Source organism: Paenisporosarcina sp. FSL H8-0542, from assembly GCF_038632915.1.
Taxonomy (GTDB): domain Bacteria; phylum Bacillota; class Bacilli; order Bacillales_A; family Planococcaceae; genus Paenisporosarcina.
In genome coordinates, this window is record NZ_CP152050.1 from 1,948,569 (window position 1) to 2,063,911 (window position 115,343).

At 39.5% G+C, this 115,343-nt stretch carries 105 protein-coding genes, 1 other RNA gene, 1 pseudogene and 1 riboswitch (2 of these 108 cut by a window edge); of the genes and pseudogenes, 13 read left to right on the forward strand and 94 right to left on the reverse strand.

The window, feature by feature from the left end:
• The 5 genes from MHH33_RS10150 to MHH33_RS10170 all read right to left on the reverse strand — a co-directional run.
• Positions 1-312, reverse strand: the 5' end (the start) of a protein-coding gene (locus tag MHH33_RS10150) for a class I SAM-dependent methyltransferase (RefSeq protein ID WP_342541669.1). Its footprint begins 480 nt before the window's first position; 312 of the gene's 792 nt are visible here — the first part of the coding sequence; its start codon is at positions 310-312; its stop codon lies off the left edge, out of view.
• Positions 309-746 carry a BrxA/BrxB family bacilliredoxin gene (locus MHH33_RS10155; protein ID WP_342543760.1) on the reverse strand — a complete coding sequence of 146 codons (438 nt, stop codon included), beginning with the start codon at positions 744-746 and terminating at the stop codon, positions 309-311. Before MHH33_RS10155 ends, MHH33_RS10150 begins: the two co-directional genes overlap by 4 nt.
• A gap of 193 nt (positions 747-939) precedes the next feature.
• Positions 940-2,058, reverse strand: coding sequence for a virulence factor (locus MHH33_RS10160; RefSeq protein ID WP_342541670.1), 1,119 nt, complete (start codon positions 2,056-2,058; stop codon positions 940-942).
• 26 nt (positions 2,059-2,084) lie between these two features.
• Entirely contained in the window at positions 2,085-3,965 is a 1,881-nt protein-coding gene (locus MHH33_RS10165; protein ID WP_342541671.1) for an ABC-F family ATP-binding cassette domain-containing protein, read from the reverse strand.
• Positions 3,962-4,597, reverse strand: coding sequence for an HD domain-containing protein (locus tag MHH33_RS10170; RefSeq protein ID WP_342541672.1), 636 nt, complete (start codon positions 4,595-4,597; stop codon positions 3,962-3,964). The genes MHH33_RS10165 and MHH33_RS10170 overlap by 4 nt, the downstream gene beginning before the upstream one ends.
• Positions 4,598-4,800: 203 nt before the next feature.
• Here MHH33_RS10170 and MHH33_RS10175 point away from each other — a divergent pair, with 203 nt between their 5' ends.
• Entirely contained in the window at positions 4,801-5,004 is a 204-nt protein-coding gene (locus MHH33_RS10175; RefSeq protein ID WP_016427347.1) for a cold shock domain-containing protein, read from the forward strand.
• A gap of 47 nt (positions 5,005-5,051) precedes the next feature.
• Here MHH33_RS10175 and MHH33_RS10180 read toward each other — a convergent pair whose 3' ends face one another.
• Complete coding sequence (locus MHH33_RS10180; protein ID WP_036659365.1) at positions 5,052-5,243, reverse strand: zinc-finger domain-containing protein; 192 nt, start codon at positions 5,241-5,243, stop codon at positions 5,052-5,054.
• Between the two features lie 191 nt (positions 5,244-5,434).
• On the opposite strand from MHH33_RS10180, the gene MHH33_RS10185 reads away from it, so the two are divergent.
• Both MHH33_RS10185 and MHH33_RS10190 read left to right on the forward strand, forming a co-directional pair.
• Positions 5,435-6,118: a queuosine precursor transporter gene (locus MHH33_RS10185; protein ID WP_342541673.1), complete on the forward strand. Its 684-nt coding sequence runs from the start codon at positions 5,435-5,437 to the stop codon at positions 6,116-6,118.
• Positions 6,119-6,130: 12 nt separating this feature from the next.
• Positions 6,131-6,526: a reverse transcriptase-like protein gene (locus tag MHH33_RS10190; protein WP_342541674.1), complete on the forward strand. Its 396-nt coding sequence runs from the start codon at positions 6,131-6,133 to the stop codon at positions 6,524-6,526.
• 181 nt (positions 6,527-6,707) lie between these two features.
• Here the strand turns inward: MHH33_RS10190 and MHH33_RS10195 are convergent, their stop codons facing one another.
• The 6 genes from MHH33_RS10195 to MHH33_RS10220 all read right to left on the reverse strand — a co-directional run bounded on the left by MHH33_RS10195 (position 6,708) and on the right by MHH33_RS10220 (position 12,244).
• Entirely contained in the window at positions 6,708-6,908 is a 201-nt protein-coding gene (locus MHH33_RS10195) for a cold-shock protein (protein ID WP_016427350.1), read from the reverse strand.
• A gap of 189 nt (positions 6,909-7,097) precedes the next feature.
• On the reverse strand, positions 7,098-7,928 hold the full coding sequence (gene coaW / locus MHH33_RS10200; protein ID WP_342541675.1) for a type II pantothenate kinase: 831 nt from the start codon (positions 7,926-7,928) through the stop codon (positions 7,098-7,100).
• Positions 7,929-7,985: 57 nt separating this feature from the next.
• Complete coding sequence (locus tag MHH33_RS10205) at positions 7,986-8,438, reverse strand: SRPBCC family protein (protein ID WP_342541676.1); 453 nt, start codon at positions 8,436-8,438, stop codon at positions 7,986-7,988.
• 64 nt (positions 8,439-8,502) lie between these two features.
• Complete coding sequence (locus MHH33_RS10210) at positions 8,503-9,426, reverse strand: hypothetical protein (RefSeq protein WP_342541677.1); 924 nt, start codon at positions 9,424-9,426, stop codon at positions 8,503-8,505.
• A 65-nt stretch (positions 9,427-9,491) separates the two neighbouring features.
• Entirely contained in the window at positions 9,492-11,657 is a 2,166-nt protein-coding gene (locus MHH33_RS10215) for an ATP-dependent helicase (RefSeq protein ID WP_342541678.1), read from the reverse strand.
• Between the two features lie 131 nt (positions 11,658-11,788).
• On the reverse strand, positions 11,789-12,244 hold the full coding sequence (locus tag MHH33_RS10220; protein WP_342541679.1) for an SRPBCC family protein: 456 nt from the start codon (positions 12,242-12,244) through the stop codon (positions 11,789-11,791).
• A gap of 79 nt (positions 12,245-12,323) precedes the next feature.
• Between MHH33_RS10220 and MHH33_RS10225 the strand changes: the two genes are divergently transcribed.
• The gene (locus tag MHH33_RS10225) at positions 12,324-13,223 is read left to right on the forward strand and encodes a diacylglycerol kinase family protein (RefSeq protein ID WP_342541680.1); all 900 of its coding nucleotides are present in this window, start codon (positions 12,324-12,326) and stop codon (positions 13,221-13,223) included.
• A 67-nt stretch (positions 13,224-13,290) separates the two neighbouring features.
• Here MHH33_RS10225 and MHH33_RS10230 read toward each other — a convergent pair whose 3' ends face one another.
• Positions 13,291-14,736, reverse strand: coding sequence for a DEAD/DEAH box helicase (locus MHH33_RS10230; RefSeq protein WP_342541681.1), 1,446 nt, complete (start codon positions 14,734-14,736; stop codon positions 13,291-13,293).
• A gap of 209 nt (positions 14,737-14,945) precedes the next feature.
• On the opposite strand from MHH33_RS10230, the gene MHH33_RS10235 reads away from it, so the two are divergent.
• A complete protein-coding gene (locus tag MHH33_RS10235; protein ID WP_016427358.1) occupies positions 14,946-15,170 on the forward strand; it encodes a DUF2187 family protein in 225 nt (74 codons plus the stop codon).
• Between the two features lie 55 nt (positions 15,171-15,225).
• Here MHH33_RS10235 and MHH33_RS10240 read toward each other — a convergent pair whose 3' ends face one another.
• The 3 genes from MHH33_RS10240 to MHH33_RS10250 all read right to left on the reverse strand — a co-directional run bounded on the left by MHH33_RS10240 (position 15,226) and on the right by MHH33_RS10250 (position 20,230).
• Positions 15,226-16,044: a sulfurtransferase gene (locus tag MHH33_RS10240; protein ID WP_342541682.1), complete on the reverse strand. Its 819-nt coding sequence runs from the start codon at positions 16,042-16,044 to the stop codon at positions 15,226-15,228.
• A gap of 4 nt (positions 16,045-16,048) precedes the next feature.
• Positions 16,049-19,663, reverse strand: a complete 3,615-nt coding sequence (locus MHH33_RS10245; protein ID WP_342541683.1) for a dynamin family protein — start codon at positions 19,661-19,663, stop codon at positions 16,049-16,051.
• Positions 19,664-19,840: 177 nt separating this feature from the next.
• The gene (locus MHH33_RS10250) at positions 19,841-20,230 is read right to left on the reverse strand and encodes a hypothetical protein (RefSeq protein WP_016427361.1); all 390 of its coding nucleotides are present in this window, start codon (positions 20,228-20,230) and stop codon (positions 19,841-19,843) included.
• Positions 20,231-20,466: 236 nt separating this feature from the next.
• On the opposite strand from MHH33_RS10250, the gene MHH33_RS10255 reads away from it, so the two are divergent.
• Both MHH33_RS10255 and MHH33_RS10260 read left to right on the forward strand, forming a co-directional pair.
• Positions 20,467-21,300, forward strand: a complete 834-nt coding sequence (locus MHH33_RS10255) for a transporter substrate-binding domain-containing protein (RefSeq protein WP_016427362.1) — start codon at positions 20,467-20,469, stop codon at positions 21,298-21,300.
• Between the two features lie 21 nt (positions 21,301-21,321).
• On the forward strand, positions 21,322-21,999 hold the full coding sequence (locus tag MHH33_RS10260) for an amino acid ABC transporter permease (protein ID WP_342541684.1): 678 nt from the start codon (positions 21,322-21,324) through the stop codon (positions 21,997-21,999).
• Between the two features lie 258 nt (positions 22,000-22,257).
• Here the strand turns inward: MHH33_RS10260 and MHH33_RS10265 are convergent, their stop codons facing one another.
• The 16 genes and pseudogenes from MHH33_RS10265 to MHH33_RS10340 form a co-directional block, all read right to left on the reverse strand.
• On the reverse strand, positions 22,258-22,494 hold the full coding sequence (locus MHH33_RS10265) for a hypothetical protein (protein WP_342541685.1): 237 nt from the start codon (positions 22,492-22,494) through the stop codon (positions 22,258-22,260).
• Positions 22,495-22,704: 210 nt separating this feature from the next.
• Complete coding sequence (locus MHH33_RS10270) at positions 22,705-23,499, reverse strand: VLRF1 family aeRF1-type release factor (RefSeq protein ID WP_342541686.1); 795 nt, start codon at positions 23,497-23,499, stop codon at positions 22,705-22,707.
• 74 nt (positions 23,500-23,573) lie between these two features.
• The gene (locus tag MHH33_RS10275) at positions 23,574-24,764 is read right to left on the reverse strand and encodes a hypothetical protein (protein ID WP_016427366.1); all 1,191 of its coding nucleotides are present in this window, start codon (positions 24,762-24,764) and stop codon (positions 23,574-23,576) included.
• A gap of 230 nt (positions 24,765-24,994) precedes the next feature.
• Complete coding sequence (locus MHH33_RS10280; RefSeq protein WP_342541687.1) at positions 24,995-29,335, reverse strand: S8 family serine peptidase; 4,341 nt, start codon at positions 29,333-29,335, stop codon at positions 24,995-24,997.
• 839 nt (positions 29,336-30,174) lie between these two features.
• Positions 30,175-30,921, reverse strand: a pseudogene (locus MHH33_RS10285) (metallophosphoesterase family protein).
• A 29-nt stretch (positions 30,922-30,950) separates the two neighbouring features.
• Positions 30,951-32,456 (reverse strand): carboxypeptidase M32, encoded by a 1,506-nt coding sequence (locus MHH33_RS10290; protein ID WP_342541688.1) that lies wholly within the window; start codon positions 32,454-32,456, stop codon positions 30,951-30,953.
• 181 nt (positions 32,457-32,637) lie between these two features.
• Positions 32,638-36,981: a S8 family serine peptidase gene (locus tag MHH33_RS10295; RefSeq protein ID WP_342541690.1), complete on the reverse strand. Its 4,344-nt coding sequence runs from the start codon at positions 36,979-36,981 to the stop codon at positions 32,638-32,640.
• A 105-nt stretch (positions 36,982-37,086) separates the two neighbouring features.
• A complete protein-coding gene (locus MHH33_RS10300; RefSeq protein ID WP_342541692.1) occupies positions 37,087-41,469 on the reverse strand; it encodes a S8 family serine peptidase in 4,383 nt (1,460 codons plus the stop codon).
• A 952-nt stretch (positions 41,470-42,421) separates the two neighbouring features.
• Positions 42,422-44,332 carry an ATP-dependent DNA helicase gene (locus MHH33_RS10305; protein ID WP_342541693.1) on the reverse strand — a complete coding sequence of 637 codons (1,911 nt, stop codon included), beginning with the start codon at positions 44,330-44,332 and terminating at the stop codon, positions 42,422-42,424.
• A gap of 57 nt (positions 44,333-44,389) precedes the next feature.
• On the reverse strand, positions 44,390-45,526 hold the full coding sequence (locus tag MHH33_RS10310; protein WP_342543761.1) for a class I SAM-dependent RNA methyltransferase: 1,137 nt from the start codon (positions 45,524-45,526) through the stop codon (positions 44,390-44,392).
• Positions 45,527-45,636: 110 nt separating this feature from the next.
• Positions 45,637-46,014: RNase P RNA component class B (rnpB, locus tag MHH33_RS10315), an RNA gene on the reverse strand.
• Between the two features lie 65 nt (positions 46,015-46,079).
• A complete protein-coding gene (gene gpsB, locus MHH33_RS10320; RefSeq protein ID WP_016427374.1) occupies positions 46,080-46,373 on the reverse strand; it encodes a cell division regulator GpsB in 294 nt (97 codons plus the stop codon).
• 74 nt (positions 46,374-46,447) lie between these two features.
• Positions 46,448-47,722 carry a ribonuclease H-like domain-containing protein gene (locus tag MHH33_RS10325; RefSeq protein ID WP_342541694.1) on the reverse strand — a complete coding sequence of 425 codons (1,275 nt, stop codon included), beginning with the start codon at positions 47,720-47,722 and terminating at the stop codon, positions 46,448-46,450.
• On the reverse strand, positions 47,712-50,003 hold the full coding sequence (locus MHH33_RS10330; protein WP_342541695.1) for a DEAD/DEAH box helicase: 2,292 nt from the start codon (positions 50,001-50,003) through the stop codon (positions 47,712-47,714). The genes MHH33_RS10325 and MHH33_RS10330 overlap by 11 nt, the downstream gene beginning before the upstream one ends.
• The gene (locus MHH33_RS10335) at positions 49,981-50,364 is read right to left on the reverse strand and encodes a DUF1798 family protein (RefSeq protein WP_036659368.1); all 384 of its coding nucleotides are present in this window, start codon (positions 50,362-50,364) and stop codon (positions 49,981-49,983) included. Before MHH33_RS10335 ends, MHH33_RS10330 begins: the two co-directional genes overlap by 23 nt.
• 47 nt (positions 50,365-50,411) lie before the next feature.
• Positions 50,412-50,597, reverse strand: coding sequence for a hypothetical protein (locus MHH33_RS10340; RefSeq protein ID WP_016427378.1), 186 nt, complete (start codon positions 50,595-50,597; stop codon positions 50,412-50,414).
• 182 nt (positions 50,598-50,779) lie between these two features.
• Between MHH33_RS10340 and recU the strand changes: the two genes are divergently transcribed.
• Positions 50,780-51,400: a Holliday junction resolvase RecU gene (recU, locus tag MHH33_RS10345; protein WP_016427379.1), complete on the forward strand. Its 621-nt coding sequence runs from the start codon at positions 50,780-50,782 to the stop codon at positions 51,398-51,400.
• Positions 51,401-51,416: 16 nt separating this feature from the next.
• On the forward strand, positions 51,417-54,122 hold the full coding sequence (locus MHH33_RS10350) for a PBP1A family penicillin-binding protein (RefSeq protein WP_342541696.1): 2,706 nt from the start codon (positions 51,417-51,419) through the stop codon (positions 54,120-54,122).
• 39 nt (positions 54,123-54,161) lie between these two features.
• Here MHH33_RS10350 and MHH33_RS10355 read toward each other — a convergent pair whose 3' ends face one another.
• From MHH33_RS10355 to dinG, 8 genes are all read right to left on the reverse strand, one after another.
• A complete protein-coding gene (locus tag MHH33_RS10355) occupies positions 54,162-54,515 on the reverse strand; it encodes a YpoC family protein (protein ID WP_342541697.1) in 354 nt (117 codons plus the stop codon).
• Positions 54,512-55,171, reverse strand: coding sequence for an endonuclease III (nth, locus tag MHH33_RS10360; protein WP_342541698.1), 660 nt, complete (start codon positions 55,169-55,171; stop codon positions 54,512-54,514). The genes MHH33_RS10355 and nth overlap by 4 nt, the downstream gene beginning before the upstream one ends.
• A 12-nt stretch (positions 55,172-55,183) precedes the next feature.
• Positions 55,184-55,900 carry a DnaD domain-containing protein gene (locus MHH33_RS10365; protein ID WP_342541699.1) on the reverse strand — a complete coding sequence of 239 codons (717 nt, stop codon included), beginning with the start codon at positions 55,898-55,900 and terminating at the stop codon, positions 55,184-55,186.
• A gap of 155 nt (positions 55,901-56,055) precedes the next feature.
• A complete protein-coding gene (asnS, locus tag MHH33_RS10370) occupies positions 56,056-57,351 on the reverse strand; it encodes an asparagine--tRNA ligase (RefSeq protein WP_342541700.1) in 1,296 nt (431 codons plus the stop codon).
• A 15-nt stretch (positions 57,352-57,366) separates the two neighbouring features.
• The gene (locus MHH33_RS10375) at positions 57,367-58,569 is read right to left on the reverse strand and encodes a pyridoxal phosphate-dependent aminotransferase (protein WP_342543762.1); all 1,203 of its coding nucleotides are present in this window, start codon (positions 58,567-58,569) and stop codon (positions 57,367-57,369) included.
• Between the two features lie 16 nt (positions 58,570-58,585).
• The gene (locus MHH33_RS10380; RefSeq protein ID WP_016427386.1) at positions 58,586-59,068 is read right to left on the reverse strand and encodes a DUF5590 domain-containing protein; all 483 of its coding nucleotides are present in this window, start codon (positions 59,066-59,068) and stop codon (positions 58,586-58,588) included.
• 9 nt (positions 59,069-59,077) lie between these two features.
• On the reverse strand, positions 59,078-59,248 hold the full coding sequence (locus MHH33_RS10385) for a YpmA family protein (RefSeq protein WP_016427387.1): 171 nt from the start codon (positions 59,246-59,248) through the stop codon (positions 59,078-59,080).
• A gap of 23 nt (positions 59,249-59,271) precedes the next feature.
• Positions 59,272-62,055: an ATP-dependent DNA helicase DinG gene (gene dinG / locus MHH33_RS10390; RefSeq protein WP_342541701.1), complete on the reverse strand. Its 2,784-nt coding sequence runs from the start codon at positions 62,053-62,055 to the stop codon at positions 59,272-59,274.
• Positions 62,056-62,711: 656 nt separating this feature from the next.
• On the opposite strand from dinG, the gene MHH33_RS10395 reads away from it, so the two are divergent.
• Entirely contained in the window at positions 62,712-63,173 is a 462-nt protein-coding gene (locus tag MHH33_RS10395) for a hypothetical protein (protein ID WP_016427390.1), read from the forward strand.
• 98 nt (positions 63,174-63,271) lie between these two features.
• On the opposite strand, the gene panD is transcribed toward MHH33_RS10395, so the two are convergent.
• The 9 genes from panD to MHH33_RS10440 form a co-directional block, all read right to left on the reverse strand.
• Positions 63,272-63,655 carry an aspartate 1-decarboxylase gene (gene panD, locus MHH33_RS10400; protein ID WP_016427391.1) on the reverse strand — a complete coding sequence of 128 codons (384 nt, stop codon included), beginning with the start codon at positions 63,653-63,655 and terminating at the stop codon, positions 63,272-63,274.
• Positions 63,656-63,658: 3 nt separating this feature from the next.
• Positions 63,659-64,510, reverse strand: coding sequence for a pantoate--beta-alanine ligase (gene panC, locus MHH33_RS10405; RefSeq protein ID WP_342541702.1), 852 nt, complete (start codon positions 64,508-64,510; stop codon positions 63,659-63,661).
• On the reverse strand, positions 64,507-65,343 hold the full coding sequence (panB, locus tag MHH33_RS10410; protein WP_016427393.1) for a 3-methyl-2-oxobutanoate hydroxymethyltransferase: 837 nt from the start codon (positions 65,341-65,343) through the stop codon (positions 64,507-64,509). Before panB ends, panC begins: the two co-directional genes overlap by 4 nt.
• Positions 65,344-65,583: 240 nt before the next feature.
• Complete coding sequence (locus MHH33_RS10415) at positions 65,584-66,567, reverse strand: biotin--[acetyl-CoA-carboxylase] ligase (RefSeq protein WP_342541703.1); 984 nt, start codon at positions 66,565-66,567, stop codon at positions 65,584-65,586.
• The gene (locus tag MHH33_RS10420; protein ID WP_342541704.1) at positions 66,545-67,741 is read right to left on the reverse strand and encodes a CCA tRNA nucleotidyltransferase; all 1,197 of its coding nucleotides are present in this window, start codon (positions 67,739-67,741) and stop codon (positions 66,545-66,547) included. Before MHH33_RS10420 ends, MHH33_RS10415 begins: the two co-directional genes overlap by 23 nt.
• The gene (gene bshA, locus MHH33_RS10425) at positions 67,728-68,870 is read right to left on the reverse strand and encodes an N-acetyl-alpha-D-glucosaminyl L-malate synthase BshA (RefSeq protein ID WP_016427396.1); all 1,143 of its coding nucleotides are present in this window, start codon (positions 68,868-68,870) and stop codon (positions 67,728-67,730) included. Before bshA ends, MHH33_RS10420 begins: the two co-directional genes overlap by 14 nt.
• A 16-nt stretch (positions 68,871-68,886) precedes the next feature.
• A complete protein-coding gene (gene mgsA, locus MHH33_RS10430; protein ID WP_016427397.1) occupies positions 68,887-69,291 on the reverse strand; it encodes a methylglyoxal synthase in 405 nt (134 codons plus the stop codon).
• Positions 69,292-69,310: 19 nt separating this feature from the next.
• On the reverse strand, positions 69,311-70,108 hold the full coding sequence (dapB, locus tag MHH33_RS10435; RefSeq protein WP_304412219.1) for a 4-hydroxy-tetrahydrodipicolinate reductase: 798 nt from the start codon (positions 70,106-70,108) through the stop codon (positions 69,311-69,313).
• Entirely contained in the window at positions 70,105-70,440 is a 336-nt protein-coding gene (locus tag MHH33_RS10440; RefSeq protein ID WP_016427399.1) for a nucleotide pyrophosphohydrolase, read from the reverse strand. The genes dapB and MHH33_RS10440 overlap by 4 nt, the downstream gene beginning before the upstream one ends.
• A 108-nt stretch (positions 70,441-70,548) precedes the next feature.
• On the opposite strand from MHH33_RS10440, the gene MHH33_RS10445 reads away from it, so the two are divergent.
• The gene (locus MHH33_RS10445) at positions 70,549-71,418 is read left to right on the forward strand and encodes a YitT family protein (RefSeq protein WP_036659377.1); all 870 of its coding nucleotides are present in this window, start codon (positions 70,549-70,551) and stop codon (positions 71,416-71,418) included.
• Positions 71,419-71,492: 74 nt separating this feature from the next.
• Here the strand turns inward: MHH33_RS10445 and MHH33_RS10450 are convergent, their stop codons facing one another.
• From MHH33_RS10450 to prsW, 33 genes are all read right to left on the reverse strand, one after another.
• A complete protein-coding gene (locus tag MHH33_RS10450) occupies positions 71,493-72,179 on the reverse strand; it encodes a zinc metallopeptidase (RefSeq protein ID WP_036659379.1) in 687 nt (228 codons plus the stop codon).
• 53 nt (positions 72,180-72,232) lie between these two features.
• A complete protein-coding gene (locus tag MHH33_RS10455; protein WP_342541705.1) occupies positions 72,233-72,832 on the reverse strand; it encodes a DUF1405 domain-containing protein in 600 nt (199 codons plus the stop codon).
• Between the two features lie 62 nt (positions 72,833-72,894).
• Positions 72,895-73,656, reverse strand: coding sequence for a menaquinol-cytochrome c reductase cytochrome b/c subunit (locus tag MHH33_RS10460; RefSeq protein ID WP_016427403.1), 762 nt, complete (start codon positions 73,654-73,656; stop codon positions 72,895-72,897).
• A gap of 41 nt (positions 73,657-73,697) precedes the next feature.
• Entirely contained in the window at positions 73,698-74,372 is a 675-nt protein-coding gene (locus tag MHH33_RS10465) for a cytochrome b6 (protein WP_016427404.1), read from the reverse strand.
• A gap of 20 nt (positions 74,373-74,392) precedes the next feature.
• Complete coding sequence (locus MHH33_RS10470; RefSeq protein WP_016427405.1) at positions 74,393-74,896, reverse strand: ubiquinol-cytochrome c reductase iron-sulfur subunit; 504 nt, start codon at positions 74,894-74,896, stop codon at positions 74,393-74,395.
• A gap of 164 nt (positions 74,897-75,060) precedes the next feature.
• Positions 75,061-75,504, reverse strand: coding sequence for a YpiF family protein (locus MHH33_RS10475; RefSeq protein WP_016427406.1), 444 nt, complete (start codon positions 75,502-75,504; stop codon positions 75,061-75,063).
• Positions 75,505-75,551: 47 nt separating this feature from the next.
• On the reverse strand, positions 75,552-76,106 hold the full coding sequence (locus MHH33_RS10480; protein WP_016427407.1) for a ReoY family proteolytic degradation factor: 555 nt from the start codon (positions 76,104-76,106) through the stop codon (positions 75,552-75,554).
• A 13-nt stretch (positions 76,107-76,119) separates the two neighbouring features.
• Positions 76,120-77,373 (reverse strand): tetratricopeptide repeat protein, encoded by a 1,254-nt coding sequence (locus MHH33_RS10485; RefSeq protein ID WP_342543763.1) that lies wholly within the window; start codon positions 77,371-77,373, stop codon positions 76,120-76,122.
• A gap of 76 nt (positions 77,374-77,449) precedes the next feature.
• Entirely contained in the window at positions 77,450-78,757 is a 1,308-nt protein-coding gene (gene aroA, locus MHH33_RS10490; protein WP_342541706.1) for a 3-phosphoshikimate 1-carboxyvinyltransferase, read from the reverse strand.
• A gap of 232 nt (positions 78,758-78,989) precedes the next feature.
• On the reverse strand, positions 78,990-80,090 hold the full coding sequence (locus tag MHH33_RS10495; protein ID WP_342541707.1) for a prephenate dehydrogenase: 1,101 nt from the start codon (positions 80,088-80,090) through the stop codon (positions 78,990-78,992).
• The gene (gene hisC, locus MHH33_RS10500) at positions 80,087-81,187 is read right to left on the reverse strand and encodes a histidinol-phosphate transaminase (RefSeq protein WP_342541708.1); all 1,101 of its coding nucleotides are present in this window, start codon (positions 81,185-81,187) and stop codon (positions 80,087-80,089) included. The genes MHH33_RS10495 and hisC overlap by 4 nt, the downstream gene beginning before the upstream one ends.
• Positions 81,188-81,207: 20 nt before the next feature.
• Entirely contained in the window at positions 81,208-81,579 is a 372-nt protein-coding gene (gene aroH, locus MHH33_RS10505; RefSeq protein WP_016427412.1) for a chorismate mutase, read from the reverse strand.
• A complete protein-coding gene (gene aroB, locus MHH33_RS10510) occupies positions 81,576-82,682 on the reverse strand; it encodes a 3-dehydroquinate synthase (RefSeq protein WP_342541709.1) in 1,107 nt (368 codons plus the stop codon). The genes aroH and aroB overlap by 4 nt, the downstream gene beginning before the upstream one ends.
• Before the next feature lie 3 nt (positions 82,683-82,685).
• Positions 82,686-83,867 (reverse strand): chorismate synthase, encoded by a 1,182-nt coding sequence (gene aroC, locus MHH33_RS10515; protein ID WP_016427414.1) that lies wholly within the window; start codon positions 83,865-83,867, stop codon positions 82,686-82,688.
• A gap of 436 nt (positions 83,868-84,303) precedes the next feature.
• The gene (gene ndk, locus MHH33_RS10520) at positions 84,304-84,750 is read right to left on the reverse strand and encodes a nucleoside-diphosphate kinase (RefSeq protein WP_016427415.1); all 447 of its coding nucleotides are present in this window, start codon (positions 84,748-84,750) and stop codon (positions 84,304-84,306) included.
• Positions 84,751-84,857: 107 nt separating this feature from the next.
• Positions 84,858-85,832 (reverse strand): heptaprenyl diphosphate synthase component II, encoded by a 975-nt coding sequence (gene hepT / locus MHH33_RS10525; protein WP_342541710.1) that lies wholly within the window; start codon positions 85,830-85,832, stop codon positions 84,858-84,860.
• 23 nt (positions 85,833-85,855) lie between these two features.
• Positions 85,856-86,557, reverse strand: coding sequence for a demethylmenaquinone methyltransferase (locus MHH33_RS10530; protein ID WP_016427417.1), 702 nt, complete (start codon positions 86,555-86,557; stop codon positions 85,856-85,858).
• A gap of 7 nt (positions 86,558-86,564) precedes the next feature.
• Positions 86,565-87,353, reverse strand: coding sequence for a heptaprenyl diphosphate synthase component 1 (locus tag MHH33_RS10535; protein ID WP_342541711.1), 789 nt, complete (start codon positions 87,351-87,353; stop codon positions 86,565-86,567).
• A gap of 84 nt (positions 87,354-87,437) precedes the next feature.
• A complete protein-coding gene (mtrB, locus tag MHH33_RS10540) occupies positions 87,438-87,659 on the reverse strand; it encodes a trp RNA-binding attenuation protein MtrB (protein WP_016427419.1) in 222 nt (73 codons plus the stop codon).
• A gap of 70 nt (positions 87,660-87,729) precedes the next feature.
• Positions 87,730-88,299 (reverse strand): GTP cyclohydrolase I FolE, encoded by a 570-nt coding sequence (gene folE / locus MHH33_RS10545; RefSeq protein WP_016427420.1) that lies wholly within the window; start codon positions 88,297-88,299, stop codon positions 87,730-87,732.
• 386 nt (positions 88,300-88,685) lie between these two features.
• On the reverse strand, positions 88,686-88,958 hold the full coding sequence (locus MHH33_RS10550; RefSeq protein WP_016427421.1) for an HU family DNA-binding protein: 273 nt from the start codon (positions 88,956-88,958) through the stop codon (positions 88,686-88,688).
• A gap of 175 nt (positions 88,959-89,133) precedes the next feature.
• Positions 89,134-90,612 carry a stage IV sporulation protein A gene (gene spoIVA, locus MHH33_RS10555; protein ID WP_342541712.1) on the reverse strand — a complete coding sequence of 493 codons (1,479 nt, stop codon included), beginning with the start codon at positions 90,610-90,612 and terminating at the stop codon, positions 89,134-89,136.
• 228 nt (positions 90,613-90,840) lie between these two features.
• Positions 90,841-91,557 (reverse strand): hypothetical protein, encoded by a 717-nt coding sequence (locus MHH33_RS10560; RefSeq protein WP_342541713.1) that lies wholly within the window; start codon positions 91,555-91,557, stop codon positions 90,841-90,843.
• A gap of 7 nt (positions 91,558-91,564) precedes the next feature.
• A complete protein-coding gene (locus MHH33_RS10565; RefSeq protein ID WP_342541714.1) occupies positions 91,565-91,768 on the reverse strand; it encodes a DUF2768 domain-containing protein in 204 nt (67 codons plus the stop codon).
• A 91-nt stretch (positions 91,769-91,859) separates the two neighbouring features.
• The gene (locus MHH33_RS10570) at positions 91,860-92,882 is read right to left on the reverse strand and encodes an NAD(P)H-dependent glycerol-3-phosphate dehydrogenase (RefSeq protein WP_342541715.1); all 1,023 of its coding nucleotides are present in this window, start codon (positions 92,880-92,882) and stop codon (positions 91,860-91,862) included.
• Positions 92,883-92,908: 26 nt separating this feature from the next.
• Positions 92,909-94,219 (reverse strand): ribosome biogenesis GTPase Der, encoded by a 1,311-nt coding sequence (gene der / locus MHH33_RS10575; RefSeq protein WP_342541716.1) that lies wholly within the window; start codon positions 94,217-94,219, stop codon positions 92,909-92,911.
• A 331-nt stretch (positions 94,220-94,550) separates the two neighbouring features.
• Positions 94,551-95,606, reverse strand: a complete 1,056-nt coding sequence (gene fni, locus MHH33_RS10580) for a type 2 isopentenyl-diphosphate Delta-isomerase (protein ID WP_342541717.1) — start codon at positions 95,604-95,606, stop codon at positions 94,551-94,553.
• Between the two features lie 12 nt (positions 95,607-95,618).
• The gene (gene rpsA / locus MHH33_RS10585; protein WP_342541718.1) at positions 95,619-96,758 is read right to left on the reverse strand and encodes a 30S ribosomal protein S1; all 1,140 of its coding nucleotides are present in this window, start codon (positions 96,756-96,758) and stop codon (positions 95,619-95,621) included.
• 96 nt (positions 96,759-96,854) lie between these two features.
• Positions 96,855-97,439, reverse strand: a complete 585-nt coding sequence (locus tag MHH33_RS10590) for a lysophospholipid acyltransferase family protein (protein ID WP_342541719.1) — start codon at positions 97,437-97,439, stop codon at positions 96,855-96,857.
• Positions 97,440-98,114: a (d)CMP kinase gene (gene cmk, locus MHH33_RS10595; protein WP_016427430.1), complete on the reverse strand. Its 675-nt coding sequence runs from the start codon at positions 98,112-98,114 to the stop codon at positions 97,440-97,442.
• Between the two features lie 440 nt (positions 98,115-98,554).
• Entirely contained in the window at positions 98,555-99,844 is a 1,290-nt protein-coding gene (locus MHH33_RS10600) for a PepSY1/2 domain-containing protein (RefSeq protein ID WP_342541720.1), read from the reverse strand.
• Between the two features lie 11 nt (positions 99,845-99,855).
• Positions 99,856-100,653, reverse strand: coding sequence for a spore cortex-lytic enzyme (gene sleB / locus MHH33_RS10605; RefSeq protein ID WP_016427432.1), 798 nt, complete (start codon positions 100,651-100,653; stop codon positions 99,856-99,858).
• A gap of 76 nt (positions 100,654-100,729) precedes the next feature.
• Entirely contained in the window at positions 100,730-101,416 is a 687-nt protein-coding gene (gene prsW, locus MHH33_RS10610) for a glutamic-type intramembrane protease PrsW (RefSeq protein WP_016427433.1), read from the reverse strand.
• 77 nt (positions 101,417-101,493) lie between these two features.
• Here prsW and MHH33_RS10615 point away from each other — a divergent pair, with 77 nt between their 5' ends.
• Positions 101,494-102,465, forward strand: coding sequence for an asparaginase (locus tag MHH33_RS10615; RefSeq protein WP_342541721.1), 972 nt, complete (start codon positions 101,494-101,496; stop codon positions 102,463-102,465).
• Between the two features lie 50 nt (positions 102,466-102,515).
• On the opposite strand, the gene MHH33_RS10620 is transcribed toward MHH33_RS10615, so the two are convergent.
• The 6 genes from MHH33_RS10620 to MHH33_RS10645 form a co-directional block, all read right to left on the reverse strand.
• Complete coding sequence (locus MHH33_RS10620; RefSeq protein WP_342543764.1) at positions 102,516-103,484, reverse strand: YpdA family putative bacillithiol disulfide reductase; 969 nt, start codon at positions 103,482-103,484, stop codon at positions 102,516-102,518.
• A 302-nt stretch (positions 103,485-103,786) separates the two neighbouring features.
• On the reverse strand, positions 103,787-104,551 hold the full coding sequence (locus MHH33_RS10625; RefSeq protein ID WP_342541722.1) for a metallophosphoesterase: 765 nt from the start codon (positions 104,549-104,551) through the stop codon (positions 103,787-103,789).
• A gap of 74 nt (positions 104,552-104,625) precedes the next feature.
• A complete protein-coding gene (locus MHH33_RS10630; RefSeq protein ID WP_016427437.1) occupies positions 104,626-105,255 on the reverse strand; it encodes a CBS domain-containing protein in 630 nt (209 codons plus the stop codon).
• 75 nt (positions 105,256-105,330) lie between these two features.
• Positions 105,331-105,957: a LysM peptidoglycan-binding domain-containing protein gene (locus tag MHH33_RS10635; protein ID WP_016427438.1), complete on the reverse strand. Its 627-nt coding sequence runs from the start codon at positions 105,955-105,957 to the stop codon at positions 105,331-105,333.
• A 73-nt stretch (positions 105,958-106,030) separates the two neighbouring features.
• On the reverse strand, positions 106,031-107,482 hold the full coding sequence (locus MHH33_RS10640) for a RecQ family ATP-dependent DNA helicase (RefSeq protein WP_016427439.1): 1,452 nt from the start codon (positions 107,480-107,482) through the stop codon (positions 106,031-106,033).
• The gene (locus MHH33_RS10645; protein WP_016427440.1) at positions 107,479-108,516 is read right to left on the reverse strand and encodes a helix-turn-helix domain-containing protein; all 1,038 of its coding nucleotides are present in this window, start codon (positions 108,514-108,516) and stop codon (positions 107,479-107,481) included. The genes MHH33_RS10640 and MHH33_RS10645 overlap by 4 nt, the downstream gene beginning before the upstream one ends.
• Before the next feature lie 110 nt (positions 108,517-108,626).
• Between MHH33_RS10645 and MHH33_RS10650 the strand changes: the two genes are divergently transcribed.
• A complete protein-coding gene (locus tag MHH33_RS10650) occupies positions 108,627-108,875 on the forward strand; it encodes a ferredoxin (RefSeq protein ID WP_016427441.1) in 249 nt (82 codons plus the stop codon).
• A 259-nt stretch (positions 108,876-109,134) separates the two neighbouring features.
• On the opposite strand, the gene MHH33_RS10655 is transcribed toward MHH33_RS10650, so the two are convergent.
• The 6 genes from MHH33_RS10655 to ccsB form a co-directional block, all read right to left on the reverse strand.
• Positions 109,135-109,713, reverse strand: coding sequence for an ECF transporter S component (locus tag MHH33_RS10655; RefSeq protein ID WP_016427442.1), 579 nt, complete (start codon positions 109,711-109,713; stop codon positions 109,135-109,137).
• A gap of 154 nt (positions 109,714-109,867) precedes the next feature.
• Positions 109,868-110,000: riboswitch (FMN riboswitch) on the reverse strand.
• 124 nt (positions 110,001-110,124) lie between these two features.
• On the reverse strand, positions 110,125-111,357 hold the full coding sequence (locus MHH33_RS10660) for a hypothetical protein (RefSeq protein ID WP_342541723.1): 1,233 nt from the start codon (positions 111,355-111,357) through the stop codon (positions 110,125-110,127).
• Positions 111,344-111,886 carry an RNA polymerase sigma factor SigX gene (gene sigX, locus MHH33_RS10665; RefSeq protein WP_342541724.1) on the reverse strand — a complete coding sequence of 181 codons (543 nt, stop codon included), beginning with the start codon at positions 111,884-111,886 and terminating at the stop codon, positions 111,344-111,346. Before sigX ends, MHH33_RS10660 begins: the two co-directional genes overlap by 14 nt.
• 45 nt (positions 111,887-111,931) lie before the next feature.
• Positions 111,932-113,713 (reverse strand): ATP-binding protein, encoded by a 1,782-nt coding sequence (locus MHH33_RS10670; RefSeq protein ID WP_016427445.1) that lies wholly within the window; start codon positions 113,711-113,713, stop codon positions 111,932-111,934.
• Entirely contained in the window at positions 113,706-114,422 is a 717-nt protein-coding gene (locus MHH33_RS10675) for a response regulator transcription factor (RefSeq protein ID WP_016427446.1), read from the reverse strand. The genes MHH33_RS10670 and MHH33_RS10675 overlap by 8 nt, the downstream gene beginning before the upstream one ends.
• Positions 114,423-114,521: 99 nt before the next feature.
• Positions 114,522-115,343, reverse strand: partial view of a c-type cytochrome biogenesis protein CcsB gene (gene ccsB, locus MHH33_RS10680; RefSeq protein ID WP_016427447.1) — the 3' portion only. It continues 363 nt past the right edge of the window; only the last 822 of its 1,185 coding nucleotides appear in the window; its start codon lies beyond the right edge, outside the window; the stop codon is at positions 114,522-114,524.

A 115,343-nucleotide genomic window follows, 5' to 3' on the forward strand; every position in this document is an offset into this window, starting at 1 on the left:
ATCCAAGAAAGAATCCCCGGTTTGCAGTTGACATACATCCAGCAAAGGATCATGTTCTCCTCTTGACACTCGTTTCAATCGGAACATTGCGGAGCTTGGATGATAAAAGAACGGTTCTTTTGAGTTTAACGCATGATACTCCCAGCGACTTTTAGCCGCCACGAGCACATTACTTTGATAATGTTGCTGTAATTGTGTGACGGTTCTTTTCTGACGATCAACATAAGACAATCCCAACTTCGCTGATGCATTTTTCGCGAACTGTATCGTCAAATCGGTTGGCCTGCCAGCAGTAGTTACAATCGCTTTCACGCAGATGTAACTTGGTTCAATACTTGAACTAAATGATCTTTGATTTGTTCCATCGGAAACCCTTCAATTTGTTCACGCGGAATGAAGTAAGCTAGTTGACCATCTTTCACAACTGCAATTGAAGGTGAACTTGGTGGCACTTCTTCAAAGTAAGCGCGCATTTGATAAGTCGCTTCCTGGTCCTGTCCTGCAAAAACAGTTACCAAATGTTCAGGCTTATTTTCCACTTCTGTTAATGCCTCAGAGACTGCCGGACGTGCCAAACCAGCTGCACAACCACAAACGGAATTAATTACGACTAAAGATGTTCCTTTAGCCTCCGCCATATGTTCATTCACCATATCGGCAGTCGTCAATTCCTTGAAGCCAACATTCACTAGTTCTGCTCTCATGGGTTTAACTACTTCTTTCATGTATTCATCGTATGCATTCATATATTTCGCCTCTTTCGTTTTCAATTGCTATATTTGGCGTAATCTTTTTCAATCTTTATCATAACGTGTATTTCGAATGATTTCACTTATTCTAGATGTTTTAATAGAAATGGTAATGAGAATTGCAAAAATGTTAGCAAATGTGATACGAATCACTTATGCTAACATTTTTCCAAAAAATTTCACTTAAAAACTACTGATTTCTCGCTTCAGTCATCTGTTTCCAAACAGAGCCTTTTGCTTCTTCGCCTTGCTCGATGCGGGCAATGGCCATATTGACTTGGAGCTTCACTTCAAATTCAGTATCCTCTTTCGCCTGATGAAGGGCAGGTAAAGAATTTTCAGTTCCTGTCTCATATAAGTACATTGCCGCGCGCCAGCGTACGAGTTTATTTTTATCAGCTAAAGCATGTTGCATCGCTTTTTCAAATTGTGGGAACCCAAGATCGCTCATGCAATCTCCTGCTGTCCGTCTAACTGATGGACTTTTATCCTGTAAAGCCTTTTCCATATAAGGAATGACTTCTTCGTTATCAATCATACCTAGATAAACGGTAGCCAGTCGGCGAATTGACATTTGTTCATCTTCCAATGCTTTGGCCAGTAGTGGCAAGTCTTCGACTGATGGGTCTGCCATTTGATCAAGCAATTGGAATCGTTCTTCCCATGCATCTACTTGGAATTCTTCGAGACTTACTTTGTGACCACGAACAATCGTTTCATTTTTCGGACTCTTCGCTGCTTCAACCAACATACTCAGACGAGAATCAGGATAGGTGGCTTCGATTTCTTCTTTGATCTGTTCGGCAATTTCTTTTATCTCACCGTAACGGACTCCGAAATCTGTCCATTTGCGCTGCAATATATAGTTTTCATCCTGATCTTGCATGCTTGCATTCATGGCTTCAACAAACCGAGGAGACAGGCCGATACGTTCTTCAGATGTTTGGTCAAATATTTTCACTTGAAGAGGAATTCCTTTGATTTGTTGTACATGTACATAAACTTCCCCGAAGTGTTCGTCCACTTGTACTTCACTTGCAATGGCTTGGTCATTTTCGCCAAATACGTTTCGTACTTCAGCTAATATTTGTTCCCAGTCATTTTTAGCCAACCGTTCAATCGCTAAAAAATCCGCTACATGATAAATCCCTTTAACGCCAGGTATATTTAAAATGGAGACGATTTCCTGAGGTGCGTCTGACGTTTCATCCTTTTTATAATTAAAACTTTTTCCAAAAGGAAGTTCATGGTCAACAATTACTTTCATGGTATTCGGACTTGGTGTCGGTTCAATTGTGAGTATTTTCATGCAAAACGCCTCCTACTTGGATATTATCATGACCCAATAATTTCTTGCAGATAACCCCATCGCTCAATTAAGTGGTTATATTGCTCATTTAAAGCCTCGAGTTGATTCGTTGCTTTTTGTAATTTTTCGAAGTCTGCACCCGCAGATTCCACTTCTTTTTCGGCAACGATAATCGCCTCTTCTATTTTTTCGATATCTGATTCAATGGTTTCCCATTCTTTTTGTTCTTTGAATGACAATTTTTTCTTTTGTTCTTTCGGCTTTACAGGTTCGGTTTTTTCGATAACAACCGTATCTTCCACAATCACTTCAGGAGATTGCAGTAAAAAGTCAGAATAAATTTCCTGTACTTCTCGAGTATTCCCTTTGCCGTCTAGTACCCATAATTTTTTCGCAATACGATCCAAGAAGAAACGATCATGCGAAATTGTGATGACAACACCTGGGAATTGTTCGATGAAATCTTCCAACACCGACAATGTTTGAATGTCCAGGTCATTTGTTGGCTCATCCAATAGCAAGACATTTGGTTGTTCCATAAGAAGTTTTAGCAAATGAAGTCTTTTGCGTTCTCCACCAGACAATTTCCCAATTGGCGTTCCATGAACTTTTAGTGGGAACAAGAATCGTTCAAGCATTTGGGCAGCTGAATGTCTTACTCCATCCGATCCTTCAATATCATTTGAAGACTCTCGAACATATTCAATCATACGAGTGTTCGGATTCATTGGTGGGATGGTTTGCTCGAAATGAGCGATTTTGACCGTTTGCCCAATACTCAATTCACCACTGTCTGGCTCTATTTTTTCTGCCAGCATATTGATTAATGTACTTTTCCCGGCACCATTTGGTCCAACAATACCAATTCGATCTCCTGGTTGCAGTAAAAACGAAAAATCTTTGATGATTTGTTTTCCTGCATATGCTTTTGATAAATCAATGCCTTCAAGCACTTTTTTACCTAATCGCGTCGTTGCCAGTTTCATGTCTAGAGATGTGTTGTCATTGTTACGGTCCATTTGGTCGTCCAATTGCTCAAATCGCTGAATACGCGCTTTTTGTTTAGTTGTTCTCGCTTTGGCACCGCGTCGGATCCATTTCAGTTCAGAACGGAATCGGTTCTGCAATTTCAATTGAGAAGATGCTGCCATTTCTTCACGAATGGCTTTCGCTTCCAAATAATCTCCATAATTTCCACGGTGAGTGTACATGGTTTGGTCTGCAATTTCATAGATATGAGTAGATACGCCATCCAGGAAATATCTATCATGGGTTACGAATATAATAGCACTGGACAAACGTGCCAAGCTTTCTTGTAACCATTCTGATGATTGAACATCCAAATGGTTGGTAGGCTCGTCCAATAATATTAAGTCTGCAGGTTCTATTAATACTTTAGCTAACGCCACACGTTTCAATTGTCCACCCGAAAGTTCATTTACTTTTCGGTCGAACATATCAATTCCAAGTTTCGATAAGGCTGTTTTAGCGATTGCATTGATATCCCAAGCATTATATTGGTCCATTTCCTGCTGTATTTTCATGTAGGCGTCCTGATTTTCGACAGATGACGAATCTTCAGTTAATTTTTCAAGAGCATCTTCGTACTTTCTATTAATCTGTAATACAGGTGCATCTCCACTGAACACCGCTTGTAATACCGTTAGATCCTCTGCGAATTGAGGGTCCTGTTCTAAAAACGATATGCGGTATTGGTTCGGATGGTCCATTGAGAGTTGATCTGCCTCTATCTGATTGGCAAGAATGGAAAGAAACGTTGATTTACCTGTTCCATTAACACCAATCAGTCCAGCACGTTCGCCAGCGTATATTGTAAAATCGATGTTTTCAAATAACGTTTTTTCTCCAACTGTTTTTGTTAAGTTTGATACGATTAAATGGCTCATTTTTCTTCACTCGTTTCTATTTTCAGTTGGTCGATAAATGCCAACATAAATTCATGACGCTGCAACGCTAATTTTTTTCCTGTTTCGGTTACCATTAAATCTTTCAGTAAAAGCAATTTCTCGTAAAAATGTGTGACGGATGCTGTTTCTTTATTGCGATATTCCGATTCAGACATGTTCATTCTTGCCGTTTCAGACCAATCGTACAACTTTCTACCCTTAGCTCCGCCATATGCAAACGTTCTGGCGATTCCTACCGCACCGATTGCATCCAGACGATCTGCATCACGGACAATCTTGGCTTCAATTGTTTTGGCTTCTTTTTCGTGTCCACCACTGAAGGAAACAGATTCAATAATCTCAACTATTTGTTGTCGATCACTCAATGGCAAGTCTAGTTCGTCCAAAATGGCATTTTCTTTCGCCTTGCCTTCTATGCCACTATATTTAACATCACTGACATCATGAAGAAGTGCAGCTAGTTCTATTAAATCTGTACGAACGGTCCCTTCTTCCTGACTGATGATTCGGGCGTTTTTTCTCACACGTTCAATATGTTGAAAATCATGACTTGCGTCAAATTGATTGTATATATCTTTTACTAGTCGTTCACATTTTTCAATCGCATTCAATTTGATCTTCCTTCCTTAACAGACAATACTTCACTATTAGTATCATTGCATAAATCAAGCTCAAACCGCAACACACTGAATCGACAGAAAATTGACTAGTTTCGACAATTCATGTATAGTATATCCATCCATTCACGGAATATTTTGTAATCTGTGGTTGTGGAAATTGACATTTCACTCGAATAGTATGAGGAGGAACGTTCATGCACCAAGGCAAGGTAAAATGGTTCAACAATGAAAAAGGTTACGGATTTATTGAATACAATGATGGTGAAGATGTGTTCGTCCATTTTACTGGAATCCAAGGTGATGGATTCCGAACGTTAGATGAAGGTCAAGTTGTCTCCTTCGAAATTATCGATGGCAATCGAGGTCCACAAGCCGCAAACGTTCTATTGATTACATAATAAAGTCGACCCACCAATCAGATGATTGGTGGGTTTTATATGGTAGACTATTTGGTTTTTACTTTATTGAGTTCTTGCCCTAGAAACTGCAATTGGTCACCAACGGTACAGCTATTTATACAAAAACGGTGAGCCAATGTTTTTCCACCGTTTATCTTGAGTTCTCTTTTAATGAAGCAACCATCGCAATAAGTCTCAAGCAAATCGTCAATTTCACTGATTACTGTTAGTTTGTTCAAAATTGCTTCATCCTTTCATAGAAGTCACACACTTCTTAATTTTACACTCTATTCACTAAGAAAGTGCTACTTTATCTTACACCCTCATTGCTTTTGCTTGCAACTGACATTATAATAGTCAAGTTGGAAATCAACACGTTTTTTCGCGGTTCGTAACCTTCTCGCGTTATCAAAACTTCAGGAGGATATCTATGTTTAATGAAGTACTTGGATTAGGATTTGCAATAGTCAATATGATATTCGTGTTAATCATGTATAAATTTTTTGGAAGAACGGGATTATTTGTCTGGGTTGGATTCGCCACTGTTTTGGCAAATATACAAGTAACAAAGCTTATTGAAATTTTTGGCTTGACCGCAACTCTCGGCAATGCCGTTTATGGAAGCATTTTTTTAGTCACTGACATTTTAAATGAAAAATACGGCAAGAAAGAAGCCAAAAAAGCAGTATGGTTAGGTTTCACTTCTTTATTAATGATGACTGCCATCATGCAATTCGTCATCCAGTTCCAGCCAGCCCCTGATGATATTGCACAGGAATCCCTATCGACGATTTTCGGATTGATTCCGCGTATTGCACTTGGAAGTATGATTGCCTATCTTGTCAGTCAATACACCGATGTTCTCATTTTCAATTTCATACGCAAACTGTTTCCATCTGACGGTGCATTCTGGATTCGCAATAATGGATCGACTATGCTCAGTCAATTACTGGATACACTAATTTTCACCTCTATTGCTTTCTTAGGTGTTTACCCAACTGAAGTTTGGTTAAGTGTATTTGTATCAACTTATGTCTTGAAGTTCTTGGTGTCTATACTCGGAACGCCTTTTGGTTACATGGCCAAACGAATGACACCGCTGGATGAAAAATAAGGAGTTGTTTTCATGCTTGAAGTGTATATTGATGGAGCAAGTGCAGGAAACCCAGGTCCGAGCGGTATTGGTATATTCATCAAAGGCGAAGGTCATCAACTTCGCTTTTCAGAATATATAGGAATTTATGATAATCATACGACAGAATTCATTGCCTTATTACGAGGTCTTGAAGAAGCACAGAAGCTGTCAAAAGAATTGATATCCGTCAGATCAGATTCACAGATTGTTGTTGCTGCCGTTGAAAAACGATACGCTAAAAACCCAGTGTTTAAGGAATTGCTCGATAAGGCACTTGAAATTGCCGATACTTTTGATTTCTTCTTTATTAAATGGGTGCCGGATAGTTCTAATCTAACTGCCGATCAATTAGCACGAAAAGCCATTATAATACAAAAGGACTCATAAGCGTATTACGCTTTTGAGTCCTTTTGTCTCTTTTTATTAATGGTTTGTGTTATATGTGAGCAATACAATAAAAGCTTCCGAAATATTAACCCTTCAGCTAAATTGCAGTGCATCTAATCATTAATTTTGCACAAAAAAACAGATTCTCCGAAGAGAATCTGTTTATAGGTTATTCTTAAAATTAAGCTTTGTTTACGTTAGTAGCTTGTAGGCCACGTTGTCCTTGCTCGATTTCAAAAGTAACTTCTTGACCTTCGTCAAGAGATTTGAAACCTTCGCTTTGGATAGCGCTGAAATGTACGAATACATCGTCTCCGCCGTCACGTTCGATGAATCCAAAACCTTTTTCTGAGTTAAACCATTTTACTTTACCTTGTTCCATGTGTGTTTCCTCCTCGTGTACTAAGTACACATTGTGTTACTATCCTTGCTCAAATCGTGGAGATAAAATCTCTTACAAGTCTTACTCTTATCCGAACAAAAATAATCCTCTATAAATGTAACATGAAACCTGGGTTAATGCAAATGAAAAGTTCATGTATTTTCCTAAAAATCAGTTTTTTATTAAGAATTATTTTCCATCAAATTTGCTCAATAGAGCTCCGATAGCCCCGCTGTATCCATTGTCACTCAAAAACACTGGTGTCCTGTTTTTTCGTCTTGTATAGCTACCAATAACCTTTTGAAGAGGGTCGTTTTCTGCCAGAGTTGATCCAATATATACAATATGTTCCACATTTTCAGCATCAGCACATTGAATACTTAAAGTTGAAATGACTTCACCAACCAGACCTTGAACTGTCGCTAGAATATCTTCTCTTGACCGTTCAAGGAACGGCCTTAATCCTGCATCACCAAAATTGCTTGCAGTCAGCCCTCCATCAATAGGCGTTTTATTGCCATAATAGATATCACTTACCAACATGTCGACTTCAGCGCGGCTTCCAGTGGCAGATAGCTCAACAATTTGTTTGAACTCATTAACGCCAGTCATTAATGCTGACATTCCAAGTAATGTCCCCCCACCAATTCCAGTCCCGGCAATTCGTACATGAGCATCTCCTTTAAGAGAATGAATGGATGTACCAGTTCCGATATTGGTGATGACAGCTTCTTCGAAATTTTGGCCGTCCTTTTTCAACTGATATTTGACACCAGCAACTGTTGCATCAAATTCCACCAGATAATGTAGATTTTCATGGGATTTCAAAAAAGTCTTTAATTGTTCAGCACGGCCACCGGTAAGTCCGATTTGAATATCATCTTTAAATGTAGTAATCCAATCACTTACCTTTTGCAAATCAACGGAAGGAAAGTGTATCAAATTCAACTGTTGGTCTTCTTCAAAGTAAGCGATTTTGGTTAAAGTACCACCGACATCTATTCCAATTGCTTGTACCATATCTATTCTCCTTTAAACACACGAAAAAGCGTCGCTTTCGGGCGACGCTCAAAGTTGTTATGTGCGATTGCTCTCTGCCACTTGTTTTACACGTTCTACGAATTCGACAATTACTTTGTCATTGCCAAATAACAAGAATAGTTTAATGAACCATTTTAACGGATTATTTGTGGTTGTATAAACAAATTTCGTTTTAGAATCAGGTAATGCTTCGACTTCATATTTCGCAGTAATCTCAAATAATTTCGCAAGCGTAAATGCTACTTTCATATGTTTGTGAGTTGGAGTGTTTTCGTATTCGGTAACGTGCACATCATAGGCTTCTACACGATTGCCTTCACGGTATTCTTGGCGATAAACACTGCCCACAACTTCTTGCGTTTCAGTGACGGGCGTATTGCTGACTACTTTCGGCATGATTTGTTGCATCTTTTCCAAGTCGCCGTCCAAATACTTCCACACATCTTCAATTGGTGCATCAATAACAATTGATTTCGTCCATCGTTTCAAGTGGACACTTCCTCTCAAACTTCATACATATAGTTTAGAGAAAACTCCACATTTAGACAACCTCTTATTTTCGATACACATGTATTTTATAGGCACTCCATTGTTCTTCCAACTCTCTCATGTGAACGGTTTTCCATGGGTTGAAAAATACTTGACCATTTTTATTGAAGAAGTAGTTTTGATCGATATGGAAACTTGCATGAATGATTTGATTTTTGTCATCTTTCCACACGAGGATATCATGTTGGAAAATGGCATCCATGGACAAAGGCACTTCTTTATAACCAAGTTGTGTCAGGCCATTAATAAATGTGGTCGGGTGAACCCATTCCTTAATAATCCAGTCTAACGTATAACCCTCCTGAATCGATGCCGCAGCAAATAAAGTGGATGACAAACAATTGGCTCCATGTTCGTTTGGATACGTGTTGACATATGTACTTGTGACACTTTCCGTAGGTACATACGGATCAAATATTCCTGGAGTATCGTAATCAAAGGCAATGCGATTCAGTAAATCCGATTTTAACGACTTCGGCAATTGGTTCCATACTTCTTTCTGAATAGCTGTGTATTGTCGATCATTCGAAACAAATTCGTATGGTGCCAACAGCGATTTGGCAGGCTCTCTCAAAATCCCTTCGAAATAACGGGCTTCAAATACCAGTCCTCTTCCTACCTGTTGCTGAATTTTCAATATCGCTGTCTTGACCTTTTGGTCCAAAGAAGGAAAGACACGATGTGGCAAGACAACTACTGTAGTAATGTCTTTCGACAATGTCCAATACGTGTAGCAGCTGGCATATGAAACCGCAGTATATGTCGGATGCTTCATAAATTCTTCTTTTGAAAAAAGTAAACAATTCTTGCCAAATTCTTTCAAAAAATGTTGATCTTGCTCTCTGAGAAAGAACACATCTTTTTCTGGGACGAATGCTTCTTCCCATTTTTCCAATTTCCCTTGACTCAAATTAATACGCTTACTCAAAAAAACCACCAACCTCTATAGATTCCTACCTATACTACCAATACTTCATGACGTTCCTGTAACATTCACTTTACAATCAAGTCCTTCGGAACCGCCTTAATGTCTTTTGCAAGCAAACCTTTGTCCAAAATCATTTGAATCGCCAACTCTTTTTGAGTTTCCCCAAATCGCAGGATGATTCGATCACTTTTTAGTTGAACGATATGACCTTCACCAAATTTCTTATGGACAATCTTAAGACCAACTGTCATTTCTCGTATTTCACGAATGGTATTTGGATTCTCGGGGTCTACCTGTTTAGTCACAGCTTCACTTTGTTTGGAATTTTTCAGCAGGATACTTCTTACTTCACTAATAAACCGCGATTCAACCTTTTCTTTCCCATCCTTCTCTGCATACGTCAACAATTCCAGATGTTGACGTGCTCTCGTCATTCCCACGTAAAATAAGCGTCTCGCTTCCTCAAGCTTGTCGGTGTCCCGCTGGTCTTCGTCAGATGGAATCGTTCCATTATGACAATCAATCATGTACACATGATCGAATTCCAACCCTTTTGCACTGTGAAAAGTGGATAACGTGACGGCGTTTGGATCTTTGATCTTTTTTGCTTTTTGCGTAAGCTCATCCAATTCTTTTAATCGCTTGGCAAATGCCTCCATCGTCGTGAATGGCTCAGCGATTTGTTCGAGTGTACGGATCATGTCGAGAAGCACTTCAATACGAAATCCAAATTTCTCTGCACGGTTTTGTAAAACTTGTTCATAACCGAGTTTTTCTCTTATTAAACGAATGACGCTTTTCGGACGCGATTCTTTCATTTGCTCATAGATCGTTGCATAGCTCTGCAATGATTTAATTTGATAATCCTTTAACGGGACGTGTCTAGAAAGAAGCTGAAAGACATTTCCTGCTTCTTCAATGCGCTCAAATTTACGAATTTGGTCGTTTGATAAATACAGATTGAATTTCCGTGCAATTTTCAGGAAAATATCTTTTCGTTCTAAATTAAAACTTAATCGCATGAAATTCAATATATCGTCAACTACCCAATGAGAAAAAAATCGTTGATCGACATCTTTCATATAAAACGGAATGCCTCTTCGTTCCAACTCGCTTATATAAAGAATGGCACTTGCATTATTCCGGAAAAGAATGGCTGCACTGCTCGTTTCCTTTAAATCAAGCAGTCCATATATGACATATCTCATTTGGGCTTGATCGTCATGCAATCGTTTTAATTCAATATCCAATACAGGGCTGTTTTTTGTAAACATTTCTTTCTTGTACCTGATAGTGTTTCTTTTGATGAATTGATTGGCAACCGAGACGATATTGGCAGATGAACGATAGTTTTGTTCCATCTTCAATATTTTGGCGTCTGGATACGTCTCTTTAAAGTTAAGTAAGTATGAAGGGTCTGCAGCTCGCCACGAATAAATCGTTTGATCATCATCTGCCACGACACATAAATTCCGATGCCCTTCAACAAGCTTTTCAACAATTGCATGTTGAACTCTCGAAGTATCTTGGCTTTCATCTGTTAACACGTAATCATACAATTTCGAGAAACTTTCCATGATGTGTCTGTCTGTAGATAAAGCTTCGTAAGCAATTACGAGCAAATCATCAAAATCCAGCCAAAGTTGAGAAGGATTTTGTGTTTTAATCGCTTCATATTGAATCGCAATTTTTACGGCTTCCGGATTTGGAAGTGCTTCGTCTTTCCATCGTGCTTCTGGAATCATTTTGTTTTTGATGAAACTGATAAACTGAATCATCTCTTGCAACTGATCGTCAGTACAATCTTCTTTTAGCGCTTGTTTATATAAATCCTTCAGAATTTGTGATTTCATCGGTGCATTATTGGTAGGAGTTCCTTCTATTAATGTAAATGAAATCCCTTGGCTCTTTAAAAAGCGTGATGTAATCGAAAAAGCCAAGCTATGAATGGTTGAAAAAGCGACTTGATTTAATGAAGGAAAAAACTGTTCAAAGCGTGATTTCATATCTTGGGCAGAAGCTCGACTGAATGTTATGGCTTTAATACGTCGGGGTTCTACACCTTTCTCTTCAATTAAATATCCTATGCGCATAATCAACGTCGTTGTCTTACCGGAACCTGGACATGCCAATAACAGAAGTGGTCCTTCCGTTTGGCAAACTGCTTTTTGTTGTACTTTATTTAAATGAACATTATGACTGATCGCTTGTCTTTCAAAAAACGTAGGCATTCTTAGACTCCTTTACAAGAAAAAAATCGCTATCTTTTTATAGATAACGATTTTACATATTTTCGAGTATAACAGAACGTTTATTCTATGGCGAACGTTCATCACGCCTAATAAAAAGAGAATAAAAGGATTTATGCTTGAATTGCTTTAAGTGTTTCTCCTGTTTCCAAATAACTTTTCAAATTGCTCATAATTGCCGGCCATCCGTTATTAGCCCCCAAAAAAGTATCTGATGAATCGACTATATCACTTTCCGCTAAATTCGAGTGAATGAGCGTAAGTTTCACTGTATCATCCATCTCTTTTAGTGAAAATGTAACGACTGAGGGTTCATTACGTAAAGTAGGATTCTCAGGAGCTGACCACGTATACGACAGCTTTTCATAGGGAATGACTTCCACAAGTTCACCTGTTACATCCAGTTTTTCTGCTCTAAAAAAAGAAACATACTCTCCCAATTTCCAAGATGATTGAAGTTTACTACCAAAGAAATAGCGCTCGGTATCTTCACTGTTTGTCAGTGCTTGCCAAAGTCTTTCCGGGTTGGTTCGGATATACGTGGTATAAACAAAAGTTTGGTTTGACAATTTCTTTCACTCCCACTAAGTATGTTAAAGTAATTTCAAATGATTTTATCAATATTATACTTCAAGAGAAGGTGAAAAGATGTCCCGTTTCAATCATGGCGTTCTGTTATTTAATGGGCAAGCTGGACAGGACTCTGAAGAAGAAGCTTTATCACTTGTCGTTCCGGTTATTGCGACCCATTGTCACAAACTGACCATTGTACAAACGTTATCTCCTGACGAGTTTAAACAAGCATGCATGGACGCATCGTATGCGGATGTTTTATTTATAATGGGTGGAGATGGAACGCTGCATACAGCTGTTCAAGTATTAGAAAAGATTGAAAATCTCCCTATCATCGGTTTACTTCCTGGAGGGACATGCAATGATTTTGCACGTACATTAGACATCCCGCCTTTTCTTAAAGAAGCAGCTGAAGCAATTGTTACCGGAGTCGTTCAAGATGTAGATTTAGCACAAATAAATGATGGCTTATTTATGAACTTCGCTGGAATTGGATTAATTGCCGACGCTTCCGAGAACATTAATCCCAATCTCAAAGAAAAGTACGGTAAGCTAAGTTATTTCATGAGTGCTTTACAAACGTTTAGTCAAACTGAACCGTTTTCTATTCATTTGGAGATTGATGGCACTACGTATAGTGAAGAAGCTGTCATGTTACTCGTTATGAATGGAAAATCCATCGGAACCCATCGCTTCCCTCTCGACATCATTAATCCTAGTGATGGACAATTGGATGTGGTGCTCATACAAGCGTCAACTATGGCAGCCATACGTGAATGGTTTTCATTAAATCAACCAGATATAATGCCGGATGATTTAAAGAATGTGACCCATTATACCGGTAAACATATTGTGATTCGTACCGATGAACCGAAAAAAGTGGATACTGACGGAGAAATTTATTTAGAAACGCCTGTTGAAATAACAGTAAAGCCAAAATCCGTTCGATTTTTGGTGCCGAATAAGAACAATTAAAAAAGCAGCTGCCTTTTTGGCAACTGCTTTTCGTTTTATTTTTAGTTTACATAATATTATTATCTTATTATTTGTTAGCGATATGAACTTTTAACAGTTTTCCTTTGATTGTCGTGTTTCTCATTTGCTTCAATACGAGCGGTCCTTTACCATTCAATATTTCCACATAAGAAACATTATCCTGAATGGTAATGATGCCGATATCTTGTGCAGTCATTCCATCAAGTTTTGCAATGGTCCCAACAAAGTCCACAGCACGGATTTTCTTTTTCTTCCCGCCGTTAAAATACAATTTCGTAATATCTTCATTTAATTGTTCTTTCTTATCCACTTTGATTTCAGGTTGCTCATTCATTTTTTGTTTAAATGCAGCTTTCGCTCTAACTACTTGTTCTTTTGAAGGAGCATCTTTCAACGGGATGTCAAAACCAATATACTTTTCAACCGATGCAAGGAAACGATCTTCGTAAGGTGTAACAAGTGTAATTGCTTTACCGACTTCGCCTGCTCTACCTGTTCGACCAGTACGATGAACGTAGCTTTCATTTTCCAAAGGCATATCGTAATTGATGACATGCGTAATACGGTCAATATCAATTCCTCGAGCAGCAACATCAGTAGCGATTAAATAGCGGAAATCCCCACGTTTGAAATCGTTCATTACATCGAAACGCTCATTTTGTTCCATCCCGCCATGAATTTTATCAACTGTATAGCCTTCATCATCCAGTAAGTCCACCAACTGATCGACGTTATCTTTCGTACGGCAAAAAATGATACAGCTATCTGGATTTTCAACCATCGTAATATCTTTCAGCAACGCAAATTTCTCTGCTTCTTTTACGATATATACAGAGTGCTCTATTTGTTGGTTTACACTTTCTGTTTTTTCAATTTCGATGTCCACCGGATTGTCCATATATTTATGGCATAGTTTTTCCACGTCTTTTGGAAGTGTTGCCGAGAACAACATCGTTAATCGTTTTTTTGGCAAGTGACTGATTATGGACTCGACCAATTCAATAAAGCCCATGCTCAACATTTCGTCCGCTTCGTCAATGACAAGAATTTCAACTTTGCTTAAATCCAGTGTATGGCGCTCAATGTGATCCATGACACGACCTGGGGTTCCCACAACAACATGTGATTTTTGTTTTAACTCAGTACGTTGAAAAGCGAATGGCTGTTTCCCATAAATCGCCGTAGCTTTAATACGCTTAAAACGACCAAAACTCATGATATCTTGCGAAACTTGCATAGCTAATTCGCGTGTCGGGGTTAATACTAAAGCTTGTGGTTTGTTTTCATCCCAGTCCACCATCTCACAAATTGGAATACCAAAAGCAGCTGTTTTACCACTTCCTGTTTGAGATTTAACTGAAACATCCCGCTTTGATAGTGCTGTAGGTATCACTTTTGATTGCACTTCTGTTGGGGATGTAAATCCCAGACCTTCTAGTGCGCGAATTATGTCGTCTGAAATACCAAAATCTTTAAATTGTGTGTTTGTCATTAAAATCTCCCTTTATTTAAGAGTTGTCCACTCTTCTTTGTATCTTAAGTATACCAATGAATCGGGTGTGATAGATTAAAACAGAAAACTATGTTATAATAGATACATAATAACTTCATAATACGACAAATTTTCATAAGAATCTTTCGACTTGTTTCGAGTAGTTTGTATTCGACATGACATCAGTGTTATAGAAATGGGGAATTCAGATGACGTTCCAAAAACATGAAAAAGAAGTATCCGAATTTGTACAAGCACGAAGAATTCGTGAAAAAATCACATTCGTTCGTCGTGATGTAGAAGTTGAAGGAGCTATCTTCAAAATCCTTGAAAATTCTTGCATCGTTGAAATTTCTCAAGAAGACGCAAAAAAAATTGGTGCCGCATCAACTTTAACAGTAGTATCACATAAAAATTATAAAGTATTCTCATAATACAAAAACGAAGAGCAAATTGCTCTTCGTTTTTTTGTTGATTATTTAATTTTTGCTACGTCAATTTATTGTCCACTGGATAAGCAGTAATCCAGTCACTATAACTGCCTACATATAATTTCACTTTTGGATATCCCGCTTCTTTAAGCATTGCATATAGAGGTGCTGCAGTTACTCCACTCCCGCAATACACAGTGATATCTTCATCTTGCTTAACAACCGCTTCTACTTCCGATATAACATCGACTGCTTCTTTAAAACGACCATCTTCTTTCAACAGTTCCCAGTCCAAATTTCTCGCATTCGGAATATGACCAGCTACTGAATCAATCGGCTCATGAATGCCTGCATATCTTTCTGCTGATCGGGCATCCAGAAGAGCACCATTTGACGTCTCCGATACTACTTTAACTTGCTCGCGAGTCGAAAGAATGTCTTCATTCCACTGAAGGCTTAATGTCGAAGCCGGGTATGACGATGTTTCAGTTGACACTTCTAAACCCAGTTCAACCAATTCTTCATAGCCTTCCTTCACCAATGTTACTTGTGGGAAACCTGCATAACAAAACATCCAGTAAGCTCGCGGTCCAAAGGGCATTCCGCCTTGGTCATAAATCACGACATGGTCTGTATACTGTAAACCATTTGATTCAAAAAGATATTTCAACTTTTCTTTATCAGGCAGTGGATGACGTCCATTTGTCTTATTCATATCCGATAAATCTTTTTCAAGATCGAGATAGATGGCACCAGCTATATGACCTTTATCATATAGCTTTTTGCCAGCATTAGGATCTTGTAGTGAAAAGCGAGTATCAATCCACCTCAAATTAGATTCTTTCAGTTCTTTTGCAGACTTCCAAACTTTACCCATCAGCTCATTCCCCTTCAGATAAATTCTTGTACACAGCTCTCCACTCTTCAAGGCGGCTACCTTCTTGCATTGCCGCTCTTTCAGAGTCAAGTTGTTGCAGTGACTCACGGAGTAAATGTTGTCTTAATCCTTCTGCTTCCAAATCAATTACACCTCTAGCCCAATCTCTCATGCGGACATTTTGAGTATTTAAATATTTCTCAGCTTCCGGTTTTGTTGCATCCTGCAATTCATCTCTTAGCTTTTCTTTTTCATTTTTCTCGAAGAAAGATTTATTGTTTTTATAATGTGACTTCACATGTGAATACTTAGTTGAATCCTCGAAAGGTCCTTCAAAATCAAGCAGTTTTGCTTCCGCTATTTCATACGGCATAAACGAAAAACTGTTGTTGCTTTCTTTCAGTTCATGCATTTCATCTTTTTGTCGTTGTTGCAGTGCTTTGCCAATCCATTGATTTAAACGGAAATTCGTCACACGCATTTCCTGCTCAAAATCAAAACTTAACATGGCAAGTGTTTCTTTCAAGGCAAAATCAAGTGCTTCTGCTGATGATTTGTTCGAAAAAACAGACGGGTTATACGATTCTTTAAAGAAGTCAGGGTATCTGTAATAGACTCTTTGCAATACATAGTAAAGCAATTCGTCCAGTTCCTGATAGGAATTTTTCGTGATTACTCCTGCAGCTGAACTCGTAAAACGTTGACGGATCTTTTGTTCCAACAGACGTAGTTCCTGCAACCGTTCTTCTTTTCTGGATAGATTGACTTCAGTTTGTTCAATCAAGGAAGCCAATCGGGCAACTGTTTTCTCTGTTTCTTCAGCGAGTGCTTGAACAGTCATCGCTTTTAAATCTTCGGATAAAAATTGTTGGAAAGATTGTTCGAAAACTTCCATTCCTGAATTCAATTGAACCGACTCTTCTTTTTCTTTTAGCGCTTGAAGGCTCGAAACTCCATATACTCGTGGGAAGCGTATACCAAATCGTTGCAATTCATTCGTCACATAATTTTTGACATCATTTGCTTCCTCTTCGTTTGCAGCCAAGTCAATGGCGTTTACGATAAAGAACATTTTATCCAATTCAAATGCATCTTTCACGCGACCAAGCTGAATCAAAAATTCTCTATCAGCACGAGCAAATGCGTGATTATAATACGTAATGAAAAGAATAGCGTCCGCATTACGGATGTATTCAAATGCCACGCCTGTGTGTCGTGCATTAATAGAGTCTGCTCCTGGCGTATCCACCAGAGTGACCCCCATTCTCGTTAACTGACAATCATAGTAGAAATCAATGGTATCGACGAAACAGCTCTTGTTTTCCTGGGCAACAAACGCTTCAAATTCATCTCTATTTACGCGCAAAGTTTCACCTAGTTGTTCTTTAAACGTAGAATACCCTTCTTTAAAGGCACGAATGAATGCTTTGTGTACTTGCAAGCCTTCGTTTTCTAACGTCATATTTTCTATATCGTTCGCCTTTTTGTACGCTTCATCTAAAGAAACGACATTGATTCCGATAGCATGGAATGAAGAAGCAACATCTTCAAAAAATTGATCTTTCGTTTTCAGCTTTACATCAGCCGTTTCGTGCGGATTATGTTCAGTGACGGGACGAATCTTATTTATTGCGGCAGTTGTTGGATTTGGGGAAACTGGCAACACATTTGCCCCCATTAAAGCATTTGAGAACGACGATTTGCCTGCACTGAAAGCCCCGAATAAGGCAATGGTAAAGTCCTGTTTCTCAAGACGCTGAGATTTAGTTTGCAGATACTGTGCAACCTCAGAGAAGCCTTGGATATGTTCAATCTGATTGGCAATGTATTTCGCACGTGACAGTGTATCATTCACTGCAATACCTGCAGTTTCCGGTCTGTCAGACGGATGTTCCATAACATTATCTTCCGTGTCTTTTTCGACAATCATGGAAGAATCGAAAGGTACCATTTGTTGTTCAGCCAACTCATGATTTTGCACCCATTTTTTCACCAACTCAGCAGAGTTACTATTCGTATTTCTTGAAGGGTTGTCCCATTCTTTTGTGAAACCTACATGCTGTTTATGCAATTGTTCCAGCGTTTCAATCGCTAATAATTTTTCTTGATAGGCACGAGATTTAGAATCAGCTTGACCAAAATCATCTTCTGGTAAGTCCTCTATAACTTTTGCGTGCACGTTTTTCCAGCCATCGGTTTGTTGGATGAACCATTTTTTCGTCGCATCTGTAACTCGGTTAGCAAAATTCAATACAGAATCCGCGGTAACCAGTGACCCTTTTTGAATTTGTTCATCTATAATTTGTATAGGTGGATGGAATTCCATCTGATCAATTGCCAGTGATTGTTCATCAGTCAATAAGCCCACATCTTTTAAAGACTGTTTCATTAATGAACGCATATGTCCGGCAATTTGAGATTGTATGACCGTATCGTATTCTTTTTCGACAAGCTGTCCACGAGTATTTCTCTCTTCTTCCGTTTTCTTCCCACTGAAGAATAGGCCAACCTTAAAGTTTTCTTGTTTTGCTTCCAAATACGACTTTAATTTGTCTCGTAACTCGTATGGCATCATGGTGGCATTATCCAGTAAATTTTTTCGATTGGCTTCAAAGTTATCTGACCACGCTTTAGAACTAAGTAATTTTGCTTGGTTTTGATAGTGTGCGGCCGTCTTTCTGATTTCTTCTTTATCTTCCCATTCATCCTCAGATAGTACGTTGGCGAAAGTTGACTGGCACTCTTCAATTTCATCCGTTAAATATTCAAGATGTTCATCGTGTAATTTGATTAATGTATTGGTCGACGACTTCACTAATTGGTCTTGCCAATTATTCATGCTGTACATCACGATTTCCCGAACTTCGGTAAAGTCGTTATAAGGATGATTGGCATCTTTTAAAGAAGTGAAAAAGATATCTTTTGGTATTACGCCCCATGCCTTGAAGGAGTCGTGTACAGACTCTTTAAATTGCGTAAACGTCAACTCATTTTCACGGTGTTTATCAATCTGATTTACAATCAAATAGAGATTGTCGTTATATTTCATAAGCTGTTTTGTAAACCCAAAGTTCAACTCTGATTGGACGTGGTTATAGTCCATCATATAGAAAACGATATCTGCCAAGTGTAACGATGATTCTGTCGACATACGGTGTGCATCGTCAGTGGAATCAACCCCTGGTGTATCCATGACCGTTATTCCTTCAGGTAGGACCGAAGATTCATGTCCAATTTCAATTTGCGAAACTGCATGTCCATCCTTACAAAATTCTTTTACCGTCTCAAAATCATAATCTCCCGAAAATTTAACTGGTTGTTGATCTTGCATGTACACAATGGCAAAATCGTTTGTTGCTTTATGTATTTTAACGATATTCGCGCTTGTTGGTATGGGACTGGATGGAAGGAGTTGTTCTCCCGTCAAGGCGTTGATCATACTCGACTTGCCCGCAGAAAAGTGACCTGCAAAACCAATTGTAAATTCCCGGTTCATTAATTTTTGTGAGAACAGATTCGTTTTGTTCATTCGTTCCACATCGTCTACTTCTTTAAATAATGTATAGGCTCTTGCCGTTTCTTGTAATAGGTGATTAATTTGATCTTCAAATGAATGCATTCTTGGTTGAACTCCTTTATCAAAAACTATGTCTATCATATCATGTTTAAAACTGTCGCATCTTGTAGAAATGTAAGTTGTTGCGAATTTATGGAGAAGACTTCTATGATACATGAAAGTCCAGGAACACGAAAAGACCGGTAACGGAATTTCCGCACCGGTCTTTCTTCTGTTCATTTACTCTTTCACTGTTATTACTGGAAACTTGACGTTCATTAAAACATTGAAAGCAAACAGGATAACGCTGATTACGACTAGCGTAGCACCTATTGAAATAAATGTTACTGCCTGCTCTGCTCCGCTGAGTAAGAGTGTAGACAGGCCAACCATCATTAGTAGCAGGCCGATGTTAGATGCCCAAAAATGAACTTTGGCAAGCGTATGATTTCCCGCTTTTGGAAATAAATAATAAATGAGTCCCGCTAGTGCAAATGAAACCCAACCTAATAAACTGATGTGAACATGGACGCCTTTGAGCGTATAGTCATGCCCCATGGACATATACATGCCCAGTATTACGCCAATGGTAAAATAAACGACCGAAACCTTGATAAATTTAATTCCCACGCCTCATTCTCTCCTTTCAAAGTAAAAACATTAAAATTCCTTTATATAATGTATTTTTGAAAGTATAAGAGTATTCATTAACGAACTATTAATCACATTTACAGGTTCTGTTAAATAAGAAATAAATCGATAATAATCTAAGAATTCTTACATTCGAAAATCTTAATCAAAAGGTTGCTCTAATTCATACTTCAATGGTATGTTTTTAAGCGGATTACATTATAAGGAGGCTTTTTATGAAGAAAAAAAGATTATCACTATATATCGGGTTGGCTTCGATGGTATTTTTGACTGCATGTGGAAACGATAATGCAAAAGAATCAGCCAAATCAACTACAGCTTGGGATACAATCCAAGAAGAAGGTTCAATAACTGTTGCAACTTCCGGTACACTTTTCCCAACTTCTTACCGGGACGAACAATCGGATGAATTGACTGGATTTGAAGTGGAAGTTGTACGTGAACTCGCAAAACGCTTGGAGTTGGATATAGAGTTCAAAGAACTTGGATTTGATGAAATGCTTACAAGTGTCAAAACTGGGCAAGTTGATTTAGCCGCCAATGACATTGAAATCAGCGAAGACAGACTTGAAAATTTCATCTTCTCCACTCCGATTAAATATTCATATGGCACAGCAGTAGTTCGCAAGGATGATTTATCAGGCATTAAATCTCTGGAAGATTTAAAGGGTAAAAAAGCGGCTGGGGCATCTACATCAGTTTATATGGAAATGGCCCGTCAATATGGAGCAGAAGAAGTTACGTATGATAATGTACCGAACGAAGTTTACTTACGTGACGTATCCATTGGGCGAACAGACGTTATTTTAAATGATTATTATCTTCAAACACTTGCTGTAGCTGCATTTCCTGAATTGAACATCACCATTCATCCGGATATCAAATACAGTCCGTCCAAGATTGGTCTTGTCATCAACAAAGAAAATTCAGAGCTCGAAGACAACGTCAATCGAGTGTTGAAAGAAATGCTTGAAGATGGAACCATCAGTGAAATTTCCGCAAAATTCTTTAATGGTGCGGATGTTTCCAAAGAAGTTAATATTGATTAATTGAGCCAGGGGGATTAACGGATGAATGAAATTGAATGGGGACTTCTATTTGATCCTCAATTAGCTCTTGATTCTTTCCCCTACGTTCTTAGTGGCATTTGGTATACGCTTCTCATCGCAATTGTCAGTATGGTAGTCGGACTGATTATCGGATTTTTCATTGCTCTGGCAAGAACATCAAATCTTCTGTTCTTACAATGGCCAGCGAGATTGTACATTTCATTTATGAGAGGCGTTCCAATTCTGGTCATACTGTTCTTGTTATACTTTGGGTTTCCAGTCATCGGAGTTGAATTTACTGCGATGCAGGCTGCGCTGATTGGATTCAGTTTGAATAGCGCGGCATACATGGCTGAAATTCTTAGATCTTCACTATCTTCCGTTGATATTGGACAATGGGAATCTTCCAAAGCTCTTGGACTTACGTATTGGCAGTCCATGAGAAGAATTATTCTCCCACAATCCGTAAGAATCGCCGTACCTCCACTATCCAATGTATTAATGGATTTAATCAAAGCCTCTTCATTGGCAGCAATGATTACGGTGCCAGAAATGTTTCAAAAAGCACGAAGCGTTGGGGCAAGGGAATATGATTTATTAACCCTACTCATCCTTGTAGCTCTTATGTACTGGGCGATTTGTTCAGTCATGACTGTTCTACAGAACTATTTGGAAAAACGTTATGCGAAATATCTTTGAATTCGATGTACCGTTCTTGAATCCAAAGTAATGAATAAGTATTTTCAAACGAATAAGGAGCCAAAACATAAACTGTTTTGGCTCCTTTCAGCTTGTTGACAAAAGAATATTAATCAATATAAAAGTATAAAAATTCGCATTCTTATCTTTTGCACTCTATCGAAAAATTTTGGTCGGCTATTTCTTTCGCTTTCCGCGGACGAAACGCTAGCCTCCTCGGCTCAGCTGTCTACGACAGCTGAGCCTGTGGGGTCTAGCTTATTTCGTTTTTCCGCAGGAGTCTTCAGAAATAGCCGACCATCTTTCTAATGAAATAATATGAAGATATACGCTTACAGAAGTAAAGTCTGTTGATTGTGGAGGCGGCGACTTCAGCGGGAACAGCACGAGCTGAAGGCCCCGCAGGAACGTAGTGACGAGGAGACTGAAGCCGTGCCCGCGAAACGCGTCCGCCGCAATGGAAATCAACATTTTCTTACATACGCTCTTTTTCATTAGTATACAGTTATATTCACTCTTTTTATTGTTTGTCTACAGTCTGAAGGAGACAACTATCAGGGATTTACATTCTTTCCTCTAGGTTTCTATTTCTAAGACCACGAAATGTTTTCGGAATATTATTGAAATTAATATTCGTTCTCGAGATGCAGTGAAAAAACCTTCCCAACGTCATCAGGAAGGCTTTTTATACAATTTTTATGGCTTTTATTTCTCCAAAACTTGGTTAATGATTATATGTGGTTTGCTGTTATTCAAGTTTTTATAGATACAGCTGTTCGGTTTTTCACTTAAGGTTTCTGCGAACGCAATCGCCAATTCCGTTTCACCAATAACATGGACTTCTTTCCAGCCTCGTTCTTTCTTCAATTGTTTAACATTTGCTGCCATTCCTTTATAAAATCTGTGCAAATTTTCTTTTAGTCGGGACTCGATAAAATCAACTTTACTGCCCCCAATTTTATGAGGTCCAGTTGGATCCATGTCTTTATCCTGACCCCAAAATTCAAGTTTCGGGTCGAAAATATATACCATATCTTCTTTAACAAATCCCATCGAAGTATCCAAAACACGGACTTCACCGAAACTCGGCAAAATTATTCCCGCTTCTGGATATGCTTTGTACATATATTCAAATTGTTCAACCACAGGACGATCTTCCCAATGGAAACCTGATTTTACTGGCACTTGAACATAATGAACGGACCATAAAGGTGGATTTTCCGAGGCAAATATAACAGCCCCTTTGTGCAAATCATCTTTGTTTTGTTCAATTTCATCCATCACTTTTTTCTTGGTTTCCTTAAAGTACTTAAGCTCATTATCTTTTTCAGAAGCATTTAGACTCTTATCAATTTCTTTTAAGCCATTTTTCAAATGTATTTTCCATGCTCCATTTAATTGGTCAGGATCGCCTGGATTTGTATTCAAATAAACACTCAATACATTACGATCACCGCTACGATGGTCCTTTAAATCCTGGATTTCTTTGCTCAATCCCATAATGATTAAACCTCCTTGATATTCTCTACGCTTGTAGGATGCCCCGAGAGCCTTGAAATTAATAGTACTTCCTTCTATTCATTTTTCTTACCGCTTTTTACATGATGTATTAAATAAGCCACAAACGTGTCATCTCTTACTAACCATGCCGAATGATTTCTTTTTAAGTGATTTTCTACTTCATCAAAGCTTGTAAATTTCTGGTCTAATATATGGTTATTATGATCAATTTTCCATTCTTGATCACTGATTGCATGAATAAAGAATGTTTCTTCCATAATATTTTTATAAAGAGATCCGAATGATGATTTTTTCAGGTTATATCGATTTCGCTGTGCATCTTCACGAATTGGTTCCAACTGAAACGTATCCGTCACAAACTGCTTGTATGCTGAATCAGTTAATGAACTACCGGATGCTTTGGCGTGCCCACCACCACCGTATCTTCCCGCTATTTCTGATACATCAACATGGTCATGAACTGTTCGAAACCCCACTCTCTTTCCACCCATATTTAAAATCACGATATAATCGAGATGTGGATATACTTTGCCCAAGTCATTTCCGAGTTCTGAATGATATGATTCTGCATAAACAATACCAACCAAATGCTCTCCAACCTGTGCTTGTACGATTTCTTTTTTCTTGCGTCTTATATAGCGTTCGATCTTATTTTCTTCCATGTCCAGTAGTTTCTTTTCAAAATCGTCAAAATCGAAATGATCGATAATTCTAAGCCGTTCAATCATTTTTTCTTCGAATTCTTCTATTGAAATTAAATAAAAGAGCGCATTCAATCGTTGCGCTTCAAAGTTTTCATTTTTCTCCCATTCCCATGTATCATACTGTCTGACAAGCTCAACAAACTCTGAAATGGCTTCCCTGTTCTCCAATAATTGTTGAGACACAAGGTAATGATGAAATAAAGAAGTTGCAGAAGTTAATTTTCCTTGTTCATCTTCAACCAGAACATGTCCCCACTCATAATCATTGAAGTGAAGTGATGTTTTATGATGATCGATAAGTTGGACATTTCCAGTAGTTTGATAAAAATCATTCAGCTTTTGTTCATTTTCTTTATTTACAGACAGGTCAGTTATGAATAATAGCGTGTTTTTGTCATCATTCTCCAAAAACCAACCAACTTCACGATCCAGACTTGATACCGAATTATATCTGACCTTCACCTGCTTGCCAAAAGCAAGTTTCGCGAGAATCCCACACCCAACTCCATCTAGATCGTTGTGCGACAAAAGTTTATACAATTGATTCACCTCAACAGATAGTATGGATAAAAATGTTGAAAATTATTGATACTTTTTTTGTTCATATTAACAAATTCGACTAATTGATAGGTAGGATGATTAAGACGTGATGACTTATCATTTTTATTCTTGGAGTGCATTTAATTCAAGAGTGATACCCAAAATCAAAGACAAACAAAAAAACACCAAAGAGAAGGTTATCTTCTCTTTGGTATCTTTCTCATAGAACTCTACTTATTACTGTTACCTTTAATGTTCAGATATAGTTTACCTTTTGCCGTCTGGCGTGTTTCGTTATTGAAGCTATCGACTGCTTTTACTTCGATTACCGCACCATTAGCTACTGTACCTTTTGGAACCGTATAATAGCCAACATAATGGCCGTTCGCTTGCTCTGTCATTGGCAATTCTGTAGCGTTTTGAAGTTGTCCGCCCATATTTGTTAGTGGCATATGGATTACAAAAGTTGATTTTAATCCAGGTTCACTATCAAATTCGATTTTGACAGTCTTACCAGTTTTAAGATTGAGATCTTGGTCTGGTTTTAAGTTTGTAATGACAGGTGAAACATATTTTGCATGTACTGTCACTGTTTTCGACATGCTGTTGTTTGCTTTATCTCTTGCTACAACAGTAATTTCATTTGCACCAGTATCCAAAAGTATACGTTTTGAATATTTTCCGTTTACAACTGCTGCAATTTGACCGTTTACTTTCACCCAATCAAGGTTGGCATCTGCGACACTACCTTCTACTGTAACCGTTTCCCGATTTGTTTTATCTCCGTTTTTCGGGCTGTCGATTGTTAGATTTGGTTTCACTGTGTCCAAGATAACAGATACCGGAGCAGATTCGCCCGTTACTTTACCATCAAGAGATGAAGTCGCTGTAAATACATTCAATCCTTCTGTCAATTCGGTTTGAATGGCAAATTTACCATCATTTCCTACTACTACAGAACCTGCAACTCCACCATTATTTTTAAGTTTAATTGTTGTTGTAGGTGATGCACTGCCTTCAATAGTAATAGCTGACTTATTCGTTGCTAAATCAGAAGTTGGCGAAGTAATGACTGGTGCACTTACTTCATAACTTACACGAGCACGGATCATATAGTTTCCTTCCTCTGCAGGGGAAGCTGTCCATGTACCTGAAACAGATTGGTAACTTCTTTCCGCGTTTGTTCCATCTTCATCAGCAGCAAGTCCTGGTGAGTTTGGATTCGCAACTGTTTGTCTGTAAACCATGTAGAAGTCACCATTTACAACGATGTTATGTTCAGATAAGTCTACTACCGTCCATTGACCGTTGCGTAATGCTGTTGCATTAATTGATTCTGTGAGTTTTTTACCTGGTGTTCCATCAGGACCAGTAGCATCCCAAACTTCCACTGCAAATGCTGTTCCACCTGGTACTGGCCACTCAGTGTCCCAGAAACGGAATACGCCATCAGTAACAATGCCATTTTCTTTCCCTTCAGGAAGAGACATTTTCACTGCCCAAGCATTACCCGCTGCATTGAATGCGTGTGCATTTTCAGCTGTTCCATCATCATAACCAATTTCACCACCTGGATATGTGTAGAACGGATCAAGTGCAAGACTTAATTCAAGTGCGTTTGCACCGATTGTAACGGATGTTTCTTTACTATGGTAGCCGCGTGCAATTACCTTGAGTGTATAATTTCCTTCGTAAGCTGTGATGCTGTAGTTTCCTGATGCATCTGTTTCAACAGGAGTGATATTGGCATCTTCAACAAGTAGAAGTGTCGCGCCTTCGATTCCTTCTCCTGTCGATTCGTCAGTAATTGTTCCACTTACAGTGTTTTGTGCAATTTCATCCAAAGTGAAATTCGCTTGTGCTGTTGCGTCAGCTTCGATTGTCACCGTCTGTTGATTTGTGTGGTATCCATAAGCTTCCGCTTTCATTTTGAATGTACCAGGAACATGCGTCATTGAATATGTGCCATCTGCAGGATTTGTATATACTGAACGTCCTGATTCAAGCACACTGACTTGTGCACCAATAGGCAATAAAGTCGGATTAATCGGTGCCTCAGATACTGGCAATTCTTCTTTTACAGGCATTGAAGGTCTGATTTTTGTTGGATCAATCGCTTCTTTCATTGCTTCTTTATCATCAACTTTGATTAAGTCTAGACCAATGTTGCCTTTATTATCTTTTGAAACATTCTCAGTTTGGGCAATATCGGTTAAAGCAACATCATCGATATACCAACCGTCTCTCACAACACTGCCATCGGAGAATGCATTGAATGCCAAGTAAACTCGTTGACCACTATACGCTGACAAGTCTACTTCACCATCTATCCATGAACCCGAATCACCTTGGTACTTCTGTAATTGAGTCCACTCTTGTTGGTCAGTGGAAATAAAAACATGACCATAATCCCATGCTCTTCCTGTTGAAGATTGTTCAAAATTATGCCAGTGTTTAAACTGCAGATACGAATTACCTTCTGGCAGATCAACTGGAGGGAGAACAAGTGTTGCGTTCATGTTACTGTCATACTTACCTTCTAAATTTGTTGCATATACTTTTTCACCAGATGCCGCATTTCCTGGTCCAGAAGTAGGAACTCCCCACTCCCAGCTGTTCATATTTCCGAATGAACTCCAGCCTATTGCAGCAGTTTCAAAATCTTGGAAGTAACCAACAGTAATACCCGGTTTCACTTCAACCAAATATTCTTCACTATTGACAACGTTGTTTCCGAAATCATTGATGATCCATTTATAAGTGAATGATCCCCCTGTTACTGAAGTTCCAGGAACCGTAACAGCGTATTCACCAACTTTGTAGTCTCCAGAAATTCGTGGAGCCACCATAGTTTGCCATTCATTGTTTCCATCCAAATAACTTAATTCAACTGATGAAACGCTGATGTTATCTGTTACTGTTACAGCCAAGTCTAGATCCATACCTTCATACGTTTCTATAGGAGAACTATGTTCAAAGACTGGTGCTTCATCATCTTCACCTTGTTTCGTAACTTGTCCACCAATTTTTCCAATACCGTTCATGATTGAAGACACCGCTTCATACGCATTAACTAAACCATATCCATACCCGTGATTCGGTGTTTGTGGATATTGTGAGTCAGTTAATGGGATTGCTGTTTCAAGTAAAATTTGTTCCATTTCTTCAACGGTTAAGTTAGCGTTTACTTGGCGCAACAATGCCGCGACCCCGGATATAGCTGGTCCAGCCATTGATGTTCCATTCCAGCCGCCTTCATAGCCACCACCAGGTACAGAAGAACGGATATTTACTCCTGGAGCCGAGATATCTGGTTTGATTTCAGCATAAGGAGAAGGTCCTCGTAAAGAGAAATTACCTACTACGTTGTTAATATCAGTTGCACCTGTTGCAAATGATTCAGGATAGTTTGCAGGTGATGCAACAGAACCCGGACCACCTGGATTTGTTGGCGTTGTGTTTCCTGCTGAAAATTCAGGGAAAATTTCTGCTGCACGCCAGTTTCTGACTACATCACGATACCATTCGTCAAGACCTGGACCACCGCCCCACGAGTTGTTTACAACATCTGGTGCTAAGTCTACGCGTGCATTTCCTTCAGAATCTGTTGGTGCTAAAATCCATTGTGCAGCTTCTAATAAATCCGCATCTGTACCACCATTTGCAGTAAAAGCTTTTACAGAAATGAATTTAGCACCAGGAGCTACTCCAACCTGGTTGGAACCGTTTGTTTCACTACCTACCATTGTTCCAGTCACGTGAGTACCATGACCATGATCATCATAAGGTGTAGCTCGTCCAGCTGTAGCGTCAAACCAGTTAAAGTCATGATCTGTTTGACCTGTTGAAGAATTATAACCACGGTATTTTTCTTTTAATGCTGGATGATCCCATTGAACCCCCGTATCAATGCTCGCTACAACCGTTCCTGCTCCATCAATTCCCATCGCCCATACATCTGGAGCTTTAACACGTTGAACATTCCATTCAATATTGGCAACTTCAGATTCAGGCGCCACAGCTTCTTTCGTTTTTGTTGTGAAAAGTTGTCGCATTTCATTCGGTAGCACTTTTTCAACTTCTGCAAATGATGCTACCTTTTCTGCAACTTCTTTCGTTGCTGTTACAGCCATCCCATTTACAATATAATACGAATTAATATCCTTAACATTTCCTTTAGCTTCTTCTTGTTCAAGATAATCTTTTACATTTTGCTGCTCTTGAAGGGAAGTCGCTTTTAGCTCAGACACTAATGCAGAACGCTGGACCATTAATGATTTTTTAGAAGATAATTTCGCTTTTTTAGAACTTTTCCTAGCCTCTTCCACCACTTTTTTCGTATCCGCTTTTTCTTTGAATTTTATTAAGAAGGTAACTTTCTCATCTTCTTTAAAATCCGACAGCAAACGTTTGCTCACTTTTTCGATTGTATTCACGTTCGAATTATTAAGCGACTGGTGCAGTTTACTAGTTGTTTCGGCACTCGCGACTCCAGGTGCGATTAGAGACAAGGTCATGAGTAAAGAAACAGCAATGTTGAAAGACTTTTTAGAACTAATTTTCTTCGTCATCTTCTTTCCTCCCTTTTAATCTTCCTTTCTTGCCTTTCGTAAAGCGGATTGCATTTTACATTCCCACAAAAATGACCAAACAAAAACACCTATGGCCCCCTTTCCCTAATCATTTAGGCAAACAGTATCAGTGGTGTCGATCGTGAAGCTCTAGTTGTTAATCAAACTATAAAAGAAAGAAAGTAGTTTTTTTGTCATAATTTGTCGCTAAAATTCATCGTTTTCAGAATTGATATTTAGTACCTATCTGGAGTTGGGTATAATGATACATTACATGATTTAATACGAGTTCAATAAAATTCTATAACCTCATGCTAGGATTGAGTTTTGATGTATAGATATTATTTCCCAATCACTACTCTATGTATAAAAAACCTATAAAATAAGTAATATAGACTAATTGCTTGCATAATTGGGAAATTTGTATGTTCTTATGAGTTTTCCTCATACAAGACTTTTGTGCTATTTAATCCCCTTTGAATTTCCATTTTACAGTTAAATAAATGGCTAAATTTTCAAGTTTATCCTACTGCTTTAACAAATTTTTGAATTTCTTAATTAAGGTAAACTACTCCTCCTTCAAAACTATATTTTTATAAAAGTTTCATTTGCACCTATGCCTAAAGAACCAAATTAACAATAATTGGAAATTTATTTATTTTAAAAATTATGCTAGTGTACTCGCTCTAAAACAAAAAAAGAAATATAAAAAGTCACCTTGCCAAACTCTCATCTCTTATTAATGAGTAACGATATTAGTAGAAAGTCGGGATTGGTTGCAACTGATTATCCCACTTTATCTCTATAATTCCCTTATCAAAGCCAACAAAAAAAGAAGCTCATTTTGCCTGAGCTTCTTTCTTTTGTTGACCTCTATATATGCAATCCATAATTTCTGCTTCATATACATCTATGTTCGGCATCCCGAGATCTTTTGCTTTTTGTAATACCGCTTGCTTATCATATGGTACCCGTACAAGTTGAACACTGATACTGTTTCCAACATACTCGATAATTCCGTATGAAGCTTCAGGAATCTCCAAAGGGTTTCCTACACTACCTACGTTGACCAAGATTCCTTTTCCGTCGATTGGTTTAATACACGCGTAATGAATATCCCCGTAAATATAATAATCCGGCGTTCGTTCTCCGCATATATTCATCGTGACTTCACTGTTTTCAAACAATGTTTCTTGCTTCTCCAACGGTTGAAACGGCGAAATTCGTTCGTGTACGGATCGAGGTGAAGCATGGACACATCGAATGAACTTTTCCCCGAGCATAATTTCATAACTGAACGGTAATTGTTTTAAAAAGTTTTTATTATCTTCACTCAAATTGCTTTGCTACCACTGTATGGATTGGCTATCTGATTCTTTCAAAATAAATTCATCCCAATTCCCGCGAATGACCACATCACAATGTTCTTTAACAAATTCAATTACTTCTGCTGGTTCTGGACCTTTACCGACAAGGTCGCCAATGCAGACAATTTCATCAATATTGCGGAGTTGAATATCCTCAAAAACCGCTTCCAGCGCAGGCATATTTCCGTGAATATCTGAAATAATTGCAATTCTCTTCATGTGCGTCCCCCAATAGCAATCCTCCGATATTATGAATTCAATTTATATAAACGAGAATACTTTTCCTCCAAATACTCAGCAAGATATGTTGCGTTCAACCCTTCACCTGTAGCTTCTGTTAGAATTTCCAAGGGCTTTTTCATACTGCCGTGACGGTGTACTTTATCTGTCAGCCAGTTTTTTACTGGTTCCAAATCACCATTAGCACATAATTCATCGAAGTTAGGCAAATCTTTCAACATCGCTGCTTTTAATTGAGATGCATACATATAGCCGAGTGCGTAAGATGGGAAATAACCGAAGGCCCCTCCGGCCCAGTGCACATCCTGCAAAATTCCTTCTCCATCATTGGAAGGTTTAACCCCCAAATACTCTTCATATTTATCGTTCCAGATTTGAGGCAGATCTTCTACTTTCATGTCTCCATTGAAGAGACCTTTTTCAATTTCATAACGAATCATGATATGCAATGGATATGTTAACTCATCCGCTTCAATTCGAATAAGCGAAGATTTTGATTCATTGATTGCTGCCAGGAAATCTTCAACTGCAATATGACCAAACTGTTCCGGAGCATAGGACTGAAGTGTTTCATAATTATGCTCCCAGAACTTTTCATTACGCCCGACAAAATTCTCGTAAAACAAGGATTGGGATTCATGAATACCCATAGATGTGCCACTTGCTAATGGGAGACCTTCGAGATCCTCTGAGAAATTTTGTTCATATAGTGCATGGCCACATTCATGAATCGTTCCAAATACCGCTGAACGGAAATCATTCTCATCATATTTTGTGGTAATGCGGACATCTCCACGATTCAAACCAGTAGCAAAAGGATGGACCGTTTCATCCAAGCGTCCCGCTTCGAAATCATAACCTAGCTGCTTTAAAACATCCAAGCTGAATTGTTTTTGTTTATCTTTTGGGAACGTCTTGAATAAGAAATCAGTTTTTGGTTGATTTTGAGAATCTGCGATCTTTTTCGCCAATGGCACGATTCGGTTTCTTAATTCGCCAAATACTTCATCCAATATTTCAGTTGTCATTCCTGGTTCATATTCATCAAGGAGCGTATTGTAAGGATTGTTATCCTTTACACCCCAATAAGTAACGAATCTTTTTGTCGTTTCTACGATTTCTTTTAAATACGGATAGAACATCTTAAAGTCCGATTTGTCTTTTGCTTCTTCCCATGCGGATTCAGATTTCGAAGTCAAAATTACAAATGCTTTGTATTCATCAGCAGGAATTTTTTTGTTCATATCATATTCTTTTTTTACTTTTTTGTACGTTTGTTTTGTAATTGGATCCAGTGATTCTAAATTATTTTCAAGTTCTTCAAGCATGCCCGCCAGTTCATCAGATGTTTGCATTGCAAATAATTCTGATGACATTGTCCCTATCACTTCGGAACGTTGATTGACTCCTTTTTTCGGAGCACCAGTACGTAAATCCCAATACATCAGACCAATTACTTCCGTGTAGGCCTGCATTTTTTTAACATAGTCTATAAATCTCTCTGTCGTTTCCATATATATCCCCCTTAACAATTCAAACACCTCTCTCATTTTACCATAATGACTGAAAAGTTCTTCAATTCTATACAAAAAAACAAGACCATTTATCAGGGATAAGTGGTCTTGTTTTTTAAAGTATTATTTGAGTCACGGAAATTTTTTATCAGCCATTGCAATTCTAATTGGGATATAGGTTTTACTTGACATACACTTTACCAGCGGCTGTTCGACGAGATTCATTTCCATAAGCATCTCTCAACGCCACTTCGATCACAGCACCGTTGATCCTGTCTTTTGGTGCCTTCCAGGTACCAACATAGTGACCTTTTCCTTGTTCTGTTAATGGTATTTCAACAGAAGCGGCGGTTGCGGATGCAAAGGCTGAAGGTACGCTTAACGAGAAGAAACCACTAATTCCTGGCTCACTATCTAGTTCGACGGTCAACGTCGTACCCCTTTTTATCACCACATCTTGAGCTGGTTTTAAGTTTTCGATCGCAGGTGGAATAAACTTGGCGTAAACAGTGACTTCATTGCTAGTTTCGTTTCCAGCACGGTCCTTTGCAGTGACAGTAAATTTATTTTCTCCATTATTAAGCAGTATATCTAGGGAGTAGGAGCCATCTTCTGTGACATTCACTTTTTGACCATTTATAGTGACTTCTGATAGATATGGATCGGTCGCTTTTCCTTCGATCGTAACTGCTTGTTTATTTGTCTTTAAGCCATCAGCAGGTTTGGTGGTTAGTTCTGGTTTTGCTTGGTCAAGGGTAATCTTCACTGGCTCGGACGGATCCGTACTGCCTCGATCAGTAGAAGATGAAGCTGTCAGCACGTTCTCACCATCTTGAAGGGTAACATCTACAGAGAAGGTGCCATCCTTTTTAGCTGTTGTGATAGCTACTTCTTCGCCTTTATTGAAAAGATGAACTTGAGTAGTTGGTGAAGCTTTCCCTTCTACTGTGAAGGTAGATTGATTGGTGTGGGCTGCATCTTTAGGCGTTGTGATCACTGGAGCCGACGCATCATATTTTACCCGTGCCCGAATCATTACGTTTTCGTAACGGTCTGGGGAGAAAACTCCGTCAACCAGTTGCCAGCTGCGACTAGCGGTTGGACTGCTTTTATCAACACCGAGTCCTGGTGTATTCGGGTAGGAGCCTACTTGGATATAGACCATATAGAAGGTGTCGGTTACCACGACTCCTTCGCTTTCCAGATCGACAACCGTCCATTCTCCATTACGCAGAGCAGTCGCATCAAATGGACCCGCAATTTTTTTACCAGGAGTATTATTCGGTCCATTATCATAGATGGCAACCTTAAAGGCTGTTCTACCTGGATCCGGCCAACTTTCATCCCAGAAGCGGAAGAGACCAGCGGTGACTAAGGCGCTTTTTTTACCTTCAGGTAAAAACATTTTTACAGCCCAACCATCTCCAGCAGTAAACGAAGCATTATGATTTTCTGCTGTCCCATCATCATAGCCGATCTCATCAGGATAGCCGACAAATGGTTGTAACGGAACGTTTTGTTCGATATTTCCGTTTGCTGGTATGGTGATCGTGATATCTTGACTATGATAGAAAGGCGCGGTTACATGCAAGGAATAGGTTCCTTCATAGGCAGTGATGGAAAAGTGTCCGTTTTCATCTGTTTGTACAGGTTGAATGAGCGCGTCTTCGAGCAGAGAGAGCGTTGCGTTAGCTAGCGGCTGACCTGTTTGCTTATTTGTGACAGTTCCGCTAACCGTTCCTTTCGGGATCGGGTTTATAGTAAAGTTGGCTTCTACTGTACCATTTTTAGGAATCGTCACTCGTTGATCTGCAGATTCATATCCATATGTTTCAGCACGTAAGGTGAACTCACCAGAAGGATGAGAATTAATAACATAGCTACCATCAATTGGGTTGGTGGTAACAGAACGTCCTGATTCGAGCACACTTACTGTAGCTCCAAGTGGCAGGGACATGGGTTGGACTGCTGTCGGCGTGATTGTCGCGGCGGGTGCCATCACGTTTTGTATTTTGGTTGGTTGGATGGTATCCGGGTTGACTGCTTTTTTATTGGTTTGTGGCTCATTTTCCAGTTGTTTAGCTAACAGTTTTTGTTGTTGTACATCTTCTAGTTCTATATTGGCTGTGGCATGTGGTGTATTGCTTAAGGCGACATCATCGATATACCAACCTGCGCTCCCATAAGCAGCGTCTGTAGTGACGTTAAAGGCGATAAAGATTTGTTGACCAGCATATGCGGATAGATCGATCTGGCGCTCCGTCCATGTGTCAGATTTACCAGTGAAGCGGGACAGCTGTTGCCAATTTTGTTTGTCTGTCGACACAAGCACATGACCATAGTCGGCGAAGCCGTCCGCTGTGGCGTTGTCAAGTCGATACCAGTCTTTAAACTGTAGATAGGCGTTACCTTCAGGCAAGTCGATTGGAGGCATCATCAAGTTCATATTGGCATAGTTGGCATAGTTGCCATTTAATTTGGTTCCGTATACTTTTTCACCAGAAGCGGCCATTCCTGGTCCACCGGTAGGTACTCCCCACTCCCAGCTGTTGTTGGTACCGTAGGAGATCCAACCACTTGGTTGAGATTCAAAATCTTGATTGTACCCGGTGCTGATTCCAGATTTGACTGGTACTGCGTAATTGTCAGAAGTAACCACATGTTGCGCATAGTCCGTGATGCGCCAATGATAGGTAAGGGTTGGGACCTGTACGGCATCAGCCGGAATCACGGCTTGGTAAGTTCCGCTCTTATAGTCACCTGCTGTACGAGTTGCAGCTACAGTTTGCCATTCGGCAGATTCGCTTGCACGATATTTTAGCTCAACACTTCTTACATTGACATTATCTTGTACTTGAATAGTAAGAGGTAATGTCATATTCGCATATAATTCAGTTGGAGCGGTATGCTGATAAGTTGGATTCTCTGTATCTTGACCTTCACGAACCACTTGTCCCTGAACTCGGCCTATTCCGTTGACAATGGCGGAGACAGCGTTATAGGCGTTTACTAGACCATGACCATAACCATTGTTTGGTGAAGTTGGATAGGTGGAGTCAGTTAATGGTATTGCCGAATTCATTAAAATTGCTTCCATTTCATCAACGGTAAGAGAGGCATTCGCCTGCTTCATCAAAGCAACGACTCCAGCAACGGCTGGTGCAGCCATCGAAGTTCCTTGCATGCCTCGATATAGACTACCTGGTACGGAAGATCGGATGGCCACACCTGGAGCGGAAATGTCTGGCTTCCCTTCTCCATATGGCGAAGGACCGCGTGAGGAGAAACCAGCAATCCGATTCTCACTATCAGTTGCGCCAACAGCGAACGATTCCGGATAGTTGGCTGGGATAGAGATGCTTCCAGCATTCGGACCGACATTTCCAGCAGAGAAATTAGGGAAAATATCGGCTGCACGCCAGTTTTGCACCATTAGGCGGTACCATTCATTTATTCCATTTCCACCGCCCCAGGAGTTGTTCACTACGTCAGGTGCTTTTTCTGGATGTGGGTTGCCTTCTGCATCTTTTGGAGCTAGAATCCATTCTCCAGCTTTCAGTAGATCTTCGGCGGTTCCACCGGCCGAGGTAAAGGCTTTCACCGCGATCCATTTTGCACCTGGAGCGACACCGATTTGGTTCGTGCCATTAGGCTCAGAACCCACCATCGTACCCACGGTGTGAGTTCCGTGACCAAGATCATCAAAAGGTGCAGATTTTCCCGTAATAGCGTCATACCAGTTGTAAGTGTTATCAGGTTGATTTGGATTGGCTGGGTTGTAACCCCGATACTTTTCTTTTAAAGCAGGGTGATTCCACTGGACTCCTGTATCGATACTAGCGACTACAGTTCCCGCACCATCAATGCCCATATTCCAGACATGTGGTACGTCGATTTTTGCAATATTCCATTCGATTGAAGTGGTGTCTGCTTGGGTATCAGCTGTTGGTTGGATGGGTGTTTTACTGCTTTCATTTGAGATCAGCTGTACCGTTTCGTTGGGCTGGATTTTTTCGACTTCAGGGAAGGCAGCAAGCTTCTCCATCACTTCTTTGGTTCCTGTCACCGCCATGCCATTGACGATATAGAAGGATTGAAACTCTTTGACATTTCCCTTCTTTTTTTCTTGATCCAGATAGGTTTTGATCGAGTATTGAGTTTCGCTAGCTTTAGTGCGAAGGGAAGAAACGACAGCAGAGCGTTTCATCAATTCGGTTTTGGCAGCCGTTTGTTTTTGAGCTTTAGCCTTTTTAGCTGTTTCGGTGGCAACTTCTTTTGTATCCACTTGATCTTTTAATTTTACTAAAAAGGTAACCGTATCATTCTCACTAAACTGATCATTCAGTTTTTTATCTACCTTTGCTTTCACGTTTTCAGATGCTACATCCGAACTTTCAAGAAGAGAAATACTTTCTTCGGAGTTGGAATTAGCAAAGGTGAGTTGAGTTAGAAAGGTTGAGAGCAACAATAATGCACATAAAATAAAACTAAATGCAATGCGGTAATGTCTGTTCCTTTTTATCAATTTGATTTCCCCCCTAAAATTTGCTTACATTAAGACTTCATTTTAGAATCATCTTTCACCTTTCACCTAAAAGGTAAGTGAAAGATGATTCTATCAATCTATGATTTACTGAGGTTTTACGTTGACATACACTTTACCAGCGGCTGTTTGACGAGATTCGTTTCCATGATCATCTCTCATCACCACTTCGATCACAGCACCGTTGATTTTTTCTTTTGGTGCCTTCCAGATACCAACATAGTGACCATTTCCTTGCTCTGTTAATGGTATTTCAACAGAAGTGGCGGCTGTCGTTGCGGTTGCAAAGGTTGAAGGTAATCGGACCAAGAAGAAGCCATTAATTCCTTGCTCACTATCTAGTTCGACGGTCAACGTTTTACCCGTTTTTATCACCACATTTTGAGCTGGTTTTAAGTTTTCGATCGCAGGTAGATTAAACTTGGCGTAAACAGTGACTTCCTTGCTAGTTTCGTTTCCAGCACGATCCTTTGCAGTGACAGTAAATTTATTTTCTCCATTATTGAGTAGTACGCGTAGGGAGTAGGAGCCATCTTCTGTGACATTCGCATTTTGACCATTTATAGTGACTTCTGCTAGATATGGATCGGTCGCTTTTCCTTCGACCGTAACCGCTTTCTGATTCGTTTTGAAACCTTCAGCAGGTTTGGTGGTTAGTTCTGGTTTTGCTTGGTCAAGGATGATCTTCACTGGCTCGGACGGATCTGTACTACCTCGATCAGTAGAAGAGGTAGCTGTCAGCTCGTTTTCACCATCTTGAAGGGTAACATCTACAGAGAAGGTACCATCCTTTCTAGCTGTTGTGGCAGCAACTTCTTCGCCTTTATTGAAAAGATGAACTTGAGTAGTTGGTGAAGCTTTCCCTTCTACTGTGAAAGTAGATTGATTGGTGTGGGCTGCATCTTTAGGCGTTGTGATCACTGGAGCCGACGCTTCATATTTTACCCGTGCCCGAATCATAAAGTTTCCAGTCGTTCTACCCCATGGCCCTTCCACCTTTTGCCAGCTACGACCCGCGCTTGGACTGCTTTGATCAATAGCAAGACCTGGTGTATTCGGGGCGACGCCTACTTGGATATAGACCATATAGAAGTCGTCGTTTACTAGAACTGGGTTTACCAGATCGACAACCGTCCATTCTCCATTACGCAGAGCAGTCGCATCTAATGGACCCGCCAATTTTCTACCAGGAGCACCATTCGGTCCACTGGTATCATAGATGGCAACCTTAAAGGCTGTTCCACCTGGATCCGGCCAACTTTCATCCCAAAAGCGGAAGAGACCAGCGGTGACGAAGGCGCTATTTTTGCCTTTAGGTAGAGACATTTTTACAGCCGCAACGTTGTTTTCTGCATTAGGAGCACCGAAAGCGCGAGCGTTTTCCGCTGTCCCATCATCATAGCCGATCTCATCAGGATAGCCGATAAATGGTTGTAACGGAACATTTTGTTCGATATTTCCACTTTCTAGGATAGTGATCGTTAAATCTTGGCTATGATAGATAGGCCCAGATACATGTAAGGTATAGGTTCCTTCATAGGCAGTGATGGAAAAGTGTCCGTTTTCATCTGTTTGTACAGGTTGAATGAGCGCGTCTTCGAGCAGAGAGAGTGTTGCGTTAGCTAGTGGCTCACCTGTTTGCTTGTTTGTGACAGTTCCGCTAACCGTTCCTTTTGGGATCGGGTTTAAGGTAAAGTTGGCTTCTACTGTACCATTTTTAGGAATCGTCACTCGTTGATCTGCAGATTCATATCCATATGTTTCAGCACGTAAGGTGAACTCACCAGCAGGATGAGTCATACCATAGCTACCATCCGCTGGGTTGGTGGCAACAGAACGTCCTGATTCGAGCACGCTCACTGTAGCTCCAAGTGGCAGGGACATGGGTTGGACTACTGTCGGCGTGATCGTGGCGGTAGGTGCCATCACGTTTTGTATTTTGGTTGGTTGGATGGTATCCGGGTTGACTGCTTTTTTATTGGTTTGTAGCTCATTTTCCAGTTGTCTAGCTAACATTTTTTGTTGTTGTACATCTTCTAGTTCTACATTGGCTGTGGTAAGTGGTGTATTACTTAAGGCGACATCATCGATATACCAACCTGCTCTCTCGCCAATCTCGTCTGTGGTGACGTTAAAGGCGACATAGATTTGTTGACCAGCATATGCGGATAGATCGATTTGGCGCTCCGTCCATGTCATAGAGTTACCAGTGAACCTCGACAGCTGTTGCCAGTTTTGTTTATCTGTCGACACAAGCACATAACCATAATCGTAGCCGCTTTCAATTTGATACCAGTCTTTAAACTGCAGATAGGCGTTACCTTCAGGCAGGACGATTGGAGGCATCATCAAGCTCATATTGGCAAAATTGTTATAGTTACCATCTAAATTGGTTCCGTACACTTTTTCACCAGAAGCGGCCTTTTCCGGTCCAGAGTCAAAGGCAGGCACTCCCCACTCCCAAGTGTTTTTGGTACCGTAGGAGATCCAACCAATTGGTTGAGATTCAAAATCTTGATGGTAACCGGTGTTGATTCCAGATTTGACTGGTACTGCGTAATTGTCAGAAGTAACCACGTGTTCCCCATGGTCCGTGATGCGCCAATGATAGGTAAGGGTTGGGACCTGTACGGCATCAGCCGGAATCACGGCCTGGTACGTTCCGCTCTTATAGTCACCTGCGGTAAGAGTTGCCGCCGCTGTTTGCCATTCGGCAGTTTCGCTTGCACGATATTGTAGCTCTACACTTCTTACACTGACAGTGTCTTGTACTTGAACAGTAAGAGGTAATGTCATATTCGAATATGTTTCAGATGGAGCGGTATGCTGATAAGTTGGATCCTCAGTATCTTGACCTTCACGAACCACTTGTCCCTGAACTCGGCCAAGTCCGCTGACAATGGAGGAGACAGCGTTATAGGCGTTTACTAGACCATAACCATAACCATTGTTTGGTGAATCTGGATAGGTGGAATCAGTTAATGGCATTGCCGTATCATGTAAAATTTGTTCAATTTCATCAACAGTAATAGATGGATTCGCCTGCTTCATCAAGGCAACGACTCCAGCAACGTGTGATGCACCCGCCGAAGTCCCATTCAATGCTTGATAGCCGCTACCTGACCAGGCAGAGCGGACGCCCACACCTGGAGCGGAAATGTCTGGCTTCATTTCTCCATATGGCGAAGGACCGCGTGGGGAGAAATAAGCACGCTGATTATTACTATCCGTTACGCCAACAGCGAACGATTCCGGATAGTTGGCCGGGTTCCAGATGTTTCCCTCAGTCAAACCTGCTCCATTTCCAGCAACGAACACAGGGAAAATCTCAGCTGCACGCCAGTTTTGCACCATTGGACGGTACCATTCATCGTTTTCTGCTAGTCGTTTACCCCAGGCGTTGTTCACTAAGTCAGGTGCTTTTTCTGGATGTGGGTTGCCTTCTGCATCTTTTGGAGCTAGAATCCATTCTCCAGCTTCCAGTAGATCGACTTGGGTTCCGGTTCCACCTCGACTGTTAAAGGCTTTCACGGCGATCCATTTTGCACCTGGAGCAACCCCAATTTGATTTGAACCATTAGGTCCAGAACCTACCATGATTCCTGTGACGTGGGTACCTTGTTCAGCGTCATCATATGGAGCCGACTTCCCATTAACAGCATCAAACCAGTTGAAGGTATTGTCAGGTTGATCTGGATTAGCTGGGTTGTAACCTCGATACTTTTCTTTTAACGTAGGGTGATTCCACTGGACTCCTGTATCGATACTAGCGACTACAGTTCCCGTACCATCAAAGCCCATATTCCAGGCTTGTGGTGCGTCGATTTTTGCTATATTCCATTCGATTGAAGTGGTGCCTGCTTGGATATCAGCTGTTGGTTGGATATCAGCTGTTGGTTGGTTGGATGTTTCACTGCCTTCATTTGAGGTCAGCTGTACCGTTTCATTGGGTGTTATTTTTTCGACTTCTGGGAAGGTAGCAAGCTTCTCCATCACTTCTTTGGTTCCAGTTACCGCCATGCCATTGACGATATAGAAGGATTGAAACTCTTTGACATTTCCCTTCTTTTTTTCTTGATCCAGATAGGTTTTGATAGAGTATTGAGTTTCGCTAGCTTTAGCGCGAAGGGAAGAAACGACAGCAGAGCGTTTCATCAATTCGGTTTTGGCAGCCGTTTGTTTTTGAGCTTTAGCTTTTTTAGCTGTTTCAGTGGCAACTTCTTTTGTATCCACTTGATCTTTAAATTTCAATAAAAATGTAACCGTTTCATTCTCACTAAACTGATCATTCAGTTTTTTATCTACCTTTGCTTTCATGTTTTTAGATGCTACATCAGAACTTTCAAGCATTGAAATACTTGCTTTGGAGTTGGAATTAGCAAATGTGAGTTGAGGTAGAAAGATAGAGAGCAACAATAATGCACATAAAATAAAACTAAATGCGACGCGGTCATGTCTGTTCCTTTTCATCAATTCGACTCCTCTCTGAAATCGCTTACATTAAGACTTGCGTTACAAGGATATTTTTTATTGTTGTAGATGACCACCGACTTTCTATGGATAGATTTGATTCTTGACCTTAGCTTTCTTTTCCCCCCCTTGCATGATAATGAATACAATTCGAAGTGTACATCCGCCTAAAAAAATAGTAAATTGGGGGATTTCACTTGAAACCATTAATATATTTTTTGAAAATTCAATAATAAAAAATGTTATTTAAGTCCTTATTTCAAAAGAATTTTCAGTTATTTTGTAGAAAAATGTTGTTAATATTGTCTGAAATTTTAGTTTTTTAATGAACTTAGTTTTAAAATTTGGGGGAATATAGAAATTTCTCGTAATTTTTTAGAAATACATTTAACAATAATAGATTAAAACAGGAAAAAAGTTCTATTTGTTGATATTCCAGATAAATAAAAAAACCTTGATAACATATTGTTTACCAAGGCTCTGTATATAGTGGTTCACCCACATGTTAATTAGAAAAATCAAAGTAATTTCGCATTAATAATTTTGGCAATCTCATTAAATCTTCAAATGAAATCTATTTCCCAATTTTCTTCGTATCAATTAGGAATAATTGGTCTGCAACCTGCCGTTAGTTTAAGTGAAGACCTTCACAATCTCAATGACATATTCAAACTCGAATAATCTAATTAAACACCCCTTTAGATAACCATATCCAAAGGGATATAACGGTACATCTTTTTTATAAACGGTATGACTTTATTTCAAAGCTACACCAAGGGGAGAAACTGGATCAACACATAAAGGATTTTAGTACGAAACAATATTTGAAAGGAAATCGTTCTACTCCCCTTCAATGCTAACTTCCAAAAAATTTAATAAAAAAAACTGAAGACAAACTCAAAAATGCGAGGTTGTCTTCAGTCTGAGCCTATTTATCAGGATGGACTTTACTTTATACCCATGATATTTCTACTGGGAGTATATGTGTAAAATCTGTACTCAATTGCTTTTCATCATCATTCAGTAACAAGTGGATGGATCCATGATCGGCAGATGTCCGTATCAAACGGCCAATTCCTTGTTGAAGGCGCAACAACATAAACGGCAATTCGACTTCTGCAAAAGGATCATTAGAAAATTTTCGTTTCGCATCGAACAAAGGATCATGCGGAGGGAAAGGTAAATCAAATATAATCACACGGGTTAAAGCTTCTTCAGGTAAATCAAGCCCTTCCCATAAATGGTATGAACATAATGTAGCGATATGCCCTGCTTGGAAATCACGCACAATGGATGATAATTCACGTTCTCCTTCAAAAACCATACCCATTCTTTCTTCAACTGAAAGGGAATTTTCAAAATTCACCATATCACTCTTCGACTTGAACAATAACAAAGTGGGCTCATTAGATTGTAAGAGTAGTTCTCGTGCTTTCTTTGCTTTCGTTTCACTATCGACAGAATGACCAAATATCTGCATTACTTGGTCGTAATCAAATGGAGATGGAACACTAAACGAATGGTACTGATCGATACCCAAAGCATCTGAAATATAGGTGAAGTCTTTATTAACCGATAAAGTGGCTGAAGAGAAAACAACAGGCAATTTATTTGTGAATAATTTTTCATTTAAAATATCCGTTACGAGACGTGGCATGATGACTAATGTCTCAATACCATCTTTTTCTTCCAACCAATCGACCGCGTCTCCATTTTGAACAAATAATTGGAGTGAAAATACATATTGTTCCAAGTATTCTTCTACCATACGAAGATCATATTCATCAATCGTATAAAGCTCTGATTCAAATACAAATTCTTCTAAAATTTGTTCTACTAATTTCACAAGCTGTTGGCCTAGCTGAAGAACGCGGTCTGTTTTATCTATATGGAGACGTTCTCCTTCTTCACCATGTGCATGAGTCAGCAATTCTTTGAAGAAATCATCATGTAAGTCCTGCAATCTTTCTAGCAATTGCAATGTCTTTTCACGTACGCCATCTTGTGCGACACGGTCAATCAATGACACAAGCGTTTGGCTCTGTACTTCATAAGTCAATGCACGTTGAGCAGCGAATTCCAATAAATGACCTTCATCCAGTACAATCATCGAAACGTCAGGAAGTAAAGGCATTTGTCCTTCACGTACACGCGATTCTTTTGTCCAAATGTGCTCCATTAAGAAATCATGCGAACAAATGATCAAATCTCCAGCTTCACGGTAATTTTGTCGATGAATAGTTTGACCGCAACGGTTGCGGATATCACAAACGGCACATTGCTGAATCGGATGATAATTTACTTTTTGCCAATCCTCGTCACTGACATCCGGAAAAGCACTGCGCTCTCCGTATGGATAAACCGATTGGAGCGACTGATGACCGTACACAAAATCAGGAATTCCATCTTCAATTTGTTCCAGGAACTCTTCATCATTCGTTTTTTGTTCGTGCTCAAGTCTCTTTAAACATAAATATTGGTCACGTGATTTCGCCAGACGGACATCAATGTTCCATCCTAGTGAATCTTGTAATTTTTGAATATCTCCTTCTTTTTTAACGAGCTGATCAATTAACGTCTCATCAGCACACGAAATCAAAGCAGGTTTTCCTGTGTATCGCGCATAGGAAATTGCCGGAAGTAAATAAGCAATCGTCTTCCCTGTTCCTACGCCAGCTTCGGCAAACAAAACATTTTTATTTTTCAGAGATTTTTCAATCTGATAGGCCATATAAATCTGCTCATCACGACATTCGAATCCTTTTTCAGGCAGTTCATCATAAAGAACATCTCCCATCCAATCACCTAGTGATTCAAAAAAAGAGCGGTCTTTCGTTAGTGCAAATGGTAATGTTTGTTTCATAGTGATCCCCTTTCAAACGATAAGAAAACGGATAGGTTGACCTATCCGTTTTGGGTGCTATTCACGAGGTGATTTTTTACCCCAATATTGATAATAGTTTGTTTCGATAAATCCATTAAATAATTTGCGTTTCTTAGTCGCTTTACGCCCGTATAACGTTTCGAAGTCTGCCATTGATGACAACATATAAACAGACCATGTAGGGTAACTATCCATTATACGCCCCATATCATGAATCATGTCTTCGATCGTTTCTTTTTCTCCGATACGCTCACCATAAGGTGGATTTCCAATCATAACACCGTCCAAAGACGAAGTTGTGAAATCTCTTAATTGACGCTGTTTAAAATGAATTAAATCGGCAAAGCCAGCTTCAATTGCATTGTTTTTTGCAACATCAATCATTCGCGCATCTATATCAGAACCTGTGATATCTAATGGCTGATCATAGTTCGCTAACTCTTCAGCTTCCAGGCGAACATCTTCCCATATTTTTTTTGACATCCATGGCCAGTCTTCACTAATAAAGCTACGGTTATACCCTGGAGCTAAGTTTTGACCAATCATCGCTGCCTCAATAGGAATTGTCCCAGACCCACAGAATGGATCAACAAACGGACGATTAGGATTCCATTTTGAAATATAGACCAGTGCTGCAGCCAATGTTTCTTTTAATGGAGCTTCCCCTTGATCTAAGCGATACCCTCGTTTATGTAAGCCGACACCACTTGTATCAATGCTTAATTTTACTTGGTCTTTAAGTATACTAACTTCAATCTTAAATGTTGCACCGGACTCATCCAAAAAACCAATTCGTTTATGAGCCAATTTTAAACGTTCCACAATGGCCTTCTTAACAATTGCCTGACAATCGGGCACACTGAATAATTTTGATTTAACAGATTTCCCTTGAACAGGAAAAGCTGCATCTACCGGTAAATATTTTTCCCAAGGAATCGCTTTTGTTTGTTCAAATAATTGATCAAACGTGGTGGCTCTAAAGTCACCAGCTATTATTTTGACACGGTCCGCTACTCGTAGCCACATGTTTGCACGGGCAATGGCATGCTCGTCCCCTTCAAAATATATTTTTCCGTTTTCAGTCTGGGTTTCATACCCCAATTTTTTTACTTCATCTGCCACAATGGATTCTAACCCCATTGCTGATGTTGCTACTAATCGATGAGTCGTCATCATCTCATCCTTTCTTTTAACGATCATTGTTTCATTTATTTGCTTATTTATTAATAAAAGCTCTCCGAATTAGTGGAGAGCTTGTGTAGTCAAGTATACCCATTAGAAAACCCAATAAGCCATGTTTTGTTATCACGTACTCAAACGGCTGATGCCTCGTACAAGTGAGTAGTAATCATCTATCTACAGACATTGTCTGTCCCTCAATTCGTTCAATTCCTGCATGAGAGTGCCCCTACCATAATTTGGGTTTCTCGCTCGTGGGGTTTACCTCGTTCCACCTGAAACGTTTCCGAATCAGCTCCGTCACTGTGGCACTTTCAGAGAACATAGACCATATCCGAAGACTTAGGTGTTGTTCCCGCCGTCAGCTGTAACACTGCCTTAGCTTATTTTTTGGCTAAGCACGAACACTACGGTCATCTCAGAACCGTGCGAGCATGGACTTTCCTCTACAACGTCAAGCGTTGCAGCGATTACCTGGATTATCTAAATGGTTTCTTCATTATACTTGATATTCATGTAATAAACAATCCATCCTTGGAATGTTGAATTATTCGTACAACTTACTGCCGAATACATGTTTTTCTAGATTTGAAAGTCTCTTTAAAATATCAAAGTTAGTTGTTCCTGTTGAAGGTGCAGCAACTTGACGTCTTGGAGCTTCATCCAATTCGTCTCTCAATCGTCTATTTTCAGCTTTTAGTGTTTCAATTGTTTGCATAAAAGTATTGTAATCTTGAATGACTTCATCCAAGAACTGATCTACTTCATCTTGGTGATAGCCGCGTAATCCAGTTTTAAATTCTTTTTCCAAAATGACTTCTGGCGTCAATTTCATATCCATAATACATCGTCCTTCCATTGTTCATGCATGGATTTATTATAGCATAAAGAACGTTTTGTCGTTCGTTTCCTCACTCATTTTCTGTCGAAACCTGCGCTTGCCCGGGAAATAGTTTGTTTCCTGATTATTCGTTCCAAACGCTTTTTACATGCATGTGTTCTTCTCCCTTTTTGTTGTTCTTTTAAAATCGGAGTTTTTTGTATGAGGATCAATGCTTCTTCAACATGAAGTTTGGCAAGATCAAAATCTTTTTTCACGTGTTCCGCTATTTTCGCCAGCTCTTCATACGTTTTTATCTTCCAACCATCTTGTACGTATCCGAGTGCCTTTTCAAATACTTCGTAAGCAAGGTCGTATTGCTTCGTGCGTTTATATTCGTAGCCTAAATAATAAAACGCCATAGCAGCTTCATCAGTACTATATTGGGTTGTAATTTGCTCAAAAACACTTTGCCCTTTTTCAAAGTCTTTCAGATCCGAAAACCATTTTCCAATGTTCGTTGATGAGATACTAGAATCCATGTATTGCTCTTGCAAAATCAATTTTGTCGTGTGAATAAACAATGTAAGTAATGAGAGTATGTCCCATTCGTTGTGGTGTAGAACTTTTAATAAGGTCGCCGGATTCCCACTTTTTACAGCATCCATATAAATAATAGGAGCTAAATGTCCTGGAATATCCCCAACTCGTTTAAATCCAAGTTTATCTTCTTCAATTTTTGTTAGTTTGAATTGATCTAGTTCATTTCGCCATACTCTTCTAGACCCATGGAGTAAATCGATATGGGTAGGATCTGACAGTTTAGGTAGATGCTCTCGGTTCATTGTCCATCGTGTTTGCAATTGGGGCCAATCAAAACTTTTGCCATTATACGTTATGACGGTCTGGCCAGCTTTCCACAAGCCTGATTCGTACAACATTGCCGCTTCATGGCTCGGATCCGCTAAAACATGTTGCGTCATCTCAAAATGATCTTTATTCCAAATTAACTGCCCGATTAAGAATATGTAGGTACCTGTTCCTTTTAGACCTGTTGTTTCCGTATCAAAAAAAACAACATGCTGTCCATCTGTTGATATGGGGTGAACACCTTGAAAAGAATTCCACAATGCGAAAGCATCGAAAACTTCTTTTAATTGAAAATCACCGTGACAATATGTCCGGTCATAAACTATCTTTTTTTCAAAAACGATACCAAAATCATTTTCGATGATTTTCAGACCTGCCCGTTCCCACTCTTCCGTATACTTCGGTTTTTCTGGTATGACGAAAGGAGCCAGCGATTGAGATTTCGCTGGCTTTTTCTTAATCAGTTTCTTCATTTGTAAGAGATTTTTTTCAAATGACATACGGATCACCAGTTGATTCTAATTGTAAATAAGCTAGAAGTTTCAACACTTCATCTTTCATTCCAACGCTTGCTTCCTGGGGTCCAATGCATGCGGGACACCCTTGATCACACGGGCACGCCTCGACATGCTGTTCGACGTGTCCAAGTAATTCGGGCCAAACATCAAATACGCGTTCACTGATGCCAATCCCTCCTGGGTAGCTATCATAAACGAAAAATGTAGGGAGTTCAGCATGAATCGATTTCACTTGTGGTACAACATGAATATCACGACGATCACAATGGACGAACAACGGGATGAACGATGCGATGGAAGTCGCTGCACCTGTCATGGCATCTGTGAGCATTGCATCCGTCCAGCCAGAGGGTCGATTGAAACTTAACCAACTCGATGAAGTATGCAATTCTTCCGGAGGAAGCTGGATAGGACCTGACCCGATATTGTCATGTGTATCAAACCGAATTTTTTTGAATATGGTCGCCATCGCTAAAATCGATACATCCCCATAAAACACAGAGCCGTGTTTAAACGTTTTTTCTTTGTCTTCACTCATCACTTTTAATTCAACTGCAAGATTTGCATCTGTAAAGTAGTCTACATCCACTTCTCTTACAAAGGCTTTCTTTTCTTCCCAGTCCAGCTTTTCCACTTGGAACTGAATGCCCTGATGCAGATAAATCGCTTCTTCATGCAATAATGTCATAGCACTGTAACGATCCATTTCTCCAATAACTTTAGTTGCAGCAGGGATGGTTTGGTCAATAATTACGACATTTTCCTGAGAGGCAGAACGTAAACTGATTTCATGTGCAGGAAAGCGATCACTCATCCAATGCCATTTGTCAGAGGTTCGAACCAATATTCCTTCTTCTTCCAAATAGGCAAGTAACTCTTGTATTTCAAATTCCCCGTACTGTTCAGTCGTTTTGAAAGGCAATTCAAAAGAAGCACACTTTAAATGATCCATCAATATAACTAAATTGTCTGGATGAATGCGGGCTTCTTCTGGAGATTGACCGAGTAAGAATGAAGGGTGATTCACAATATATTGATCAAGTGCAGTTGATTGCGCAACATATATTATCAAGGCCTCATCCTGTCTACGTCCTGCACGGCCCGCCTGTTGCCAAGCACTTGCAATATTCCCAGGGTAACCGGTCATGATGCAGGCTTGGAGCTGACCAATATCCACACCCAGTTCCAATGCGTTTGTACTGACTACAGTCTGAATTGTTCCATCCCGCAAACCTTTTTCAATTTGTCGCCGTTCAGAAGGTAAATACCCTCCTCGGTAGCCACGAATGGATTCATCATTTATTTTTTTCTTGGATAATTCTTTTAAGTACGTGACAAGCATCTCAACACGTACCCTGCTTTTCGCAAATACGATGGTTTGAATCCCTTCCTTGTATAGGCGTTTAGCTAGATCTCGAACTTCGAGAATAGCGCTACGTCTGACACCAAAGGTTGGGTGAACGATTGGCGGATTATAAAAAATGAAATTTTTCTTACCCGACGGTGCACCGTTTTCATCGATCAGTGTATGAGTTTCGTTAGTTAATGATTCGGCCAGTTCTTTCGGGTTTGCAATTGTTGCCGAAGTACAAATAAAAACCGGATTACTTCCATAATATTGACAGATGCGTTTTAATCGACGCAAAACATGTGCCACGTGACTTCCAAACACGCCTTTGTATGTATGCAGCTCATCGACCACTATATACTTCAAATTTTCGAACAAGGAAACCCATTTCGTATGATGAGGTAATATACCCGAATGGAGCATATCAGGATTGGTCAAAACAATATGACCAGCCTTTCTTACTTTCGTACGAATTGCCGGTGAAGTGTCGCCATCATAGGTGTAACTCAAAATATCTTGATTCATTTGTTCAATCAATAAATTCAAGTCGGATTTTTGGTCTTGAGCGAGCGCTTTCGTGGGAAATAAATAAAGTGCCCTTGAAGAACTGTCTTCGACGATTGATTGAAGGACAGGCAAATGATAGCAAAGGGATTTCCCCGAAGCAGTGGGGGTGATGGCTGTAAAGGATTGACCCATACGCGCTATATCATATGCAATTCTCTGATGGCTATAGAGTTGTGTAATGCCCCGTTCGTTCAGTGCCTGCTGGATGGACGGATGTAAATCTTCGGGGAAATCAGACAAGAATGCCTCTTTTTTCTCAATCGTATGCCAATGAACAATTCGTTCTCGCATGACCGGGTCTTGCTTCCATTCACTTAATATGTCATTAATTGATTGTTTCCTGATCAAGCTTTTCACCTTCTTGCTCTATGGCATGTATAAAAGTTTGCAACGTGTAACAAGTTGACTGTATAGACTGCGCAAACCTCTTTTTTCCAGTCTCTTTATAAAATGATTGAACAACATATTGATTGAAAGCTTCAATTGCCGCATCTATTTGTTGGATTCGCATATACTTCGGACGGTGATGGTTAATCCAAGAGTTGGCATTTGCTCTCCATTCAATTAGGAAAGCATGCCAATAATCGGCATGGGGCTTCACTTGTGAAAAAAAATCAGGAGATGCCTCCCTATCACGCATCTCTTGATGACGTATTAGACAGTTTTGACTTTCTTCCAAAATTAATTTAGTATGTTCGTTTAACTTCATGTTCTCAGCCCCTTTGTTACTGTTTATAGTAACAAAAAAAAGTGGTTTTAACCACTTTTTTGCGAACAGGTATTCCATTCTATCATTTGTTCCGTTTCTTTTAATGCTTTTCCTACTTGATGCCCTTTATCGATGACAGTTTGCGTTTGTGTAGATCTTTCCTGTATAAATCGTGCTTCCAAGATATGTTCAAGTAATGACAATTGTTCAATCAATTCTTCTATACGTTTCATGCTGCATCCCTCCAGTTGTTAGTGAAGTTCTCCATAACATGATGAAATCCTTTGCCAACGACAAAACTAGAAGGATTAAGCTAATACTTACAACAATTCGACACACAAACTATGAAACCTTAAAGCGCGAATCACGTCTAGTAGGGTGTGGTTATGATAAACTGGTATGCGAGGTGACGAGCATGGCATTTAACTACCCGAATGGTAAGATTTATACGCCCACAAAAAATAATTCGGAAAAACGTGCAAAGAAGGATTATACCTTCAGTAACCGGGGAAAAACCTTAGAGGATGAGATTAATGAAACAAATGACTTTTATATGCAAAAAGGTACGGCAGTCATTCATAAAAAACCTGTACCTATCCAAGTAGTAAAAGTAGAATATCCTTCCCGAAGTGCAGCTGTCATAAGAGAAGCCTATTATCGGACTGCTTCGACAACAGACTTTAATGGTGTATGGCAAGGCATTCATGTGGATTTTGAAGCGAAAGAAACGAAAAATAAAACTTCCTTCCCTTTAAAGAATATCCATGCTCATCAAATTGACCACATGCGACTGGTAACGGAACAGAAAGGTCTTACCTTTTTAATCGTTCGTTTTTCATCCATCAATCGATATTTCATTTTACCTTATCGTCCCCTTCAAGATGCATGGGATGAAATGTGTAAAGGTGGTCGCAAATCAATTCCGTTCGAATTTTTCGAACAACATGCCTTTGAAATAGTCCCAGGAGCTTATCCTCCAATTGACTATTTGCGGGGAGTAACAAAGATGCTTTCAGAGGAATCTGTGAAGCCGTGAAAGTGAGGAGACGTTCGTGAGCGAAAAAGCTAACTCTCGTGGACAACGAAGAAAAGAATTAGAAAAACAAAAGAAATCGAAAAAAAGAAGTACAACAGGTTGGTTTAAACGTATTATTATGGCCTGTCTCATTATTGGATTGGCAGGACTGTTATTCGGTGGAGGACTCTTTGTTTATTACGCAAGCTCTGCACCAGAATTAGATGAAGAATCATTAAAGGACCCAATTTCATCTGAGTTTTATGATGTAAATGGCGATGTCTTTGCAACAATTGGATCCGAAAACCGAGATTATGTGAATTACGAAGATATCCCTAAAGAAATGGAAGAAGCCATATTGGCTACTGAAGACGCTCGTTTCTATAAACATAACGGAATTGATTTTTACCGCCTTGGTGGAGCAATTCTTGCTAACATTACAAGTGGATTTGGTTCTCAAGGTGCTAGTACTTTAACACAACAAGTGATAAAAAATTCATTTTTACAAAATGAAAAAACGTTAAAACGTAAAGCTCAAGAAGCTTATCTTGCTTATCAACTTGAACAAAAGTATGAAAAAGAAGAAATTTTTGAGATGTACTTCAACAAAGTCTTAATGTCAGGAAATATTTATGGATTTGGGACTGCATCTGAAAGCTTTTTCGGAAAAGAATTAAAAGACTTGGAGCTACACGAAATGGCGATGTTGGCCGGAATGCCTCAAAGTCCGAACAACTACAATCCTTTCAAGCATCCCGAAGCCGCAGAAAAACGTCGAAATATCGTTTTACGCCTGATGGAACAGCATGGGAAAATTACAAAAGCTGAAATGGAAGAAGCACAAGCGATTCCAATAACTGAAGGTTTACTAGCTGAAGAAAATCGCAAACCTTCGAATTCTACCAAGTATCTTGCCTTTTTGGATATTGTATTGAATGAACTGGCAGCTAAAAGCTCAGATGATTCTTTAGCTGATGGATTGAAAGTCTATACGACGCTTGATCCACAAGCTCAGGGTTCAGTAGAAGAGGCTTTTTCAGGAGATAACTTCCCTACTCAAGAAATGCAAGCAGGAATGACCGTATTGGATACGAAAACAGGTGCCATTGTTGCAGTAGGTGGCGGTCGTGATTATGGCCCAAGCTTCGAATTTAACTACGCGCAAGATGTTTCAAAACGTGGTATTGGTTCAACTGTTAAACCGATCCTGGATTATGGTCCTGCCATCGAATATTTGAATTGGTCTACTGGTCACACCCTGGTTGATGAAAAAATGAATTATTCAAATTCAGATCAACAAATTTACAATTTCGATAATGAATATCTGGGAGCTATGACAGCGCGTGAAGCATTGTATCGTTCTCGAAATATACCAGCTGTTAAAGCCTTCAAAGAAGTCGAAAGTGGTGACCGCAAAGAATTTGCCAATAATTTAGGCATTACTGGTGACTATCTCGATTATGAATCTGCTGCGATTGGAGCAACTACCGGAATCAACACGATTAAGTTGGCAGCGTCATATGCAGCTTTCGGGAATGACGGCATGTACTCAGACCCTTACACTATTAGTGAAATTGTTTATCGTGATGGAGAAACGAAGAAAACATTTAAACCTAAATCAAAACCAGCCATGAAAGATTCAACTGCTTTTATGGTGACCGATATGCTTCGAGATGTAGTTAGTGAGCGCAGAGGCGCATCTGGTAAAGCAGCAATCATTCCAGGCTTGGATGTTGCAGGTAAAACAGGAACCACCAACTATACATCCAAAGAATTTAATGATTATAATTTGCCTGAAGGCTCAGCTCCGGATATTTGGTTTGCTGGTTATACGACAAATTATTCAATCGCCGTTTGGACTGGTTATAAAGAACGTAAACAAGCAATCAATACAGCCGATTCAACTGAACGCACTTTCGCCCAAAGATTGTTTAAAGATGTTATGACAAATATATCTGCAGACAAAGATACACCACGCTTTAAACGACCAAATTCAGTTGTAGAAGCAACTGTTGAAGTGGGCACTTCCCCTCTTCGTCTTGCAAGTGAATTTACACCGGACAACTTGAAACGAACAGAATTATTTGTTCGTGGAACTGAACCAACTAAAGTTTCCGAGGAATATGAACAAATTGAAGTGGAAGCACCATCAAATTTCAAAGCTGAATACAGTGAAGGCGATCAATCAGCTACATTATCCTGGAAGCACAAAGCACCAAAACGTGATAAAGACAAAGTGGATGTAGCATTTGAAGTTTCGTTTGCAGTGGATGGAGGCACTCCTTCGGTTCTACAAACCACTAGCCAGGAAGGCTTGATTGTCACAGGCATTACTCCAGGCAGTACCTATACATTTACTGTAGTGGCAATAGCAGAAGGAGTACGAAGCGAACCAGCTAGTACAACACTTGAAATTGATGCCACTGAAGTACCTGAATCGGAAATTCCTGGTGAAGGGAATGGTAACGGGAACGGGAACGGAAATGGTAATGGTAATGGTAACGGGAACGGAAATGGTAATGGTAATGGCGGGTCAGATGGCGATGGAACGACACCTCCACCTGATGAAGGGACGACACCACCTGTCGATGGGACAACGCCTCCTCCTGAAGGTGAAACTCCCCCACCGCCAGAAGGTGGGGGCGATGATGGATCAACTGAAGGTGCCGCAAACAGTACAGAAAATAAGACTCAAGCGAGAACCGCCTCAATATCGAATTCTGATTCCTCTATAAGTCCATAATATAAAAAAGAAGCAGATCCTTTTAGGATCTGCTTCTTTTTAGTTTGATTTTATGCGCAATCGAGCAATTTTCTTGATTGTTTCATCGAATAACTCATTTAACTGACTAGAAGCAACATAGCGATTCGAATTCGTAATGATAAATATATATCGTTCTTTCCCGTTTAGAGGAAGGATTTCGTAGTCTTGAATCTCTTCAGGCTTAAAACTTGTTGATTCTGATACTTGAACCAAGAAATCTTCATATAGCTTAATGCCTAAAAGCATCTGCTCATGAACACCCTTATTTTTCAGTTTAAAAGCATCTTTTATCATTTCTTTTAAAGTCGACCATTGACTTAGAATGCCGCTAAGATGTTCTTTTTGTGCATGTTTGGCATCAAATCGAATCAAATTTCTACCAATCCTTTGTTTAGCCTTTTTTTCCCTTCACGACACAAGGACAACAGTGGACACACTGGACATTGGGGGTTTTGTGCTTTGCAATGATAACGACCGAAGAAAATAAGTTGGTGATGTGTTCTTGACCACTTGTCCATAGGCGTCTTTTTCATGATTGTTTCTTCAACTTGCAGAACCGAATCTTTCCAGCGACAGAGACCCAGTCGTTTTGTCACTCGCTCCACATGTGTATCCACTGCCAATGCAGGGATATCAAACGCAACTGAAACGACAACATTTGCTGTTTTACGACCCACTCCAGGAAGTGTGGTTAACAAATCACGATTGGCAGGAACTTCACCATCAAATTGTTCAAGCAGCATTCGACACAATGCTTGTATGTTTTTTGCTTTGTTACGAAACAATCCAATTGAACGTATATCATCCTGTAGTTCTTCCAGTGGCACACTTAAATAATCTTCCGGGGTTTGATACTTTGCGAATAAAGCCGGGGTCACTTTATTTACGAGTACATCCGTACATTGTGCAGAAAGCAATGTGGCGATTGTCAGCTCAAATGGATTGGCGTGAACGAGCTCACAATGAGCATCAGGGAACATTCTATCCATTTCTGATAAACAATACTCCCATTGACTTTTTGTCAGCATATTTTCACTTCCCTACTCTCGCTCTTCTAACCAATTATAGAATGGTACTTTATTTGATTTTTGCGGTTGTGTTGGTGGCGATGTTCTTTCCGGTACTGTGCGGAATTGACTTGCTTGTTTTTCAACATCCTGCATGGTTTTGACATTTTTCTTTTTCCATTCAAACAAAATGCGATCGATGTAGCGTAAGCTCATTTTTTGTGCAAGTACAGCTTCTTTCAATGCTGCTCGAATCAACTCGGGTGATTGCTGATCTTGATCCATCCACATTGCAATAGTTTCACTTTCCATAGGGGAAAGGAAACGCCCGAATTCTTGTTCAAACAATCGGAAAATCTCGCCTTCTTGTTCTTTTTGAGTCATTACTTTCTGTGACGTTCTTTCTTCCAGAACTGTGTCAATTAACCGATTCCATAATGAGTGAAAAGAAAAGGCTTCAATCAATACTCCTTTATCATCATATCTTTGTTGTATCGATAAATACCCTTTTTGGAACAATCTTTGCATATGTCGACTTACTTGTTCCGATGTAAAATGGGAACGTTCCACTAAATCATCTGGCGTGGGAAAATGATTTCCCTTATCGATAAACGCCACCATATGAAGAATTAAAAAGGCTTCATCATCCTGGATATCACACTTTTTGTAATGTTGAAAAAAGAGCTGGGAAATGGTTACATTTCCCTGCTCTGTCCACATACGGAGCCGATCTGGCTGTTGCTGTTGCATACCCGAACTCTCCTTTGTACTTATAATATTGATAAAAAACTCATGTTACGAATTTTAGCTGTTTTCTTTACTTTCCTACATGTCTAGTTCCGAAGCCCAGCTCGTACCTTCCACCGTCGGAGTCGAGCTAGCGTGGGCTTCTGCACTTTTCTTGTTTATGGATATAAACGGTTTAATAAGCGTGGGAACGGAATCGCTTCACGGACGTGTTCTGCTCCACTGATCCATGCTACTGTGCGCTCTAATCCTAGTCCGAATCCTGAGTGTGGCACGGAGCCTTGTTTACGCAGTTCCAAGTACCATGCATATGCTTTTTCATCCAGTTCGTGTTCTGCAAGACGTTGTTTCAATAAATCGTAATCGTGAATACGTTCTGAACCACCGATGATTTCGCCATAGCCTTCAGGTGCAATTAAGTCCGCACATAAAACGACATCATCACGTTCTGGGTGTGGCTGCATATAGAATGGTTTAATACCAATCGGATAATGCGTGATGAATACAGGCTTGTCATAATGTTCAGCAATTGCAGTTTCATGTGGTGAGCCAAAATCATCACCCCATTGAATATCATCAAACCCTTTTGCATTTAAGAATGTGATGGCATCGTCATAAGAAATACGTGGGAAAGGAGCTTGAATATGTTCAAGTTTCGTTACGTCACGATCAAGACGCTCCAACTCCAACTTACAGTTTTTCAGGACTGATTGAACAACGTATGAAACATATTGCTCTTGCACCACAAGATTTTCTTCAAATTCCGTGAAAGCCATTTCCGGCTCGATCATCCAGAATTCAATCAGATGGCGACGTGTTTTTGATTTTTCAGCGCGGAAAGTAGGACCGAATGAGAACACTTTTCCAAGTGCCATAGCAGCCGCTTCCATATAAAGTTGACCTGATTGAGAAAGATATGCATCTTCATCAAAATATTTGGTCTGGAACAATTCAGAAGTTCCTTCAGGAGCAGATCCTGTTAAAATCGGCGGATCTACTTTTGCAAATCCATTTTCATTGAAAAATTCATAAGTTGCACGGATGACTTCATTACGGATTTTCATAATGGCATGTTGTTTACGTGAACGCAACCATAAATGACGGTTATCCATCAAAAATTCAGTTCCATGTTCTTTTGGTGTGATTGGGAAATCTACTGCTTCGTGAATGACTTCGATATCTTTCACTTGAAGTTCAAAGCCAAACGAAGAACGCTCATCTTTAGTAACTTCTCCGACAACGTACATTGACGTTTCCTGTGTTAAAGATTTTGCTTTGATAAATAATTCTTCTGCCACATCTGCCTTAACAACAACGCCTTGTACGAAGCCAGAACCATCGCGTAGTTGCAAGAATGCAATCTTTCCACTTGAACGTTTATTGGCTAACCAAGCACCTAATTTTACTGTTTCGCCTAAGTGTTTTGGCATTTCGTGAATCATAATTTTTTTCATAAATTCCTCCAGAAATTACAGCAAACCATCTTGCCATTTTGATCGTACAAATGTATCTATACGTGACACTGCTTCTTCAAGTAAGTCGAGTGAAGTTGCGTAGGATAATCGAATTGTTGATGGGGCTCCAAAACCAGAACCCGGAATGACCGCTACATTTGCCTCAGTCAGTAGTGCTTCTACAAATGTGTCAACTGAATCATAACCTGTTTTTGATGCTGCTTCAGAAACATCTGGAAATAAATAGAATGCTCCTTGTGGTTTTAATACTTTGAAACCTGGAATAGCTACTATTTGCGGGAAAATAATTTCAAGACGTGATTCAAACGCAGAACGCATTTCTTCTACTGTGTCCTGAGGACCATTATACGCTTCAATTGTAGCGTATTGAGAAGTAGTGACAGGGTTTGATGTGGAATGGCTCGCTAAGTCTGTCATTGCTGTAATGATTTCCTTGTTACCCGCTGCATAGCCTATACGCCATCCTGTCATGGAATGTGATTTAGACACACCATTGATAATAATCGTACGCTCTTTTGCATCGTCTGAAAGTTGAGCAATGGAAATATGTTTGGCATCTCCATAAATCAATTTTTCATAAATTTCGTCAGATATTATCCAGATGTTCGCTTCTTTACAAACTTCTGCAATTTCCTGCAATTCAGTTTTTGAGTAAATCATCCCGGTTGGGTTACTTGGAGAATTCAAGATAACGGCACGAGTCTTGTCAGTGATTGCTTGTTTAATTTGTTGGGCAGTGATTTTGTATTGTTGTTCAGCTGTACCTTCAATATAAATAGGTACGCCTCCTGCAAGTTTCACTTGTTCTGGATAACTTACCCAATAAGGGATGGGAATGATTACTTCGTCATTTTCATTTAATAGTACTTGGAACAATGTGTATAAAACATGTTTCGCACCAATACCAATCAAAATTTCAGACGGTTGATATGTGATTTGTTGATCACGCTGTAACTTGTTGATAATTGCTTTTTTTAATGCTGGCAAACCGCCTGCTGGTGTATATTTTGTATAACCATCATTCATCGACTTAAATGCCGCATCCAAAATGTTTTGAGGAGTATTATAATCGGGCTCGCCTGCGCCAAGACCAATCACATCAATACCTTGTTCTTTTAATTCCTTTGCTTTTGCTGTAATGGCAAGTGTTGTTGACGGTGTCAATGTCTGAACACGGTTAGCTAATATAGGTTTCATCATCGATTGTCCCCTTTTACATATTCAATATACGTTTCCACCATTTTCCATTTTCAAATAATAAATAAACGTAATTAAGCTTGTCGTTTTCATTTAAAAATGTAATTTCCCATACTGCATGATTTTGTTCCCAGCCAAGTTTAGTATGTAGCACCTCTTTGACTTCAAATTCATCTTGTACAGTTTTAATGGCTTGTTTTTTCGAAATGCCATCTTTCATAAGCACTTCTTCAATTTTTAATTTTTGATTGGAGGAAGGAATAAAAACAGCTTTTTCTTCTCCGTTTTCATCGTTTCCAAGTACAGTAATATATGTATTTGTACTACTGTACACCTGTGAATCTGTCACTTCTGTTAACATTTTCTCACTAATTGCCAATTGTTCAGCATCCTGTTTTGCGCTTCTGAAAGGTTGTCCTGCTTTCCAGATGACAAACAAGCTGATACAAAGAGTTAATGAAAGAATAAATACACTGATAAAAATAAACCATTTTTTCATTTCTGCACCTTACGTTTTATAAATTGTGAAAACGGCTTTCTCATGATTATCTTTTTCAAGTGCCAGGCCAAACATTAAATTTCTTTGTTTCAAAGTGCGATTCAAGGCGTCCACAATTTTATACAAGTCTGATTGATAGTCAACCGTAACTGTTGATATTACTTCAATTCTGCTTTCCATTTTGTAACCCCTACTTTCTTCGCTCATACTTTCTCATTATACCAATTTTCAAGGTCCAAGACCATATCTTCTAGGGATACTTTCTTAACTGGGATATCTGGCAAAGCACTAATAAACTCTTTCCCATAAGATTTCGACTCAATTCTGCGATCGAGGACAATAAATACGCCACGATCGGTTGATGAACGAATTAGACGGCCAAAACCTTGACGGAATCTAAGAATCGCTTCCGGCAATGCCAGTGATGTAAATGAATTGATTCCTTGTTTGGTCAGACGGTCAGCTTGTGTTTTGAATACAGGCTCATCCGGTGAAGAAAACGGCAACCGTACCAAGATGACTGCAGTTAATGCATCTCCCGGTACATCGACACCCTCCCAAAAACTATTCGTACCAAACAATACGGACTTTCGGAACCTCTGGAATGATTTCAATAATTTCATGCGGCTACCTGATGTCATGCCTTGGGCGAATAACATATAATCTTCAAGCAATCCTGTATCTTGAATTAAATCGACTGTTTTTCGCAACATGTCCTGTGATGTGAAGAGCACAAAACATCGGCCTTCCGTAATCAGAACCGTTTGAATGACTGCATCGGCAACTGCTTCGATAAAATCAGATTGTGAGACATGCTGAATATCCGGCATATCATCGACAATGAATAAATTGGCTCCTTGGTAAAAATCTTTTGGCGCAGAGTAATTTTTTATGGACACCGTCTCTGGAAGCCCCAGTTGATTGACGATGAAACGATTATTTCCTGGGACTGATAACGTACCTGACGTCCAGACGATGCCAGCACTGCCTCTCCAATCGTTAAATATTTCATTGACCGCCTGTGTACTGTTAATCGGTTTTTTATACACTTGCAGGCTACCTGGAATGCTTCTGCGATCCATTTCCACCCATACTGAATGTTCTGCAGGAGAAGATAGGAAAATATCGACCCATTCACCTGTCTTGATTTTCATTTCGTTCAACCAATATTGCCATTCGGCAGCAACTAGTTTATCGGCATGTGTTGATTCAAGCTGACTTTTAGACATTCTCTCGAGTAAGTGTTGGGCAATTGTCACCCACCTTTGAAGGTATTGGTAAACTTCATCGAGCAATTCATAATCCAGATCTAAATCTTCGAACAAAATCGTTTGTTTCGAATGAGATTTTGTCGCAGTCTTACGGCGGACACTCTGAATAATGGATTGAATCGCTTCATCAAACTTGTCACTACACCTCATATAAATCCGATCAAGTTCATCGAACGAATAAATCACATCCACCCCATGTTTCTCCAAAACATTGGCGAAAGAAAAGGTTAATTGTTCCTGATCGCGGGTTCCAAGTTGACCAAATACATATTTCCACTGCGTGTATGAAAAGATTCTTTCATCACGTGTATTCGCAGCTTGTACAAATTGATGTGCTTCATCAATAATAAATCCACTGATTTCATTCTTGAGTAATGGTTCCAGCCTATGCCGATCAGTAAAGAGCATGGCATGGTTGGTAATAAGAATATCTGCATGCTGACTTTGAAGCAATGCATATGCATGGAAATCATGGTCATTCACTTCCGTTGTCTTAACGGAAAATGCATTTTTCCGGACTTTGTCGAGGAAAAATTGACCGCCACTTGAAACGTTCAGTTCCCCAACATCACCTGTAGAAGTTCTTGTTAACCAAACTAACAGCTGGCAAATAGCAAACGTTTCATCATAAGATTCGTCTTTTGCACGCAGTAATTCCTCGAAACGGTGCAAGTCGAGATAATGTCTAGCACCTTTCAAAATCGCAACTTGAACACTATTTTTTACAATGGCTTCTAATTTCGGTATTTCAACGTCATATAGTTGCTCCATTAAGTGAGTAGTGTACGTGCTGATTAATACTTTTTTGTTTTGTTGTTTTGCATAGAAGTAACTTGGAATTAAATAACTTAGCGTCTTTCCGAGTCCCGTCGATGCTTCAATGGCCAGTTCATTTTTTTCCTGAAAGGTTTGCCATATGGCATCCATCATCTGAAACTGCCCTTCACGTTCTTTGAAGTCCTGTAACCCTTCTGAAAAATAGAGACGTTTCTGGTTCTTGGTTTCAGGATAGAAAATGGAAGATTCCACTGGACCTTGCATGAAATACTTCTGTCGAAGCGGAATGCCTTTATAAAAATCGTAATTTTCGGATTTGAGCATCTTTCGCTTTCTTTGAAGAGCTTCGAAAAATAAAGCAGAGATGTCGAATTTCATCTGAAAAGATCGTTTATGAATTAGTTCTAATGTTTGAATCGGCAGTTTTTCAATTTCTTTCATACACTCTATAAATAATTCAGCGGTCGCATAGGCATCATCGTCTGCACGATGGGCATTTGTTAGTTGGATGCCCCGCTCTTGGGTAATATCCTGTAATTTATAACTGAAAGACGTCGGAAACAGTAAGCGTGACAGTTCAACGGTATCCATTTTTTTGCCTTTCCATAAAGGGAATCCCGTACGCTTGAATTCGGCTTGTACAAAAGATAAATCAAAATTCGTATTATGCGCAACAAAGATACAATCTTCCAGCATGTCATAAATGTCTCCGGCCACATCTTCAAAAATCGGTGCATCTTTGACGTCATCATCTGAAATATTGGTCAAGTCTTGTATGAATAAAGGGATTTTTTTACCTGGTTGAATGAAGGTTGAAAAAGTAGATTGGATTTGCCAATCTCGTACGAATACAACGGCAAATTGAATCATCCGATCCCCTTTTGCAGGCGAATGACCCGTCGTTTCAATATCTACAACGGCATAAGTAGGGCTTAACATAAAATATCAGCTCACAATTTAGACTTCTAACAAAAAAATTGTATCACAAAACATCTATGGAAGTGTAACTGACACGATGTGATGAGGTCTATTTCAAGAAGGAGGTTATTGCCAAATGGACATATGGAAACATTTCACCGCCATTTTTATCCTGGCTTTTTCATTATCTGCTTGCAAAACGGAATAAGAGGTACTTCGTGACCAACATCCTGTTGGCCCAAGTAAGCTTGCTAGTTCGTCTGCGTAAAGGGTGCAGATTCCATTTTTAATAAATTTAAAAAAGCCAAAGAAAATAATAATATCGCATTTTCCACAAAAATGGTAGATGAAAAAGAAATGATTGAAACATTACGATTCACCCTATAAAAAGACACTATTCCAGACTGGATTCCGGTTTGCTTTTGACTTCCCCCTGTATAACTTACCTGAGCAAAAAACCTCCCGATGTTGTAAATTTGGCAGGTTCCTTCATTTTACTCCGTTTAATTTCATCATTCCTTATAATCAAAAAGGTTATTTGGAATTTTTATGGAATATATATTTATATCTATTACATTATTCTCATTCCGAATAACTTTTAAGATTATTTGAAAGGAAGTTGGCTTATAAAAAAAGAGAAAAAGATAAGAATCATATACTCACTCATATCATTAACAATGATATCAGTTATTTTGTTTATGCTTTATTTGAATAGCTGGCATCAAAAACAATACTTTCTAGATAATATCCAATATCCCTTAGTCGAATTACAAGGAATTTTGCAACAACAAGAAACAGAAGGTTGGAACAACCCTCAGATTGTTTCGAACCAATTAAATCTTATTCTTGATGATCTATGGTATGGAACGGCTTCCCATACATTCCCCTCCAAAGGACTGAGTAAAGAAGAAATGGAAACCATCCAAAAGATTGCTTCTGCATTAAATCAATTACCGACAAATTCAAATTACCAACTAAGCACTTGGACAGAAGAAGATATAAAGAAAGCTCAATTTGTAAATCAAGCACTAATTAAAGCTGAACTGAAAATGGAGAATACAATTTCTGTTGACTGGGACTACTTCATGGCGCAATGTGAAATATTGCAACAAGAATTACTATTTATTAATCAACCTTGAGCAGTTACCTAAAATGAATTACATCATAAAAAAGAGGAAAGAAGTGAGATCACTTCTTTCCTCTTTTTATTCTGTACATGTTGAAATACAGTTTTTACTTACATTACTGTTGCTTCAGGTTCGTAGCTGATGATTTCACGAATTGAATTATTCTCACCCATGATGGCAACAGTTGGTTTATGTTCTTTTGCTTCATCGTTCATCACGTATGCATACGACAAAATAATGACGACGTCGCCTTTTTGAACAAGACGGGCAGCTGCTCCATTAACACAAATAACTCCACTGCCTCTTTCGCCGGCAATGATATACGTTTCAAAACGTGCACCGTTATTGTTGTTTACGATATGCACTTTTTCATTTGGCAGCATACCGACTGCATCCAAAAGATTTTGATCGATAGTGATACTGCCTACATAATTTAAATCCGCTTCGGTCACGACAGCGCGGTGAATTTTTGAATTTAACATCATTCGTAACATGGATTATTCTCCTTTATTGTTCAAAATTAAATTATCGATCAGCCGTGCTTTTTCGAAAAAGACAGCTACCGCTAAAATAATGGACTTGTTATTTGATAAATTATTTGTCAGGTCGGGATAGCTCAACAGTTCCACATAATCAATATTCCCAGACGTGCCATTTTCGATGTGTTGTATGGTTACTAATGTAGCTTTCTCGGCATCCTGGTTCTTTTGATAATCTTCCAGTCCCATTTGTATCGCTTGTTGGATAAGTGGCGCTTCGACACGTTCTTTTTCACTTAAGAATACATTTCTTGAACTTTTAGCTAAACCGTCCTCTTCCCTAACTGTTGGGACTCTGCGAACTTCGAGAGGGAAATTATAATCTCTTACATACGTTTCAATGATAGCTAGTTGCTGAGCATCTTTTTGGCCAAAATATACTTTAGTCGGCTCAACTAGATGGAAAAGCTTTGTGACAACTTTCAAGACACCATCAAAATGTCCAGGTCTTGAAGCACCACAAAGAACATCAGCTTGAGCACCTGCACGGATTGTAATTCCGCCATCTTGCGGATACATTTCTTCCGCTTGCGGGAAGAACAACAAATCGACTCCTGCCTCAACGGCCATTTTCGTATCCCTTTCTAAATCTCGGGGATATCTGTCCAAATCCTCATTCGGACCAAATTGTGCAGGATTGACAAAAATACTCATGATCACAAAGTCATTTTCTTCTCTTGCATGTTTAACTAAAGACATATGCCCTTCATGCAAAAAGCCCATCGTTGGCACAAAGCCGATGCTTTTACCGGCTTGTTTCGCTGCTTTTACGTTTTCTTTTAGATCGTTGATTAACTGAACTTGAATCATTGTTTTCCTCCGTATAACTGTTGGAATTCTTCATCTTTCATTGTGAATCGGTGTTCAACTGCTGGAAATTCACCAGATTTCACTTCATCAACATATTGTGTCAAGCCGTCTTCAATTTCTTTGCCTGCACTCGCATAAGCTTTAACAAACTTAGGCATATGATGGCTACCATAAGTCACGGTGTCATGGAATACTAGAACCTGACCATCCGTTTCAGCGCCAGCCCCAATGCCGATGACAGGAATCGTCAAAGATTCTGTGATTGTTTTAGCGAGTTGGTAAGGAATACATTCCAGAACTACCATAATGGCACCTGCCGCTTCACATGCCTTGGCATCTTCAATTAGTTTTTGAGCAGCTTCCGCAGTTTTCCCTTGTACTTTATAGCCACCTGATACGCTTGCAGATTGTGGAAGCAACCCAAGATGAGCCACTACGGGAATACCAGTACGTGACAATAAACGGATGACGTCGATCATTTCATCCGCACCTTCAATTTTCAGTGCTTGTGCATTTGTTTCCTGGAAAAGGCGAATGGCATTCGAAAGTGTAGTGTCCGTTGTCCCGTGGTAGGTTCCAAATGGCATATCCACTACAAGGAAGGTATCTTTTGCACCGCGTCTTGTTGCTTTTCCATGATGAATCATATCTTCCATTGTGACAGGAATCGTCGAATCATATCCAAGCACAACCATGCCCAGGGAATCTCCCACAAGCAAAATTTCAACGCCTGCACTTTCTGCAATTTTTGCAGATGGATAGTCATAAGCAGTTAACATAATAATTTTATCGTTCTCTTTTTTCATATTAATAAAATCGGTCGTCGTTTTCATTTCCTAGCTCCTCTCTTCGGAGAGAAAACCAAAATAAAAACCCTACTGACCAGGAATGGACAGAAGGGTTGCGTAGGATAAGTAATTGGTTTCCTCCGTCCCTGTCGATTAAGATCAAGGCAGAATTATTAAATTTATAAAGATCTTCTTGTATTCATCAGGTGCAGTTCTACAAAGATACTGCCCTTCGCTTTTACTATAACAGAAATAAATTGCACATTCCATCTTGATTTACTTTTCTTAATTTTGTATTTCGATATCAGCAGAGTAAATTCCGTGAATCTGACCATCGTCGGTTTTGACTTGTAATACCCCATCATTTGTAATGCCGAGAGCCAAGCCTTCAATTTGCTGATTAATCATGCTCGCTTTTATTCGTTTACCGAGTGTGCACGAATAACTTTCCCATAGGATCTTCAATGGCTCAAAACCGTGCGTTATATATAAATCTGTATAAATTTCTAAATGATGCAAAATTCGTGCAATCAGTTGAGCACGATCGACTGGTTGTCCAGAAACCATTTGAATGGAAGTGGCGATCGATTGTATTTCTTCAGGGAAATCTGTTTCTAACTGGTTAACATTCACTCCGATTCCCAAAATGATGGCATGAACACGGTCCATGTCGGCCTGGAGCTCTGTCAATATTCCAGTACATTTCTTCCCATTTATTAATAGGTCATTCGGCCATTTAATCTCTGCGCGAATGCCTGCTATATCTTCTATGGCTCTTGTGACTGCTACTGCTGCAACCAACGTGAACTGCGGTGCTTTTGTAGGCGGTATTTCCGGTCGAATGATTACACTCATCCAAATGCCTTTTCCTTGAGTAGAGGTCCATGCTCGTGCCAAACGACCTTTTCCTGCCGTTTGTTCTTCACAAACGACAATCGAGCCATCAGGTGCTCCCGATTGTGCAAGTCGATGGGCGATAGGCTGAGTCGAAGGGCAAGTTTCTTCATAATGAATTGACTGGCCAAACCGTTTGGATGTCAAATACTGATTAATTTTGGCGGCTTGCAATGAGTCTGGAGAGGATGTCAATACATATCCTTTTTTCTTAATGGAATTAATCACAAATCCTTCTTCTTCAAGTTCCTTAATATGTTTCCAAATAGCTGTTCGAGATAATCCAAATTCATCTGCTAATTGTTGGCCCGAGACAGGCTGACCCTTTGCAGATAATAAACGTTTCTTAATTTCATATTTCACTGTTGGATTCATTCATTATCCATTCCTTTATTTTGGTAGCATCATTCACTACTTTTTTATGAAGCACAGCCATTTCAATCTCTGCCAATGCTTCTTTGAGCCAAGGACCACCACGCTTGCTAAACCAATCCATCAAGTCTTTCCCTGAAATGACAAGATCAGCTTTTGATTGAATTGGTAAGGAACGCTTGAGTTTTATTATTGTATCGATTGGCATCGGTGGGATCTTATCTCTCAATACATGAACGAGGCTCTCCGCCTTGATAAGAATATCTTCATTAAAAGAGTATAGGTCATCTCTCGTAAACAAACGTTCAAATCGAATTTGAGTGGCTTTAACCAGTTGACCAATTTGTTGTTTCGATTCATTCGATAATTTAAACGTTCTGGTCAGTTCGGACACAGATGAGGTTTCCTGCAATAAACAAAGAAAGGACCAACATATCAAGCTGTTGCGAGGATTTCCTAGTTGCGCCCATTTTTCATGTTGGAATGGGAAACCTCCTGGCAATTGATCGGACAATTTGCTTGTGACGAGATAGCTCATTCCATTTTGTAAGTTCGAGCTATCCCACATTTTTTCAAGTTCAGCAGTCACTCGTTCAACAGATACATATGTAAGATTTTCCGCGCAAAATTGGATGGCTTCCAACGATTTGTCGTCAATTGTAAAACCGAGCTGAGCACTGAAACGTACAGCTCTTAGCATACGTAGAGCATCTTCCTGAAAACGATCAGTAGGATTGCCGACAGTTCGAATGATTCGGTTTTCTAAATCAAGTCTTCCATCGAACAAATCGATAATCTGAAAACTTTCAGTCATGGCTAGTGCGTTCATTGTGAAGTCTCTACGCTTCAAATCTTCTTCGAGAGACAGGACAAACTTTACATCCGTTGGTCTTCGGTAATCTGCATATTCCCCGTCGCTCCTAAATGTTGTGACTTCAATGGGAATATGACTTTCGAGAACAAGGATAGTTCCATGGGCAAGTCCGACATCGACCGTCCGTTTGAATATTTTTTTTACTTGTTCTGGTAAAGCGCTGGAAGCGATGTCGATATCATTGGCTTCTTTTTGACGCAAAAAATCGCGCACTGCTCCTCCAACAAATACGGCTTCATATCCATTTTCTTTCAGCTTATTTATAATTGCTGTACCAGCTTGCCAATGTTCAGTTGTTAACATATTGACGAACCACTTTCTCGTACAGTTTTTCGTATTGGTTCACGATGATTGAAGAATGGAATTTTCGAGACACCGCTTCAATGGAAGCATTTCTCATGCGTTTATGTAAGTCATTATTCTTTAATATCTTCAAAGCATTACATGCCACTGCTTCAACATCGTTTAAAGGGACAATGTAGCCATTTTCTCCGTGGTCTATTACTTCTGGTATTCCGCCTACATTTGTGCCGATACAAGGTACTCCACAGGCCATTGCTTCTAATAATACCAACCCGAACGCTTCCTTTTCCGACAGAAGTAATTTCAAATCACTTATAGAGTACAATTCAGACACATTATTCTGTTTTCCTAAAAACAGCACATCATTTTGTAATCCCAAGGAATCGACTTGTTTAATGATGTTATTCATTTCAGGCCCATCTCCGACAAGAAGTAATTTAGATGGCATTTCTTTTCGTATATAAGCAAAACTTGAAACAACATCTTCAACATGCTTCACCTTTCGGAAATTCGAAACATGAATGACTACCTTTTCATCCTCATGAATATTGAAATAAGACTTTACATTCGTTGATTTGGATGGAACATATTCGCGTTCATCAACAAAATTATAAATGGTTTCAATCGTCTGAGATGGTTGTATTAATTGATACGTTTCTTCCTTCAATGAATTGGAAACTGCCGTTACCACATCTGATTTTTCAATTCCATAGCGGATGGCACCTGTAAGAGATGAATCGTAACCCAAAACACTAATATCTGTACCATGCAATGTTGTCACGATTCCCACATTTTGTGCGGCCATGTCACGAGCAAGCACTGCACATACCGCATGTGGGATAGCATAATGCACATGCAGTATGTCTAAGTTTTCTTTTTGGACCACTTCAGCCATTTTACTCGCCAGGGCGATATCGTAAGGAGCATATTGAAAGACAGAATAACTGTTCACTTCCACTTGATGAAAGAAAATATTTGGAACCATGCGATTTAACCGAAAAGGCATGCTGGAAGTAATGAAATGAATTTCATGACCACGCTCTGCAAGGAGCTTCCCCAGTTCAGTTGCGATTACTCCTGACCCCCCTACTGTTGGATAGCAGGTGATGCCAATTTTCAATTTCTTCATGAAACCACTTCCTTTCTTAAGAACGTCTTTCTTGTAGTAATCGCCAATCAATAAAGCCTTTTTGCAGACCTTTTAATAAAACTTCTGCAGTTCCCATATTGGTAGCCAAAGGAATTTGATACACATCACATAATCGAATCAACGCAGTCACATCAGGCTCATGAGGTTGGGCAGTCAACGGATCACGGAAGAATATAATCATATCCATTTCATTTTTTGCAACCATGGCACCTATTTGCTGGTCGCCTCCAAGTGGACCCGACTGAAAACGGATTACGGCTAAACCTGTTTCATCGATAATCCGTTGTCCCGTGGTTCCTGTAGCGTAGAGTTCATGCTCATCCAAAATGTCACGATAAGCAGTCACAAACTGGATCAGATCATCTTTTTTACGGTCATGCGCAATTAAAGCTATTTTCATGAGGTTCGCATCCTATCATTTATAAAATGTTTTCGAGTCCGTACACAAGTTCTTTTAAATCCATCACCTGGTTTATAGAAAATGTCACGCCAGACATAAAAGATTGTCGATTGAAAGAATCATGTCGCAGTGTGAACAGCTGCCCATCTCCACCAAACATCACTTGTTGGTGAGCTACCATTCCAGGTAGTCTTACACTATGTATTGGTATTCCATCATAGGATGCACCTCTTGCACCTGGCAACGTTTCTTCCTCTAATGGATGTCCTTGTTTATGTGCTGGTCGTACTTCCGCAATCATTTGAGCTGTTTTATAAGCTGTACCAGATGGGGCATCTAGTTTTTGATCATGGTGCATCTCAATGATTTCAACATCCGGAAAATAAGCAGCAGCCATGGATGCGAATTTCATCATCAATACGGCACCTATCGCAAAATTAGGTGCAATAATGCAACCTAATTCATTATCCTTTGCAATTTTCGTGCATAACTCTAGTTGTGCTTCGCTAAACCCTGTTGTGCCGATTACTGGTCTTACATCATTTTGCAAACACATCGTCGTGTGTTCAAAGACTTGATGGGGTGTAGTCAAGTCCAAGAAAACATCTGGTCTGATTGCTGAGATCAGACTATCTAGATTCAAAAATACGGGTACATCATAGCCTGCAGGAAATTCTGGAGACTCACTTAATAGATCTCCTATTTCTTTATGATCAAGTACTGCCACTAATTCCATATTCTCATTATTCATGATAGTATGTACAGCTTCTTGTCCCATTTTGCCTCGTGGTCCACCTATAGCAACTCGAATCATTATTCTTCCTCCTTTAACGTCCAACGATTTTTATCTCTTGAGTTAAATTTGTCCATTACACGGTCATGTGCTCGTTGCATATCAATGTTCTCAGAATTGGCAAAACAGATAAGAACGAACAGCAAATCGCCTAATTCTTCTTCCATGCTCTTTTTTGCTTCAGTCAATTTTTTCTTCTTTATACCATGCACATGTTGAACTTCCCTTGCCAATTCACCTAGTTCTTCAGTCATTCGTGCAAGCATTTCAAAGGGAGGAAAATAACCTTCTTTAAATTTCCCAATATAATCGTCGACTTCTTTTTGCAAAGTTTGAATAGTTTTCTCATTCGTCATTCTTTTCACGCTCCTATCCTTATCCTAATAATAAGGAATGATGTTGTCAAAATACTAAAAATGAATGATAATAGCGAAGGATTCTTTTTCAGAAAATGGGGTGTTTCAGTGTTGAAAGGCATTAAGTTTAAAAATATATTTTTCATTATGTTAGGAGCAGCAATATTCAGCTTTGGTTTTGTTCATTTTAACATTCAAAACGAGCTTGGTGAGGGTGGATTTAGTGGAATCACCTTAATATTATTTTTTGCATTCAAACTAGATCCAGCTTTAATGAATTTGCTACTTAATATTCCCATGTTTATTCTGGGGTGGCGCCTTCTAGGGCAAAAAGTATTTGTATATACAATCATCGGGACTGTCTCCGTATCAGTATTTTTAAAGATTTTTCAAATCTATGAAATCAATATACATATACAAGATGATTTGTTCCTCGCTGCCCTTTTTGCAGGAGTTTTTGTTGGCGTAGGGCTTGGTATCATTTTCAGATATGGCGGCACGACTGGAGGCGTGGATATCATTGCCAGACTGGCGCATAAATACTTTGGCTGGAGTATGGGAAAAACGATGTTCATGTTTGATGCAGCGGTCATTCTACTTTCCTGGTTAACATTCTTGGATTCACGTTCCATGATGTATACGTTAGTGGCGGTCTTTATTGGAGCGCGGGTGATTGATTTTGTGCAGGAAGGTGCTTATGCAGCACGTGGTGCATTTATTATTTCGGAATTCCAAAGTGAGATTGCAGATCGAATCGCAAACGATATGGAACGAGGCGTAACCGTATTAAGAGGTTTTGGACATTTTACTAAATCTGACCGTGAAGTCTTGTATTGTGTGGTAGGTAAGAACGAAATTGTCCGCTTAAAAAGCATCATCACATCCATAGATCCCCATGCCTTTGTTTCAATGACTGAAGTACATGACGTTATGGGCGAAGGATTTACGTTGGATGAGCAAAAACGTCCACTGGATTAAGCAAATGATATAAGTTAGTTGGATATAAAAACTCACGTGGCATGTCAATCATGCACGTGAGTTTTTTTTTGATTCTATTCGTCTCGGCTCATGCCTGTATAAATTAACACTAAACGTAACAACTCAAGAACCCCTACAGCAGCTGCAGCAACGTACGTCATGGCAGCGGCATTCAATACTTTACGTGCATGTTTTTCTTCTTCGTTACGGATGACTCCGAGAGTAACGATTTGAGTCATGGCACGACTTGAAGCATTGAATTCTACTGGCAATGTAACAATTTGGAACAATAACCCTACGGCTAACAAAACAATTCCCAATAACAACATATTGGACATGCTTGCAAAAATCCCGATCATCACGAAAATCCATGATGCATTTGAAGAGAAGTTTGCTACAGGTACTAACATGTGGCGGAATTTCAAAAATGAATAAGCTTCTTTATGCTGAATCGCATGTCCAACTTCATGGGCAGCAATTGCAGTACCAGCGACTGAAGCTTCATGATAATTGTGCGAAGATAATGCGACAATTTTCGTCATAGGATTGTAGTGATCGCTCAAGTAACCGCGACTTTCAACCACTTTAACATCTTGTAAACCGTTTTGATCTAAAATTAAACGTGCTACCTGAGCACCAGTCATCCCAGATGTAGAACGTACTTTTGAGTATTTTTTATACGTACTCTTTACTTTATATTGCGCGTAAATTGGTAACAATAATAATACGGCAAAATATATCAAAAAACCCAAATGGATCATCTCCCTATTTTCTATCTACCACTTATTTTATCTGCCCTGCAATAAATGAGCAACTATTTAGGCTGCTGAAGAGGTGACGATTTAGTGACCTTAATCGCAAGTAATATACAAGCGATTGATAACCAGAATGTAAAATAGCCGATTGCCTGAAAATGTTCGCTCAAGCTACGATAGATTGGCATTTGTCCAAAGACATAGTCAATAACATCATTATGTAACGTCCAGATCGATGCTATCAAAATATGTTTCCACGTGAATTTATAGTTAGGTATATATAGTACTGCTTGTACGGCCATCGCAAAATGACTCGCAATCAACATCCATCCGACCGCACCAATTGGACTCCCTTCAAATTGTGTCCAAATGTTCATTACTACTGCCCATAATCCATATTTTACAAGCGTAATCAAAGCGAGAGCTTCAATAAGCTTGAAATTTCGGTTAATCAGCCATCCAAATAGAGCAATTGAGAAAAATAAGCTGGCTGTGGGACTATCGGGTACGAAAATCAAGAAAATCGGATCCGTTATTGCAAGTTGCCACCCATACCAGTAATACCCATAAGCAGTTCCTAAAATATTTACGATGAGCAACAACCACATGAATGATTTATGAAATAATATGAATTTAATTTGAGTAAGTAAAGTATGCACTTCCTACGACTCCTTTATGTACAAAAAAAGAGCCAGTTTCCTGACTCTCTTTTTAAAATCAATTATGGTGTTAACTCATCAATGAATGTAGCTAACTCTTTTAATTCTTCTTCAGTACCTTTGAACGAGCCAGCTGGCATTGTACCTTTACCATTTTTCGCGATTTCCATAATTTCTTCAGCCGTTTTATCAGTAGCTGCTAAAGATGGACCGATACCACCTTCAAATGCATTACCGTGACAGCCTATACAAGATGCTTCAGAGTAAATTTTATACCCTTCCGCTTCTGTGTCGAATTGTGCTTCTTCACGAATTTCACCTTGAGCTTTTGCTGCTTCCCAGTCATGGTTGACCACTGATTCCCAAGTAAGGTAAATCATTGATGCCAATGCAAGTAGCATAAATGCCGTTGGTAAAGGACGTTTAAATGGACGACGTTCTGGACCTTTGTCCAAGAATGGTGCAAGCATTAGTGCACCAAACGCAAGTCCTGGAATAACGATTGCTCCGATAACATTATATGGACCAGAAGCAAATTCATATTTTAACAATTGATATAAGAACAAGAAATACCAGTCCGGTAGTGGAATGTAACCTGTATCTGTTGGATCCGCTTGGCGTTCAAGTGGTGATGGATGTGCAACAGTCAAGATTAAATAACCAATTAAGAAAACGGAACCAACCAACCATTCTTTCAATAAAAAGTTTGGCCAGAAAGCTTCTGTTTTACCCGGATACTCGGAATAGTCTTTTGGAATATTCGGTTTGCGATTAGCAGGTACACGAGAATCCCCGACAAATTTCATCCCTTTTCCGCGATGCATATTGTCCCCTCCTTTTAGAAATCATCAAAGACGCTGTTTTTTTACAACGGTCCTGAAATACCTTGTTTACGAATCATGATAAAGTGTGCTGCAAGCAACCCAAGCAAAGCAGCTGGTAAGAAGAATACATGAATCGCAAAGAATCGTGTTAGCGTTTGTGCACCGAGAATGTGTTCATCGCCGGCTAACAAGGTTTTAATAGCTCCTCCGATAAATGGCACGGATGCAGCAATTTCAATACCTACTTTCGTTGCAAACAACGCTTTCATGTCCCAAGGAAGTAGGTAACCCGTGAATCCTAAACCTAACATGACGCCTAAAATCAATACGCCGACAACCCAGTTAAGTTCACGAGGTTTTTTATAAGAACCTGTAAAGAATACACGTAATGTATGAAGGAAAATCATAACGATTACAAGTGAAGCTCCCCAGTGATGCATACCACGCACAATTTCACCGAATGCTACTTCGTTTTGTAAGTAGTAAACGGATTTCCATGCATTTTCAATATCTGGCGTATAGTACATTGTTAAAAACATACCCGAAAGAATTTGAATCACAGTGACGAAGAACGTTAAGCCCCCGAAACAATAAACGAATGCTGAAAAATGATGTGCAGGGTTAACGTGCTCTGGAACTTCATGATCTGCAATATCACGCCAAATAGGAGTAATATCCAGACGTTCATCCACCCAATCATAAATCTTATTTAGCACTGACGTCGTACCCCCTTACTTTAAACTAATGTATTTGGTCGTGTTTTACCGATTTGTAAAAGACCATCTTTCACACGTACTTCGAACTCATCCAACGGACCTAGAGGTGGTGTTTTTGGTACGTTCTTACCATTCTTCTCATATCGACCACCGTGACATGGACAGAAGAATTGGTCCGGGTGATCCGGGCTACCTGCCCAGTTTACCGTACAACCTAAATGTTTACATACTGGAGATAGCGCGATAATTTTGTCGCCCTTTTTGTAAACCCATGCAGTGCTTGTGACTTCAGATGTATACCATGCATCTACTTGTTCAAATGAAAAGTCTACGCGTTCCGGCACATCAGTGATATCAGCCACTTTTTTATCAGTTGGTACAAAGTCTCCGCCTCCAGCTTTTTGCAATACTGGATCGATTGCAAAACGAACCATCGGCATTAACATACCTGCAGCCATAAACCCACCAACACCGGTTAGTGTGTAGTTTAGGAATTGACGTCTTGATACACGATTGTTACTCATCCTTTTCCCCCCTCTAACTTTAAAGGTCAGTCCAACGGACATACTTATACAAAAAATAGTAAAACTAGGACAGTTCTATGATAGCTCAATAAAAAACGGAGGTCAATATTCCTTTAGTTGCGAACATCTACTTTGTGAACATTTCTTGAAGCTTATTGAACTGCCTATTCCCAGCGATTTGCAAATACCGGAATTATTTGTCTCAATTGATCTTCCAGAACGGATTGACGCAATTTCTGGTCCATGTGTTCAAGTGGTATAGAAGGCGTATAAATAACGTTTAATTCACTTACTTCATTTCCCCACGTCATATCGCATGAAACAAAAAACAAGTGCTTAAAGCCCGCTTCATTCAATGTTTCCGTCCATTCATTCCCTAATTGTTGCCTATTGGAACGCTTCGTATACGATATCGGTGGCATTAACACCACTCGTCCTTTAAATTGATTTTCGATAAAAGCGGTAAGAGACATCAAAAATTCAGCGCTTGATGCATTTTGTTTCAGTTGGCTGGCTTGTCCATCGATTAGTAACAAAGGGATTACGGCTGTATCAACAAATTCTTTCTGTTCTAAAAATACATTTATATCTTTTGAGTTCCAGTACATATCTTCATTTCCTCTCAACAAAAAACTTCATCGCATATACGATGAAGTTAAGATTTGGATGATTCTTTCATCCCTTGTAGCAATTTAGACAATTCAAAAAATCGTTCTTTATCATTGGCGTCCAAAGCTTCATCAATTTGTTTCAATATATGTTCTTCTCTAAATGAATTCATGCTGACTTTAAGCACTTCTTCAGCTATAAGACGATCTTTGTCGTTAATATGCAGGTATTTCGGCATAAATGGATTTTCTTCCAAAACCGCCAAATACTCTGAACTTGGTGGTACATTTGGAAAATTCAACTGAATAAACATGTCTTCATTTGGATTTAAACGTAAGTCGTGAAATGATTTCTCGGCATCTGCAGTCATTAAATTTCCTTTGTAAAAGCGAAAAGGCACGCCATTCGACTCTGTAACAGACATAACCATCGCTCTTGGGCAGTAATGTGCTTCTTCTACAAAATGTACTTTTTGGAGTAAATCATCATGACTTAACAAATAATTGAGGATCCATACGCATTCTCGTCGTTTCATTTGATATCGTTTCAAAAACCAACGCACAAATTCTTTCTTTTCCATCACAGAAACAGATGCGGTCATACTACTCCTCCTTTCACGACAATGATTCAATCAGGTCTTGCCATCTTTCTTCATGAGGTTGTAAAAGAACTAATTGTCTACCTATTTCTAGGGCTTCATCACGTTTTCCTTCTTCCAGCAGAAAATAAACGTATTTTTCCATGAACAACGGGTCTTCCTTATGATCAGTATATGCCAAAGAATAAAAATCGTATGCACGTTCAAAATTTTCTTCTTTCGCATAGGCATCAGCCGCAAATGGGTATAACGCGGACCAATCATCTTGATTATTTGAAATGATCTCAATCAATTCAATGACATCCTGATCGCGTTCTTCTGCGTGTAAATATGACACTAGAGTCAACGTCGCTTCCATATATTCTGGGTCCAGTGCGATTGCCTGACGCAAATGCTGTTCAGCTTCTATCACTTTACCTAGTTTCAAGGCCATTTTGCCGGCAAATAAATACAATTCCTTATCATATTCATCACGACTTAATCCTTCAAGAATTGCCTGGTATGCTTGTTCATGGTCTTCTAGCATGCTATAGGCTTGCGACAGGAGCAAGTGTGCAGAGAAATAGTCTGGGTCCAATGTCTTTACTTCGTTCAGTTTACGAACTGATAAATCATACTGCCCCGCTTGGAATGCGGCATAAGCATAACCAAAAAGCAAATCTGGCGTAACATGGTTTGATAGTGATTCTTCGTAAAAAGGAATGGCATCTTCATATGCCGCTCCAGCACTGTAAACTTCAGCTAAACGTTCGGATAAACGTACCCCGGCAATTTCATCTGTTGTGGTTTTTAAGTTTTCATATAGTCGTGCAGCTTCGAGATACTTTCCTGTTTCAAGTAAAAGTTCCGCTTTGGCAAAAATCAATAAAGGCTCTCCCGGCAATAGTGCTAGTGCTTGGTTGATTTTTTGCTCTGCCGATTCGTAAAACCCTTGCATTTGATAATAATCAGCTAGACTCAGTAATGCTTGTGGATATTCTTCCTCATGCCCTTCAATGCTTGTCAGCAAAAGTAAGGCTTCATCTTCTTCGTCAATTTCCATGAGTATCTGTGCTCTATCAATCTTGATCTGCGCTTCATTAGGAAACAAAAACTGAAGGTGTTCCAGTATTTGTTCACCTTCTTTTAAATATCCAGCTTGAACTAGCATATTTGCAATCTCATATTGAGCATCTGGTTCCCCTGAAAGTTGCAATGTTTCGATTAAAGACTGTATGGTCTGCAAATCGCCCGCTTCAATCGCTTCAATAAATTGTTGACTTATTTCCATCTCCATCACCCGTTCTCTTTCTATTCATACCATATGCTACATCACGACTACCCCATTCACAAGAAAAAACTCCCCGCTAGCGGAGAGTTTCACAAGTTGACACATTTCGCAAATGATCAAAGAAGTTGGGGTAAGATACGGAAATGCACGAAGCATGTTCAATTTCGATAGGTCCTGTCGAAATCACTGAAGCGATTGCGCCCATCATTCCGATGCGATGGTCTCCATAAGACTGTAGAACCCCTCCTGTAAGAGTAACAGGACCATTTATGACCATTCCGTCTTCGGTAGCCTCGATATCGGCACCTAATTTCTTTAACTCATCTACAACTGCTGTAATGCGGTCTGTTTCTTTTACTTTTAATTCCTCTGCATCTTTAATCACCGTCGTACCCTGAGCTTGGGTCGCCAGTAATGCAATGATTGGAATTTCATCAATCAAGCGGGGAATTAACTCTCCGCCGATTTCAATGCCTTTGAGCTGTGAAGATTGTATCGACAGACGTCCTATTGGCTCTTCATCCCCGCCGTTTTCCAATTCAATATCCAACTTGGCTCCCATTTGTTGCAACACATCGAGAATGCCGGTGCGTGTTGGATTTAAACCGACATGTTCCAAGTGGATGCTACTGTCTTTCGCAATTGCTCCTGCCACCAAAAAGAATGCAGCTGAGGATATATCTCCTGGCACTTCAATATGTGTTGCAGAAAGCTTTTGACCACCCTGGAGTTGAATGACTCCATCCTGACAAGTGATGTCAGCACCAAATTGGCGTAACATACGCTCGGTATGGTCTCGTGAAACTTCTGATTCCCGTACTGTCGTTACACCATTCGCTTGAAGACCAGCAAGAAGGATGGCTGATTTTACTTGCGCGCTGGCAACAGGCATAGTGTAGTCTATTGCAGTCAAATCAGTGCCTTGTATTGCAAGTGGAGTGAACTGCCCCCCACTTCTGCCAGAGATTTGTGCACCCATTTGCCTTAAAGGTTCGATTACACGCTTCATCGGTCTTTTAGCGATTGATTCATCCCCTACAAGAACGCTGTGAACGTTAGATCCGGCTAATATTCCAAGCATTAAACGAGTAGTTGTCCCAGAATTTCCTGTGTCCAAAATTTCAGAAGGTTCTTTCCAACTTTCCATCCCATCGCTCGTAATCGTAACCTGATTGCCATTCACTTGAATATCGACACCTAATTTTTGAAAACAGGAAATTGTACTTAAACAATCATCTCCAAGCAAAAAACCATTAACCGTTGTTTTACCTTTTGCCATTGCCCCGAACATGATAGAGCGATGAGAAATTGATTTGTCTCCAGGAACTCTAACTGTTCCACGAAGGGCTACTTGCTCTGCTTGTAATTTTATGGAGTCCTTCAATCCATTCACATCCTTATATTCTTATTGGATAATAATTGCTCAGTATAAATTCATCTTTTTTCTTCGCAGATTTGAGAAGCTATACTCTCTCTTTATAGACTATCTTAAACGATTTAGTTAATCGTACATTTGCGTAAGCGTTGGTCTCATGCTTAACGCTCATGTGGGTGACCAACATCATGTTGGCCCGAGGAGGCTTGCCATTCGTCCGCGGAAAGAGAGCAGACTCACTCTATGATATATACGTTTCGTAGATTGTTTCATTTGCGATACAACCGCCCGCTTTATTTCGGTCTTCGATTGTCTGAAAGCTGATGACCAAAATCCCAAAAACATCTTCCCTCGTTTCAACAATTCGCAAGTTTGTAATGCTGATCATGTGTTTTGCCAGTAGTCCTGTTATTTCAGAAATGACACCAGGATAATCAGGAACATCCACATACAGATCAAATACAGAATACATGGCGCCTTGTGAAGTAATCGGCAATTCATCTCTGACGTATTTGGCTCTTGAAAAGTAGTGCTCTATATTTGAAGGTTCCGCTTGCATAAGCAACGTTTTTACTGTGTCCATTTCTTTTTGCCATTTTGTCAATTGATTGACCAATTCGATTCGATTTTGAATGGTTATATCTCTCCACATCACAGGATTCGATGAAGCAATCCGTGTGATATCCCGAAAACCACCTGCTGCCAATTGGCGAGTGAAGGGAAATTCTTCATTCTCACTGGATAATTGGTGAACCAAGGACGCAGCGACCAAATGTGGAAAATGACTGACTACAGCGGTCATATGATCGTGTTCAGACGCAGAGACTCGGAGAATCTTCCCCTTTGTCGGTTGCAACAACATTTCAAGGGTATGAATTTTTTCTTCATCTTCCTGTTCCAATGGAGTAAGCATGTAGTAGGCATTTTCAAATAAATGAGCCTTCGCTGCTTCAACACCACTTTTGTGTGAACCGGCCATTGGATGTCCGCCAATAAATGTAAGGTCAAGTTTTTTAAGTGATTTTGCTTTTTCCATGATGATTTTCTTTGTACTGCCGGTATCTGTAAGGATGACACCTTTTTTAAGCTGCCAATGCTGTGCTTCGTTCATTAACTGAAGCGTGGCATTGACTGGAGTCGCAAATACAATGATATCTGCCATTCTTGCAGAATCTTTTATACTGAGTGCCATGTCATGAATGACACCTAATTTTTTGGCTTTACGAACGGTGTGTGAGTCCGAATCAAAGCCAATTACTTTCACTTCAGGATTCTTTTGAATGGCCAATGCCAATGAACCACCAATTAAACCCAGACCTACGATTAGAACATGCGTTGTCATGCAAATACCTCTAATTCTTTTAAAACATCCGCCAACGCTTTTAAGAATGCATCATTTTGTTGAGTCGTACCTATAGTGATTCGAATATATCCCGGTGTTCCAAGTGCATTTCCACTACGGATAATAAAGCCTTTTTTAAGGAGACCTTCAAATACTGTATCGGCGTCAGCTTTTACTTGAAGAAGTACAAAGTTTCCTTGAGTGGGATACATATGTAGGTCATGTTTTGTGGCATATTCATTAAATTGCTGTTTTCCTAATTCGTTTTTGATAATACATTCCTTAAGAAATGCCGTATCTTGAAGTGCCGTCAATGCAGCGCCTTGACTGATTACTGTATTGTTGAATGGTTCACGGACCGGATCCAGACGAGCAATCAGTTCCTTTTGTGCCACTGCATAACCGACTCGAAAACCTGCAAGTCCATATGCTTTCGAAAACGTTCGCAAAATAATGACATTGCCATGATCTTTTAAGAGATCAACGGATTCTTTGTATGCGGGGTCAGTTACGAATTCGTAATAGGCTTCGTCAACCACTATAAGTACTTCTTCGGGAACTTTTTGAATGAATTGTTCCATCTGCTGATGATTGATTAGCGTACCTGTCGGATTATTTGGAGAACACAACCAAACGATTGCTGTTTTTTCATCGATTTGGCGAGCCATTTCTTCCAAGTCATGAGCCCCGTCTTTCAATTGAACTTCACGAACCTCTGCACCCTCAATCACCGCATTATGTCGATATTGTGGGAAAGTAGGAATTGCCATGACAGTATTAACTCCTGGCTGAAGCAAAGCACGAGAAATCATCATGATAATTTCATCCGATCCATTTCCAAATAACAATTGTTCTTCTGCCACACCTACCGTTTCTGCCAAAGCATGACGTAAACCACTTGCGTATCCATCTGGATAAATGGCATGATTTATCGCTTGGTTTTCCAGGAATTCACGGACTTTTGGAGATGTTCCAAAAGGGTTTTCATTCGAAGCGAGCTTCACGATATGATCTAAGCCATAGATCTTTTTCACTTCATCGATTGAACGTCCTGGTTGATATGGTTTCATCCCTGTTAATTGGTTTTTCCACTTCATCGTCATTCGCCTCTACCTTCTTACTTATTGTTTGTTATTAAATCAGGTCGTAATTTAACTGCATCGTTCATGTATACATGATGAATATCGCGTTGCGATTTTTCCGTATTTACGTGCATCAATACACGTATACACAATGGCATCGCGCCTGGTACATCCATTTCATGGGTACACATAACAGGTACGTATGTCCATTCAGGAATACTTCGGACAGCTTTGGCAGGAAATGCAGAAGCTATATCAGTTGTCGTTGAAACCACGACAGATGCAACATCCTCAGGACTGATTTGGTTTTCTCTAGCCATTGTCAAAACAAGCTTCTCTGTCTCAATTAAAATATGAGATGTCGAATCTTCTGGTATGGTGGTCGCTCCTCGAATACCACGAATCATTTATGTACCTCCTTACTCCATTTTCGTAATTGTTCATGTGCCCGTACTACTTCTTCAACGGGGACAATTTTCATACATGGTTTTCCGATTTGTTCGAGTAGAACAAAATGAAGATCACCAAAAGAAGCCTTTTTATCACGTTTCATATAAGGAATGAGTTGATCGATTTCCTGCTTTAAAACAGGTTCAAATGAATACCCAAAAGCGTTCAAAGCATTAAAAAGCTTTTTGGCTGTTCCTTCTTTGAGCGACATTAGTTTTTCACTTAACTGAAGTGAAATCACAAGTCCAATTGCAACGGATTCCCCGTGCGTTATATTTCCGTATCCAACTGACGCTTCAATTGCGTGTCCATAAGTATGTCCTAAATTCAGATATTTCCTTACGGATTGCTCAAACTCATCCGCTTTCACTATATCAGCCTTTACTTGAATGCCTTTAACCAAAAAAGATAACTTCTGTTCTTCTGATATATTTTCAAGAGATTGATAAGAAAGCAAATCTTCCAACCAATTCTTATCCGAGATTAGAGCATGTTTTATTACTTCAGCCATCCCTGATAATACTTGTTGATTAGGCAACGTGGCTAATGTCGAAATATCAAAAATGACAGCTTCAGGCTGATAAAACGAGCCGATCATATTTTTCCCTTGCGGATGATTGACTGCCGTTTTCCCTCCAACTGCACTATCATGAGCTAAAATAGTTGTCGGTAATTGTATAAAAGGAATCCCTCGCATGAATGTAGAGGCAACAAAACCTACTACATCACCGCATGCTCCACCGCCAAAAGCGAAAAGAATTGATTTTCTGGTACACCCTTTTTCGAGCAAAAACGACTGACATGCCATAAAGGTCTCCATAGATTTACTGGATTCCCCTGCAGGCAACCGACATATATGAACGGATGTATCCAAAAACGATTGGAGAGGTTTCAGCAATTTGTCCAAATGCAGATTGGCAACTGCTTCGTCGACAAAGATCACCACATGATCTGCATGTTTAATTTGCTTTTCATATAAAGCCAATGCAGGCTCGTATATGAATGAACCTACATGAACTTTGTATGATTTGCTTTCCGTGTCGATTGAAATAGTATGCATTCTTTAGAACTCCTTTGTATAGGCACGGTGCTGGTTGATTGAATTGAGAAGTTGTGGCATTTGATCACTATGGAATTGTTCCAAAATGGCATTGGCAATTTCCCACGCTACGACATGCTCTGCAACAACAGAGGCTGCAGGTACAGCACAACTATCTGAACGTTCTATACTAGCTTTAAATGGTTCTTTCGTAGATATATCGACACTTTGAAGAGGTTTATATAGAGTTGGAATGGGTTTCATTACACCTCGGACGACAATTGGCATTCCAGTGGACATGCCACCTTCCAGTCCTCCTAGTCGATTTGTTGTTCTGGTATACCCTTGTTCCTCATTCCAAACAATTTCGTCATGTACTTGACTGCCTGGTTTACGAGCCATTTCAAATCCTAATCCAACTTCAACACCTTTGAATGCATTAATGCTCATTACTGCCATTGCAAGTTTGGCATCGAGTTTACGGTCATAGTGAACATAGCTTCCTATTCCAGCTGGCATACCCTCCACAATGACTTCCACAACTCCACCGATCGAATCGCCGTTTTCTTTTGCTTCATCAATTGCTTTGACCATTAATTCTGAGGCCTGTGGGTCCAAGCAATAAACAGGATCCGCTTCAATGATTTCACGAATTTGCTTTACATCAAGACCTTCCCAAGCGGATGGATCTGCTTTTATGCCACCGATTTCTGTCACGTGCGAAACAATGTTGATCCCCAATTCCGAAAGTAACTGTTTTGCCACTGCACCAACAGCCACACGAACAGTCGTTTCTCGCGCGGAAGAACGTTCCAAAACGTTTCTTAAATCTGAATGACCATATTTCATGCCGCCGACTAAATCCGCATGCCCTGGTCGAGGACGCGTAATTTGTCGTTTGATATCTTCTGGGTTCAATCCTTCTTCCAATGGTTCAATTCCCATGACATGTGTCCAGTGCTTCCAATCGTCGTTTGTAACCACCAGAGCAACTGGTGAACCTAATGTCTTGCCGTGACGCACACCTGAAGTTATATCAACCGTATCGGTTTCAATTTGCATACGTCTGCCACGTCCATGACCACCTTGTCTTCTTTTTAAATCCTTATTGATCATTTCTGCTGTAATGGTTAATTGTGCGGGTAATCCTTCTATAATGGCGGTCAATTGTGGACCGTGAGATTCTCCAGCTGTTAAATAACGCATAACACTTTCCCCCTTCAACTCGCTAAAGTATTTTAAGTAACACTATAACACAAACCGATTTCATTTTCATCGTTCTTGAAAATATTAAAAAAAAGTCCGAAAATTCCTTCGGACGATTTTACTTACTATTTTCATTATAGGCTATTTTAAACTTAACTGTTATATATAGTCCATTTGTAATCGTTACCTTCACGCTCTTGTGGCTTGGAGGCTTGCCAGCTCGTCCACGGAAAGGGAGCCGATTCCCTCTCTCGTTTATAGATCACCTTAAATTTATCGTACATTTGCGCTTGTTGCACATTTCAAGAATGAGCCTACAAGTATGAAAACAACTATTTATGTATGCAAATATTGTCATAGTTCCATTATATCGCAAAGCTATATTTGCTTAAAATAAAAAGCAGTCAAATGAAAAATCATTTGACTGCTAAGTTAATTAGTTTACCCAGTTGTTAGCGTCTTTTGAATAAGAAACTAGTTCTTCTTCTTTGAAGAATAAACCGATTTCACGAACAGCGCTATCTGCAGAGTCAGAACCGTGAATGATGTTTTTGCCAACAGTTACTGCAAAATCGCCACGGATTGTTCCTGGAGCAGATTCTTTAGGGTTAGTAGCACCTACTAATAAACGAGAAGTAGCGATTACATTTTCGCCTTCCCAAACCATTGCGAAAACTGGTCCAGAAGTAATGAAGTCTACCAATTCACCGAAGAACGGACGCTCTTTGTGCTCGCCGTAATGTTCGCCAGCAAGTTCAGGTGTGATTTGCATTAATTTTGCTCCAACTAGTTGGAAGCCTTTGTTTTCGAAACGACCAACGATTTCACCGATTAGGTTACGTTGTACGCCATCAGGTTTTACCATTAAGAAAGTTCTTTCCATAATTAACACTCCTTCAATTGTATGTTAGAGATTTATCCCCAAAATAGTTATGGATACATTATCCACCGTAAAAAATATTACCATTGTCTCTTCGTTTGTTCAACACATTAAAATTTACGCTTGCCCATATATAGTGCAATATCTCGTAATGATTTTTTTGCACGCGACGCTGGAAGTGCATCGATTTCTTTTAAAGCTTTCTGCAAATACCGGTTGCTGATTGCTTTGGACTTCTCAATTGCATCTGATTCCCGAATCTTTTTAACGAGTGCTAAACGCTCTGTTTCAGTCATATTTCCTGATAGAGCATGTTCAAGATCTGGTCTGAATTCCGGCAAATCTTTCAAGAACAAAATCGGTAAAGTTATATTACCTTGTATCAAATCAGATCCGGCAGGTTTGCCTAATTCTTTATCAGTAGACGTAATATCCAAAATATCATCAATTATTTGGAATGACATGCCGACATAATATCCAAACCGCTTCAGATGATTGACGGTTTTTTCATCGGCTCCCGAGACAACTGCGCCTAGCTGACAGCTTGAGGAAATCAACAACGCTGTTTTTCTTTTAATGCGTCTAAAATAATCCTGAAGGCGTTGATCCAATTTGAATTTGTCTTCAATTTGAATGATTTCTCCTAGGCATATTTCAACCATTGTATAAGATAGGATTTGATGCGCTTTTGGATTCCGGATGTTCGTTATGTATTCAAGAGCACGGGCAAAAATAAAATCGCCGGTATACATGGCGACTCGATTATTCCACTGTGCTTTTACCGTTAATTGTCCACGTCTCATTTCGGAATCATCTATTACATCATCATGTACCAATGAGGCCATATGAATAAGCTCCAGTGGTACTGCGACATGTTTAATTTGGTCAATTTGATAATTTCCAAACTTAGCTGCCAACAAAACAAAAACGGGCCGAATTCGCTTTCCGCCCGCATGCAATAAATGAAGAGAAGCTTCATTGAGTAAGTCTGAAGACGAATTCACCGCTATTTCCAATTCTTTTTCGATGAGATCTAAATCTGAACGCATATCAGAATAGAGCATCTTCAACTTCATCTTTTCCACAACAATTAACCTTCTCCCGCTATTTAAACTTTTTTAATGCCAATATGTCTCGCAGCTGCTCCGCCGCTATATGGCTTGTATTCAACTTGTTTGAATCCAGCATGTTCAAGCATTTTTGCAAGTGCCTTCATTCCTGGGAAATCTTTTGCCGATTCTTGTAACCAAGAATACTCTTTGTAGCTTTTGGCGAAAAACTTACCAAAGACAGGCATCACATATTTGAAATAAAAGCGAAACAGTTGTTTATAAACTGGCAACTCCGACTGCGAAGTTTCAAGACATACAAACATACCACCCGGTTTCAGGACGCGATGCATTTCTTTTAAAACCTGCATATAATCCGGTACATTTCGCAAACCAAATCCAATCGTTACATAGTCAAAGGTATGATCCGGATAAGGTAAATCCATCGCATTGCCATGAACAAGCTCAATCTGAGGATAATCTTTCACTTTTTCCATACCGACATTCAACATATTTTGACTGAAATCCAGTCCTATCGCTTTACCAGAGGACCCTACAGCTTGACCCATTGAAATCGTCCAATCGGCTGTACCGCAGCAAACATCCAATGTGGTGCTTCCTGGTTCAACTTTCATTCGCGACATCGTATCTTCACGCCATTTTATATGTTGTTGAAAACTGATGACTGAATTCATCTTATCGTAATTCCCTGAAATTTTTTCAAATACTTCATGGACACGTTGCTCTTTTGTTTTGGTCATGCCTAGGTCACCTTTCTCTCATGACTGACACTTGTTCATTCAATCGGAGTTTGTACAAATCTAATAAGTATTTTCGGACAGGATGGCTTAATAGATGAGATTGTGAAATGTCTTCCATCATTTTGATTTTTTGATTTGAAAGTTCATGGTTCAGTAAGACGAGCCAGGAGTGTGAAAAATCAAATTCATCTTCGCTATCTGCTAACGACTCTTGAAAACGAGAACTTTTCCCTTGATTCACAAGATCCAACTCGTATTCTAATCGATGAATCATTAAGCCTCGACGAACAAATGATTGATATCCCACGTACTCAAAGTGTTCATGAAATTGAACAATAGATAAACTTTCAATGGTCTGAATGGTTTCCATCCATTGATCAAATGATTGCTTTACGTTGTCATAGACAGATGCCTTTTTCTCACTGATATCGATAATGCCATTGGATAATGAACGTATCAAATCGATATTGGAGAGTTTGGCTAACATTTGGTAATAGAGACCACTATAGTAATCTCCGGCCAGCACAGTTAATTGCTGACTTTTGGACGAAGCATTTAATTCTTTAATCTGATCATGTGCCGCTAATGCACTATAAATGACTGCAACCGAAATAGCTGATTGTTCCTGCTCATCATTCCAATGCTCTCCATTCAAATATGGCAGAAGCAAAAAAAATAATCGGTCTTCGCGAAGATCCGGTTCGCCCGTATGGATACGAAGAGTCCGATGACGGACAGACATCAATATTTTCGACTTAAATTGTTCGATTGTTTGTTGAATGAATTGTTCGTTCATCGTACGTGCTCCATTTCGCTATATTGCCGGTGTCGTATTTTGTCATTATAGCACAGCAACGCTAGTCCTTCACGTAGACTGGACCTATTTTTTCGTTTCACTGTGAATCGTGCCATGAGTTGTTCGAATTTCTGCTTTCCCACGGATTTTCATCGCTGAAGTATGTTCAGTAAATTGTGCAATCATAACTTCGCCACGATCCAGTTTTTCTGAGTGATGAAATTTTGTGTCTGTGCCTCTAGTAAGTCCGATTACGTGAACACCATCTTCTTCTGCGCGGATTACGATATACTCCGTTTGTGCCATTCAGCATCCTCCTCCATGAACTTTATTGTCTATTTATCATAGCATAACCTAACTTTGTAAGTTTACTTGCTTAATTCATTTGAATGAACGATAAAATCTCACTACGTTTAATATCGTCTTCTTCGTAGACCCCACGTGCAACTGCCGTGACGGTTTTAGCTCCAGGTTTTTTTATACCTCGCATCGTCATGCACATATGTTCAGCCTCGATCACTACATATACACCATAAGGATTTAGCATCTCCATAATCGAATCTGCAATCGTAGACGTAATACGTTCTTGTAATTGCGGACGTCTTGCTGTTGTCTCTACTGCTCTCGCCAATTTGCTTAAGCCTGTAACGACTCCATCTCTCGGAATATAGGCGATATGCGCTTTTCCGTAAAAAGGAACTAAGTGATGTTCACACATCGAATGAAACGGAATGTCTTTTACTAAAACCAGCTCTTCATGGTCTTCATGGAAAACGGTTTTAAAGTATTCTTTAGGGTCTTCCTGCAGCCCTGAAAACATTTCAGCATACATCTTTGCCACACGTTTTGGCGTTTCAAGTAATCCTTCACGTTCTGGGTCTTCGCCTACTGCTTCCAGAATCATTTTCACTGCTTCTTCTATTTTTTGTAAATTTACTTTTGACATGATGGACGCCTCCTGAAATAATCACAACGCAAGCCAGATTGTTTTATGAGTTACTGCACTTTACTAATGCAGACGACAAAAATCGAGCTTTAATCCTCAAAGAATAAAATGAAATTGAGGGATATGTAATGAATATAAATAATACTACTGAATCGTAGCATACCATCAAATGTTACGCAAAAACGCTTCATTCGTCTAGATTCTTTTTTAAAAAGAGAAAAGCTCTTATCTGGAGCGACACTGTAAACTGAAAAAAAGTTCCCAAAATATAAGGTGTTAGCGAAAATATATGTTAATTAAAAGTATCGTTTAACTAAACCAAATAAAAAAAGAACGACTTCTGTGAGAATTCACAAAAGCCGTTCTTATGTAGGTTCAGACACGTATTATTTTACCGCGTCCTTAAGCGCTTTACCTGGTTTGAAAGCAGGTACTTTGCTTGCAGCGATTTCGATTTCTTTACCTGTTTGTGGGTTACGACCCTTACGAGCAGCACGTTCACGAACTTCAAAGTTACCAAAACCAATTAGCTGGATTTTTTCACCCTTTGCAAGAGCATCTTGAATTGTATCAAATAACGCATCAACTGCTTTAGAAGCATCTTTTTTCGAAAGATCTGCAGCTTCAGCTACAGAGTTCACTAATTCTGTTTTATTCACACCATTCACCTCCTCTCAAAGGGGATGGAACCTCAATCATGTAAAAAGAGTATCATAACCAAAAAGCCTACGCAACAATATTTCCACCACAATTTCCAACTTCATGCAGAAAATGCCCTCATAACAAAAAAGAACGGGACTTTTCGCATAGTAAAATGCGATGCCCCGTTCTTTTTTATAGAATAAAGGTGACGCTCCCGCGATCGCCTTCGTTTACCATTCGTTCAATCGTCTCACGCATGCGTCTCTTCGCATGAGTTGGAACAGCTTCTGTTTTGAATTTCATGCTTTCCTTCAGCATTTCGTGAAGTGGAGTACCGAATAAAGATGTTTGCCATAAGGCATCACGGTTGTGCAGGTAGGCATCTTTTAAATCTTTTAATAACTGTTGACTATGGAATTCCGAGCCAATCAATGGTGAGAACTCTGCATCCATATCTACACGGATAATGTGTAGTGAAGGTGCTTTTGCTTTCATCCGGACACCAAAGAAATTATTTTCTTTAATTAACTCTGGTGCTGAAGGCGTGAAATCTTCCATTGTCGGTAGAGTCACACCATAACCACTTTCTTTTGCCATTTCAATGGCTTCGTGGAACCTTAAATATGATTTTTTTGCATATGATGCTTCTTTTACGTATAAAAGCCAATCTTTTTTCGAGACAATCGGCTCTTCCAGGAAGTCCTGATATACCGATTGAAACGCATCATCTGTTAAATCGATTTGAATGGATGCTTTTCCTTTACCTGCATTCACTTCAATGACTTCAGCGTTTGCAACGTGAGGTTCTTCAGATAAAAATGTAGCCAGATCTTTCACATCTCTGATTTTTGCAACTTGTTGAGACCAAGAATCCAAAGAATTTTGAATCGATTGTTTAAGTGGATGATCACTTTCCAATACATCCATCCATTCCGGTTTCAAAAGTTCAAATGTTGTCACTGGAAACTCATACAGCGCTTCTTTCAATACCCATTGAATCTCTTGGACTGTCATTTGATCCACAGCTGTCGCAATGACCGGCACGTTGTATTTGTCACATAATTCCTGGCGCAATGCATGAGTTTGATCATGAGCCGGGAATCGGGTATTCAGAACAACTACAAAAGGTTTTCCAATCTCTTTTAACTGACCGATAATTTCTTCTTCAACACCCTCGACTGCTGCTCTCGGAATGTCGTTAACCGAACCGTCTGTTGTCATTACAATCCCAATTGTAGAATGGTCACGGATAACTTTATCTGTGCCGATTCTTGCAGCTTCCTGAAACGGGATTGGTTCATGATGCCATGGTGTGTGAACGTACTTCGGACCGTTCTCATCTTCATGGCCTTTTACACCCTCAATAATATATCCTACACAATCCGCCAGGCGAATATGGAATCGGAATGCGTCGTCACCCACTTGAATGCTAGTACCATGAGCTGGCACAAATTTCGGTTCAGCTGTCATAATTACTGCACCAGGAGAGCTCTGAGGTAGTTCATCTTGTGCACGGATTCGGTCCACTTCGTCCGTCATATTCGGAATTACTAAACTTTCCATTACCCGCTTTACAAAAGTAGATTTTCCTACTCGTACCGGTCCAACAACACCAATGTATACATCTCCATTTGTCCGTTCGGCTATTTGTTGATAAAGCTCTTCAGCCATATCGTTGCCCCCTTTCCTACGCACTTTATCGTATGCACAAAAAAAACGTTTCATGCATATGCACGAAACGTTTCTCTTTATTTCTTTAAATTCTAGTTCAATAAGTAGCATAAAAATAGCCGAGGAGGTCAATGCGGCGTAGTTTTCGAGCACCGCAGCGTATGTTCTCAATACGTGAGGAGCAAGAAACAAGCCAACGAAGAGATCTGATAGCTATTTTTAGCGGACCTATTTAACTTCCTTTTGTAGAAATTCTGGTTCATTCTTTTCATTGACAGTGTATGGTAGCGAGTAAGCTGGCAAAACAGGGTATTTGTCTACCAATAGATAACGAATATCTTCACCAGGTTTGACATCTGGTTTATCTTCTTGGAGGATGCGATTTAACTCAATCGAGTAATCGATATAAATAGACCCATCTCCCGTTGCAACTAATGGGAGATTTACGTTTGAATATGGACTAGGTACTGTTTGTTCCTCTTTGTAACCCATGATATTGTAATCCAGTTTATATACATTTTCCGCGACTTGTTCCGCTATAGGCCCATACCCATTTGCGCCAAGTTTAATATTTAATTCTCTTATTTTTTCAGCAGAACGTAAATCAACCAATTTGACCGTTGGATTTTCTTCGACATCCATGATGACATATTGAAACAAACCACCATTTTCGTACGCATTTGGAGGAATTTCACTTAAATAAGCCGGAACAATCTTTTCGAAATCAATCGGATATTTAATGTATTGATCAACATCTTGATCCCTTGTTTTAATAGGCAATAAACCATCTGTAGTCTCTTGGAATTTTTCTACAGCGGCTTGTACTGAAGCCAATTGTTCTTCATCGGGTCTTTGATTTTCTACCCGTTCCGATTCGGGATACATACATCCCGACAACAATATTGCAATGAGGATTAATAGACTTAATTGTGATATTTTCTTCATGATTTTCTTACGAACCCCCTGTTGGACCGCTAAATACGATATATATCATACATAAGAATCCAATGATTAGAAGTACATATGAAACAAGTGCAAATAGAAATTTAATAACACGATTATTGATTTTATTTCGACTGACATAAATTAAGCACATAGAAATCATCATGAAGCCCATTGCAGCAAACGAAATCCACATTTTGTCTAGTGATGACATAAAATTAACCACCTTTCACTATCTCTCAACGAATAAGTATAACACGAAAAAACAAGAGGTACAGACGCTCTACCCCTTGTTTTGTGACGATTTATAGATACTCGAATAAATCTTCCATTTCATGTTTCTTCACGCGATCCATTAACTGATCAACTGCTGATTTTGGATCTACTTGTTCAAATAACACGGCATAAAGAGCACTGGTGATCGGCATGGGAACATCATGGAATTTCGACAACTGGTATGCAGCTTTTGTGGTGCGTACACCTTCAACAACCATTCCCATTTGCTCCAACACTTCATCCAGGTTCATCCCTTTACCCAGCATGCTGCCAGCCCGCCAATTTCGAGAATGAACGCTTGTACAGGTCACAATTAAGTCCCCAATGCCTGTTAAGCCTGAGAACGTTAAGGGATTGGCACCCATTTTTGTTCCTAAGCGGGCAATTTCAGCAAGTCCTCTTGTTATTAGAGCAGCCTTGGCATTATCACCGTATCCCAATCCATCAGTTATTCCTGCAGCCAGTGCAATGATATTTTTCAATGCACCGCCCATTTCTACTCCAATGACATCAGAATTGGTATATACGCGGAAGTATCCATGCATAAACAAATCCTGTACTTTTTCAGCATATTGAATATTTTCGCACGCTGCTGTCACGGTAGTCGGGTGTTTCAAAACTACTTCTTCGGCATGACTCGGACCCGATAGAACTACAATTTCTTCTATCAAGTGAGCGGGCAATTCTTCCCTCATCACTTCAGAAATACGTTTTAATGAGTCTGGTTCAATACCTTTTGACACGTGAACAAAAAGAATAGGTTCCTGTATCCACTCTTTGATATTGCGGCATACTTCACGAATGCCTTTCGTCGGAACAGCCATGACCACTATTTTCCCATGTCTGGCTGCTTCTTCTAGGGATGAAGTAGCTATCAACGAATCTGGTAATACAGTTCCAGGTAGATACTTTTCATTTGTATGTTGCTGATTGATTTCGGTTGCCTGATCTTCACGGTGCGACCATAGCAAACAATCATGACCGTTTTCTGCAAGAACAATACTTAACGCTGTCCCCCAGCTTCCGGCACCTAAAACGACTACTTTTTCCATGTTAGCAACTCTCCTACTGAAACAAATTACGTTCTAGCGCGTGTAATAAGACGAATTGGTGTCCCTTCAAAATCGAAAGATTCACGAATTCTATTTTCAAGGAAGCGTTCATATGAGAAATGCATGATTTCTGGTTCGTTCACAAACACGACAAATGTCGGTGGCTTGATCGCAACTTGTGTAGCGTAATAAATACGCAGACGACGGCCTTTGTCTGTCGGTGCAGGGTTACGCGCAACTGAATCCTCAATTACTTCGTTCAAGACACTAGAAGTAACACGCATTGCATGGTTTTCACTGACACGGTTGATAATTGGTAAAATTGAATGCACACGCTGATTAGTTTTTGCGGATACGAAAATGATTGGTGCATAATCGAGGAATAAGAAATGTTCACGAATCATTTTTGTTGTTTTGTTCATCGTTTTCTCATCTTTTTCAACAGCATCCCATTTATTTACGACGATAATGACTGCTTTACCCGCTTCGTGTGCGTAGCCGGCAATTTTTTTATCTTGTTCCTGAATACCTTCTTCAGCGTTTAATACGACTAAAACAACGTCGGAACGTTCAATTGCACGAAGAGCACGAAGCACACTGTATTTCTCAGTCGTTTCGTAAACTTTCCCTTTTTTACGCATACCAGCTGTATCGATGATGACATATGGCTGGTCTTCATATTCATATTGAGTATCGATTGCGTCGCGTGTAGTACCTGCGATTTCGCTTACGATGACTCGTTCATCCCCAAGGAAGCTGTTCACTAAAGAAGACTTCCCTACATTCGGACGACCGATGAGTGAGAATTTGATGACATTCTCTGGATATTCTTCTTCATCCTGTTCAGGGAAGTTTTTTGCCACTTCATCGAGCAGATCCCCTAATCCAAGACCATGGGAACCAGAGATCGGGAATGGTTCACCGAATCCAAGTGAATAGAAATCATAAATCATGGACCGCATGTCTGGATTATCTATTTTATTGATTGCCAGCACGACTGGTTTTTTTGTTTTATACAATATTTTCGCCACTTGTTCATCAGCAGCAGTTACACCTTCACGACCATTGGTAAGGAAGATGATGACATCTGCTTCCTGGATCGCGATTTCTGCTTGCTGACGGATTTGTTCCAAAAATGGCTCGTCCCCAATTTCGATACCGCCTGTATCGATTATATTGAATTCATGAGTCAGCCAATCTGCCGAGCTGTATAAACGATCGCGTGTGATTCCTGGGATATCCTCTACGATTGATATACGTTCCCCTACAATCCTGTTAAAGATTGTGGACTTTCCGACATTCGGCCGGCCTACGATAGCTACTACCGGTTTAGACATATATAATTCATCCTTCCAACTTCTTCTCTAAAGTATTATACATGAGAAAAACACAGGTTGCACCCCAATGGTGAAAGCAAGTATATTTCGTATACTGATATCCGGACTATTTCAAGAAAATATCAGTGCACGTAAAGTGTAAAACGCCATGATAGCTCGACTTCATGGAATGTTGAAAAGTCCAAGTTAGTCGGACTTCGACGTTTCATGGTGAAAAACATTGTTCGAACGGCAATGGGTGCAGTATTCCAATTTTTATGCTTTTGTACATTTAATATATCCAACAAAAATAAAAGAGATGCAGACAGTGGAGAATGTCTGCATCTCTTTATTATTTTCGATTGGCATATGTATGAGTATCTATTCCTCGGAGAGTGAGATAGTGATATAAATCACCTGATATGATTAAAGGAGATTGTTGTAACTCCTGAATAGATTCAGCCCCAAGAGAAACCATCAACATCGTTAAATCTTCATTCATGTGCTTAATTTCTTGAATGGTTGCTTCTTCCCCATCCTCAACCAACTTCTTTAATAAGACGCCGGCAAGGCCAACCGAAGAAGCTCCCAGTGCTAAACACTTCACGACATCGAGAGCGTGCTGGACACCTCCCGATGCAATCACGGGTAGCATTGAGGACGTTACTGAAGAGGTTTCTATCAAAGCAGCAGCAGTAGGAATACCCCATTCATTGAAATAGGACAGTTTCCTTTGTCTACGCTCATTTTCAATTGCCGCAAAGTTCGTTCCGCCAAATCCACCTACATCAATGGCAGCTACATTAATTTCCTGAAGTTTAATCGCAGTTTCCTTTGAAATGCCAAAACCAGTTTCTTTAACAATTACCGGCACTGTCAATTCATTTACAATTGATTCAATCCTGGATAAAGCTCCTTTGAAATCTCGATCCCCTTCAGGCATTGTCAATTCCTGGATAACATTCAAATGAATCTGTATTGCATTGGCCTCCAACATATCGACTGCTCGTTTTGCTTGGTCAACTGTAGCCTCACTACCCAAATTGGCAAGTATCACACCATTCGGATTCTCTTTTCTCACAGTCGAGTATGTAGCTATTTCTTCGGGATTTTTAAGCGCCGCCATTTGAGATCCAACAGCCATGGGAATATTCATTTCTTTGGAGATACGGGATAGTTGGCTATTTAACTCAGCCGTTTTAGCTCCTCCGCCACCGGTCATTGCATTAATAAAAAAAGGCGAACCAAAAACAAGTTCGCCCAGTTGAGTCTGCAATGACACACTGTCCCAATTACTGTCAGGCAGTGCTTGATGAACAAAACGAACATCATCTAACCATGTCTCTCTTGATTGTCCTGTAGACAACGCATGCTTTATATGGTCCAATTTTCGTTCAGCTCTAGTCATAAGATTACTCCGTTATTTAAAGTTTTTTAATTTATCACCAATAACATCACTGATCGAGAAACCTTTTGCTTCTTCAGGCATTTCATAATCAGTGCCTGAATAACCATCTTCCTTCTCCAACAAATCTTTAATGCTTAGTGACAATCGTTTATCTTGTTTGTTTACGTCCAATACTTTCACTTGCACTTCTTGGCCCTCTTTTAACACTTCATGAGGAGTGCCGATATGTGAATGGGCAATTTGAGAAATATGAACCAATCCTTCTATTCCAGGGAATACTTCAATAAAAGCACCATATGAAACTAGTCTTTTTACAGTCCCTGTATGAACAGACCCTCTTGGCGCCTTATCTTCGATGCCTTCCCAAGGTCCAGGAAGTGTATCTTTAATGGATAAAGAAATGCGCTCACTGTCCCGGTCAACAGAAAGAACTTTGACTTTTACTTCCTGGCCTTCCTGGATAACGTCAGAAACTTGCTCAACATGTTCATGGGATAATTGTGAAATATGAACAAGTCCATCGACACCACCAAGATCAACAAACGCTCCAAAAGCAGCAATTCTTTGAACGGTACCAGTTAGCTCATCACCTGGATGAATATGATCGAGTACACTTTTTTTATTCGATTGTTTTTGTTCTTCCACCACTGCACGATGGGATAAAATCAAACGATTTTTTTCTTTTTCCATTTCAACGATCTTGAATGTCAGCACTTTGCCTTTGTAATCGTCAAATGATTCCACAAAGTGATCTTCGACCAGTGAAGCGGGAACAAATCCACGTAATCCAAGATCAACAACTAGTCCACCTTTTACTACGTCTTTTACTTCAGCTTCGATAATTTCCCCACTGACGAATTTTTGTTCCAAAGAATCCCAAGCTTCAGCAGCATCAACTTTACGTTTTGATAACACAAAATTGTCATCTTCTACTTTTGTAATAATTAGTTGCAATTCATCTCCAATTGAAACGACGTCAGAAGCTTTTTCAATGTGCAAGCTTGACAGTTCACTAATCGGGATTATTCCATCAAACGGTGCACCCTCAATTGTGACAGTTACTGCCTTTTCTTCAACTTGGGCAACCGTACCTTTCACAAAACTTCCTTCACGGAAATCCTGGTTTTCCTGCAAGTTCATTTCCTCAGACATATAGCATCCTCCTTCACAACGTTCCAATCTTTATTTTATGCGAATTCTTTAATAAAAACAAAAATTTTCACTTTTTCATAACAAAAATTACATTTATTATACTTTGTTTTCATCCAATAATTTTTGGATACGTTCCATGATGACTGTTGTTACTTCATCTGCAGAAGCTTTTTGATCGCGATAAGGTTGCATGATAATGGGTTCACCGTAAACAACTTTCAAACGTTTAAATGGCTTGTAAGGACCAATGATGGCACAAGGAACTACGTCTGCCTCACCTTTCAGAGCAAAAAAACCGGCACCGGAAAACCCTTTCCCAAGCTCACCATTTTTACTGCGTGTGCCCTCCGGGAATATTCCCATCACGTCCCCGCCTTTTAAAATAGCTAAAGCCCTTCTTAATGCTTCACGGTCACTCAAACCTCGTTTGACAGGAAAAGCGTTCACTTTTGGCAATAATGGTTTCAGGATGGGCATGTTAAATAACTCTTCTTTTGCCATGAAATGTACAGGTCGTGGCGATGTAATACCGACAACAGGCGGATCAAGAGCGTCAATATGATTAGTACATATAAGAATCCCGCCCGTTTTAGGGAAATGTTCCAACCCTTTTATATCAAAACGATAAATCGGATATAAAGCCGTCCACACAAGTGATTTAGCAAATTTGTATAAGTTCACTTAGCTCATCCTCTCTTTAGCTAACTGAATGATCTGTTGTGCAGCTTCCTGAATGTTTAGATGTGTTGTATCCAAATAAATAGCATCTACTGCTTGTACAAGTGGAGAAGCTTCACGTTCGCTATCGAATTTGTCACGTGCTTCAATTTCTTCTTTCAACTGGTCGACATTGGATTTAATTCCACGTTGCTCATTATCCAATTGACGTCTTTTTGCCCGTTCATCGACAGAAGCAGACATGAAGATTTTCAATTCAGCATCAACGAGTACATGAGTACCAATATCTCGTCCGTCCATCACAACGCCACCATTTTCAGCCATTTTCTGTTGGCGTTTGACCATTTCTTCTCTCAATGCTGCGTGTGCAGAAACAGCAGAAACCAAAGAAGTCACAACATTTGATCGGATCGCATCCGAAACGTCTTCGCCATCCAGATAGACAAGTTGTCGATTATATGACGGTTTCAAATCAATTTCAGTATCAAGAAGGAGTCCTGTTAATTCTTCTTCACTTTCTAAATCTATGTGATGTTCAATTGCTTTATACGTGATTGCTCGATACATGGCTCCTGTATCAATATATGTATAACCAAGTTCTTCAGCCGCCAATTTTGCAATTGTACTTTTCCCCGCAGCAGCTGGTCCATCAATCGCAATTTGAATATTGTTTTTCATGAAATCCACTCCTAAACTTTCTCACACATATTGTACCACATGGATAAAAAAAAAAGCCCACGAGAATGAGCTTTGTTGCTTGTTGACAAAAGAATATTAATCAATATAAAAGTATAAAAATTCGCATTCTTATCTCTTGACTCTATCGAAATATATTATGGTCGGCTATTTCTTTCGCTTTCCGCGGACGAAACGCTAGCCTCCTCGTCTCAGCTGTCTATGACAGCTGACCCTGTGGGGTCTAGCTTGTTTCGTTTTTCCGCAGGAGTCTTCAGAAATAGCCGAACATGTTACTACTAAAATAATATGAAGAGATACGCAAACAGAAGCGAAATCTGTTGGAGTCTGAAAAGACCACGGGAGTATGCTTTGTTGCTTGTATATTAAAAATCTGCGAAAGGATTTCTAATCAATCTCTCACGAGGGATTTCACATAATGATTAATATAATATCTCGGATTTTAACACTTCATGTGTCTCCGTATCAATCAATATGCGGAATGTGTGACTTTGTGTATCTGTGTCTTTTAGAAGGATTAATTCATAGCAAAGTCTTTGTTGAAGTGTTTCATTTTCCGTATAGGCCAGTCGTTCTTTTTCAATTGTCACCTGTTCAGTGAAATAATCATCCCATTTTATCGGAATTTGTTTTTGGTCAGGCAACGTTTCCTTTTGAATATATTCCATCGTGTTCACACCAAGAATTTCACCATCATCTTTCGCCAATTTCATTTGAATGGCATCAGCATAAATCCGAGCTTTATTTGTTGGATTCAACCTTACAAAAACAACATGCCAGACGAGATGATTTTCACGTGTTTCCACTAGTTCAACATCATCAAATCCAAATGACTTGACAGCTCTCTCAGCTTTTTCTTTGATTTGTTCTGGAGGAATGCGATCTTTTCCAATTGGACGTTCAATTAACACAGATAATAAATGTCCACCTTTTTTGGTGTAATCCGTGTAACCAGTTCGAATCCCTTCGTTAAATTGAATATGATAGAAAGGATATGCAGCTCCTTTTTTACTCGACGTGGTCACTAATTTTGCATTTTTAAACTTCGGAAACATTTCTTTCATCGTTTTTTCAACATATTGCTTTGTTACTGGTTTATCCACAATAGACTTTAACTCTTTTTTCTTAAGGTCGTCTGATTCACTTGCAGTTAAAGGGAAGTCACTTTCGGAATAACCTTTTACCGTACTGGATAAAGCTGTCCATTTTTTTGAAGGCTTCTCTGCTTTGACGTCTTTTTGCCACTTTTGGAAAGATTGTTGACTTGCTAGCAATTCCGTTGAGGCATTTTGCCATTCGTAGGAAAACTCATCCAAATTTTTTGCTACATTATTTGTCACTTTTAACCATTGCTCTTCAGGTACTTTATCCTCACTTCTTAGTTTTGCATAATCACCGAGGCGTCCGAGGTAATTCATCCATTCATTTGAAAAATCCCTATCGAGTGGTAGTGAAGCAATGTCGTCTTTTATTTCGGAAGATAGTCTCCAGATATCTTCAAGTGGTTCTGCTTGTGCGGCTTTGTCACTGAAGACGGTTGCACTTTGAATAGATTTTTGCAGCTCACTCATTTTTTCTGAAGCATCCGTCATTCGACTTGTATATTGATTCCGAAGGTTATTTTGCAAATCTTGTTCGTTTTGTTTGGAGTTATATAAAAATACACCCATAACAATCAAGGCAAGAGCTAATATACTTGATAAAATCTTCATGTCTTTCCTCCTCACTCACAGAATATATGTTTTCCTATTGTTTTGATTTGCGGACGAGACCAAATCCAATCACTTGTTGCAGTGTCTGGATTGAAATAATAAAGTGCATTTTCAGTAGGATCCCAACCATTCAATGCATCTAGTACAGCTTCTTTAGCGCGTGCATTTGGAGTCAACCATATTTGACCATCAGCAACTGCGGTAAATGCCCTAGGCTGAAAGATTACCCCACTTACAGTATTCGGAAACTTGGGATCTTCCACACGATTTAAAATTACTGCTGCAACAGCAACTTGCCCCTCGTATGGTTCTCCCCGTGATTCACCATAAACAGCATTGGCCATAAGCTGTAAATCTTGTTCAGAATATTTAGCTGGTAATTGTACCTGCTCAGGTTTTTTAGCTCCTTGATTCGTCCCTTTCTTAACCTGTTGTTCTAAAGGAATATTGCCGTAGTGAGTAAATTGATTTCCTTTATTTATTTGATCTTTTACATACTTTTTATGATAGGTGGACTCTTTTGCTAGCCTCGATTTGGTTTTTTGCCCTGCCACACCGTCAACTGGCAAGCCAAACTTCTCTTGAAAATTACGTAGTGCCCAGTAAGTACCGTAGCCGAATTTTCCGTCTATCTTATTTTTGTAGAAACCGATATATTGTAATCGTGCTTGCAATTCTAATACATCATCTCCGTAAGCACCCATTTCAATCACTTGATCCGAAAAGGCTTCTGATTGCTGGGGTGCGCTGACCGATAATGTCAGCATACATAAAGTGATAAACCAAATTAACCATTTGTTTTTTCGCATACACATTCTCCTTTTTCTTAGAATGAGGAATCATGCGTTTTTTATACAAAAAAAAACCAATTTATTAAAATTGGTTTCACAAACTTTCACTTATATCTTCTTGTTTATTAAAATGTTGAACCGTTAATAAATGCGCTTTTTTTACTTTTGCTAAACATAACCACCATAAAAACAACATGAACGGAATCATGAAATACATGGAAATCGATTTAATTGATAGTATCCCGTTATAGACCATATGCAAGCACAAAGGTGCCAGCAAAGCGATAAACAAAAGAGGCTTGGAAGATTCACTTAAAGCAAATTTTGCACGTCCCAGATAATATCCCATTACCACTCCAAAAATAGCATGACTTGAAACCGGCAATAACGCTCGCAAAAAAGCGGTATCCAATCCGAAAGTAAATATGTAAAGAATATTTTCAACCGTAGCAAAACCAAGTGATACACTAGCACCGTATAATATCCCGTCATACGGGTCATCAAATTCAACGTGCTGATAAATGGCCATAACCAAAACGAGCCACTTAAAAAACTCCTCTAATAAACTGGTGAATAATACGTTACGTATAAACATTGATTGAAAAATATGTTCAACTTCAAACACATGTTGTATGAAGAGAATAGGAAACGTTAAAATAGCACCATAGATAAATGTATGAAACAATGTACGAGAAGGCTCTGATGAAATTTGGTTACGTAAATAAAAATAACTGAATAACGCAAGCCCTGGAGCGATTGCGACAGATAATAATAGTATCAAGTTGCTCTCGCCTCCCTTTTATTGGTTTAATTATATCATTCTTATGTCAGTTGTTGGATGGATGGAGGTAGTAAGAAATGAAAAAAATAGTTGTTATTCATACTGGTGGAACGATTTCCATGCATGTTCAAGATGAATCTGGGGCGGTAGTTCCTGGCGATTCCAATCCGTTAACTGCTGAAATCGATAAATTGAAGGAATATGCCGATATTCATGAAATTGAAGCATTTAATTACCCATCACCACATATGACCCCGACAGAAATGTTAAAACTGAAACAAATTATTGATCTGCAATCGACAGAAAATCATGTAGATGGCTTCGTCATTACACATGGGACAGATACTCTGGAAGAAACAGCTTATTTTCTGGATCTCACTGTAAAAAGCAATATTCCGATTATCTTGACAGGTGCCATGCGTTCTTCAAATGAAATTGGTGCAGATGGCGTTTATAATCTGTTATCAGCAGTACGGGTAGCGATTACTGCAGACGCAAATGGCAAAGGAGTTCTGGTTGTTATGAATGATGAAATCCATACAGCCCAGAACGTAACAAAAACATCAACAAGTAACGTATCAACATTCCAAAGTCCTCAATATGGACCAATCGGACTCATTTCAAAAACGACTATTCATTTTCATCATACACCCAACTCGCGTAAATCATTTGAAGTGGATGACGTGTCACCTAAAGTAGCATTACTTAAAATCTATGCTGGCATGGATGCAGACTTGCTGATGCATGTTGCAAATTCGGGCTATAGCGGAGTTGTTTTGGAAGGATTGGGGCAAGGAAACGTTCCGCCTGCAATTATACCCGCTATTAAACAACTTATTCTGCAAAAGATTCCCGTTGTTTTGGTTTCCAGATGTTACAACGGCATTGCGCAGCCCGTGTATGGTTATGTAGGTGGAGGGAAAATGCTAGAAGAAATGGGCGTGTTATTTGCACATGGACTCAGTGGTCAGAAAGCACGAATTAAACTGTTGATAGCGCTATCTGATGCTCGATGCTCACAATCCCTTCACACCATTTTTGAATATTAATTTTCCTTTTGAACACTTTTGATTCTACATAAGAAAAAGCTGCTGACCACTCAGCAGCTTCTTTTTGATTTGATCGCGTCCGCAATTAACTCGCCGTGAAAGCGACCATTTTCAATGAAAATTTCATTTGCATTATTTCCTGCCGCTAAAACACCAGCAATATACAAGTTTTCAATATTGGACTCCATCGTCAATTCATTTAACAATGGTCTGCCTGAAGCTTCGTCAATATGCACACCCATTTGGCGCAGGAAGTCATGATCCGGATGATACCCAATCATAGCAAAAACGAAATCATTTTTAAGGGTGATGACTTGATCTGGTTTGCGTATCCGTACTTCTTCTTGTCCAATTTCTTCAACGTGTGAATCAAATAGCATGGTGATTTCACCACTGCGAACCAAGCCATCAAATTCAGGCAGTATCCACGGTTTCACGCTACTTGAATAAGTACTACCCCTATATACGACAGTTACTCTGGCCCCTGCTTTATTTAACTCTAAAGCTGCATCAATACTCGAATTTTTACCCCCTATAACCACTACATCGGTATCAAAATAAGGATGACCTTCCTTGAAGTAATGACTTACTTTCGGTAACTCTTCTCCTGGTATACCAAGAAAATTCGGGTGGTCATAATATCCGGTTGCAATCACTACATGTTCAGTTTTATAGGTAGATTTTGTTGTATATACTTCAAACATATTTTTGATTTTCTCAACACGTTGAACCGTTTCGAATTTGCGGACGTGTAATTTTTTCATTTTTACCACTTCGCGGTAATAAACAAGTGCCTGATTTCGTTTTGGTTTACGCCCTTCAATAATGAACGGTACATCCCCGATTGACAGTTTTTCACTTGTACTAAAAAAAGTTTGATGAGTAGGGTACTTATAAATCGCTTCCACGACATTCCCTTTTTCAATTATGACGGGTGAAAGCCCGATATTTTGTAAAGATATTGCAGCTGCGAGACCACAAGGACCCCCACCTACAATGATTGCATCTACTTTCTCCATCATTTTACACTTCCTCTATATTAAAAATCTCCTATCTAATGATTGGAGAACTAACAGTACAATACAACTAATTGGCATACGTTTTTTCTTCAACCCAATAATCCCATTCACTCATGCTTGGTCCGAGAATATTTTGATCCATTCAACAAGTTCTGCACTGAGCGCTCATCAAAATATAGAAATGCCTGCAAAATATCCTGTTGAATTTGTGAAATTCAATTTTCAGCATGCTGATTAAACGGTCTGGAAGATTCTTTTTTTAACAATTATTGTAAACATCGTGTATGTGCTGCTAGAACATTTTAAAAATCTTTATTTTTAATGGTCAAGATGTGACATTCTGCAGGTGCACCCAATCTGAGAGGGATAAAAGTTGTACCGAAGCCATTACTGATTAAAGTAAATTCATCTCGACCTTTTTTCAACTCACCTTTTTGGTAGTATCCCCATTTCCCTAATCGAATCTGTCCTCCATGAGTATGACCAGCCAATAACACGTCAGAAGTGTAACGGTCTTTTACTTTATGAAAGACAAATGGAGTGTGTGAAACAAAGACAATCGGGTCGTCTTCAGGTACATTGGCAAAACTTTTACTAATGTTCGCTCTTCCTGAAGATACATCCTCTAAGCCAACAATCCAGATATGATGAGCATTCGTTTTTACACAGATTGCTTCATTTTCTAAAATTATTCCACCCACATTTTGAATATATTTTCGGATATGGCGTTCTCCCACTTCACGGTCATTATTACCCCAAACGTAATAAATAGGTCCGATTTTAGCCAGTTGTTTAATATTGTCTTCAATTTGCTCTAAAGGTACACCACTTTCCGCCAGATCTCCACCTATAATTACTGCATGTATATCTGTTCCGACTTCCTCAACTAAATGATTCGTTATTTTCCTTCGATGAATATCGGAAATGAAAAACAGGCGGAATGGATGCTCATCCTTATAACTGGATATGTCAATTTGCTGGTGACGTATATTCGTCTCAAAAGCTTTTTTCACCATAATCAATGGTATACATAAAGTAAATCCTATAATTGTTGCCAAATAACGCATGTATTCACCTCTGAATCAAAATAAAAAGAGGAGGGTTTCCCCTTCCCCTTACTTGTTTGAAAGTTGCATTTCGATCAATCTTCTTCCATATGCAATACGCGGAATCCAGAACGGTCAAGTTCTTTCAAGAATTTTTGTACATTATCACGTTTCTCGATTTTCAACACGATACGTCTCAATAATTTGTCTGATTCATCAAATGTAACTAATGAAATCACAGATTCATGGAACTTTTGAATAATGTCTCCTACGCGGGCTATCTGTCCCTCTGTCTCTACAGACGTAAATGTTATGCGAACGCCAGGACTATCCATTCCAAAAGCACTTCTGAATTGATCCATGATATCAAATCGAGTGACAAGACCTAAAAAGCGATTTTCTTCCACTACCGCTATAATTGGAAAGTCATTTAGTTGAAGTAGAGAATCTTCAAAAACGTCATCAATGGATAAATAGATTTCCGATCTTGTCACAACGTCCATTAAAGACGTGCTTGCAAGAAAATCTTCTTTGTTTAAACCACTGTAATAAAATGCACGGTAAACAATATATCGATTTAAAATACCTTTATAATGGCCATTTTCCAATACTGGCAATGCATCGATTTGATTTTTTTCCAATATGTCCAGTGCCGCTTGCACCGACTCTGATGTTTGAATTGAAATACATTTTTCCTTTGGAATCATTACACTTTTCGCAAACATGCTGTCACCTCAATCTATATTGATTATTAACCTATTCTACAAAACTCACTCTTATCCTCTTTATAATACAAAAATTTATGGAAGAATCAATGTTTGCCCAGTTGAAATCGAGTCTGATGAAAGTCCATTTGCAGATTTGATTTTTTCGACGGCATCTGGTGAATTGTAATAATTCATGGCAATTCGGTAAAGTGTTTCACCTGGTTTAACGACATGTGTCTTGGAATCTGAGGATTGTTCTTCATCCTGTGTTGTGTCAGTCTCTTCTTCAACTTCTTCGGTTTCTGTTACTACTTCTTCTGGTGTTTCTTCTTTGGTTTGTTGTTCAGTTGTTGAAGATTCTTCCGCATTCTCCTTTTCAGTGTTTTCTTCAGCAGACGCTTCTGACTCAGTGTTTTGAGAATCTTCTTCACTTGCTACATCTTCTTCATTTTGTTCATATTTGACTTGGCTATCGTCTTGAACTGTTGTTTCATTCGCATTCGGCTCATAAAATGCAAAAACATAGATCAGAAATGAAACAGGTATCAGAATAAAGAATAAGAACAGGATGGGTAACAATAAATTGCGTTTTTCTTTCTTCTTTTTAGGATCAACATTCGTTGAACGTCTGGAAGCACGTGTATTGGGTTTTTCATCACCATTTAATTGTATGGGTTTACGATGTTCTTCAATTTTATTTTGATAATCATCTTTATTCATAGCTGTAAACTCCTATTCTACTTTTCATCTTTATTTATTATGACGAAATTTGGAGAAAAAGTAAAATAAACCTCTAACAGTTTCGTTGGAACAATGCTGAAATTCTTTTTTCCCAAGCATTCAGTATTAATTTGGCTGCTGGTTGTTCCGATGAATTTACGATATTCTCTTTATTTAATCCGCATTTCGAACAACAATTTTCTGGCCTTTCCTTAAGTTGCTGTCCAAACACTTCAACGATTTGCTGTCGAATGCAAGAAGAATTCGTTAAAATGTCTTTCATCAAATAAATCTGCTGAATCTTTTGCTGTTTTAATTGATGCAAAATATCGATGGTCTCCTCAACTGATTTGCGTGGTAACCAATAGGTTAATATTCGTACATGCGTTTCAGATAACACGCCAATCTCCACTAATTGACTAGGATGTTGTCCGTTTTGCTGAAATTCTTTATACAATCTGACATGTGTCTCTTCGGGAAAATCGTTCGTAGCCACGAAAATCGAATAATCTTCATCATCTCGAGTAAAAAACATTGTGGCCAGTGAATCAAGGCCATCTCTTCCAGCACGCCCAACTTCCTGAGCGTAATTGGCAACCGATGACGGAAAATGATCATGAATGATTTGCCGCACATCATCTTTATGTACACCCATTCCAAAGGCATTTGTCGCACACACCCAATCAATTTCACCATTCAAAAACTGCTGTTGAATAAACATCCTATCGACTTGTTCCATTCCTGCATGGTATGAGGCAATACGGATGCCCTTCGCATTTAATTTCAGAGCATATTCGTCTGCTTTTCTGCGTGATTGCGTATACAGAATTCCCGGACCGGTAAAGCGCTCTATTTGTTCTGCGATAAGATCAAACTTATGCTCCTGGGAATCAACTTCAACCGCTTCATATCGAATATTTGGTCGATCGAGTGCTTGGATATGGATTGATGGCTGGCGCATATTCAATTGAGTGGTGATATCTTCAATAACCTTTGGTGTCGCTGTCGCAGTTAACGCAAGGATTGGAGGGCGTCCGCTAAAAGATAACCAATCACTCAATCGCAAATAGTCCGGTCTAAAGTCGAATCCCCATTGTGATATGCAATGAGCTTCATCCGCAACAACTAAAGAAATCTTCATGGTCATTAGCTTAGCTTTCACTTGTTCTTGCATCATCATTTCAGGAGATAGAAAAATGAATTTATATGTTTCCATTCTCTGCAAAAGCGCATTTTTTTCAGGTGGAGTCAAAAATGAATTTACCGCAACGACTCGCCTCTCCCCCATTTTTTTCAGTTGTTCAACTTGATCCTGCATTAATGATAGCAAGGGCGAAATAATGATGACGCTATGCGGTAAAAGATATCCCGGTAGCTGATAACAAAGTGATTTACCCATTCCTGTAGGTAAAATTGCAAGAACATCTTCTTTATTGATAATACTTTTTATGATTTCTTTTTGACCTTGCCTAAACGTACGATAACCAAATTTATCATATAGAACTTTCTCCAGATTTGACGTCAATTCGATTCCCCTCCTATAGCCAAAAGCAACCTTAGTTGAAAGTACGTATAACTTGGGAAAACGTCTTTTAGCGTCCGTAATTTTTTAGTTTCTTGTTGTTTAATTTTTTGAATGAGCGTCGGAACATCCTCGCTCGGAAAAAACATCTCTACTGATAATAATGATCCATTCATCGCCATCTCTACAAAATGATCTTCTATTGTGCTTGTCTTTAGTTGGCGCATTGAACTAATTTCTTCAAATGAATAGCCTTTTTGGTACAAATCTGAGGTTTTCTTAGCTGATTCAGTTAATGGAGTTGATACTTTGATATCTTCAGTCATTCTCGTTAATAGACTCAAAGATGGTCTGATAGAAATTTCATCTAGTATAATATGTAAACTTTCTTGCAGACGGATTTGAAGATCCATTTCATCTTCCTCCAACGCGCGGGAAAGCTGTTGCCATGTCACTCCACTTACCTCATATCCAGTCAAACGATGACTGAGAATTACTAAATGAAGTTCGGATAACTTGTCCGACTGGCACACACTGAGCAGTTCTTCATAATATTTTGAAATGAACTCATTTGACTTGTAAGTAAAGTCATGCAAAAAATGACGAACCCATTGTTGAATCTTTTCATCTTTCTGGATGGGTGTGAACGTCCATTTTTTTGCGTTAACATGCGAGAGTGTTTGAGTAACTAACGATAAACGTTGAAAGAAAATGCGTTCATTTCCTCTATATAACCAGCCATTCAACTGCAATGATGGCATTTCCTTCAACTTTTCTTTTCCCAAGAGCGTTAGTTTGGGAATAGATTGCTCGTTGACAATCAGCAAGTTTGACTGAATCATTTGTTGCACATATTGTTCATATGTTGGTTTTGTGAGTTTTGGAAAAAGTGAAAAGTAATTGGTCAGTCCATAACTTTTAACATCTTGGATGGTTTGACCCGAACGTTTACCTCTAATTAGGTGAAACGGGGCTGAAATTGTACGTTCTTCATTTAATCGATTGACCATATGTAAGATGATTTGTTGGAATAGCACAAGACTTCCTCCAATTTAATATGTATTTAGGTTGAAAATTGAGGAAAACATGATTAGAATAAATACGAAAAGCTTTTTCAAGCGAACGGAGAAAAAGGAGAGGTTTTAACATGGCGAAGTATACTATTGTAGATAAAGATACTTGTATCGCTTGTGGCGCATGTGGCGCAGCTGCACCTGATATTTACGATTATGATGATGAAGGCATTGCCTTTGTTATTTTAGATGATAACATGGGAACAACTCAAGTTCCAGATGAACTCGAAGAAGATATGCAAGATGCATTTGAAGGCTGCCCTACGGATTCCATTAAAGTTGCCGAAGAATCATTTGACGGAGATGCATTAAAATACGAATAGGAAAAAGCTGCGAATTTCTTCGCAGCTTTTTTTTCATTAATATAGCTTTATTAATATAATGTCGTTTATCGCACATTTGCGCTAGCCGCATGTTACGCATGAGCCAACACTTCAAAAGTGCTGTGCCTGCGGTTACTCGTCGCAAAGAGTACGGTCAAACTTCCTTTGACCATACTCTTTCTTGCGGCATGCTGTGCGCAAATGGACTCTTTCTGATCAATCTCTAGTATTTTTTCACATAGCCTAATAATGATTATTATTATGAAAATTGAGCTCGTTGTTTATCCAACCACGTTTTCATCGTCTTGAACAAAACAATGATGATGGCGGACAACAGCAACCCTTTAATTAAGTTGAATGGTAAAATCCCTAGCACAATGGTATCACGCAATGCAGAACCAGTAAGTGCTGGCATATTCAAGAAATAAGTGTACATCGGTAAAAATACCGCGTAATTTAACACGCTCATTCCGATTGCCATGGCAAGGATTCCCACAATCAGACCAATTGCCAAACCTTTCGTATTTGAAACTTTACGATAAATTGCATATACAGGAAGCATGAACAAAATGCTCGTTACAAAATTGGCAATTTCCCCAACAGGAACACCTGTTGGACTACCACTGAAAATCCAATATAGAACATTTTTAAATAGTGCTACTAAAATCCCAGCTACAGGTCCCATAGTAATTGCCGCAATAAGTGCTGGCACATCGCTGAAATCGACTTTTAAAAATGGTGGTAATGCAGGTAACGGAAAATTAAATAGCATTAAAACAAATGAAATACTACTTAACATGGCTACTGCAATCATGACACGCAGTTTGTTGTTCTTCATAAAAACTCTCTCCTTTTGCCGATCCACTCCACAAGAAGAAAAGTTCGTCCGTTTTGTCCCATCAAAAATCCCCTAAGCCGTTATCGCTTAAGGGAGTAGAAAGGCGCACTTAAATAGGCGTCTCGTTAAATGACAGAACGAAAAACGACCGCACCTTCACCTTCTCCCATCCAGACTATACTGTCGGCTTTGGAATCACACCAAATCCTGCCTTACGGCTCGCGGGCTTAAGAAAACGTTCTTCTATTACCGCCGATCGGGAATTTCACCCTGCCCCGAAGATGAATCAATATTAACTTACATTGTTTACTATAAGAAAAAAAGAACCATTTGTAAACTACTTGAGCCTACGTATGGTTCTTTTTTATTAATAAATTTCTATCCAATTGTCAATTTGAAACATGTAAAACCTTATTCCCAAACATATTTATTCGCTCCAACAGGACTTTCAACGGGCTTACTGAAATCGAATCCATTCCAAGTCAATGGTGCGATATTTTCAAACTGAACGTCGTTCCCAAAACTTCCATTCGTCAATAGAATCCCTTCGATTAAATGAGAAGCTACTTGAGGATCCATTAGTTCTAAGTTCAATTCCTCTGTAAACCGGATACGATTTATCCCTTGTTCATTGCTCACTTCAAAATTGATGCCTTCGGGAATTACACTCTGTAGATAATCACTCTGAGATGTTTTCATTTCATTCATCGCTTCTTGAACGTCCGAATGAGTTTCGTTCATGTTCGGTACCAAAAATTGATTTCCGTTTTCATTTCTATACAGATAGAAACTCGTAAACGTGTTCCCACTTGTCAATGCTCGCGGTTTCATAGGACCAACCTGATCAAATTCAGCTTGACTTCCATCTTCATTTTGAAAAACAACTTGGTTGTAGCCATAAAACGTTTCTTGAATTGATTCGGTATACGCATTTATGGTTGCACTCGACAAATCGTAATCATGTGTAGATGGCAACTTGTGAATCAATTGATTCTGTTGTTCTTTAAATTCACCTTCGAATGGATGGAATTCAGCAAATCCAAGTGCGGATTCAACTAATTCACTAGCATATTGATTATACAAATCCAAACTCGTTGGCTCTGCATTTCCTAAATCATTCGCAATGGTCCGGCTCGGAATAAGTACCGTTAAGGGTACAACGATTCCATCATTAGACAACATGCCAATGTGAAAGACTGTGTGTTCTTTTGCATCTACTGGGTAGACAGATGTGAGAACGGCACCTTGACGAGCAAATGTGGGAGACGTTTCCTCATCACTGGTTATGCCCGCACTATCGTTTGCAGATTCTTTACTATTTGAAAGCATTTGATTCGATGTATCATCCGCGCTTTCTTCTTCAAGTTTAGCGGAACTATCAGTAACAGCCATCTCTGACATGGTCTTATCCTCATTTTGCGGATTATTGAGAAAACTTGCTACAAGTATTGTCAAGGTTGCTATCGCTGCAACTGCTACAGCTGATGGAATCCATTGTTTACGTTTTTTGTTTTTGCTATCGGCCAATCTTGGATCTTGCTGCAAACGTTTCAATACTTCGTCTTTGGAGCGAGTATCATGTATTTTGGGCACTTGGCTAAGTAACTCATCAATCTTGTGTTCACTCCATTTATTGTTGCTCATCGTGAACTTGCCTCCTATCCGAATGCCCTGATAAGCGATCCCTAAGTTTATGGATTGCCCGATGTTGTGTGGTCTTTACTTTCCCTTCCGTCCATCCGAGAACTTGTGCTGTCTCCGTAATGGATAGGTCTTGAAAGTATCGCATGACAATAACCATTTTTTGATCGCCAGTGCATTCATCTAATACGTCCAGCAATTGCTTCATATCATCATTCATTTCGACTAATTCATCGGGCAGAGCTTCATTGGATCTCAGCTCTTGTTTTTCCCAGTCAAAAAAGTCAAAAGCATGACGCTTGCGTACAGACGACTTTCGAAAATGATCAATCGCAACGTTTTTGGCAATCGAAAATAACCAAGTCTTTTCGGAACTTTTCCCTTCGAATCGGCTGTATGCTTTTAAAACTCTAACATATACTTCATGCATTAAGTCTTCGGCTGTCTGTCTATTTTTAACAATATACAGCAAGAACTGAAATACGTCTTGATGATATTGATCATAGAGCCTGTGAAAAACGGAGTCATTCATGAACTCCCCCCGTTCATAAAATTAGTCGTTACAACAAATAAAAAGTTACATTTTTTTTATTGGTAATGTAAAGGTAAATTTGGTTCCAACATTTTCTTCACTCATTACTGAAATCACACCATCATGGGCTTCCACCATATTTTTGGCAATGGCAAGACCTAAACCAGTCCCACCTTTTCCTCTTGTTCTCGATTTATCTGCTTTGTAAAAACGCTCAAACACATACGGCAGATCTTCAACTGGTATTCCCGAACCTGTGTCTTCCACGCTAATTTTCACGAATGCATTGTGTTGTTCGACACATACCGTGACTTTTCCTTCATTCGGTGTATGACGGATAGCGTTATCAATCAGATTGGTCAAAACTTGTTCAATACGATCTTCGTCCACTTCTGTAGTCAATTTCTGAGAGACGGCAGAATCGAATTTCAAATCAATGTGTGATTCCTTCGCTACTTGTGCGAATTTTTGTGTAATTCTTTCGATGACTGGGGAAACAGCAACATTCTCTTTATACAGACGCATCCTACCTGATTCCATACGGGCTAAGTCCAATAAATCAGTAACGAGCCGTCCCATGCGTTGGGATTCTTCATAAATAATTTTTATCATTTCGTCTCGTTCTTCTTCAGATGATACGACATCATCTATAATGGCTTCGCTATACCCTTGCAACATCGCAATAGGGGTTCTGAGTTCATGAGACACATTCGCTATGAAGTCAGAGCGTAATCGATCCAGTCGATGTTGTTCAGTCATATCCCGCAATACAGCAACGGCTCCCCTAATTGAATCGCCACTGTACAATGGACTGATTGTAATGGCAAAATAGCTTCCTTCCATTTCGAGTTCTTCATTAATTTCTTCTTCCATATGAAGGACATGGTCGAGCATGTGATCCATTTCAACAGGTATCGGCTGACCATTATTCGTACCCATGCGGAAAAACCATTTTTGTAACAATTTTTCAGCTTGTGGATTGCTTAGTAAAATCGTATGATCACGATTAAACGTAATGACGGCATCTGTCATCGACGTCAAAATACTGGATAGCTGTTCCTTCTCTTGATTGATTACTTCTAAATGATGCTTTAATTGTCTTCCCATCTGGTTAAATGCATTTGCCAACTGGCCAATTTCATCATTTTGATGTGAAGGAAGTTTGGTATCAAAGTTTCCTTTCGATAATTCAAATGCGGCTTCACGCATTTTACGCAGTGGTGATGTGATCCGAGTAGAAAGGAAAAAAGCAAAGAAAGTCGTTAAGATAAATGCGATAAAAGCAGAGAGAAAGACGATATTCGTCGTTTCTTTTGTAGTTTTATGAATGACATCCAAGCTTTGATAAATGAATACGGCTCCATGAACTTCGTTTTCAACATTCAATGGAGAAGCCAATACGATAAATGGTTCCATTTGACTTTTATTTTGCAGAGATGGCAGCATCATTTCTTTAATGATTGGTTGTGATGATTCGAAAACATTTCCAAGCGTTTGATCTCTCATAATATATTTTTTTATTTCTTCTCCATTTTCCCCTTCATGCAAGGCAAGAGATACTTCACGCGGTTCTTTTGCAATCAGTGCATTCGTTTCTGGGCCAAGGACGTCAGAAATAATAGAGAGAGATGCATCAACATTTTCATGATCATCTACAATACGGGCAATTGTACTCGCTTCCTGCCGTAAGGATGCTTCAGCTTGCTCGCTATGATAGTTCCCTAAAAATTCAAGCATTAAGACCGTAATGATAAACAATACAAACGAAACGAGAAGCAATATGGTTACCCATAGCTTCCCGACAACGCTGTTCCATATTCTATTCATTGACAACCTCGAATTTATAGCCTACTCCCCATACAGTTACAATCATTTTTGCGGCTTTTTCGGATACGCGGTTCAATTTCTCACGTAATCGTTTCACATGGGTATCGACTGTACGCAAATCACCAAAGAAATCGTAATGCCAAACTTCTTTCAGCAATTGTTCACGGTCGAACACTTTATCCGGAGCTTTCGCTAAAAAGTAAAGTAGCTCATACTCCTTCGGTGTCAAGTTCACTTCTGTTCCATCCGCTGTGACGCGATGTGCATCATGGTCAATCGTTAGATGCGGAAATACCACCAAATCTTTTGAAGAAGAGGTTGTAGTAATTGGTGAAATTGTCACGGAGCGTCTTAAGACGGCCTTAATACGAAGAACGACTTCGCGCGGGCTAAATGGTTTGACTATGTAATCATCCGCACCTAATTCAAATCCTTGAACGCGGTTTGCTTCTTCGCCTTTGGCAGTTAATAAAAGAATCGGTGTTGCTTTAAGTTCACGAAGTTCGGCAAGGACTTCCAAGCCGTCTTTCTCTGGCATCATCACATCCAACAGGATACAGTGATATTCTTTTTCAAGTGCCATTTCCAGTGCCATGGCTCCATTTTCAGCTTCGTCCACTTCATATCCTTCACGCTCTAAATACATTTTCAATAATCGACGAATGCGGTCTTCGTCATCTACAACTAAAACAGCAATATGTTCCGACATAGTGTTACCCCTCTCGTCCTGACTCTACCAATTATTGTACAATTACATGCTCTAAAATGAAAGAAAAGCCCTTCCCTCGGAAGGAAAAGGCTTGTCATTTTATGCGTATGAGTGTAACCCGGCAATAATTAGGTTAACAGCAATTAAGTTAAACATAATAATAATGAAGCCTATGACAGCCAACCATGCAGATTTTTCGCCATGCCAGCCTCGTGATAATCGAAGATGCAGGAAAGCTGCATAGAATAGCCATGTGATGAGAGCCCAAACTTCCTTCGGATCCCAACCCCAGAATCTTGACCAGGCTTCATGTGCCCAGATCATCGCAAATATCAGTGCACCAAGCGTAAACACAGGGAATCCGATGGACACAGCACGATAACCGATTTCATCCATTAACTGCGAATTGGCCTTTTGGGCAAAAGGTTTCAGAACAGCTGAAATTGGTTTGCGAATGATTAGCCTGATTAATCCATAAATAATAACCCCAAACACTAATGACCAAGTAACCGTCGTTAATTTTTTCGCATTAACAAGTGGAGGCATTTCGGCAACTGGTGCCATAGTTCCAGGTGTCAAAGACTCATACTCATTCATTCCGAATAGAGGTGGTGCATTATACGTAATTTCTTTTTCTTTTTCTTCTTTATCTACATAGCTGAATTTTGCTTCGTAATCCATCACGGTAAATGTAGTAGTTGAAGCAACAAAGCCTAATGTTAAGACGAGTGTAAACATGACCGTTTCCAACCAAAAACTTTGTTTTGATTTCTTCGTAATGTCAACATTCTTCAGTAAGTAAATCAAACCAGCCACGGCACTGATTGCTAGAATGGCTTCACCGAGTGCAGCCGTAATAACATGGACTGTTAACCAATAGCTTTTCAACGCCGGAATCAAAGGATTAATGTCGCGCGGGAA

What these genes read in the sequence shown, in the direction of transcription:
- MHH33_RS10385 (WP_016427387.1), bottom strand. Translation starts at nt 59,248, where the DNA reads ATGGAAAGCAGAATTGAAGTAATATCAACAGTTACGGTTGACTATCAA.
- MHH33_RS10565 (WP_342541714.1), bottom strand. Translation starts at nt 91,768, where the DNA reads ATGTCATCACTAGACAAAATGTGGATTTCGTTTGCTGCAATGGGCTTC.
- MHH33_RS10475 (WP_016427406.1), bottom strand. Translation starts at nt 75,504, where the DNA reads ATGTACTGGAACTCAAAAGATATAAATGTATTTTTAGAACAGAAAGAA.
- spoIVA (WP_342541712.1), bottom strand. Translation starts at nt 90,612, where the DNA reads ATGGCTGAAGAGCTTTATCAACAAATAGCCGAACGGACAAATGGAGAT.
- MHH33_RS10260 (WP_342541684.1), top strand. Translation starts at nt 21,322, where the DNA reads ATGAATGAAATTGAATGGGGACTTCTATTTGATCCTCAATTAGCTCTT.
- MHH33_RS10395 (WP_016427390.1), top strand. Translation starts at nt 62,712, where the DNA reads ATGATATCAGTTATTTTGTTTATGCTTTATTTGAATAGCTGGCATCAA.
- MHH33_RS10675 (WP_016427446.1), bottom strand. Translation starts at nt 114,422, where the DNA reads ATGTCGGAACATATTGCTGTTTTAGTTGTAGATGACGAAGACCGCATT.
- sleB (WP_016427432.1), bottom strand. Translation starts at nt 100,653, where the DNA reads ATGCGAAAAAACAAATGGTTAATTTGGTTTATCACTTTATGTATGCTG.
- sigX (WP_342541724.1), bottom strand. Translation starts at nt 111,886, where the DNA reads ATGAATGACTCCGTTTTTCACAGGCTCTATGATCAATATCATCAAGAC.
- recU (WP_016427379.1), top strand. Translation starts at nt 50,780, where the DNA reads ATGGCATTTAACTACCCGAATGGTAAGATTTATACGCCCACAAAAAAT.
- MHH33_RS10380 (WP_016427386.1), bottom strand. Translation starts at nt 59,068, where the DNA reads ATGAAAAAATGGTTTATTTTTATCAGTGTATTTATTCTTTCATTAACT.
- mtrB (WP_016427419.1), bottom strand. Translation starts at nt 87,659, where the DNA reads ATGGCACAAACGGAGTATATCGTAATCCGCGCAGAAGAAGATGGTGTT.
- MHH33_RS10290 (WP_342541688.1), bottom strand. Translation starts at nt 32,456, where the DNA reads ATGGAAACGACAGAGAGATTTATAGACTATGTTAAAAAAATGCAGGCC.
- MHH33_RS10420 (WP_342541704.1), bottom strand. Translation starts at nt 67,741, where the DNA reads ATGTTAACAACTGAACATTGGCAAGCTGGTACAGCAATTATAAATAAG.
- MHH33_RS10215 (WP_342541678.1), bottom strand. Translation starts at nt 11,657, where the DNA reads ATGCCTACGTTTTTTGAAAGACAAGCGATCAGTCATAATGTTCATTTA.
- MHH33_RS10630 (WP_016427437.1), bottom strand. Translation starts at nt 105,255, where the DNA reads ATGTTTGCGAAAAGTGTAATGATTCCAAAGGAAAAATGTATTTCAATT.
- MHH33_RS10485 (WP_342543763.1), bottom strand. Translation starts at nt 77,373, where the DNA reads ATGGAAATAAGTCAACAATTTATTGAAGCGATTGAAGCGGGCGATTTG.
- rpsA (WP_342541718.1), bottom strand. Translation starts at nt 96,758, where the DNA reads ATGTCTGAGGAAATGAACTTGCAGGAAAACCAGGATTTCCGTGAAGGA.
- cmk (WP_016427430.1), bottom strand. Translation starts at nt 98,114, where the DNA reads ATGAAAAACAATATTCAAATTGCGATTGATGGACCAGCTGCTGCGGGG.
- folE (WP_016427420.1), bottom strand. Translation starts at nt 88,299, where the DNA reads ATGTCAAAAGTAAATTTACAAAAAATAGAAGAAGCAGTGAAAATGATT.
- MHH33_RS10535 (WP_342541711.1), bottom strand. Translation starts at nt 87,353, where the DNA reads ATGAACGAACAATTCATTCAACAAACAATCGAACAATTTAAGTCGAAA.
- MHH33_RS10620 (WP_342543764.1), bottom strand. Translation starts at nt 103,484, where the DNA reads ATGGAGAAAGTAGATGCAATCATTGTAGGTGGGGGTCCTTGTGGTCTC.
- MHH33_RS10225 (WP_342541680.1), top strand. Translation starts at nt 12,324, where the DNA reads ATGTCCCGTTTCAATCATGGCGTTCTGTTATTTAATGGGCAAGCTGGA.
- MHH33_RS10655 (WP_016427442.1), bottom strand. Translation starts at nt 109,713, where the DNA reads ATGAAGAACAACAAACTGCGTGTCATGATTGCAGTAGCCATGTTAAGT.
- MHH33_RS10245 (WP_342541683.1), bottom strand. Translation starts at nt 19,663, where the DNA reads ATGCATTCATTTGAAGATCAAATTAATCACCTATTACAAGAAACGGCA.
- MHH33_RS10440 (WP_016427399.1), bottom strand. Translation starts at nt 70,440, where the DNA reads ATGACGAATGAGAAAACTATTCAAACTTTGCAAAAAGAAGTCGACGAT.
- ndk (WP_016427415.1), bottom strand. Translation starts at nt 84,750, where the DNA reads ATGGAAAGAACTTTCTTAATGGTAAAACCTGATGGCGTACAACGTAAC.
- MHH33_RS10670 (WP_016427445.1), bottom strand. Translation starts at nt 113,713, where the DNA reads ATGAATAGAATATGGAACAGCGTTGTCGGGAAGCTATGGGTAACCATA.
- MHH33_RS10175 (WP_016427347.1), top strand. Translation starts at nt 4,801, where the DNA reads ATGCACCAAGGCAAGGTAAAATGGTTCAACAATGAAAAAGGTTACGGA.
- nth (WP_342541698.1), bottom strand. Translation starts at nt 55,171, where the DNA reads ATGCTGACAAAAAGTCAATGGGAGTATTGTTTATCAGAAATGGATAGA.
- MHH33_RS10460 (WP_016427403.1), bottom strand. Translation starts at nt 73,656, where the DNA reads ATGCATCGCGGAAAAGGGATGAAATTTGTCGGGGATTCTCGTGTACCT.
- der (WP_342541716.1), bottom strand. Translation starts at nt 94,219, where the DNA reads ATGTCTAAACCGGTAGTAGCTATCGTAGGCCGGCCGAATGTCGGAAAG.
- MHH33_RS10230 (WP_342541681.1), bottom strand. Translation starts at nt 14,736, where the DNA reads ATGACAAACACACAATTTAAAGATTTTGGTATTTCAGACGACATAATT.
- MHH33_RS10480 (WP_016427407.1), bottom strand. Translation starts at nt 76,106, where the DNA reads ATGACCGCATCTGTTTCTGTGATGGAAAAGAAAGAATTTGTGCGTTGG.
- MHH33_RS10235 (WP_016427358.1), top strand. Translation starts at nt 14,946, where the DNA reads ATGACGTTCCAAAAACATGAAAAAGAAGTATCCGAATTTGTACAAGCA.
- MHH33_RS10415 (WP_342541703.1), bottom strand. Translation starts at nt 66,567, where the DNA reads ATGAATCCAACAGTGAAATATGAAATTAAGAAACGTTTATTATCTGCA.
- MHH33_RS10615 (WP_342541721.1), top strand. Translation starts at nt 101,494, where the DNA reads ATGAAAAAAATAGTTGTTATTCATACTGGTGGAACGATTTCCATGCAT.
- MHH33_RS10600 (WP_342541720.1), bottom strand. Translation starts at nt 99,844, where the DNA reads ATGAAGATTTTATCAAGTATATTAGCTCTTGCCTTGATTGTTATGGGT.
- MHH33_RS10240 (WP_342541682.1), bottom strand. Translation starts at nt 16,044, where the DNA reads ATGGGTAAAGTTTGGAAGTCTGCAAAAGAACTGAAAGAATCTAATTTG.
- MHH33_RS10270 (WP_342541686.1), bottom strand. Translation starts at nt 23,499, where the DNA reads ATGGGATTGAGCAAAGAAATCCAGGATTTAAAGGACCATCGTAGCGGT.
- aroC (WP_016427414.1), bottom strand. Translation starts at nt 83,867, where the DNA reads ATGCGTTATTTAACAGCTGGAGAATCTCACGGTCCACAATTGACCGCC.
- MHH33_RS10325 (WP_342541694.1), bottom strand. Translation starts at nt 47,722, where the DNA reads ATGTCATTTGAAAAAAATCTCTTACAAATGAAGAAACTGATTAAGAAA.
- MHH33_RS10305 (WP_342541693.1), bottom strand. Translation starts at nt 44,332, where the DNA reads ATGAAACAAACATTACCATTTGCACTAACGAAAGACCGCTCTTTTTTT.
- MHH33_RS10470 (WP_016427405.1), bottom strand. Translation starts at nt 74,896, where the DNA reads ATGAGTAACAATCGTGTATCAAGACGTCAATTCCTAAACTACACACTA.
- MHH33_RS10570 (WP_342541715.1), bottom strand. Translation starts at nt 92,882, where the DNA reads ATGGAAAAAGTAGTCGTTTTAGGTGCCGGAAGCTGGGGGACAGCGTTA.
- MHH33_RS10375 (WP_342543762.1), bottom strand. Translation starts at nt 58,569, where the DNA reads ATGAAACCTATATTAGCTAACCGTGTTCAGACATTGACACCGTCAACA.
- bshA (WP_016427396.1), bottom strand. Translation starts at nt 68,870, where the DNA reads ATGAAGAAATTGAAAATTGGCATCACCTGCTATCCAACAGTAGGGGGG.
- MHH33_RS10195 (WP_016427350.1), bottom strand. Translation starts at nt 6,908, where the DNA reads ATGGAACAAGGTAAAGTAAAATGGTTTAACTCAGAAAAAGGTTTTGGA.
- MHH33_RS10365 (WP_342541699.1), bottom strand. Translation starts at nt 55,900, where the DNA reads ATGCAACAGCAACAGCCAGATCGGCTCCGTATGTGGACAGAGCAGGGA.
- coaW (WP_342541675.1), bottom strand. Translation starts at nt 7,928, where the DNA reads ATGGTACAAGCAATTGGAATAGATGTCGGTGGTACTTTAACCAAAATC.
- MHH33_RS10625 (WP_342541722.1), bottom strand. Translation starts at nt 104,551, where the DNA reads ATGCGTTATTTGGCAACAATTATAGGATTTACTTTATGTATACCATTG.
- hisC (WP_342541708.1), bottom strand. Translation starts at nt 81,187, where the DNA reads ATGAAGTGGAAAAACCAATTAACAGGGATGAAACCATATCAACCAGGA.
- panB (WP_016427393.1), bottom strand. Translation starts at nt 65,343, where the DNA reads ATGAAAACGACGACCGATTTTATTAATATGAAAAAAGAGAACGATAAA.
- MHH33_RS10310 (WP_342543761.1), bottom strand. Translation starts at nt 45,526, where the DNA reads ATGACGACTCATCGATTAGTAGCAACATCAGCAATGGGGTTAGAATCC.
- MHH33_RS10190 (WP_342541674.1), top strand. Translation starts at nt 6,131, where the DNA reads ATGCTTGAAGTGTATATTGATGGAGCAAGTGCAGGAAACCCAGGTCCG.
- MHH33_RS10300 (WP_342541692.1), bottom strand. Translation starts at nt 41,469, where the DNA reads ATGAAAAGGAACAGACATGACCGCGTCGCATTTAGTTTTATTTTATGT.
- aroB (WP_342541709.1), bottom strand. Translation starts at nt 82,682, where the DNA reads ATGCATACTATTTCAATCGACACGGAAAGCAAATCATACAAAGTTCAT.
- asnS (WP_342541700.1), bottom strand. Translation starts at nt 57,351, where the DNA reads ATGAAAAAAATTATGATTCACGAAATGCCAAAACACTTAGGCGAAACA.
- mgsA (WP_016427397.1), bottom strand. Translation starts at nt 69,291, where the DNA reads ATGAAAATAGCTTTAATTGCGCATGACCGTAAAAAAGATGATCTGATC.
- MHH33_RS10185 (WP_342541673.1), top strand. Translation starts at nt 5,435, where the DNA reads ATGTTTAATGAAGTACTTGGATTAGGATTTGCAATAGTCAATATGATA.
- MHH33_RS10450 (WP_036659379.1), bottom strand. Translation starts at nt 72,179, where the DNA reads ATGATCCATTTGGGTTTTTTGATATATTTTGCCGTATTATTATTGTTA.
- fni (WP_342541717.1), bottom strand. Translation starts at nt 95,606, where the DNA reads ATGACTAGAGCTGAACGAAAATTGGACCATATAAAGCATGCGTTGTCT.
- panC (WP_342541702.1), bottom strand. Translation starts at nt 64,510, where the DNA reads ATGATTCAAGTTCAGTTAATCAACGATCTAAAAGAAAACGTAAAAGCA.
- MHH33_RS10495 (WP_342541707.1), bottom strand. Translation starts at nt 80,090, where the DNA reads ATGACAACGCATGTTCTAATCGTAGGTCTGGGTTTAATTGGTGGTTCA.
- MHH33_RS10335 (WP_036659368.1), bottom strand. Translation starts at nt 50,364, where the DNA reads ATGAAGTTAAACGAACATACTAAATTAATTTTGGAAGAAAGTCAAAAC.
- MHH33_RS10530 (WP_016427417.1), bottom strand. Translation starts at nt 86,557, where the DNA reads ATGACCAAAACAAAAGAGCAACGTGTCCATGAAGTATTTGAAAAAATT.
- MHH33_RS10160 (WP_342541670.1), bottom strand. Translation starts at nt 2,058, where the DNA reads ATGAAAATACTCACAATTGAACCGACACCAAGTCCGAATACCATGAAA.
- MHH33_RS10635 (WP_016427438.1), bottom strand. Translation starts at nt 105,957, where the DNA reads ATGAATAAAGATGATTATCAAAATAAAATTGAAGAACATCGTAAACCC.
- panD (WP_016427391.1), bottom strand. Translation starts at nt 63,655, where the DNA reads ATGTTACGAATGATGTTAAATTCAAAAATTCACCGCGCTGTCGTGACC.
- dinG (WP_342541701.1), bottom strand. Translation starts at nt 62,055, where the DNA reads ATGTTAAGCCCTACTTATGCCGTTGTAGATATTGAAACGACGGGTCAT.
- MHH33_RS10255 (WP_016427362.1), top strand. Translation starts at nt 20,467, where the DNA reads ATGAAGAAAAAAAGATTATCACTATATATCGGGTTGGCTTCGATGGTA.
- MHH33_RS10650 (WP_016427441.1), top strand. Translation starts at nt 108,627, where the DNA reads ATGGCGAAGTATACTATTGTAGATAAAGATACTTGTATCGCTTGTGGC.
- aroH (WP_016427412.1), bottom strand. Translation starts at nt 81,579, where the DNA reads ATGATTCGTGGTATTCGAGGAGCGACCACCATACCAGAAGATTCGACA.
- MHH33_RS10280 (WP_342541687.1), bottom strand. Translation starts at nt 29,335, where the DNA reads ATGACGAAGAAAATTAGTTCTAAAAAGTCTTTCAACATTGCTGTTTCT.
- MHH33_RS10265 (WP_342541685.1), bottom strand. Translation starts at nt 22,494, where the DNA reads ATGAAAAAGAGCGTATGTAAGAAAATGTTGATTTCCATTGCGGCGGAC.
- MHH33_RS10155 (WP_342543760.1), bottom strand. Translation starts at nt 746, where the DNA reads ATGAATGCATACGATGAATACATGAAAGAAGTAGTTAAACCCATGAGA.
- MHH33_RS10660 (WP_342541723.1), bottom strand. Translation starts at nt 111,357, where the DNA reads ATGAGCAACAATAAATGGAGTGAACACAAGATTGATGAGTTACTTAGC.
- gpsB (WP_016427374.1), bottom strand. Translation starts at nt 46,373, where the DNA reads ATGGATATGAAATTGACGCCAGAAGTCATTTTGGAAAAAGAATTTAAA.
- MHH33_RS10560 (WP_342541713.1), bottom strand. Translation starts at nt 91,557, where the DNA reads ATGAAGAAAATATCACAATTAAGTCTATTAATCCTCATTGCAATATTG.
- MHH33_RS10340 (WP_016427378.1), bottom strand. Translation starts at nt 50,597, where the DNA reads ATGAAACGTATAGAAGAATTGATTGAACAATTGTCATTACTTGAACAT.
- MHH33_RS10165 (WP_342541671.1), bottom strand. Translation starts at nt 3,965, where the DNA reads ATGAGCCATTTAATCGTATCAAACTTAACAAAAACAGTTGGAGAAAAA.